Annotated in this window: 68 protein-coding genes, 2 tRNA genes and 1 other RNA gene (1 of these 71 only partly in view); 54 read left to right on the top strand and 17 right to left on the bottom strand. The window is 45.4% G+C overall.

Annotation, left to right across the window (positions count from 1 at the left end):
- Positions 1–151: 151 nt before the first annotated feature.
- The 5 genes from rpsO to ZX61_RS01345 all read left to right on the top strand — a co-directional run bounded on the left by rpsO (position 152) and on the right by ZX61_RS01345 (position 5850).
- The gene (gene rpsO / locus ZX61_RS01365) at positions 152–421 is read left to right on the top strand and encodes a 30S ribosomal protein S15 (RefSeq protein WP_004728948.1); all 270 of its coding nucleotides are present in this window, start codon (positions 152–154) and stop codon (positions 419–421) included.
- Positions 422–754: 333 nt separating this feature from the next.
- A complete protein-coding gene (gene pnp, locus ZX61_RS01360; protein ID WP_049842931.1) occupies positions 755–2887 on the top strand; it encodes a polyribonucleotide nucleotidyltransferase in 2133 nt (710 codons plus the stop codon).
- Positions 2888–3021: 134 nt separating this feature from the next.
- Positions 3022–3951, top strand: a complete 930-nt coding sequence (nlpI, locus tag ZX61_RS01355) for a lipoprotein NlpI (RefSeq protein WP_049842930.1) — start codon at positions 3022–3024, stop codon at positions 3949–3951.
- A 105-nt stretch (positions 3952–4056) separates the two neighbouring features.
- Positions 4057–4467: a MarR family winged helix-turn-helix transcriptional regulator gene (locus tag ZX61_RS01350; protein WP_049842941.1), complete on the top strand. Its 411-nt coding sequence runs from the start codon at positions 4057–4059 to the stop codon at positions 4465–4467.
- A gap of 45 nt (positions 4468–4512) precedes the next feature.
- Entirely contained in the window at positions 4513–5850 is a 1338-nt protein-coding gene (locus ZX61_RS01345) for an MATE family efflux transporter (protein WP_049842929.1), read from the top strand.
- Between the two features lie 56 nt (positions 5851–5906).
- Here the strand turns inward: ZX61_RS01345 and ZX61_RS01340 are convergent, their stop codons facing one another.
- The 3 genes from ZX61_RS01340 to ZX61_RS01330 all read right to left on the bottom strand — a co-directional run bounded on the left by ZX61_RS01340 (position 5907) and on the right by ZX61_RS01330 (position 9990).
- Entirely contained in the window at positions 5907–6785 is an 879-nt protein-coding gene (locus ZX61_RS01340) for a U32 family peptidase (RefSeq protein WP_049842928.1), read from the bottom strand.
- Between the two features lie 34 nt (positions 6786–6819).
- Positions 6820–7833 (bottom strand): ubiquinone anaerobic biosynthesis protein UbiU, encoded by a 1014-nt coding sequence (gene ubiU / locus ZX61_RS01335; protein ID WP_049842927.1) that lies wholly within the window; start codon positions 7831–7833, stop codon positions 6820–6822.
- Positions 7834–7950: 117 nt separating this feature from the next.
- On the bottom strand, positions 7951–9990 hold the full coding sequence (locus ZX61_RS01330; RefSeq protein ID WP_049842926.1) for an EAL domain-containing protein: 2040 nt from the start codon (positions 9988–9990) through the stop codon (positions 7951–7953).
- Between the two features lie 195 nt (positions 9991–10185).
- Here ZX61_RS01330 and ubiT point away from each other — a divergent pair, with 195 nt between their 5' ends.
- The 10 genes from ubiT to truB all read left to right on the top strand — a co-directional run bounded on the left by ubiT (position 10186) and on the right by truB (position 18360).
- The gene (gene ubiT, locus ZX61_RS01325) at positions 10186–10713 is read left to right on the top strand and encodes a ubiquinone anaerobic biosynthesis accessory factor UbiT (protein ID WP_049842925.1); all 528 of its coding nucleotides are present in this window, start codon (positions 10186–10188) and stop codon (positions 10711–10713) included.
- The gene (locus tag ZX61_RS01320; RefSeq protein WP_049842924.1) at positions 10697–11200 is read left to right on the top strand and encodes a GNAT family N-acetyltransferase; all 504 of its coding nucleotides are present in this window, start codon (positions 10697–10699) and stop codon (positions 11198–11200) included. The genes ubiT and ZX61_RS01320 overlap by 17 nt, the downstream gene beginning before the upstream one ends.
- 223 nt (positions 11201–11423) lie before the next feature.
- On the top strand, positions 11424–11756 hold the full coding sequence (gene secG, locus ZX61_RS01315; protein ID WP_049842940.1) for a preprotein translocase subunit SecG: 333 nt from the start codon (positions 11424–11426) through the stop codon (positions 11754–11756).
- Between the two features lie 31 nt (positions 11757–11787).
- Positions 11788–11871, top strand: a tRNA-Leu gene (locus ZX61_RS01310).
- A gap of 56 nt (positions 11872–11927) precedes the next feature.
- Positions 11928–12004, top strand: a tRNA-Met gene (locus ZX61_RS01305).
- 208 nt (positions 12005–12212) lie between these two features.
- Positions 12213–12668, top strand: a complete 456-nt coding sequence (gene rimP / locus ZX61_RS01300; RefSeq protein WP_049842923.1) for a ribosome maturation factor RimP — start codon at positions 12213–12215, stop codon at positions 12666–12668.
- A 24-nt stretch (positions 12669–12692) separates the two neighbouring features.
- Entirely contained in the window at positions 12693–14180 is a 1488-nt protein-coding gene (gene nusA, locus ZX61_RS01295) for a transcription termination factor NusA (RefSeq protein WP_049842922.1), read from the top strand.
- Between the two features lie 20 nt (positions 14181–14200).
- The gene (infB, locus tag ZX61_RS01290; protein ID WP_049842921.1) at positions 14201–16888 is read left to right on the top strand and encodes a translation initiation factor IF-2; all 2688 of its coding nucleotides are present in this window, start codon (positions 14201–14203) and stop codon (positions 16886–16888) included.
- Positions 16889–17002: 114 nt separating this feature from the next.
- Positions 17003–17410 (top strand): 30S ribosome-binding factor RbfA, encoded by a 408-nt coding sequence (gene rbfA / locus ZX61_RS01285; protein WP_049842920.1) that lies wholly within the window; start codon positions 17003–17005, stop codon positions 17408–17410.
- Positions 17410–18360 (top strand): tRNA pseudouridine(55) synthase TruB, encoded by a 951-nt coding sequence (gene truB / locus ZX61_RS01280; RefSeq protein ID WP_049842919.1) that lies wholly within the window; start codon positions 17410–17412, stop codon positions 18358–18360. The genes rbfA and truB overlap by 1 nt, the downstream gene beginning before the upstream one ends.
- Positions 18361–18428: 68 nt before the next feature.
- On the opposite strand, the gene ZX61_RS01275 is transcribed toward truB, so the two are convergent.
- From ZX61_RS01275 to gltB (ZX61_RS01255), 5 genes are all read right to left on the bottom strand, one after another.
- Positions 18429–18857: a DUF1499 domain-containing protein gene (locus tag ZX61_RS01275; RefSeq protein ID WP_049842918.1), complete on the bottom strand. Its 429-nt coding sequence runs from the start codon at positions 18855–18857 to the stop codon at positions 18429–18431.
- A 102-nt stretch (positions 18858–18959) separates the two neighbouring features.
- The gene (locus tag ZX61_RS01270; RefSeq protein ID WP_049842917.1) at positions 18960–20372 is read right to left on the bottom strand and encodes an FAD-dependent oxidoreductase; all 1413 of its coding nucleotides are present in this window, start codon (positions 20370–20372) and stop codon (positions 18960–18962) included.
- A 21-nt stretch (positions 20373–20393) separates the two neighbouring features.
- On the bottom strand, positions 20394–24857 hold the full coding sequence (gene gltB, locus ZX61_RS01265; protein ID WP_049842916.1) for a glutamate synthase large subunit: 4464 nt from the start codon (positions 24855–24857) through the stop codon (positions 20394–20396).
- Positions 24858–25286: 429 nt separating this feature from the next.
- Positions 25287–26756, bottom strand: coding sequence for a glutamate synthase subunit beta (locus ZX61_RS01260; RefSeq protein ID WP_049842915.1), 1470 nt, complete (start codon positions 26754–26756; stop codon positions 25287–25289).
- Positions 26756–31303, bottom strand: a complete 4548-nt coding sequence (gltB, locus tag ZX61_RS01255) for a glutamate synthase large subunit (protein ID WP_049842914.1) — start codon at positions 31301–31303, stop codon at positions 26756–26758. The genes ZX61_RS01260 and gltB (ZX61_RS01255) overlap by 1 nt, the downstream gene beginning before the upstream one ends.
- A gap of 538 nt (positions 31304–31841) precedes the next feature.
- Here gltB (ZX61_RS01255) and ZX61_RS01250 point away from each other — a divergent pair.
- The 4 genes from ZX61_RS01250 (at position 31842) to ZX61_RS01235 (ending at position 37536) form a co-directional block, all read left to right on the top strand.
- Positions 31842–32789, top strand: coding sequence for a TIGR01212 family radical SAM protein (locus ZX61_RS01250; RefSeq protein ID WP_049842913.1), 948 nt, complete (start codon positions 31842–31844; stop codon positions 32787–32789).
- A 63-nt stretch (positions 32790–32852) separates the two neighbouring features.
- Positions 32853–34601, top strand: coding sequence for a sensor domain-containing diguanylate cyclase (locus ZX61_RS01245; RefSeq protein WP_049842912.1), 1749 nt, complete (start codon positions 32853–32855; stop codon positions 34599–34601).
- 126 nt (positions 34602–34727) lie between these two features.
- A complete protein-coding gene (gene arcB, locus ZX61_RS01240) occupies positions 34728–37073 on the top strand; it encodes an aerobic respiration two-component sensor histidine kinase ArcB (RefSeq protein ID WP_049842911.1) in 2346 nt (781 codons plus the stop codon).
- A gap of 16 nt (positions 37074–37089) precedes the next feature.
- Positions 37090–37536: a hypothetical protein gene (locus ZX61_RS01235; RefSeq protein WP_049842910.1), complete on the top strand. Its 447-nt coding sequence runs from the start codon at positions 37090–37092 to the stop codon at positions 37534–37536.
- Positions 37537–37612: 76 nt separating this feature from the next.
- Here ZX61_RS01235 and tolC read toward each other — a convergent pair whose 3' ends face one another.
- Entirely contained in the window at positions 37613–38941 is a 1329-nt protein-coding gene (gene tolC / locus ZX61_RS01230; protein WP_049842909.1) for an outer membrane channel protein TolC, read from the bottom strand.
- 232 nt (positions 38942–39173) lie between these two features.
- Between tolC and nudF the strand changes: the two genes are divergently transcribed.
- The 6 genes from nudF (at position 39174) to parC (ending at position 46039) form a co-directional block, all read left to right on the top strand.
- Positions 39174–39803 (top strand): ADP-ribose diphosphatase, encoded by a 630-nt coding sequence (nudF, locus tag ZX61_RS01225; RefSeq protein WP_049842908.1) that lies wholly within the window; start codon positions 39174–39176, stop codon positions 39801–39803.
- Positions 39791–40231: a DUF1249 family protein gene (locus ZX61_RS01220; protein ID WP_049842907.1), complete on the top strand. Its 441-nt coding sequence runs from the start codon at positions 39791–39793 to the stop codon at positions 40229–40231. The genes nudF and ZX61_RS01220 overlap by 13 nt, the downstream gene beginning before the upstream one ends.
- 9 nt (positions 40232–40240) lie before the next feature.
- Positions 40241–41062 carry a 3',5'-cyclic-AMP phosphodiesterase gene (cpdA, locus tag ZX61_RS01215; RefSeq protein WP_049842906.1) on the top strand — a complete coding sequence of 274 codons (822 nt, stop codon included), beginning with the start codon at positions 40241–40243 and terminating at the stop codon, positions 41060–41062.
- Between the two features lie 9 nt (positions 41063–41071).
- Positions 41072–41653, top strand: a complete 582-nt coding sequence (yqiA, locus tag ZX61_RS01210; protein WP_049842905.1) for an esterase YqiA — start codon at positions 41072–41074, stop codon at positions 41651–41653.
- A gap of 225 nt (positions 41654–41878) precedes the next feature.
- Positions 41879–43759: a DNA topoisomerase IV subunit B gene (gene parE, locus ZX61_RS01205; RefSeq protein WP_049842904.1), complete on the top strand. Its 1881-nt coding sequence runs from the start codon at positions 41879–41881 to the stop codon at positions 43757–43759.
- Positions 43760–43762: 3 nt separating this feature from the next.
- On the top strand, positions 43763–46039 hold the full coding sequence (parC, locus tag ZX61_RS01200; protein WP_049842903.1) for a DNA topoisomerase IV subunit A: 2277 nt from the start codon (positions 43763–43765) through the stop codon (positions 46037–46039).
- A 54-nt stretch (positions 46040–46093) separates the two neighbouring features.
- On the opposite strand, the gene degS is transcribed toward parC, so the two are convergent.
- The 3 genes from degS to zapG form a co-directional block, all read right to left on the bottom strand.
- The gene (gene degS / locus ZX61_RS01195; protein ID WP_049842902.1) at positions 46094–47158 is read right to left on the bottom strand and encodes an outer membrane-stress sensor serine endopeptidase DegS; all 1065 of its coding nucleotides are present in this window, start codon (positions 47156–47158) and stop codon (positions 46094–46096) included.
- A gap of 127 nt (positions 47159–47285) precedes the next feature.
- Positions 47286–48653, bottom strand: a complete 1368-nt coding sequence (locus ZX61_RS01190) for a DegQ family serine endoprotease (protein WP_049842901.1) — start codon at positions 48651–48653, stop codon at positions 47286–47288.
- Positions 48654–48776: 123 nt separating this feature from the next.
- Positions 48777–49235, bottom strand: a complete 459-nt coding sequence (gene zapG, locus ZX61_RS01185; RefSeq protein WP_049842900.1) for a Z-ring associated protein ZapG — start codon at positions 49233–49235, stop codon at positions 48777–48779.
- A 152-nt stretch (positions 49236–49387) separates the two neighbouring features.
- Here zapG and zapE point away from each other — a divergent pair, with 152 nt between their 5' ends.
- The 8 genes from zapE to sspB all read left to right on the top strand — a co-directional run bounded on the left by zapE (position 49388) and on the right by sspB (position 55735).
- On the top strand, positions 49388–50494 hold the full coding sequence (gene zapE, locus ZX61_RS01180; RefSeq protein WP_049842899.1) for a cell division protein ZapE: 1107 nt from the start codon (positions 49388–49390) through the stop codon (positions 50492–50494).
- Positions 50495–50739: 245 nt separating this feature from the next.
- Positions 50740–51168: a 50S ribosomal protein L13 gene (rplM, locus tag ZX61_RS01175; RefSeq protein WP_004744972.1), complete on the top strand. Its 429-nt coding sequence runs from the start codon at positions 50740–50742 to the stop codon at positions 51166–51168.
- 15 nt (positions 51169–51183) lie between these two features.
- A complete protein-coding gene (gene rpsI, locus ZX61_RS01170) occupies positions 51184–51576 on the top strand; it encodes a 30S ribosomal protein S9 (RefSeq protein WP_004415472.1) in 393 nt (130 codons plus the stop codon).
- A gap of 330 nt (positions 51577–51906) precedes the next feature.
- Positions 51907–52500: a ubiquinol-cytochrome c reductase iron-sulfur subunit gene (gene petA, locus ZX61_RS01165; RefSeq protein ID WP_049842898.1), complete on the top strand. Its 594-nt coding sequence runs from the start codon at positions 51907–51909 to the stop codon at positions 52498–52500.
- A complete protein-coding gene (locus ZX61_RS01160) occupies positions 52500–53765 on the top strand; it encodes a cytochrome b (RefSeq protein WP_049842897.1) in 1266 nt (421 codons plus the stop codon). Before petA ends, ZX61_RS01160 begins: the two co-directional genes overlap by 1 nt.
- Positions 53762–54499 (top strand): cytochrome c1, encoded by a 738-nt coding sequence (locus ZX61_RS01155; protein WP_049842896.1) that lies wholly within the window; start codon positions 53762–53764, stop codon positions 54497–54499. Before ZX61_RS01160 ends, ZX61_RS01155 begins: the two co-directional genes overlap by 4 nt.
- Before the next feature lie 97 nt (positions 54500–54596).
- Entirely contained in the window at positions 54597–55232 is a 636-nt protein-coding gene (sspA, locus tag ZX61_RS01150) for a stringent starvation protein SspA (RefSeq protein ID WP_049842895.1), read from the top strand.
- Between the two features lie 11 nt (positions 55233–55243).
- Positions 55244–55735 (top strand): ClpXP protease specificity-enhancing factor, encoded by a 492-nt coding sequence (gene sspB / locus ZX61_RS01145; protein ID WP_049842894.1) that lies wholly within the window; start codon positions 55244–55246, stop codon positions 55733–55735.
- A 54-nt stretch (positions 55736–55789) separates the two neighbouring features.
- Here the strand turns inward: sspB and ZX61_RS01140 are convergent, their stop codons facing one another.
- The 4 genes from ZX61_RS01140 to ZX61_RS01125 are packed head-to-tail and all read right to left on the bottom strand — an operon-like array spanning position 55790 to position 59120.
- Positions 55790–56356 carry a BON domain-containing protein gene (locus ZX61_RS01140; protein WP_049842893.1) on the bottom strand — a complete coding sequence of 189 codons (567 nt, stop codon included), beginning with the start codon at positions 56354–56356 and terminating at the stop codon, positions 55790–55792.
- A 3-nt stretch (positions 56357–56359) separates the two neighbouring features.
- Positions 56360–56950 (bottom strand): phosphoheptose isomerase, encoded by a 591-nt coding sequence (locus tag ZX61_RS01135; protein ID WP_049842892.1) that lies wholly within the window; start codon positions 56948–56950, stop codon positions 56360–56362.
- Positions 56951–56953: 3 nt separating this feature from the next.
- Complete coding sequence (locus tag ZX61_RS01130; protein ID WP_082173341.1) at positions 56954–57319, bottom strand: YraN family protein; 366 nt, start codon at positions 57317–57319, stop codon at positions 56954–56956.
- Positions 57306–59120: a penicillin-binding protein activator gene (locus ZX61_RS01125; RefSeq protein ID WP_049842891.1), complete on the bottom strand. Its 1815-nt coding sequence runs from the start codon at positions 59118–59120 to the stop codon at positions 57306–57308. Before ZX61_RS01125 ends, ZX61_RS01130 begins: the two co-directional genes overlap by 14 nt.
- Before the next feature lie 62 nt (positions 59121–59182).
- Here ZX61_RS01125 and rsmI point away from each other — a divergent pair, with 62 nt between their 5' ends.
- From rsmI to lpxC, 16 genes are all read left to right on the top strand, one after another.
- Positions 59183–60046 carry a 16S rRNA (cytidine(1402)-2'-O)-methyltransferase gene (gene rsmI / locus ZX61_RS01120; protein WP_049842890.1) on the top strand — a complete coding sequence of 288 codons (864 nt, stop codon included), beginning with the start codon at positions 59183–59185 and terminating at the stop codon, positions 60044–60046.
- Between the two features lie 227 nt (positions 60047–60273).
- Positions 60274–60704, top strand: an RNA gene (rnpB, locus tag ZX61_RS01370) — RNase P RNA component class A.
- 183 nt (positions 60705–60887) lie between these two features.
- The gene (gene rsmH / locus ZX61_RS01115) at positions 60888–61838 is read left to right on the top strand and encodes a 16S rRNA (cytosine(1402)-N(4))-methyltransferase RsmH (RefSeq protein ID WP_049842889.1); all 951 of its coding nucleotides are present in this window, start codon (positions 60888–60890) and stop codon (positions 61836–61838) included.
- A 4-nt stretch (positions 61839–61842) separates the two neighbouring features.
- On the top strand, positions 61843–62160 hold the full coding sequence (gene ftsL, locus ZX61_RS01110; RefSeq protein WP_049842888.1) for a cell division protein FtsL: 318 nt from the start codon (positions 61843–61845) through the stop codon (positions 62158–62160).
- Positions 62157–63881 carry a penicillin-binding transpeptidase domain-containing protein gene (locus tag ZX61_RS01105; RefSeq protein ID WP_049842887.1) on the top strand — a complete coding sequence of 575 codons (1725 nt, stop codon included), beginning with the start codon at positions 62157–62159 and terminating at the stop codon, positions 63879–63881. The genes ftsL and ZX61_RS01105 overlap by 4 nt, the downstream gene beginning before the upstream one ends.
- Before the next feature lie 11 nt (positions 63882–63892).
- A complete protein-coding gene (gene murE / locus ZX61_RS01100; protein ID WP_049842886.1) occupies positions 63893–65377 on the top strand; it encodes a UDP-N-acetylmuramoyl-L-alanyl-D-glutamate--2,6-diaminopimelate ligase in 1485 nt (494 codons plus the stop codon).
- Positions 65374–66732, top strand: coding sequence for a UDP-N-acetylmuramoyl-tripeptide--D-alanyl-D-alanine ligase (murF, locus tag ZX61_RS01095; RefSeq protein ID WP_049842885.1), 1359 nt, complete (start codon positions 65374–65376; stop codon positions 66730–66732). The genes murE and murF overlap by 4 nt, the downstream gene beginning before the upstream one ends.
- The gene (gene mraY, locus ZX61_RS01090) at positions 66729–67811 is read left to right on the top strand and encodes a phospho-N-acetylmuramoyl-pentapeptide-transferase (protein WP_049842884.1); all 1083 of its coding nucleotides are present in this window, start codon (positions 66729–66731) and stop codon (positions 67809–67811) included. Before murF ends, mraY begins: the two co-directional genes overlap by 4 nt.
- 13 nt (positions 67812–67824) lie before the next feature.
- Positions 67825–69147: a UDP-N-acetylmuramoyl-L-alanine--D-glutamate ligase gene (gene murD / locus ZX61_RS01085; protein ID WP_082173336.1), complete on the top strand. Its 1323-nt coding sequence runs from the start codon at positions 67825–67827 to the stop codon at positions 69145–69147.
- 14 nt (positions 69148–69161) lie between these two features.
- The gene (gene ftsW / locus ZX61_RS01080; RefSeq protein WP_049842883.1) at positions 69162–70358 is read left to right on the top strand and encodes a cell division protein FtsW; all 1197 of its coding nucleotides are present in this window, start codon (positions 69162–69164) and stop codon (positions 70356–70358) included.
- Entirely contained in the window at positions 70345–71406 is a 1062-nt protein-coding gene (murG, locus tag ZX61_RS01075; RefSeq protein ID WP_049842882.1) for an undecaprenyldiphospho-muramoylpentapeptide beta-N-acetylglucosaminyltransferase, read from the top strand. The genes ftsW and murG overlap by 14 nt, the downstream gene beginning before the upstream one ends.
- A gap of 11 nt (positions 71407–71417) precedes the next feature.
- Positions 71418–72878, top strand: coding sequence for a UDP-N-acetylmuramate--L-alanine ligase (gene murC / locus ZX61_RS01070; RefSeq protein WP_049842881.1), 1461 nt, complete (start codon positions 71418–71420; stop codon positions 72876–72878).
- A gap of 228 nt (positions 72879–73106) precedes the next feature.
- The gene (locus tag ZX61_RS01065; protein WP_200904204.1) at positions 73107–73847 is read left to right on the top strand and encodes a cell division protein FtsQ/DivIB; all 741 of its coding nucleotides are present in this window, start codon (positions 73107–73109) and stop codon (positions 73845–73847) included.
- Entirely contained in the window at positions 73840–75102 is a 1263-nt protein-coding gene (gene ftsA / locus ZX61_RS01060; RefSeq protein WP_049842879.1) for a cell division protein FtsA, read from the top strand. The genes ZX61_RS01065 and ftsA overlap by 8 nt, the downstream gene beginning before the upstream one ends.
- Positions 75103–75132: 30 nt before the next feature.
- Positions 75133–76368, top strand: a complete 1236-nt coding sequence (gene ftsZ, locus ZX61_RS01055) for a cell division protein FtsZ (RefSeq protein WP_004744949.1) — start codon at positions 75133–75135, stop codon at positions 76366–76368.
- Positions 76369–76465: 97 nt separating this feature from the next.
- On the top strand, positions 76466–77383 hold the full coding sequence (gene lpxC / locus ZX61_RS01050; protein WP_049842878.1) for a UDP-3-O-acyl-N-acetylglucosamine deacetylase: 918 nt from the start codon (positions 76466–76468) through the stop codon (positions 77381–77383).
- Positions 77384–77475: 92 nt separating this feature from the next.
- Here lpxC and ZX61_RS01045 read toward each other — a convergent pair whose 3' ends face one another.
- Positions 77476–77934, bottom strand: coding sequence for a DUF721 domain-containing protein (locus ZX61_RS01045; protein ID WP_049842877.1), 459 nt, complete (start codon positions 77932–77934; stop codon positions 77476–77478).
- Positions 77935–78254: 320 nt separating this feature from the next.
- Here ZX61_RS01045 and secA point away from each other — a divergent pair, with 320 nt between their 5' ends.
- The 5 genes from secA to carB all read left to right on the top strand — a co-directional run.
- A complete protein-coding gene (secA, locus tag ZX61_RS01040) occupies positions 78255–80984 on the top strand; it encodes a preprotein translocase subunit SecA (protein WP_049842876.1) in 2730 nt (909 codons plus the stop codon).
- Between the two features lie 125 nt (positions 80985–81109).
- Positions 81110–81508: an 8-oxo-dGTP diphosphatase MutT gene (gene mutT, locus ZX61_RS01035; RefSeq protein ID WP_049842875.1), complete on the top strand. Its 399-nt coding sequence runs from the start codon at positions 81110–81112 to the stop codon at positions 81506–81508.
- A gap of 91 nt (positions 81509–81599) precedes the next feature.
- On the top strand, positions 81600–82409 hold the full coding sequence (dapB, locus tag ZX61_RS01030; protein WP_049842874.1) for a 4-hydroxy-tetrahydrodipicolinate reductase: 810 nt from the start codon (positions 81600–81602) through the stop codon (positions 82407–82409).
- A gap of 482 nt (positions 82410–82891) precedes the next feature.
- Positions 82892–84031, top strand: a complete 1140-nt coding sequence (gene carA / locus ZX61_RS01025) for a glutamine-hydrolyzing carbamoyl-phosphate synthase small subunit (RefSeq protein WP_049842873.1) — start codon at positions 82892–82894, stop codon at positions 84029–84031.
- Positions 84032–84047: 16 nt separating this feature from the next.
- Positions 84048–86444, top strand: the 5' portion of a protein-coding gene (gene carB, locus ZX61_RS01020; RefSeq protein WP_049842872.1) for a carbamoyl-phosphate synthase large subunit. It continues 834 nt past the right edge of the window; only the first 2397 of its 3231 coding nucleotides appear in the window; it begins with the start codon at positions 84048–84050; its stop codon lies off the right edge, out of view.

Below are 86444 nucleotides of genomic sequence, written 5' to 3'. Positions count from 1 at the left end.
TGGCCCGCCTCCCGCCTCGCGCATCGCGCGCGAAGCGCGCAATTACCTATTGCTTAAGCTCTGTACATCCCCTATAATCCGCGCTTCGCGTAGCGGCTGAATCAGAGATTGGCTGCTACAAATTTAAACTTACTCTTATCAGGAGAGAATTATGTCTCTGAATGCAGAAACTAAAGCAGCAATCGTTGCAGAATACGCACGCGCTGAAGGCGATACTGGTTCACCAGAAGTTCAAGTAGCTCTACTAACTGCTTCTATCAACCACCTTCAAGGTCACTTTAAAGCACACAAAGGCGATCACCACAGCCGTCGTGGTCTTCTACGTATGGTTTCTAGCCGTCGTAAGCTTCTTGACTACCTGAAAGGCAAAGACCTTTCTCGTTACCAAGACCTAATCAAGCGTCTAGGCCTACGTCGCTAATCAGCGGCTGCATAGAACAGTTTGTCGAAAAAGGGGCTTTTAGCCCCTTTTTTGTTGCCCGTTACTTATTTTGGTTGCTATAGCTTAGCCAAACCGAATTAATCTCGCTATACTACGCCCCGCATACTTCCAATACTGATATCGGTATTGAAAGTGTCAGCAATAAGCTCACTGCATTACAGTCAACCACGTCGACCAAAGGGTCGCGACTATTCAAAATGAATTCAGCTTTTCTCAGTTCATTTTTACTAGTCGCGATTTGTAATGCCTTGAGTATCAACTAATACACTCTGAGTAAGTCATGACTGATGAGCTTAGAAACAAGGAATAACAATGTTCGAAAAACCAGTTGTTAAAACGTTCCAGTACGGTAACCACACAGTTACTCTTGAGACTGGCGTTATCGCACGTCAAGCTACGGCTGCCGTTATGGTTACAATGGACGATACAGCAGTATTCGTTTCAGTTGTCGGTAAGAAAGAAGCAGTAGAAGGTCAAGACTTCTTCCCACTAACAGTTAACTACCAAGAGCGTACTTACGCTGCAGGTAAAATCCCTGGTGGCTTCTTCAAGCGAGAAGGTCGTCCATCTGAAGGCGAAACTCTAACGGCTCGTCTAATCGACCGTCCGATTCGTCCTCTATTCCCAGACGCATTCAAAAACGAAGTTCAGGTTATCGCGACAGTAATGTCAGTAAACCCAGACGTTCAGCCAGACATGGTAACAATGATCGGTACTTCTGCTGCTCTTGCTATCTCTGGTATTCCGTTTAACGGTCCTATTGGTGCAGCTCGTGTTGGTCATATCGATGGTCAACTAGTTCTGAACCCGAGCAACACTGAGCTAGAAACGTCTAAGCTCGATCTAGTTGTTGCCGGTACTGAAGGCGCTGTTCTTATGGTTGAGTCTGAAGCAGACAACCTAACAGAAGAAGAGATGCTTTCTGCAGTTGTATTCGGTCACGATCAACAGCAAGTTGTTATCTCTGCAATCAATGAATTCGCAGCTGAAGTAGCGACTCCAGCTTGGGATTGGGTTGCTCCTGAAGAGAATACAGCACTAAACACTAAGATTGCTGAACTTGCAGAAGCTAAGCTTGTAGAAGCTTACCAAATCACTGAGAAGATGGCTCGTTACGACCGTATTCACGCGATTGCTGCTGAAGTAAATGAAGTGCTACTTGCTGAAGATCCAGAAGCGAACACCAAAGAAATCCACACTATCTTCCACGATCTAGAGAAGACAGTTGTACGCCGTAGCATCATCGCAGGCAACCCACGTATTGATGGTCGCGAAAAAGACATGGTTCGTGCACTAGATGTACGTACTGGTGTTCTTCCACGTACTCACGGTAGTTCACTATTTACTCGTGGTGAAACTCAGGCAGTAGTAACAGCTACACTAGGTACGCAACGCGATGCGCAAATCATCGACGAGCTAACAGGTGAGCGTAAAGATCACTTCCTACTGCACTACAACTTCCCTCCATACTGTGTAGGCGAAACTGGTTTTGTAGGTTCTCCTAAGCGTCGTGAAATCGGCCACGGTAAGCTAGCTAAGCGTGGTATTGCTGCTGTAATGCCATCTGTAGATGAGTTCCCATACACAGTACGTGTAGTATCAGAAATCACTGAATCTAACGGTTCTTCTTCAATGGCTTCTGTATGTGGTACCTCTCTAGCACTTATGGATGCGGGTGTTCCAATTAAAGCTTCTGTTGCGGGCATCGCAATGGGTCTAGTTAAAGAAGGCGACGACTTCGTTGTTCTTTCTGACATCCTTGGTGACGAAGACCACCTAGGTGACATGGACTTTAAAGTAGCAGGTACTAACGACGGTATCACTGCACTTCAGATGGATATCAAGATCGAAGGTATCACTAAAGAAATCATGCAAATTGCACTTAACCAAGCGCAAGGTGCACGTAAGCACATCCTATCTGTAATGGATGAAGCGATTTCTGGTGCTCGTGAAGATATCTCTGAGTTTGCTCCGCGTATTCACACAATGAAGATCAGCGCAGAGAAGATCAAAGACGTTATCGGTAAAGGCGGTGCTGTTATCCGTGCTCTAACTGAAGAGACTGGTACAACTATCGAAATCGAAGACGACGGTACAATCAAGATTGCTGCAACTGAAGGTACAGCTGCGAAAGAAGCAATCCGTCGTATCGAAGAGATCACTGCTGAAGTTGAAGTAGGCCGTATCTATACAGGTAAAGTAGCTCGTCTGGCTGACTTTGGTGCGTTCGTTACAATCTTGCCTGGTAAAGATGGTCTGGTACACATCTCACAAATTGCTGACAAGCGTGTTGAGAAGGTGTCTGATTACCTAGCTGAAGGTCAAGAAGTTCAAGTGAAAGTACTTGAGATTGACCGTCAAGGCCGTGTTCGTCTAAGCATGAAAGAAGCGGTTGAAAAGACTGAAGAAGCGGCTACTGAAGAGAAGCCTGCAACAGACGCATAATGCAAAGCAATTAAACTGGCTGGTTCAGTGAATTAGCCAATGTTGCTAAAAGCATGTTATAAAGGGAGCACTACGCTCCCTTTTTTAATGCGGATGACGCTAAGTAGAAGACTTAGCTACAGGAGTATTTATTTGTGAAATGGTTTCAAACCGCAACGCTTAGCCTTGCTCTATTAGTAACTGCAGGCTGTGTGTCAACATCGAACCAACAAGCTGAATGGGTGCTACCTCCAATGGTCGAGGCACTTCAACCTAGCTTGCAACAAGAGGTTCAGATCGCACGTTTAAGTCAACTACTTGGCCGAACCGATTTACCCAACGAAACACGCGCTAAAATACTCTATGAAAGAGGGAATTACTACGACAGCGTTGGGTTGAGAAACCTTGCTAGATTAGACTATGAACAGTCGCTTGCAATTTACCCAGCTCAAGCAGATCTGTTCAACTTACTTGGGGTTTACTTTACCGAGAAGAGAAATTTTGATGCCGCCTATGATGCGTTTGATTCTGCTTTAGAACTTGCACCGAATAACAGCTATGCAGCTCGCAACAGAGCCATTGCGCTCTACTATGGTGGTCGTTTTGATCTCGCTTTAGAAGAGATGCAACAGCAGTATGATCAAGACTCAAGCGACCCATTCAGTGCTTTGTGGCTCTATATCATCAAGTCTAAAGTCTCACCTGAAATGGCGAAGCAAGAGCTAGAGCAGAGCTATCAAAACCGCAATGATAAATGGGGTTGGATCATGGTCGCGCTGACTTTAGGTGAGCTGTCTGAAAAACAAGCCTTTAAAGCAATTGTTGAGAGCACACGTGATAAAGTCGTTCTTGCTCAGCACTTAACAGAAGCCTATTTCTACTTAGGCAAGCGCTACCAAGAAGGTGACTCTGAACGAGATATTGCCAAAGCAATCTCTTTTTATCGACTCGCAATCTCATTTAATGTATTTGAGTATGTTGAGCATCGTTACGCGATATTAGAGCTGACAAATATCTATGAAGACCTTCAAGCGCAAGTGATTGCGAGAGCGAAAGCTCAACAAGCCGCTAATCGGCTTGATTAGCAAATCTAACTCAGATTGGAAAAGCGCTGGTATCAGCGCTTTTTTATTGCTTGTTAAAAAAAATGACGTACTATAGTTAGCTTGGCTAACTAAATGGTTTTGGCGATGAGTTTGGAAACTAGTTTGATAGAGCTTGAGCGCTTTTGCTCTAAGGCTTGGCGTGTCTATGCGAAAGAAGATCCCTTATCGCTGTTGAGCTTTAATGAGTTTGATTACTTAAGAGTAGTCCAAGCCTTTCCTGAAGGAGTTCGTATCACGGACTTAGCCGATGAAATGAAAGTGACCAAGCCTTCTGCTTCAAATATGGTCGTGCGGCTCGAGAAAAAAGGACTCGTTAAACGAATCTTGTGCAATGAAGATGCTCGTGCCAAGAAAGTAGTACTAACAGAAAGTGCGATTAAAGCAATGTTGTTAGAAAACGTCGTCTATAAAGAAGTTGCAGAAACGATGAACGCAAAGTTGTCCGAACAAGAAGCGACACAGCTAGTTAGCCTGTTAAACAAAACACTGTCGTAATACATTTAACTATTTAGTTAGCCTTGCTAACTAGAGCAGAGAAACATGCAAACATCTATTTATAAACAGTTTTGGAAATACACTATCCCAACTGTGGCAGCAATGCTGGTCAACGGTTTATATCAAGTGGTAGATGGAATTTTTATCGGTCGATATGTAGGTGCTGATGGGTTGGCTGGGATCAATATTGCGTGGCCTGTGATTGGCTCAATTCTCGGCATTGGTATGCTGGTGGGCGTTGGTACGGGAGCGTTAGTTTCCATTCGTCAAGGCGAGCAAGATACGCAAGGTGCAAAGCAGATATTAGCGACTGGCTTAGTCTTGCTATTGGCTTTAACTCCAATCGTATCAGGGGTCTTATTCTTCTTCGCTGAAGATTTTCTTTATTGGCAGGGGGCAGAAGGGCGCGTATTTGATCTCGGTATTCAGTACCTTCATATCTTGATCGGCGCGTGTGCGTTCACGCTAGGTTCGATTGCCATGCCATTTTTGCTTCGTAATGACGATAGCCCAAACCTTGCCACAATCTTGATGGTGATCGGCGCGCTGATTAACATCGTGCTTGATTACCTGTTTATTGCTTGGTTTGAGTGGGAGCTAACGGGCGCTGCATTGGCTACTGCGATTGCACAACTGGTGGTGACAGGATTAGGTTTATTTTACTTCTTCTCAGCAAAAGCCAAGCTACGTCTGCGTTGGAGAGAGTTGAGACTGAAGTTCGCTGTGATCCCACAGATTTTTGCCATCGGTACGTCAAGCTTCTTTATGTACGCATATGGTTCAATGATGGTTGCACTGCACAATGCTCTGTTCTCACAGTACGGTGATCAGTTGATGATTGGTGCTTATGCGATTCTGGGGTATATCGTCACGGTTTATTACTTAACAGCGGAAGGGATTGCGAATGGTATGCAGCCACTCGTGAGCTATAACCATGGTGCTCGTAATCAAGAGAACACTCGTAAACTGTTGAAAGTGGCGATGTATAGTGCAGTGTCTGTTGGTGTGGTATTCGTCATACTGCTCAACCTGTTCCCGACGCAATTTGTGTCTGTGTTCAACAAAAACAATACTCAGTTAGTGGAGTATACGGTATTGGGGATTCGCCTACACATGTTTGCTTTGGCGCTGGACGGTTTTTTAGTGGTGGCGGGAGCTTACTACCAAGCGATCAATAAAGGCAGTAAAGCGATGTTTGTTACTGTAGGTAATATGCTGATTCAGCTACCTTTCTTGTACATCATGCCGAAGCTATTTGGTGTGCCAGGAATATGGATTGCCTACCCTCTATCGAATATTGCCTTGAGTGCGGTCGTTATTTTTATGCTTCTTAAAGATATTCGTCGCTACCAAACGCTGCAATCAGAGCAGGCTATCGCATAAAAAAAGGGGCTCAGTGAGCCCCTTTTTGTTGGTGTGTTTTTTAGCTGGAAATTAGATTAGATATTTTTCACTTCTAGGCCCGCAAGTTGATGCCAGTAGCCATTACATTGGCGGCTTTCGATCGTTGACGGGCTATTACCATGCTCATTGGCACGGAACTTATCCACTTGTGAAAAAGTATCGATACCAAGCGGGCTAAGACGAACCACATCAACTAAACCGTTCATGCTTGGTAAGTCATTGATGAGGTTATAACAGTAGCCGGACTGAGTCTGGATACCGTTGAGGTTAAATACTTCTTGTCCTTCCTGACTGCTGACTTGAATGCCAGTCGGATACTTAATACAGCAAGTCTCGCAGTCATCCTTAGCTCTATTTTCTGCACGGGCAGTGAAGCAGCGTGCAGAGTATGCTAGGGGTAGATAACCATGGCTGAATACCTCGACTTCAAACTTGCCTTTAATACCAATCTCATCACATTGGTTCAGTACTTTTCCCAACCACTCTCGTGAAAGCTCTACCGGCATACACCAACGAGTCATACCCTGTTTTAAGAACAGGTTCAAGGTGTGCGCATTGTAGGTATTGACTGCTGGGCCCACAACGAAAGGAACTTTGTGCTCAGAGGCAAGTTGAATCGCAGAAACATCATTGGCTTCGATGGCAAAGTCACCATTGTCGATATACTTTTTCATCACGTTAACTTCGCTTGGTGCTTCGAGCAATGCCATCGTGGAAAGTACCACTTGCTTGCCGACATTGCTTAGTTCTTTGGCAATCTCGAACCAGTGAGCGGGTTTCATCTCGCGTCGTTTAGAACAAACGCTTTCCCCAAGATAGATGATATCCGCCGAGCTGGTTTTCGCTTGATCATAAAACGCTTCGACATCTTGTTTGGGCCAGAAGTAAAGCAGTGGACCAAGTGCGTATTTCATGTTGTTTTCCATTGTTATCTCTACAAGTAAAGCTCTACTGCCATTTACGGTGGTAAGCACCAAGCGTGGTTTGTTTACCTTCTGATACGTTTGACAGTGCGGAATCCCAGCTCGGCTCAACTTGATAGTTGTCTGGGTTGGCTAAGTATCGGTCGATCGCTGCGCGCCATGTTCGAGTTACTTGCTCGACGTAAGCAGGGCTACGCTGGCGGCCTTCTATTTTTACTGACGCGACATTGGCAGCGAAAAGCTCGGGAAGCATAGATAGTGTGTTTAAACTGGTAGGTTCTTCGAGTGCGTGATATGCCTTGGTCTGTTGCTGTAAATCGGCAGTAAAGCGCCCTTTACATAATGTAGGGTAACCCGCATTTTCACCATCGCTATAACGATCAATCAGGATGTCGTTGAGGCGTGATTCTAGACCCTGGTTGGTTTCTTGCCAGCGAACATATTTGGCAGGTGAGCAAGCACCAACTGTATTTGGCGATTCACCTGTCATATAGGAAGAAAGGTAACAGCGACCTTCAGACATAATGCATAGGCTACCAAAAGCAAACACTTCTAGTTCTACATCACTAGTGATATTGCGCGATAGCTGTTTAACCTGATGAATAGAAAGTACACGCGGCAATACCACTCGCTTGACATTAAAGTTCTGTTTGTAGAAATCAATGGCCGCGATGTTAGTAGCAGAGGCTTGTACGGATAGGTGAAGTTCGAGGTGTGGGTATTTCTGTGCTGCGTATTCTAACACTGCGATATCAGCCACAATTAATGCATCAACCCCGCTATCTGCTGCTCGGTCTACGGCTTCAGTCCAACGTTCAAAACCATTTGGATGGGCAAAGGTGTTTAGCGCAACGTGGATTTTTTTGTTGTTAGCGTGGACATATTGAACGGCTTTTTCGAGTTTCTTACCCGTAAAGTTCAAACCTGCAAAGTGGCGGGCATTAGTATCATCTTTAAAACCGATGTATACCGCGTCAGCACCACAATCAATTGCCGTTTTTAAGGCAGGCAAATTGCCTGCTGGGCATAGGAGTTCCATTGCTCGCACCATGACTGTCTATTCTGAATTTGTTGAGCATTTTATGAAGAAATATGAACGGCAAATTTGATATACAGCAGGTTTGAGTGAGTTTCTAAGTTAAATAATCACTTAGAGTTAGTTTTTGTGGCGACGGTTTTGTGCAAACAGTTCTTCCACTTCTTGCCTTGGCTGTGGACGGTAGAAATGAAAGCCTTGAATAGAGTGACAGTTGAGGTTAGACAGAAGAGTCGCTTGTTGCTGAGTTTCAACACCTTCTGCAACTACAGTTAAATCAAGCGACTTACCAAGGTTGATGATGTTTTCTATCACGGTAATTTGTTTTGGCAGTGTATCGATATCAGAGATAAAGGCGCGATCAATTTTAAGCTCGTCGATGGGAAATCGAGCCAAATAAGAGAGTGATGAGTAACCAGTACCAAAGTCATCGATCGATAGCGCAAATCCAAGCTTCTTAATGGCATTGAGCATTTGTAGCGTGTGCTCACTGTCGCTCATGACCGCACTTTCTGTCAGTTCGAAAGTGATGCTACTCGGGTCAAGTTCAGTGGTGCGTAGCAGTTTTTCCATATAGTCGATAAGCTTTGGGTTACCAAATTGTTCAGGAGACAAGTTGATTGCCACACGGCCAGGTAAAATACCTTGGAGTTTCCAACGCTTAACCGTACTAAAAACTTCGCGCATCACAACGCGCCCAAGATGTTCGATTAACCCGGCTCGTTCAGCAACAGGAATAAATGCACCTGGGCTGATATAGCCTTCTACCGGGTGTTTCCAACGGATCAGTGCTTCAGCTCCGTTAATGCTGAAATCGCGTGCGTTAACTTTCGGCTGATACCAAACCTCTAAACCGTTTTGCTGAAGCGCTTTTTGTAGCTCGATCTCGAGCCATAAACGCATCCGCGCTTCTTTGTTCATCTGATCATTGAATTTAATCAGACGGTTACGACCGCGATCTTTCGCTTCATACATGGCTGTGTCAGCATTTTGTAGTAAGATTCGTGCATCATTACCGTCACCCGGATAAGCGACACTACCGATAGAGCAGGCGAGGCGCTTACTAAAATGGTGTAAATCAAATGGCTGATTAATAAGAGAAATAATCCGTTCGGATAGCATTTCTGCCATGCGATTATTCTCTGGTTCAGGTAGGATTATCCCAAATTCGTCACCACCTAAATGGCCCAATACTGCTTGTTGAGGTAACAAGCGTTTTAAGCGTGAAGAAACTTCTTTGATCACTTTGTCGCCAATGTGATGGCCCAGCGAGTCATTGATATTCTTGAAGTTGTCAATATCGAGGTAGAGCATGATTAACGGCGTTTCGTTGTGGATCAACTGCTCTAAACGTTTGGTAAAGCCAAATCGGTTGTACAGGCCTGTTAGCGAATCGAGATGAATATCGTCTTGTTTGCTGGTAGTAAGTGCGGTGGGTGTTGATTCTGCATCTTGAATCAGAATGAGTTGTGAGTCACTGCCAAGAATCATCGCTGCATCAGCCTGTAAGTGAACTTTGCGTTCAAAGCCACAACGAGGACTGGTTAAACAGGTCAGCGGGGTTTCCCCAAGCATATTGGAGAATGATTTAGAAAAAACGGTCTTAGTTTTTTCATCAACAAACAGACGCGATAAGCTTTCGCCCAGCACATCTTGGATAGAATTGAATCCCAATAATCTTAGAGCTGCAGGGTTCGCGGAAAGAATGCAGTCATCCTCGACTAAAAAAATGCCCTCAGGTAAAAGTGACGTGAGCTTGGAAAACTTTCCTTCTGACTCTTCAAGTGAACGAATTAAGATTTGTTTTTCGGAGGTATCAAGCGCGTGGAAGATGACATGCTCTACTTTGCCTTCGGTTTCAATTGGAGACAGGTTGAAGTGTAGGCTTGTCTCTAAATCGAGATCGCCCATAGTCATCTCTGCTTCTATGGACTCACCTTTGAATGCCCGTTGATAATAAGGCTTAAGGTGCTCATAAAACTGCTGACCCATGATTTGACTATCGCACATGCCAATCAGTTCAGTTGGAGTTAGCCCTGCGATATCGCAATAGCGGCCATTAACCATGGCATAGTTATGCTGGTTATCCAAAATGGCGAAAAAAAACGGACTGTTGGCCGTGATTTTTGTAAACCAGTGCTGAATTTGTTGCGATAGCATCAAGTTTTTCCGACTCTCCAAAGAGCAAATTATCCACTAGGGAGCGAATGTGAGTGATGTGTTAACTATAACTGTCCTTGCGCAGAGTTTAAAGAGTTAAGGCTTAGCGCAGATTCTTTGATAAATGACAGGAATGCCTAGTCAAACATCCTCTATGATGAGTGATTCTAGCTAACAAAGTAACGGATATCTCGCGTGATTAACAAGATACGCACTCAACTAGTGCAAAATGCAGCATCAATTTTGCGATCTCCAGTCCACTTCTTGCCTCAGGTTGTACAAAAAAAAGCCTTGCTTGAAGGGCTTAAAACTGTGTTTAAAGAAGCACTTGAAGACGGTGACTTCGAATTCCTAGAAGGTAAGTGGTTAAGAGTTGAAGTAAAAGATCTGCAATTGAGTTGGCTAATTAGTTATGAAAACGAACAAATTGTCGTTGCAGACAAAGCAGTACAAGAAGATGTTTTGTTTAGTGGTTGTCTTAACGACTTGGTGCTCATCGCAGGACGCAAAGAAGATCCAGACACCTTATTCTTTCAACGTCGTCTAACGATTGAAGGGGACACTGAGCTGGGACTTGAGGTTAAGAACCTTATGGATAGTGTTGATCTAGAATCTTTGCCAAAGCCTCTGCAAACCTTGTTAAATCAGCTAGCCGATTTTGTGCAAAAAGGCTTACAATCGCCTGCAACACATAAAGAGGTTATAAATGCTTATTCGAACTGAAGCGCCGGCAGATATACTTGCCATTGATCGATTGCTAAAATCGACGTTTGAAACAGAGGCTGAAGCTAATTTAGTCATGAAGCTAAGAGAAAATAGTCGCCGCACCTTGTCATTAGTTGCCTGTAACGATGAAGGTGTAGTGGTTGGCTATGTATTATTTAGCCCGGTTACGCTAGAAGGCAGCGATTTGAATTGGCAAGGTTTAGCACCATTAGCGGTCGAAGAAAAGTATCGTAATCAAGGTTTAGCTGCTGAGATGGTTAAGGAAGGGTTATCTTCTTTACGCGAGTTTGGTTACCCAGCCTGTGTTGTCTTAGGTAACCCTGCTTATTATAGCCGTTTTGGTTTTATCGATAGTGAAAAACGCCAAATGCGTTGTCAATGGGATGTTCCGCAAGGTGCATTTCAAGTCCTGTCATTGGTTGAAGGCGAGTTTGACCATCGCTCTGGCCTAATCGAGTACTGTCCTGAATTTTCAGAGCTTTAATTTGAATTGGGTCAATACAAAGCGCTTAATGTGTGCTTTTGTCCTTTTTTTGACCGTTTAGCTCTCAACATGTACCTTTTTGAAAAAATCTACTTGTCAGCGTAATCGGCTTTCGCTAGTATTGCTCGGCCTTCGATAAGGAGGTCGCTAGCCTTGTTCAAAATTTCTTTCAAAGAGTTTTCGAGCGGCGCTGGCTCAACAATTTGGAACATAGGTGGAAATCATGTTTACAGTTCTACTTGTGATTTACCTGTTGGCAGCGGTTGGTGTAATCGGCCTAGTGCTGATTCAACAAGGTAAAGGCGCAGATATGGGAGCCTCATTCGGTGCAGGCGCATCAAACACAGTGTTTGGCGCAAGCGGCTCAGGTAACTTCCTAACCCGAATGACTGCAATTTTTGCAACAGTATTTTTCATCCTTAGCTTAGTGCTTGGTAATATGTCTACGCATAAAACTGAGTCACAATGGGTAGACCCATCTCAAGGTCAAGTTATCCAGCAAGCTGACGATGCGAGTGAAATTCCAGCCCCTCAAGGCGATGAAATTCCTCAATAAGCTATTTTCTAGCTGAAAAATAGAATTAGCTGCCGAGATGGTGAAATTGGTAGACACGCTAGCATGAGGTGCTAGTGCCTTAGGTGTGAGGGTTCGAGTCCCTCTCTCGGCACCATTGATTTACAAACTTGTAAAACACCTTGGAGAGCGTATAATGCTCGACAAGTCGGACGCGGGGTGGAGCAGCTTGGTAGCTCGTCGGGCTCATAACCCGAAGGTCGTCGGTTCAAATCCGGCCCCCGCAACCAAATCCTCTAAGGATTAGGACAAGTTTGCGCAATAGCAATATTGCGAGTTAAGTGGCATAGATAGCACTTAACATATCAGGGTCCAGCAACAAAAAACCCCGACTTTTCGGGGTTTTTTGTTATCTGAATTTTCTAATTGAGAATTTGGAGCTTTGCTTGGAATTTAAATTGGGCTCTGAGCCCTTTTTTTGTTTCTGGAGTGGTTTAAATGACTGGTTTAGAAAGACAACTTACTGAAATGCTTGAAGCTCCTGTAGCAGCATCAGGTTATGAGTTAGTTGGATTAGAATTTGTTCGCGCAGGTGAACACTCAACGTTACGTATCTTCATTGATCACGAGAACGGTATTAATGTTGAAGATTGTGCTGAAGTTAGCCGCCAGGTTAGCGCGGTAATGGACGTTGAAGATCCAATCACAGTGGCTTACAACCTTGAAGTGTCTTCACCAGGTTTAGAAAGACCACTATTCAAAGCAGCACATTATGAACAATTTGTTGGTCACGAGGTAAGCATCGTTTTGAAGATGGCTGTTGGCAACCGTCGCAAGTGGAAAGGTGTAATCCACTCAGTTGATGGTGAAACTATCTCAGTTACTGTTGAAGGTAACGAGGAAGAGTTTGCCCTAAGCAATATTTCAAAAGCTAACCTGATCCCTAAATTTTAATTAAAGTCTTAGAGGCTATTTAAAATGAGTAAAGAAATTTTAGCGGTAGTAGAAGCGGTATCGAACGAGAAAGCGGTACCTCGTGAGCGTATCTTTGAAGCCCTAGAAATTGCTCTGGCTACTTCTACCAAGAAGAAACACGAAATGGAAATTGATGTTCGTGTTGAAATTGACCGTAAAACGGGTGAGTTCGAAACGTTCCGTCGTTGGTTAATTGTCGAAGACGTTGAGAGCCCAACTAAAGAGATCTCTCTAGAAGCTGCTAAGTTTGAAAACGAAGAGCTTGAGCTAGGTGGCTACGTTGAAGATGACATCGAATCGGTAACGTTTGACCGTATTACGACTCAAACGGCTAAGCAAGTTATCGTACAAAAAGTACGTGAAGCTGAGCGTGCACAAATCGTTGAGCAGTTTATTGATAACGAAGGCGAGTTAGTTACTGGTGTGGTAAAGAAAGTTAACCGCGAAACAGTGGTCCTTGACCTAGGTAACAACGCTGAAGCAGTGATCCTACGTGACGACCAGCTTCCTCGTGAAAACTTCCGTCCAGGTGACCGAGTTCGTGGCCTTCTATACAAAGTGGCTCCAGAAGCACGTGGTTTTCAGCTATTCGTTACGCGCTCTAAGTCAGAAATGCTGGCTGAACTATTCCGTGTAGAAGTTCCTGAAATTGCTGAAGAGATCATCGAGCTTAAAGGCGCGGCACGTGATCCTGGTTCTCGTGCAAAAATTGCTGTTAAAACAAATGACAAACGTATTGACCCTGTTGGTGCGTGTGTTGGTATGCGTGGTGCGCGTGTTCAAGCTGTTTCTGGTGAGCTTGGTGGTGAGCGTATCGATATCGTACTTTGGGACGATAACCCAGCGCAGTTTGTTATCAATGCTATGGCGCCTGCAGATGTTGCTTCTATCATCGTTGATGAAGATACAAACGCGATGGACATCGCGGTTGAAGCAGACAACTTAGCGCAAGCAATTGGCCGTAATGGTCAAAACGTACGTCTTGCATCTCAGCTGACTGGTTGGGAACTAAACGTAATGACAGTTGAAGATCTTCACAAGAAACACGCTGAAGAATCTCAAGCTGCAATTGAAAGCTTCATGAAGCACCTAGATATTGAAGAAGATTTCGCTCAACTACTTGTTGAAGAAGGCTTCTCTACTCTAGAAGAAGTCGCTTACGTACCAGTAAATGAGCTTCTAGAAGTTGACGGCCTAGATGAAGATCTAGTCGAAGAACTACGTAATCGTGCTAAGAATGCACTAACTACTCTCGCTCTTGCGCAAGAAGAGTCTTTCGAAGGTGTTGAGCCTGCCGAAGACCTGCTTGGTCTAGAAGGGCTAGAGCGTGAGATGGCATTTAAACTGGCAGCTAAAGGTGTAGCAACACTAGAAGACCTGGCTGATCAGGGTATCGATGATATCGAAGGTATTGAAGGTCTAACCGAAGAACGTGCGGGTGAGCTAATTATGGCAGCTCGTAACATTTGTTGGTTCGGCGACGACGAATAATTTCAGCAAGGAGAAAGCGGATGACACAAATTACTGTTAAGGCACTGAGTGAAGAAATTGGTACTCCAGTGGACCGCTTAATTGAACAACTTGCTGACGCTGGCATGAATAAAGCGGGTAGTGATCAAGTTACTGATGAAGAAAAGCAGAAACTTTTGACTCACCTTAAGAAAGAGCACGGCGACACATCTGGTGACGCGGAGCCTACTCGCTTAACGCTACAGCGTAAAACTCGCAGCACACTAAGCGTTAACGCTGGTGGTGGCAAGAGTAAGGATGTTCAAGTAGAGGTGCGTAAAAAGCGCACTTATGTGAAGCGCAGCATTATCGAAGACGACGCGAAACGTGAGGCTGAGGAAGCAGCAAAGCGTGAAGCGGAAGAGCTTGCGAAGCGTGAGGCTGAAGAGCAAGCAAAACGTGAAGCTGCAGAGAAAGCAAAACGCGAGGCCGAAGAGAAAGCGAAGCGAGAAGCGGATGCAAAACGCGACACTGAAGATAAGGCTAAACGCGCCCAAGCTGATAAGGCTAAGAAAGACATGAATGCAAAAAATGCAGAAGTGAATACTCAAGCGAAAAAAGAAGCTGACGAGCTGAAGCGTCGTCAGGAAGAAGAAGCCCAACGTAAAGCGGAACAAGAAGCTGCGAAGCTTGTTGAAGAAGCTCGTAAGCTAGCTGAAGAAAACGAAGCTCGTTGGACTGAAGAAGAGAAGAAGAAGAAAGAGTTAGAGAATTCTGACTACCATGTAACGACTTCTACTTACGCTCGTGAAGCTGAAGATGCAGCTGACCGTAAAGAAGAAGGTGGCCGTCGTAAGAAGAAGAAGAAAACTTCTGGCAACGATGACCAAAACCGTGGTGGCCGTAACCAACGTGGTGGCCGTGGTCGCAACAAAGGTAAACTAGCTAAACCTACTTCAATGCAACAAGGTTTTGATAAAACTGCAACTGTAGCGAAAGCAGATGTTGCTATCGGCGAAACTATCGTTGTCTCAGAGCTTGCTAACAAGATGTCTGTTAAGGGCACAGAAGTTATCAAAGTAATGATGAAGATGGGCGCAATGGCGACTATCAACCAAGTGATCGACCAAGAAACAGCGGCGCTTGTTGCTGAAGAAATGGGTCACAAAGTTATCCTACGTAAAGAAAACGAGCTAGAAGAAGCGGTACTATCAGATCGTGATAACAGCTTGGAATCAGTGCCTCGTGCACCAGTAGTAACTATCATGGGTCACGTAGACCATGGTAAAACTTCTACACTTGACTACATCCGTAAAGCACACGTTGCTTCAGGTGAAGCAGGCGGTATCACGCAGCACATTGGTGCGTACCACGTAGAAACTGATAACGGTATGATCACTTTCCTTGATACTCCTGGACACGCGGCATTTACAGCAATGCGTGCTCGTGGTGCTCAAGCAACAGATATCGTTGTTCTAGTAGTAGCAGCAGACGATGGCGTAATGCCACAGACAATCGAAGCAATCCAGCACGCGAAAGCGGCAGGTGTTCCTCTGATTGTTGCTGTCAACAAGATTGATAAAGAAGACGCAAACCCAGATAACGTTAAGAACGAGCTAGCTCAATACGACGTTATTCCTGAGGAGTGGGGCGGTGAGAACATGTTCGTTCACATCTCTGCGAAACAGGGTACAAACATCGAAGGTCTTCTAGAGACTATCCTTCTACAATCTGAAGTTCTAGAACTGACTGCAGTTGAAGAAGGCATGGCGTCGGGTGTTGTTGTTGAATCTCGTCTAGATAAAGGTCGCGGTCCAGTAGCAACAGTACTTGTTCAATCAGGTACGCTAAACAAAGGTGATATCTTACTTTGTGGTCAAGAATACGGCCGCGTTCGTGCAATGCGCGATGAAAACGGTAAAGAAATCACTTCAGCAGGTCCTTCTATCCCTGTAGAAATCATCGGTCTATCTGGTGTGCCATCTTCAGGTGACGAAGCAACTGTAGTTCGTGATGAGCGTAAAGCGCGTGAAGTTGCAAACTACCGTCAAGGTAAATTCCGTGACGTGAAACTTGCTCGTCAGCAGAAATCTAAACTAGAGAACATGTTCTCTAACATGACTGCTGGTGAAGTTGCTGAACTTAACGTTGTTCTTAAAGCTGACGTTCAAGGTTCTGTTGAAGCAATCGCAGACTCGCTACTGAAACTTTCTACTGACGAAGTGAAAGTGAATATCGTAGGTTCTGGTGTTGGTGGTATTACTGAAACTGACGCAGTTCTTGCTGAAGCTTCAAACGCTATCATCCTTGGCTTCAACGTTCGTGCAGATGCTTCAGCGCGTCGTGCAATCGAATCAGCTAACGTTGACCTACGTTACTACTCAATCATTTACCAATTGATTGATGAAGTGAAACAAGCAATGGGCGGCATGCTAGCTCCAGAATTCAAGCAAGAGATCATTGGTCTTGCTGAAGTGCGTGACGTATTTAAGTCACCTAAACTGGGCGCAATCGCTGGTTGTATGGTTACAGAAGGTATCATCAAACGTAGCAACCCTATCCGCGTACTACGTGAGAACGTTGTTATCTATGAAGGTGAACTAGAGTCACTTCGTCGCTTTAAAGATGACGTTCAAGAAGTTAAGAACGGCTACGAGTGTGGTATCGGCGTTAAGAACTACAATGATGTTCGCGTTGGTGACCAGATCGAAGTATTCGAAATCGTAGAAGTTAAACGTACTCTTGACTAATTGACTAACATTGCTGGCTTACTCATTGATGAATAAGCAGTAATTGGTTGTTGAATACGCCATGGGGGGCTGGAATTTATCCATCCCCCCATTCTTTCTAATAAGAGAAAAGATATGTCAAAAGAATTTAGCCGCACGCAGCGTGTTTCACAGCAGCTGCAAAAAGAACTTGCGATGATCCTTCAACGTGAAGTTCGTGATTCTCGCCTAGGTATGGTGACCATTTCTGATGTAGAAGTGTCACGTGATCTAGCGTATGCAAAAGTATTCGTTACTTTCCTATGTGTTGGTGAGCAAACACCAGAATCTTGCCTAGAAGCATTACGTGAGCACGAAGTGCACATTCGCATGATGCTAGGTAAGCGTATTCGTCTACGTCTAACGCCAGAAGTTCGCTTCTACTACGACAATACTCTTGTTGAGGGTATGCGTATGTCGAACCTTGTGTCTGAGGTGGTAAGCGAAGACAAGCGCAAGCAACAAGACTCAGGTCGCGAAGAAGACCAGGCAGGTGAAGAGTAATGGCTCGTCGTCGTAAAGGTCGTCCAATTAATGGCGTTATCCTTCTGGATAAACCAACAGGCATTTCATCTAATGATGCACTGCAAAAAGTAAAGCGTGTTTACTTTGCAGAAAAAGCAGGTCATACCGGTGCTCTGGATCCCCTAGCGACAGGTATGCTGCCAATTTGCCTTGGTGAAGCAACCAAGTTTTCTCAATTTTTGCTCGATTCAGATAAGCGTTACCGAGTGATAGCTAAACTAGGTGAGCGCACTGATACATCAGATTCTGACGGTGAGGTTGTCGAAACTCGTCCAGTCGATGTGTCTCTAGACAAGCTAGAAGCATCTATCGATAAGTTCCGTGGTGAGTCTGACCAAGTACCTTCAATGTTTTCTGCGTTGAAGTATCAAGGTAGGCCTCTGTATGAGTATGCGCGTAAAGGCATTGAAGTGCCGCGTGAATCACGCAAGATTACCGTGTATGAAATTGTCCTGCATCGCTTTGAAGGTGATGAAGTGGAGATGGAAGTACACTGTTCTAAAGGCACCTATATCCGCACTATCGTCGATGATCTGGGTGAAATGCTAGGTTGTGGCGCTCATGTGACTATGCTTCGTCGTACTGGGGTTGCAAAATACCCGTATGGGAAGATGGTGACACTTGAGCAGTTAAATGAGCTACTTGAGCAAGCACATCGTGATGAAGTCGCTCCTAAAGAGTTGCTCGATCCGTTGCTATTGCCAATGGATACCGCAGTTGAAGATTTGCCAGAGGTGAATTTGAGTGCTGAGTTAACCAACCTAGTACAACACGGTATGCCGGTACAAGTATTAGGTGCACCAGAAGGGACGCCACTGCGTATGACTTCTGGTGAAGAGAAACTCTTTATTGGTGTTGCAGAAGTCAATGACGACGGTAAGGTCGCGCCTAAGCGCCTCGTTGTTTTCCGTGATGAAGCCGAGCAGTAATTAGCTTTCCCGCTAATATAAAAACCGAAGCCTAATGCTTCGGTTTTTTGTATCTGGCCGCTAGGCGTTTACTTGATAAGGCCGCTTTCTTTTAGTCGCTCGCGCAGTTCATCGGCTCGTTTCCGGTTAACACCAAAATCCGAATAGCCAACACGTGACTCAGAGCGCACCACTAGTTTATCGCCTTCAATTTTTAGCTCTAAGTCGTCAACAAAGCGCATGATCTTCGAGGTGCACTCGATACGCAAATACCCTCCTTCTTTGACCGCAGTTTTCGCCCCTGCTAGCTTGAGAGCTGCTTGTTCAATACTGTCGATATTAGCATCTGCTGTTAGGGGGAAGGGGGCGAGCTGATATTTCTCACGGTTATCTTGGGTCGAGACACAGTTGGGTTTATCTCCACATGGTGAAGCAGAACGATCCGTCATGGTTTGAACTCCTTGGCTACAAGCGGTTAAACCCAACACTGTAATGGAAAGGAGAGCTGCTTTCTTCATGTTGAATTCCTGTTTGTTATTTTGTCTTAATTATATGTACCGCAAGAAAAAAGGATCCAATCATAGGATCCTTTTGTGATGTTGATAGAGGCAAAAATTGGATCAGACTTCTAGATAATCGAGAATGCCTTCTGCTGCTTTACGCCCTTCATCAATCGCAGTAACAACAAGATCAGATCCGCGAACGGCATCTCCTCCGGCAAAGATCTTTTTGTTGCTCGTCTGGAACATAAACTCTTGATCAGATGGTGCTTTGATACGTCCCCATTGATCGAGTTCTACGCCATATGGTTCAAGCCAACTCATCTGGTGGGGTTGGAATCCAAATGCCATGATAACGGCATCGGCTTCCAATACATGTTCACTGCCTTCTACAGGTTCTGGGCGACGGCGCCCCGCTTCATCTGGTTCACCCAATGCCGTTTTGACCACTTTGACACCGCTGACTTTGCCTGAGCTGTCGACCTCAAGTCCTAGTGGCTGAAGGTTAAACATAAAGTTAACCCCTTCTTCTTTGGCATTTTTTACCTCACGACGAGAGCCCGGCATGTTGGCTTCATCGCGGCGGTAAGCACAAATGACGTTATCGGCACCTTGACGAATTGATGTACGTACACAGTCCATGGCGGTATCACCACCACCAAGGACGACCACTTTTTGCCCTGCCATATCAATAAATGGTTGGTCATCTTCTAAGCTCATTACCTTATAGGTATTTGATACTAAGAAAGGTAGAGCGTCATAGACACCAGGAGCATCCTCGTTGTCTAGACCCGCACGCATATTCTTGTAAGTGCCCACACCCAAGAACACGGCATCATATTCATCAACCAATTGCTGCATCTGAATATCTTTACCCACTTCGACATTGAGCTGGAACTCGACGCCCATCTCGCTAAAGACTCGACGGCGATTTTCCATGACCCCTTTCTCTAACTTAAAAGAAGGGATACCAAAGGTGAGTAGCCCGCCAATTTCTGGGTAGCGATCGAAAACAACGGGCTTGATGCCGTTACGAACTAAGATATCTGCTGCTGCAAGGCCAGCAGGCCCTGCACCGATAATGGCGACCTTCTTATCTGTCCACTCAACTTTGGACATGTCTGGTTTCCAGCCCATCTCAAACGCTTTATCGGTAATGTACTTTTCAATATTACCAATCGTTACGGCACCAAAGTCGTCATTTAAGGTACAAGAGCCTTCACACAGCCTATCTTGAGGACATACTCGACCACACACTTCAGGCAAGCTGTTAGTTTGGTGAGAGAGCTCAACGGCTTCTAGAATACGTCCTTCATTGGCAAGCTTTAGCCATTGAGGGATATAGTTGTGAACAGGGCATTTCCATTCACAGTAAGGGTTACCACAATCCAAACAGCGATCAGCTTGTGCAGTGGCTTGTTGCTTAGTAAAGGGTTCATAGATTTCGACGAACTCAATCTTACGAGTTTTAATCGGCTTTTTCGCAGGATCTACACGTTGTACGTCGATAAATTGGTATACGTTCTGACTCATGATTCAAACATCCTCCATGAATTATTGGACTTGAACGCGCAGTTCTGCGGCACTGCGGCTTTGATGGCCCAGCAGGGTGTTTAAGTCTGCTGCTTGAGGTTTCACCAAGTAGAACTTTGGAATCCATTCATCAAAGTTCGCTAAGATGTTTTCTGCGTGAGCAGAGCCGGTCTCTTCTAAGTGTTCTGCAATTAAGCCACGTAAATGTTCCTGATGAATATAGAGTTCAGAAAGAGCAACAGCCTCCACTGATTCTTGGTTTACACGACCTTGGAAGTCGTCGTTTTCATCCAAGACGTAGGCAAAGCCACCTGTCATCCCTGCACCAAAGTTCACACCAGTCGCACCAAGAATGGCAACAATACCACCTGTCATGTATTCACAGGCGTTATCGCCAGCACCTTCAATCACAGAGATGGTGCCAGAGTTACGCACCCCGAATCGCTCGCCTGCGGTACCTGCGGCAAATAGCTTGCCGCCTGTTGCACCATACAAACAGGTGTTGCCGATGATGGTTGCCTCATTACATCTAAAGGCGGTACCTTGGTGAGGCTTGATAACAATTTTGCCGCCAGCCATGCCTTTACCTACATAGTCATTGGCATCACCCGTCAGATAGAGTTCAACACCGCCTGCATTCCAGACTCCAAATGACTGACCCGCGGTACCATCCAGATGGAGCTTGATAGGAGTCGCTGCCATACCTTGATTACCGTAGCGTTTGGCTATTTCACCAGAAAGGCGAGCGCCAATTGATCGGTCAGTATTAATGACATTGTAGAAAAGGTCTGCCCCCAGCTTGGCTTCTACAGCCGCTAAGGTGTCTTCAACGATCTTTTGGTTGAGTTCTGCCTTGTCAAATGGAGCGTTTGGTTCGGTCCAATAAAGCGGGTGGTTTTGTGGTGACACTGGTGCTTCAAGAATACTAGATAGATCGAGCTTGCTCTGTTTGGCGGTCATACCTTCTACTGCTTCAAGTAGATCGGTACGGCCAATAAGATCAGTTAGCTTTTCAACTCCTAGCTCAGCTAATAGCTCGCGTACTTCATCTGCAAGACCGACAAAGTAGTTCATTACCATCTCAGGTAGGCCTTTGAAGTATTCTTTACGTAAGGTGTCATCTTGCGTTGCGACGCCTGTCGCACAGTTATTTAGATGACAAATACGTAGGAATTTACAGCCCATCGCAACCATTGGTGCGGTACCAAAACCGAAGCTTTCTGCACCCAAGATAGCGGCTTTTACGACATCAAGTCCGGTTTTTAGGCCGCCGTCGACTTGCAAACGAATTTTATGGCGTAGGCCATTAGCAACCAGCGCTTGCTGAGTTTCTGCTAGTCCAAGCTCCCAAGGGCTACCTGCGTATTTAACTGAGGTGAGTGGACTTGCTGCCGTACCACCATCATAACCAGAAATGGTAATCAGATCGGCATAAGCCTTGGCAACTCCTGTTGCGATAGTGCCGACGCCAGGTTCAGAAACCAACTTCACCGATACCAGAGCATTCGGATTGACCTGCTTAAGGTCGAAAATAAGCTGAGCCAAATCCTCAATCGAATAGATATCGTGATGAGGAGGAGGGGAGATAAGGGTTACCCCTTGCACTGAATAGCGTAGTTTAGCGATTTCAGCCGTGACTTTATGCCCCGGTAACTGACCGCCTTCACCAGGCTTCGCCCCTTGTGCAACCTTGATTTGCAAGACATCAGCATTAGTTAAGTAGTGAGGTGTTACACCAAAACGTCCTGAGGCAATCTGCTTGATACGAGAGTTACGTTCAGTACCAAAACGGCGTGGATCTTCACCACCTTCACCGGAGTTTGAGTAACCCCCCAGTCGGTTCATGGCGGCTGCCAGAGCTTCATGAGCCTCAGGGCTTAAAGCGCCGATAGACATCGCTGCGGAATCAAATCGTTTGAACAGTTCAGTGCTTGGCTCGATTTGTTCCAGTGGTAACGGTGAGTCTGATTTCTTCAGTTGCATTAAGTCACGCAGCATAGCCACAGGGCGATCATTGACCTGTTTGGCAAAACTCTTATAGTCCGAAGAGTCGCCGGACTTAACTGCGGTTTGTAAGGTTCCTACAACATCTGGGTTGTAGGCGTGGTATTCACCACCGTGGACATATTTGAGCAATCCACCATGTTCGATAGGTTTGCGTTTTGCCCAAGCTTTGCGAGAAAGGTTGTAAAGGTCTTGCTCAAAGTCTTCAAAGTTTGCACCTTGAATTCGGGTTGTAACACCATTAAAGCATAGCTCGACAACTTCCTGACTTAGGCCGACAGCTTCAAACAACTGAGAACAACGGTATGAAGCGACCGTTGAAATGCCCATCTTAGACATAATCTTGTACAGGCCTTTGTTGATGCCGTACTGGTAGTTTTGCATCACTTCGCGATAGCTCTTATCGATCGCACCATCATCAATCACTTTGCCTAAGGCTTCATAGGCCAGGTACGGGTAGACCGCGGTTGCGCCAAAGCCAAGTAGAACCGCAAATTGATGAGGATCGCGCACCGTTCCTGTTTCTGCAATGATGTTAGCATCACAGCGCAAATTAGCTTCAATTAGGCGGCTTTGCACTGCGCCTACTGCCATGGCGGCTGGGATAGGCAACATGCCTTTACGTAATGCTCGGTCAGAAAGAACCACGAGCACAGAGCCATCTTTTACCGCCTGCTCAGCTTGATCACAAAGATCTAAGATGGCCTTTTCGAGATCTTTCTCTTGAGGATCGTAGTTAATATCCAGTACTGAATTGCCATAGTGTAGATCGTTTAGCTCAAGCAACTGCTTCATATCTGAGTAAAGCAGAACGGGTGAATCAAAGGTGACTCGATGCGCGTGGCCATCGGTTTCACAGAAGACATTCATCTCCTGACCAATACTGGTTGCAAGCGACATGACGTGTTTTTCACGTAATGGATCGATCGGTGGGTTGGTTACTTGAGCGAATTTTTGACGGAAGTAGTCAGTGACAAGGCGCTCTTTAGAAGAGAGCACTGCCATTGGCGTATCATCACCCATTGACCCAACGGCTTCTTGACCCATATCACCAAGAACACGAAGCACTTGATCGACCTCTTCGTTGCTCATCGCAAACTGTTTTTGGTAGGTTTTGAGTTGGTGATCGTCAAAGCTACGTTCACCAACCTGATCTTCTGCTAATTGTGAGAATGGTGTGAGTTTATGAACATTGCTATCCATCCACTCTTTGTATGGGTGGCGACCCTTAAGATCATTATCAATTTCGCTTGATTGCCATAGCTTGCCTTGGCGAGTATCCACCACTAGCAGTTCACCGGGACCAACGCGGCCTTTTTCCGCCACTTCATCCGGTGCGTAATCCCAAATACCAACCTCTGATGCGAGAGTGATCAGCTTGTCTTTTGTGATCACATAACGAGCAGGGCGTAGGCCATTTCTATCTAAGTTACATGCCGCATATCGACCATCGGAAAGCACGATACCAGCCGGGCCGTCCCACGGTTCCATATGTTTCGAGTTGAAGTCGTAGAAGGCGCGTAGATCTGGGTCCATATCCGGGTGGTTTTGCCACGCAGGTGGAACAAGCATACGCATAGCGCGGAAGATATCCATGCCACCGGCTAAGAACAGATCAAGCATATTATCTAAGCTTGATGAATCTGAACCCGTTTCATTCACAAATGGTGCCGCGGTCTTTAGATCTGGCAATAGCGGCGACGAGAACTTATAAGCTCGCGCTCGCGCCCACTGCCTATTACCTTGAATCGTATTGATTTCACCATTGTGGGCGAGATACCTGAATGGCTGAGCCAGTGGCCAACGTGGTTGAGTGTTAGTCGAAAAACGCTGGTGGAATAGGCAGATAGCAGATTCCATTCGTAGATCGGCGAGGTCTAAATAGAACCTTGGTAAGTCTGCTGGCATACACAGACCTTTGTACACTATGACTTGAGTCGACAAGCTACAAATATAAAATTCGTTATCGTCTACGATCTGCTTTTCAATCCGGCGGCGAGCGATATACAGGCGTCGTTCAATGTCGCGCTCACGCCATCCCGCAGGAGCTGAGATAAAGACTTGCTGAATATTGGGCAGTGAATCGGCCGCGATTGGACCTAATACTGCCGAGTTGATCGGCACTTTTCGCCAACCAGATATGGTCAATGTCTCTTGTGCAAGCTCCTGATTAATAATGTCTTTGGCTTGCTGAGCTTTAAGAGGGTCTTGATTGAAAAAAATCATACCTACGGCATATTGCTTGCCGAGGTTGAAACTATTTTCTTCAGCGATGAGACGAAGGTATGAGTCGGGCTTTTGTAATAAAAGACCACAGCCATCCCCCGTTTTTCCGTCAGCGGCGATACCACCACGGTGGGTCATGCGGTCAAGTGCTGAAATTGCGGTGCGTACCAGTTTATGGCTTGGCTCACCTTCCATATGTGCAATCAAGCCAAATCCACAGTTGTCTTTTTCAAGACGAGGATCATATAAAGCCATTGCAATTCTCCCTTTGCTTCTCTGTCATCCCGACAGAACTACCAACATTAAAAGGGTTGGTATGTATGACTAACTATGCGTTCTAATTGTTATATATCGAATAGATATGCAGTGAATTTTCTTAAAAATTTTAACAAAATTGGACGAATTCATTTTCATCGACTTTACAACGTATAGGTTATTGCAAAAAAGGTCAAGTTCTTGGTGGAATATCACGCCAATATGCGATTTACCACTGAATGCGCTGTAATAACCTATATAATTCAGAAGTTTAAGGTTTTTATTGTTACAATTTTGCAACAAAGGGTGTTTTGGGAAAATAAAAAAGACCAGCACAATGTACTGGTCAATTGGAAAAGTTTGGAAGGAATGATTGTTTATGCTTAACCACCTAGAATCTACTAAATGAGTTTCTTAGGTGGCTAATTATTATGCTGAGAGCATCAGTGAGTCTGCTTTTGCTTCAAGATTGGAGTTACCCATTAGGTAATCATCAATAGCAATCGCACACTCGCGACCTTCGTTGATACAACGGACGACAAGTGATTGACCTGTACGCATATCACCAGCTGCAAAGACACCTTTCTGATTGGTTGAAAAGCCTTCAGTTGCTACGTTACCGCGCTCATCAAGTTTGATATCAAGTTGAGCAAGTACACCTGTTGGTTCTGGGTGTAAGAAACCCATGGCTAGGAAGGCCATATCACATGGGATAACACGTTCAGAGTTCGCAACTTCTTCAAAAGTAGGGCGCTCACCAGGTACTGCATCTTTCCATACGATATCAGCAATGCGTAGACCTGTTACTTGACCTTGCTCGTTACCGATGAACTCTTTAGTCAAAATATTCCAATGACGATCACAACCTTCTTCGTGAGAAGTGGTTGTCTTCATGATCATTGGGTATTGAGGCCAAGGCATGTTTGCTGGGCGCTTCTCTGGTGGGATCGGCATGATCTCAACCTGAGTAACACTTGCTGCTTTATGACGGTTAGACGTACCAACACAGTCAGAACCAGTATCACCACCACCGATAACCACAACGTGCTTGTCTTTGGCGTGAATTTCTTCACCTTTAAGATCCATGTCGTTTGCGCGGCGGTTGTTTTGACCTAGGAATTCCATTGCGAAGTGAACGCCTTTCAGTTCACGACCTGGAACAGGAAGGTCACGTGGAACCGTTGAGCCACCGGTTAGTAGTACCACATCGAACTCTTGACGAAGCTGTTGCGCATTAACGTCAACACCGATGTGTTGGTTTACTTTGAACTCAACGCCCGCATCAGCCATTAGGTTGATCTTACGATCAATCACATCCATGCCCAATTTAAAGTCTGGAATGCCGAAGCGCAGGAGACCACCGACTTTTTCGTCACGCTCAAATACTGTCACTGAGTGACCAGCACTGTTTAGCTGTTCAGCCGCAGCAAGCCCCGCAGGACCTGAGCCGATAATCGCGATGGTTTTACCTGTACGAGAACGAGGTGTTTTCGGTTTTGCGTACCCTTTACGGTATGCAGTTTCTACAATCGTTTTCTCGATGTTACAGATAGTGATAGGGTCTTGGTTGATACCGAGAACACATGCACTCTCACAAGGAGAAGGACATACACGACCAGTAAATTCAGGGAAGTTGTTGGTTGAGCTTAGAATGTTCCAAGCTTCTTCCCAGCTGTCACGGTAAACCGCGTCGTTAAATTCTGGGATGATGTTGCCAATCGGACAACCGCTGTGACAGAAAGGAACACCACAGTCCATACAACGAGAAGCCTGAGTATTGATCTTGTCACCAAACTCTTCGTTCAGAACGAATTCTTTGTTGTCTTCAATACGAACCGAAGGGTCGAGCTTGTTTGGAAGCTCACGACCATGTTCTAAAAATCCAGTAGGCTTACCCATTATACTGCCTCCACTTGTTCCGTTTGTGCTTGCTCTGCTTCAGCCTTACGCTTCTGAAGTACCGCTTTGTAATCACGCGGCATTACCTTAACCATGGTTTCTAGGCTTGCTTCAAAGTTGTCTAGGAAAGACTGAGCAACTTCACTTCCTGTGAATTGAACTTGCTTAGTTAGCATATCTTTCAGTAGTTCGCGATCTTCTGCTTCGATTGGATCTAGGTCTACCAATTCAGGGTTTAGCTTGGTTTCGAAGTCGCCTGACTTATCCCAAACGTAAGCCACACCGCCACTCATACCAGCTGCAAAGTTGCGACCTGTTGAGCCAAGGATTACTGCGACACCACCTGTCATGTATTCACAACCGTGGTCACCAACACCCTCAACAACAACTTTCGCGCCTGAGTTACGTACACAGAAACGCTCACCAGCCATACCGCGGATGTATGATTCACCCGACGTTGCACCGTAGAAACATACGTTACCAACAACGATGTTATCTTCAGCGACGATTGAAGATTTTGCGTCTGGGTAAAGCACTAACGTACCGCCAGATAAACCTTTACCCCAGTAATCGTTCGCATCGCCTTCTACCTCGAACTTCACGCCCTTAGCCAGGAAGGCACCGAATGACTGACCCGCAGAACCTGTAAACTTGACGTTCATTGGCTGTGGTAGACCTGTATCTTTGTAAACCTTAGAGATTTCGTTCGATAGCATGGTACCTGCAGAGCGATCCGTGTTGATGATAGGGAATTCAGCATTCACTGCTTCGCCTTTTTCAAGTGCAGGGATAGCAGCTTGAATCAACTTGCGGTCTAGAACTTGTTCTAGGTTGTGGTTTTGCTCTGTTTGGTTGTAGATGCCATCGCCTTCACGTGCTTGCTCGATATGAAGCACAGGTGATAGGTCTAGGTTCTTGTATTTCCAGTGTTTGATGTCTTCACGAACTTTGAGTTTGTGCGACTGACCAACCATCTCATCGATAGTGCGGTAGCCAAGTTCAGCCATCACTTCACGTAGACCTTCAGCCATGTAGTGGAAGAATGTCACTACGTCTTCTACGCGGCCATCAAAGCGCTCACGTAGAGTCTTATTCTGAGTTGCGATACCAACAGGACAGGTGTTCTTGTGACACTTACGCATCATGATACAACCTTCAACAACCAATGCTGCTGTTGCCACGCCCCATTCCTCAGCACCTAGCAGCGTTGCTACTGCAAGGTCGCGAGGTGTTTTCATCTGACCATCAGACTGAACCACGATACGGTTACGTAGACCGTTCTTGATTAGAGTTTGGTGCGTTTCTGCTAGACCAAGCTCCCAAGGTAGACCTGTGTGACGGATAGACGACATCGGTGATGCCCCTGTACCGCCATCGAAGCCGGCGATCAAGACAACGTCTGCTTTGGCTTTCGCTACACCTGACGCGATAGTACCTACGCCAGCTTCCGAAACGAGCTTAACGTTGACACGACCAGCGCGGTTAGCGTTCTTCAAGTCGTAAATTAGCTGGGCCAAATCTTCGATTGAGTAGATATCATGGTGCGGCGGTGGTGAGATTAGACCGACACCAGGAGTCGAGTGACGTGTTGCACCGATCCAGTCATCAACTTTATCACCTGGTAGCTGACCCCCTTCACCTGGTTTCGCACCTTGAGCCATCTTGATCTGTAGCTCATCTGCGTTAGTGAGGTAGTAAGAAGTCACACCGAAGCGGCCTGAAGCAACCTGTTTGATTGCTGAGCGTTCCCAATCCCCGTTCTCTTTGCGCTCGAAGCGAGTTGGGTCTTCACCACCTTCACCAGAGTTCGATTTCGCGCCAATGCGGTTCATCGCAACTGCCAGCGTTGAGTGTGCTTCGTACGAGATAGAACCGAATGACATCGCACCTGTTGCGAAACGCTTAAGGATGTTTTCGATTGGCTCGACTTCTGCTAGCGGGATTGAACCAGCTGGGTTTTTAACAAAATCTAGCTGGCTACGCAGTGTTGCTGCGTTATCGCCTTGATCATCAACTGCTTTCGCGTATTCCTTGAACTGGGCATAATCTTTGTTGCGAGTCGATTCTTGCAGTAGTGAAATTGTCTCAGGGTTAAACAGGTGTTTTTCACCACGCTGTTTCCACTGGTAAACACCACCGACATCAAGAACTTGTACTGGAATTTCACGTGTAGGGTAACCAATGCGATGACGCACTAGTACTTCTTTCGCGATATCGTCAATCGTTAGACCTTGGATGCGTGAAACCGTACCTGTGAAGTACTTATCGACAACGGACTTGCTGATACCTAGCGCTTCGAAGATCTGTGCTCCGTGGTAAGACTGTAGCGTCGAGATCCCCATCTTAGAGAAGATCTTCAGTAGACCGCCGTTGATAGACTTACGGTAGTTCTCAAATAGATCACGAATATTTGTTTCAGGATCAAGCTTCTTAGTGCGCTGCAGTTCAACCATAGTTTCGATAACTAGGTATGGGTTAACAGCGTTAGCACCATAACCGACAAGCGTTGCGAAGTGGTGCGTTTCACGTGCATCACCTGTTTCAACCACGATATCACACTTGGCACGTAGACCTTTACGGATCAGGTGGTGGTGAACAGCACCAACGGCCAGCATAGCTGGAATCGCGGCGTGGTTAGAGTTAACGGCACGGTCAGTTAAAAGGATGATTGAGTAACCATCGATGACTGCATCTTCAGCATACTGACAGATACGCTTAAGCGCGCGCTCTAGTTTACCTTCGTCTTCGCTTGCTTGGAAAACAATGTCTAGCGTCTTGGCTTGAAGGTGTTCGTTATCAATCGCACGCAGTTTCTCAAGCTCAGAGTTAGATAGAACTGGAGACTCAAGCTCTACTTTTTGACAGTGCTGTGGTGACTCAGCAAGCAGGTTCTGATCTTTACCTAGGTAAGTGTTCAGAGACATAACCATGCGCTCACGAATCGGATCGATAGGTGGGTTGGTTACCTGAGCAAATAGCTGTTTAAAGTAGTTCGAAAGATGTTGCGATTGGTGCGAAAGAATCGCTAGCGGCCAGTCAGCACCCATTGCTGAAAGTGGCTCTTTGCCATCCTTCGCCATAGGTACGATGATTTCGTTAACTTCTTCTGAACTTACGCCAAATGCTTGCTGCTTGTGCAGTAGCTTCTCTGGTGATGGTTGGTTGAATTCGTTACTTGCATCAGGCAGCTTCTTCAAACTCAGTAGGTTTTCTTCAACCCACTTTTCGTATGGCTGCGCTGATGCAATGCCATCTTTCACTTCTTCATCAGAAATGATGCGGCCTTGTTCTAGGTCAGCAACGAAGATTCGACCTGGTTGTAGACGACCGCGGAACTCAACGTTCTCAGGCTCAATCTCAACAACACCAGACTCAGAAGCCATCACTAGGAAGTCATCTTTGGTCACTGTGTAGCGAGAAGGGCGTAGACCGTTACGGTCAAGCGTCGCACCTACTTGAACACCGTCAGTGAAACACACCGATGCAGGGCCATCCCATGGTTCCATTACGTTTGCGTGGTATTGGTAGAACGCGCGACGAGTTGGGTCCATGTTTTTGTTTTCTTGCCATGCTTCAGGGATCATCATCATCAACGCATGTGGCAGGCTGCGACCAGATAGGACTAGGAGCTCAAGTGCCATATCGAAGTTAGATGAATCCGAGCTACCTTCCTGACAGATAGGCAGTAGCATGTCGATCTCTGCTTGAGTAAACAAGTCAGATTCAATGATCGCCTCACGAGCTTTCATCCAGTTCAGGTTACCGCGAACTGTGTTGATTTCACCATTGTGAGCAATGTAACGGAAAGGCTGAGCAAGACGCCAGCGTGGGAATGTATTGGTAGAGAATCGAGAGTGAACAAGCGCAAGCGCACTCACCATTGTTGGATTCTGTAGATCTAAGAAGTATTGAGGTACTTGCTCTGTCGTTAGCTGACCCTTGTACACCACTGTCTTGTAAGACATTGAGTTGATGTAGAAGTCATCACCAATATTCGACACGCTTTCTAGACATACGCGAACAGTGTAATTTCGCAGTACGTAAAGCTTACGCTCTAATTCTTCAGGCGTAATACCTGGCCCGCCAGAGACAAACACATGCTCAAATTGAGGCTCGGTGCTTAGAGGATCTGCGCCGATCATTGAGTTGTCAGTTGGTAGAACGCGGTAACCAATAACGTCTAGCTCTAGACGCTGTGCATTACGTTCTAAAATATCGCGACATTGCGCTCGTTTGTGTTCATCTTTGGGGAAAAGTACAACACCGACACCGTATTTCTCAAAAGAGGGTAGCTTGATAGCAAGCTTTACCGTTTCTTCTAACAGAAATTCATGGGGCTTTTGCAATAAGATACCTGCACCGTCACCACTGCACGGGTCACAACCTTGACCACCACGGTGTTCCATACGGGCTAGCATATCCAGTGCCTGAGTAACTACTTCGTGTGATTTACGGTTTTTAAGGTGAGCAACAAAACCGATACCACAAGCGTCATGCTCCAGTTCCGGAGTGTATAGACCTTGGGCATTTTGCTCTCTATCTACCATAGATACATCCTTCCAGTTCAATAGGCGCAAATGTGCTAGTCGAAACTAGTTCAGTTCTACGTCCTGTCCTTTATAATTTTGATTCGAAGTCAGCCTAGGTTGGCGACTTTGATTCCTTTCCGTATCTCGCAGAAAAATATTGCGAGAAAAACAATCCTTGGTGGAATCCCGTTTTTTAGCATCACAATCTAGTGATTTATATAGGTGGGAGTGGGATAACACCGACGTTTCACCGAGTTTTTATGTAACTAAAATCACAAAAAACAGCGAAATCTGTAAGTATCCTACAATTTAGTGAGGATGAAATGCAATCAAAACTCGATGCTGTTGCCCACTTTTTTTGGGTTATAAATGAATATTATGTTTAACTTTTGCGTAACAATCTGAGCGAGGCACGTTATTTTTGCATGTTTATTGATATTGATTAATGCTTCGCTTGTTTGAAATCGTTACTTTGCCTCCTCCATTTTTTTCATAATTGTAATTAAATTACACAGATCTTAATGAGATTTATTTCGATTCGGGTAAGAGGTCAATAATGCAGCTTCATGAGTTGGTCAATACCATCGGACAAGATTTACAACGTCGCTACGGTGAAAAAGTCCATAAGCTAACGCTTCATGGTGGATTTAGCTGCCCTAATCGAGATGGCACAATAGGTCGAGGTGGCTGTACGTTTTGCAATGTTGCTTCATTTGCCGATGAACAAGCTCAGATCAAAAGCATCCAAGACCAACTGACAGACAGGGCAGGAGAGATTGATCGTGCCAAGCGTTATCTCGCATACTTCCAAGCCTATACCAGCACATATGCCGAAGTTCAGGTGCTTAAGAATATGTACGAAGAAGCGCTTAAAACAGCCGACATTGTTGGCCTCTGTGTCGGTACTCGGCCTGACTGTGTGCCAGATGCCGTTTTAGAGTTACTGTCAAGCTATGTAGAGCAAGGTTACGAAATCTGGCTTGAACTTGGATTGCAAACGGCGAACAACCGCACTCTTAAGCGTATCAATCGCGGTCATGACTTTGAGTGCTATGCGGAGATCACTAAGCGCGCTCGTGCACTGGGGATCAAGGTCTGTACTCATCTTATCGTAGGATTGCCTAAAGAGACCCGAGAAGACAATACTGAGACTTTAAGCAAGGTGCTTGATGTTGGGACCGATGGCATCAAACTGCATGGATTGCATATTGTTGAAGGCAGTACCATGGCTAAGGCATGGAAAGCGGGCAAATTAGACGCCCCTGATCTAGAGGGATATGTTGCGATCGCGAGTGAACTGATTCGCATGACGCCACCAGAAGTGGTTTACCATCGAGTCTCTTCTGCAGCTCGTAAGCCGACACTACTTGCTCCACTTTGGTGTGAGAATCGCTGGCTTGCTATGACGGAAATAGGCCGAACACTTAATCGTGAAGGTGCACAGGGGTCATTAACAAATCAGTCATTTATATATACAAAACCAATATTAAAGGCTGATTGTTGAGCAATAAGCTGATATCTTTTATACACTTACAAAGGTGTAATAAAGATAGGTTTGAGAAGCTGAATGGAACAAGTATTAGTTTGGTTGTGGGACACCTCCCACGGGCATGGATTTGATCTTGTTGTCATTTTGCTCTCGATCATTACCGTTGCTGTCATTTACACCCGACACCAAACTCATTTAACGCAATTACTGCGAACAGCCCCCATTGCACTGCTTTTAGTCGATAGTAAAACGGGGGAACTAAAGCTGGCTAATATCGTAGCCAATCAAGTTCTAGGTGTGCGTAAGGTTGGCAAAAGTTACCTGTTACCTGAAGTAGTGACTCCTCAATTTATTCTTTCGATCTTGTCTCCCAAGGCTGATGGCATAATTACCGAACAGAAACTTAGTTGGCCGATATCAGAAAGTCGCGTCATCAAGTTAAATGTCACAGGTCGAAAGACTACTTATCGTCGACGCCCAGTTTGGTTACTCTATTTCACTCCCTACCAAATCACAGATCTTGAATTGAAGAAGGAAGTCGATTCACTTTCAATGATCAAAAGCGCTTTTGATAATTTGTCTGAGCTGGTGTTTATAAAAAACAATTATGGCGAAATCATTTCAAGTAATCGCGCTTTTCAACGTTTTTGGAATAACAGAGAAGAGGAAGGGGCAGCAGATATTCAAAGCGTGATTAAGGGGAGAGCGAGTAAACGTAGCTGGACGACCAACCCCGCAGGAAGAAGTTGTCTACTAGAGAGTTACCAAAGTGTTTTGATCTCACCAGAAGGTGAAAAAATTGGCACATTAGGTATTAGCCATGATGTGACTGACTGGCATGATATGCAGCAAAATCTACGTGACGAAATGGAGAAACGTAAAGATACTGAAGTGGCTTTGGCACAAAGAGATACCATATTACAAAATATCCTAGAGTCTAGCCCTGACTCTATTGGGATCTTCAATGAGAATATGGTTTATCAAGCATGTAACCAACCTTTTGTTAAAGCGTTAGGGATATCAGATGTCGATGAGCTGATTGGCAAGCGATTGCAAGATGTGATTCCAAATGAAACTTATGCCCGCCTGTCTGAAACAGATAAAAAAGTACTCTATGAGGGTAAGTCACTGCGTTATATCGACCGTGTTATAAGCAGTAATGGGCAATACACTTGGTATGATGTGGTGAAATCTCCATTCAGAGATCCAGCTTCAGGGACCAATGGCGTGCTTGTGATGGCGCGTGATGTTTCTGAGCGATATTTGGCTGAGCAGAAACTTGAAGAAGCGAACCAGGAGTTAGAACGGTTGAGTTTTATTGACGGTCTGACTCAAATTTCAAACCGTCGCCGTTTTGATGAACAACTGGAAACCTTATGGTATTTGCACACCCGTGAGCAGCAGCCGCTAACGGTTATGCTGTGTGATATTGATGACTTCAAAGGTTATAACGATCTATATGGACATCAACGTGGTGATGATGCTTTGATTAAGGTTGCGGAAGTGTTCAAAAAAGTGCTCAGCCGTTCGAGCGACTGTGTTGCTCGCTACGGCGGCGAAGAATTTGGTTTTATACTGCCCAATACCACCATCGAAGGTGCGTTACTTGTCGCAGATAAAATCCATCAAGAGGTGAAAAATCTGGCGCTCGAACACGAATCATCACTCGCTTCTGATTTAGTCACCGTGAGTATTGGATTAGTTTCTATTATTCCACAACGTTTAGATCCTAGTGACTCCATTGTCGCTTTAGCTGACAGTGCCTTATATCAAGCGAAAGCAAATGGTCGCAACCAAACCTGTGTGCATCACACATCCGAAAATTAACCTCCAACTGCTCGGGATTATTTTCGCCGTCATTGGTGAAAAAAGGTAGTATGGCTTAGACCTGTCTATGCAAGGCAAGCCTTTGTTTAGATTGCTGTTGCTTTGTTTTACCTTTCGGAGCTGTCAATGAAGCCGATTAAAAATCTTGCCCAATACTATGTCGACTTGCTAGTTAAGCTGGGCATCCTCCGTTTTTCAATTCTCCTTGCTCTCGCCCTAGTCGCTTTAGCTGTTGTAGTCCAAGTTGGTATCACCTTAGTCTTAAGCGGACATGTTGATGATATTGATATCGTTCGTTCTGTTTTCTTCGGTCTTATTATAACCCCTTGGGCGGTCTACTTTTTATCTGTGGTTGTAGACCAGTTAGAAGAGTCTCGCCAAAGATTGTCTAAGTTGGTGTCTAAACTCAAAGATATGCGTTCTCGAGACCAAGAGCTAAATCACAAGCTGCAACAAAATATTGCTAAGTTGAATCAAGAGATCGAGGAACGTATCAAGGCACAAGAAGCCCGTGAAGAGGCTATGAAAGATCTTGAAAATGAAGTCTATCAACGTGAGAAAACGCAAGTCGAGTTAGCTGAAAGAACCGCGTTACTCCGTTCATTTATTGATGCTTCACCCGATCTTATTTATTACCGTAACGCTGATGGTGTTTTCTCGGGGTGTAACCGAGCTATGGAAGAGTTAACCGGAAAAAAAGAGAATCAATTGGTCGGATTAACGCCGTGGGATGTCTACAGTAAGGAAGTTGCTCAGCAGATTGTTGATACTGACCAGAAAGTATTTTCAGACAACCAAGCGCTTACCTATGAGCAGTGGCTTGAGTATCCAGATGGTCGCCGCAACTACTTTGAATTGCGAAAAGTGCCTTTTTACAGCAAAGATGGTCGCCACTTAGGTTTAGTCGGTTTTGGCCGTGATATCACCGAGCGGAAGCGTCACGAAGAGTCGCTTGAAAAGGCGAGCCGCGATAAGACCACCTTTATATCTACCATTAGTCATGAACTACGAACGCCGCTTAATGGCATTGTTGGCTTAAGCCGAATGCTACTAGATACTCAGCTCACGTCTGAGCAGCGGAACCATATGCAAACCATAAATGTCAGTGCGATCACTTTAGGGAATATTTTCAATGACATCATCGATATGGACAAGTTTGATCGCCGTAAGCTAGAGCTTTATCCCTCTGCGCTGAATTTCGAGGAATTTGTCGCTGAGATGGAGAGTATCTCGGCATTAATGGCGTCGCAAAAAGGACTCCGATTTGATTTAGAGCGGCTGAGCGAGTTGCCAACGGCTATTGAAGTCGATGCCACGCGTCTGCGTCAGGTTCTATGGAATCTGATCAGCAATGCAATGAAATTTACCAAAGAAGGTGGCGTAGTAATGACCGTTAGCTCTGAGGTAGATGAGGAATACGCACATATCACCATGGAGGTCGAAGACAGTGGGATTGGTATTCCTGAAGCGGAGTTGGATAAAATCTTTGCCATGTATTATCAAGTCAAATCGGGTAAAGACAACCTTCACGCTGTTGGTACAGGTATTGGTCTTGCAGTTTCAAAACAGCTGATCAACATGATGGATGGTGATATTACCGTTTCTAGCGAAGAGGGCTTTGGTAGTACGTTTACGGTGACGATTCGCGTGCCTCTTGCTGAGTGTGAACAGTCAACCGTCGAGACCACCAGTAACTCCCAAGAACTTAATATTTTTATGGTCGAAGATATCGAGCTCAATATTACCGTTGCCCGCTCTTTACTTGAGAGTATGGGACATGAAGTTTCCGTTGCGATGACGGGGATGGAAGCTATGGAAATGTTTGACCCAGAAATCTACGATCTTGTGTTCCTCGATATTCAATTGCCAGATATGACAGGTTTTGATGTCGCAGAGTATTTCAGACGTACTTACTCTGACTTACCACCATTAGTTGCCCTGACCGCCAACGTGCTTAAAAATAAACAAGAATACCTTGATAAAGGGATGGATGACGCAATCAGTAAACCGCTCTCGGTTACCGCTGTACAAGATGTGTTGGCCAAGTTTACTCAACAGCCGGTGACTGAGAGGGTTGCTGAAGTGGTGAAAGAGGAGATGTCTGTCGAAGGGGGAGAAATCTATTCACGTTTGTTAGATCTAGACATGCTTGAATCCTATGTCGGCATTGTGGGCTCTCAGCCCGTCCTTGACAGCATTACTATGTTTGAAGAAATGATGCCTGACTATCTACAGGTTTTAGATTCCAATATGATTGCTAAACATCAAGAAGGTATTGTTTCCGAAGCGCATAAGATTAAAGGTGCGGCAGGTTCTATCGGATTAAAGCACATTCAAAGTGTCGCCCAGAAAGCGCAATCACCAGATCTACCAGCTTGGTGGGAAAATATTGATGATTGGGTTGAAGAAATGAAGAATGAGTATGAAAATGATATTCAAATACTTAAAGAATGGTTAGGGCAGCAGTCGTAACGTCAGAGGTTAAAATATGAAGAAATTAGCATTGATGTCACTCGGTGTCGCTCTGCTTGCTGGTTGTGCGTCAGAGCCAGTAGGGTGGGAGCAAGATAATCAAGTCATTATTTCACAGGTGACAGTTTCGCTGAAAAGTAATCTTTGGCTGAATAAAATGCCAACTATCGGTGAAGTGCAAGATAATACCTTACACGGTGCTTTATACCTTGAGTCTGACAAAGCCCTTCCGGCAGAGCTAGATGTTGAGAGTATCTCGATCCAACAAGGTGAAGAAACTTGGCAGATTGATGGCGACCTAGTAGAGCTGCGTACTCACAATCAAAACCAGTGGGAAGTCGTATTTGTCTGGCAGTTTCCAATTGATGCAGCAAAGCCTGTCAATGTCGCTTTAATGCTTAACAATAACGGCCAAGTGGAATGGTTGGTAGAGAAGAACGTCAAGATTGATATGGTTTATTAGATTCCAACCTAATAGCAGATAAACAAAAAGGCTTGCTCCATATCGGAACAAGCCTTTTTCTATTCATTAAGCTAGATTAGTTGCTTGCTGTCTTTAGACCCGCATTCACATCTAGAACATCTTGCTCGCTTAGTGTACCGACTGCTTGGCGCAACTGCAGTACGCTTAGGATGTAATCGTAACGTGCGTTAGATAGGTTTTTGTTTGCATCGTACAGACGGCGAGTCGAATCTAGAACATCAACGATAGTACGTGTACCCACATCGAAGCCTGCTTCTGTTGCTTCCAGTGCCGATTGTGCTGAGACGACAGTTTGTTCGTAAGCGCGGAGGGCACCAATAGAAGCGCTGATGTTGTTGTTAAACGCGCGAACATCTTTGACTACGCTACGGTAAGTTTTCTCTAGGTCTTGGCTTGCAGAGACATAGCTAAACTCAGCTTGTTTGGTTAGCGAGGTTGTTGAACCACCAGTGTATAGTGGTACGTTTAGGTTTACGCCCACTTTGAAATCATTCGTGGTTGGATCTGAAGAAGTCGCATTTGATACATCGCTATAGCTGTAACCACCGTCGAGACTTAATTTCGGTAGATGACCAGAACTTGCGTTAGAAATTTTATCTTTTGCGATATCTTGAGTAATGCGCGCTGATAGAAGACTTAAGTTTTTTTCTTGTGCTTCATCTACTAGTTCATTAATAGCTGAAGTAGTCTTTTGAGCTGAGAAGCGTTGCGTATCAAGAACATCTAGATTTGAGTGCTCCTGGCCGGTAATTTCACGCAAACCTTCGTAGCTATTGACTAGGCTGTTTTGCGCTAAAACTTCATCGGCTAATACTGAATCGTATTGAGCTTGCGCGTCATGTACGTCGGTAATAGCAGATAGACCAACTTCAAAGCGCTGTTTTGTCTGCTCTAGTTGACGGCCAACAGCGGCTTTTTCTGCTTGAACAAAGACTAGGTTATCTTGCGCGCGCAGTACGTCAAAGTATGCAGTTGAAACGCGCAGAATGAGTGCTTGTTGCGCCGCGGCATAAGAAGCATCGCTTTGACGAGCACTTTTTTCCGCTGTATCTAGCGTAATCCAGCTACTACGATCATACAAAGCTTGAGAGAATGTCACCCCAGCAGATAGTGTTTCGTTGTCATTATCTGTATTAGATGCGTTCTTCAATTCAGTTTCACCGCGGGTAACGTTGTAACCAGCAGTTAAATTAATTTGTGGCAATAGAGCTGCACGACTAGAAGTCACTGCTTCAAAGGCTTCATCACGCTTTGCCGCAGCGCTAAGTAGCGTTGGATCATTCTCTTTTGCCTGATTGTAGATTTCCGTCAGAGTATCAGCGAAAGCGTTGGTGCTTAAGCTGCCTAGTGCTGCACTGATAAATAGTGGAAGCAGTTTTTTCATAGTTCCTATTCCTGCCAAATGCGAAAAATATTTGTCTTCAAGAGTTTAACTCAATTGATTGCGAATCACTCAAAAACTTTGCAAAGTTTTACACTTAATTATCCACTTGTGCAATAAAAATAATTCATCAATTTAACTTAAACTATAAAAATTGTACAAAAAGTTGAGCCATGTCCTTGGAAGTTAAGCTTTTGTCTGCGTAAACTATAAGATTCACTCACAGAGGTGCCAAATGCAACAGTCTGACAGCCAACATCAGCAGTTTACTCCCCAAGATGTGGAAATAATCTCAAAAGAAACACTGTTTCAGGGTTTTTTTAGAATGATTAAGTATCGCTTCAAACATAAATTGTTTGAAGGCGGTTGGAGTGAGCCGATAGAGCGTGAAATGTTCGAGCGTGGACATGCAGCGGCAATGTTACCGTATGACCCGGTTAGAGATCAGGTTGTTGTTATTGAGCAAATTCGTGTTGGTGCGTTGGAGCACCGTAACCCATGGCAGTTGGAAATCATCGCTGGCATGATAAACAAAGGCGAAGAGGCCAAAGATGTTGTAAGGCGAGAAGCCGTAGAAGAAGCGGGCATTGAAATAGGAGAACTGGATAAAGTAACCTCTTATTACCCGTCTTCAGGAGGCTGCTCTGAAAAATTAGATGTTTTTGTTGGTCAGGTGGATGCGAGTACAGCGTATGGCGTTCATGGTTTAGACTATGAAGGGGAAGATATTCGTGTACACGTTGTTTCCCGCCGACAAGCGTATCAATGGGTAGAAGAAGGAAAGTTTGAAAATGGTGCCTCTATCATTGCCTTGCAGTGGTTAGAGTTAAACCATAAAAAACTACAGGAACAATGGCACAAGTAGCACTAAAGAAACCGTATCATGTTGATCTTGCTGATTTGATGCGAACATACGAAACAAATTACGCCAAGCTTAACGCTTTGTTGCCGAATCAACCGAGTGTGGGCGACGTACGCTGTTATCAAGCTGCTTATTTGACCTATCAAATTCAAGTGGTAGAAGTCACAAAGTACACAACTTTGGTCGATATTTGTCAAAGCGATGACGTTCCAGTATTTCCATTACCGACAATGTCTGTCAGGCTCTACCACGATGCACGCGTAGCAGAAGTGTCTCGTTGTGACCATCTAAAGCGTGTCAATGCCCGATATGATTACCCAAACGATAAGATGCTACAACAAGATGAAAAGGTTCAACTCAATCGTTTTTTAGGCGAATGGCTGACATTTTGTTTAAAGCAGGGTATTAGCCGTACACCATTGAATATTTAGGTTTTTGTTTTGAAAGTAACGTCAAGTTCATCAGATAGCGACAGTATTAAGCTACTCCAGATTACTGACACTCATTTGTTTGAGCCAGCCGATGGCAGTTTGCTCAGCGTTAATACATTGGACAGTTTTCATGCTGTTGTTTCGGCGATCATTGAAGAAAATCAACCCTTTGATAGCATTATCTCGACCGGAGATATTTCGCAAGATCACACTGCTGAGTCTTATCAGCGTTTTGAGCAAGGTATCGCGCCACTAGAAAAAACTTGTTTTTGGTTGCCGGGCAATCACGACTTCAAACCTAGCATGACATCGGTACTACCCTCGACCCAGATTAAGCAAATTGATCACGTTTTGCTTGGTGAACAGTGGCAAATGGTGCTCCTTGACTCGCAAGTGGTAGGGGTGCCCCATGGCCGATTAAGTGATCACCAGCTAGCCCTACTTGAGGAAAAACTTACTCAATACCCAGAAAGACATACTCTAGTGCTGCTTCATCATCATCCGCTCTTAGTCGGCAGTCGTTGGTTAGATCAACATGCCTTGAAAGATGCCAATCACTTTTGGGATGTGGTTGAAAAACACCAAAATGTTAAAGCGGTACTTTGCGGCCACGTTCATCAAGATATGAATGTTCTTTATAATGGTGTGCGAGTCATGGCAACGCCTTCAACTTGTGTTCAATTTAAGCCAAACAGTGATGACTTTGCGCTTGATACATTGTCTCCTGGCTGGCGTGAGTTAGAATTGCATGCCGACGGTCAGTTAACAACGCAAGTCAAACGCCTGCCGTATGGTTGCTTCCAGCCCGACTTCAATTCAGCGGGTTATTAAGGAAACCAAATGAAACCGTCACTACTGCTCTATATTCATGGTTTTAACAGCTCACCTTTGTCTCACAAAGCCAATGTGATGAAGGAGTATTGCCAAGCTAAGCGACCAGATATCAAGTTAGTGACGCCACGCTTACCCTGTTTTCCACAGCGAGCCGCGCAGCAGTTGTTAGATATTGTTAATCAGTACAAAGATGACTACACCATTGGACTTGTTGGTAGCTCTTTAGGCGGTTATATGTCGATGTGGCTCAATGCTCAGTTTGGCTTTAAAGCGGTAGTGGTTAACCCAGCAGTGAAGCCCTATGAGCTGCTTGTGGACTATTTAGGTGAGCAAGAAAATCCATATACCAAAGAGCGCTACCTGTTAGAGGCAAAACATATCGAGGAGCTAAGAGCACTTGATACGCCGTATATTGAAACGCCGAGTGATTTTTGGTTATTACAACAAACTGAAGATGAAGTACTGGATTATAAGCAAGCGGTAGAGCATTTTTCGGGGGCCAAACAGAACGTTGAACAGGGCGGTGATCATAGCTTTATAGATTTCGAACGCTATCCTGCTCAAATCATAGAATTCTTACAACTCTGACTCTCATTGAGGGAAGAGTCATAATTTTGCTTGTTACTTAGTTATCTCTCTTGACATAATTGGGTCTGTTCCAGACTATGTCTCACCAGTACTTGTGTGGGTTTGACGCAATTAGATGATTGCCACATGCATGACTGTCAACAGTCATTGCTTACTTTGTGAGCCAACGCCTTATATTTCACCCAACAAGTAGCCTTTTTATTCTTTATAACGATATTCCGTATTATGACTGAACAATATAATGCTGGAGCCATTGAGGTTCTTAATGGTTTGGAGCCAGTACGTCGCCGACCTGGGATGTATACGGATACAGCACGCCCAAACCATTTGGGCCAAGAAGTCATCGACAACAGTGTCGATGAAGCGCTCGCCGGACACGCTTCAAAGGTTCAAGTAATTCTGCATGCGGACCAATCACTCGAAGTGATCGATGATGGTCGTGGTATGCCTGTAGACATCCACCCAGAAGAGAAAGTCTCTGGTGTTGAACTTATTTTATGTAAGCTTCACGCAGGTGGTAAGTTCTCGAATAAAAACTATCAATTCTCAGGTGGTCTACACGGGGTAGGCATTTCCGTCGTAAATGCCCTGTCTAAACGTGTGGAAGTGACGGTTCGTCGCGATGGTCAAGTGTACGAAATTGCCTTTGAACACGGTGATAAAGTCTCAGACTTAACTGTTACTGGCACATGTGGTCGCCGCAACAAAGGCACCAGCGTTCATTTCTGGCCCGAAGCGAAGTACTTTGATTCAGCCAACTTCTCGGTCACCCGCCTAGTTAATAATTTACGTGCCAAAGCCGTACTTTGTCCGGGCTTAGAAATTACCTTTATTGATAAAGTTAATGGTAACGACTATAAATGGCTGTATGAAGATGGCTTAAAAGACTACCTAGCTGAGGGTGTAAAAGGTTATACCGTTCTACCAGAAGAACCATTTACCGGTGAGTTTTCTGCTGAAACTGAAGCAGCTAACTGGGCGGTAATCTGGCAACCAGAAGGCGGTGAAATGATCACCGAAAGCTACGTTAACCTGATTCCGACTGCTCAAGGCGGTACGCACGTGAATGGCCTACGCCAAGGTCTGCTTGATGCTATGCGCGAATTTTGTGAATTCCGTAACCTGCTACCACGTGGTGTGAAGTTAACCGGTGACGATGTTTTCGACCGTTGTTCTTACGTTTTGTCGGTCAAAATGCAAGATCCGCAATTTGCCGGTCAAACTAAAGAACGTTTATCCTCTCGCCAAACGGCTGCTTTTGTTTCCGGTGTGGTTAAAGATGCATTCAGTCTGTGGCTTAACGAAAAACCGCAACTGGCAGAACTACTTGCTGAAGTGTGTATCGCTAATGCTCACCGCCGTATGCGTGCGAGTAAAAAGGTCGTACGTAAGAAAGTGGCTTCTGGCCCTGCATTACCGGGTAAGCTGACAGACTGTTCGGTACAAGATCTAAATCGTACCGAAATCTTTTTTGTCGAGGGTGACTCAGCGGGTGGTTCCGCCAAGCAGGCTCGTGACCGTGAGTTCCAAGCGGTAATGCCGCTACGTGGTAAGATCCTTAATACTTGGGAAGTCTCGCCAGACCAAGTGCTCGCTTCGCAAGAAGTACACGATATCTCAGTTGCTTTAGGTATTGATCCTGATAGCGAAAACCTAGACGGCCTTCGTTACGGTAAGATCTGTATCCTTGCTGATGCCGACTCGGATGGTCTGCATATCGCAACGCTACTTTGTGCGCTCTTTACTCGTCATTTTCGCTCTTTGGTCGAAGCAGGACATATTTATGTGGCTATGCCTCCTCTTTATCGTATCGACTGTGGTAAGGAAGTATTCTATGCCCTTGATGATGACGAGAAAGAGGGTGTACTAGAGCGCTTATCGAAGAAGAAAGCCAAAATCAACGTACAGCGATTCAAAGGTTTGGGTGAGATGAACCCGCTGCAACTTCGTGAAACGACGATGGATCCAAATACTCGTCGCTTAGTGCAGCTAACCATTGATGATAACCAAGCTACCATGGAAATGATGGATATGCTGCTTGGTAAGAAACGTGCTGATGATCGTCGCTCTTGGTTGCAAAACAACGGCGACATGGCAGAGGTTTAACGGATGTCTACAGAAATTACTTATGATGGCGTTGAACAGTTGCCAATGCGCAAGTTCACCGAAGACGCTTATCTAAACTACTCGATGTACGTCATTATGGATCGTGCGTTGCCATATATTGGTGACGGTTTAAAACCGGTTCAACGACGTATCATCTATGCAATGTCAGAGCTTGGTCTCTCGGCAGCAGCAAAATACAAAAAATCTGCTCGTACTGTTGGTGACGTGTTAGGTAAATATCACCCACACGGTGACTCTGCCTGTTACGAAGCTATGGTGCTGATGGCGCAACCTTTCTCTTACCGTTATCCACTGGTTGATGGTCAGGGTAACTGGGGTGCCCCAGATGACCCTAAATCGTTCGCGGCGATGCGCTATACCGAAGCGAAGCTATCTAAATTTGCTGAAGTTCTGCTTGGTGAGTTAGGCCAGGGCACGGTTGAGTGGCAGCCTAACTTTGACGGAACGATGAAAGAACCGCAAATGTTGCCAGCGCGATTACCACACATTCTACTGAACGGTGTGACGGGCATTGCGGTGGGTATGGCAACCGATATTCCGCCTCACAACGTACGTGAAGTAGCGGAAGCAACGATTCATTTAATCGATAATCCTAAGTCTGAACTTGCCGACGTGATGAACTTTGTTCAAGGGCCTGACTACCCAACTGAAGCAGAGATCATTTCACCTAAAGCGGATCTAGAAAAGATTTACCGTACTGGGCGTGGTAGCATCAAAATGCGCGCAGTATGGCATAAAGAAGGTTCAGAGATCGTAATTACAGCGCTACCTCATCAAGTGTCAGGCGCTAAGCTTCTTGAGCAAATCGCTAACCAGATGCGCGCTAAAAAGCTGCCTATGGTTGACGATCTACGTGATGAATCGGATCACGAAAATCCAACACGTATCGTGGTTGTTCCACGCTCGAATCGTGTTGATTGCGACCAGCTAATGAATCACCTGTTTGCTTCTACGGATCTTGAAAAGAACTTTCGTGTAAACCTAAACATGATTGGGCTGGACAACCGTCCTCAGGTGAAAGGGTTAGTACAAATCCTATCTGAATGGATTGAATTCCGTCGTTCCACAGTACGCCGCCGTCTACAACACCGTTTAGACAAGGTAATGGCTCGCTTGCACATCTTGGAAGGTTTGTTGATTGCATACCTCAACCTTGACGAAGTGATTGAGATAATCCGTACCGAAGATGATCCCAAAGCGGTGCTAATGGAGCGCTTTGGGATTACGGATATTCAGGCTGATGCGATCCTAGACACCAAATTACGTCACCTTGCGAAACTTGAAGAGATGAAGATTCGCGGTGAGCAAGAAGAGCTAGAAAAAGAGCGTGAAAAGCTAGAACAACTGCTAGGCTCTGAACGTCGTCTAAATACGCTACTGAAGAAAGAGATCAAAGCCGATGCTGACAAGTACGGAGATGATCGCCGTTCACCTATGGTTGAACGTGCAGAAGCTAAAGCGCTAACTGAGCGAGATCTTGTTCCTAGTGAACCAATTACTGTAGTTCTTTCTGAGAAAGGCTGGATTCGTCATGCCAAAGGGCATGAGGTTGAGGCTGACGGGTTAAACTACAAGTCGGGTGATAACTACCTTGCTCATGCTCGTGGTAAGAGCAACCAGCAAGCCGTGTTCCTTGGAAGTGATGGCCGTAGCTACTCATTAGAGTCGCACTCATTACCGTCAGCGCGAAGCCAAGGTGAGCCTATTACTGGGCGCTTGAATATTAGTGCCGGGACCAATATTCGTCATGTCGTGATGGGGGAAGAAGAGCAGTTGTGGTTAGTCGGTTCTGATGCAGGCTATGGTTTCGTATGTAAGGGAAGTGATCTCTTGTCGAAGAACCGCAGTGGTAAAGCCTTAGTGACGCTACCGCAAAACTCTGAAGTTCTTGCACCGCAAACTGTCGGTAATCTAGACGCGGATGAGATCCTAGCGATCACTAACCAGGGGCGCATGCTGTTATTCCCAATCAAAGACTTGCCTCAGTTAGGTAAAGGTAAGGGTAATAAGATTATCAATATTCCGGCGGCGAAAGCGAAAGAACGTGAAGAACTGGTTTCTCACTTGATTGCCCTGCCTCAAGGAGCTTCTGTTACTTTATACGCAGGTAAACGTAAGCTTGGTCTTAAGCCTGCTGACTTAGAGAACTTCCGCGGAGAACGTGGACGTCGAGGTGGTTTGTTACCAAGAGGTTTGCAACGCGTGACTCGCATTGAAGTCGAATCTGGTGCAGTGCCAGATAGTGACACTTCAGAATAGTTATAAAAAACCCATGCATAGCATGGGTTTTTACTGTGGTGAAATTGAGCCCTGTTATTCGCGGCTGTCTTCTTCAATCGTGACTTCTAGGGTTTTCTCTACCCCTTTACGTAAGATCAGCACGTTGATCTTTGAACCAGGCCTTAGCTCGGTAACAATATCCATCACGCTTTGACGTCCATTGACCTTCTGACCATCAATTTTCAGGATGATATCTTGAGCTTCAAACCCAGCATCAGCGGCGGGACCATTCGGGTCGATACCTAATACTACGATACCACCAAGGTGTTTGTTACCCAGCAGTCGAGAGGTGACAGAGTTAATGTCTTGCCCATCGATACCGATGTAGCCACGAATCACACGCCCATCGGCAATGATTTTTTGCATAATCTTATCGGCTAGTGCGTATGGGATGGCGAAAGATATGCCGTAAGTTTCTAGTTCGGTTGCCTGTTGAAATGATGCTGTATTGATACCGACTAGCTCGCCACGAGTATTGACCAAAGCACCACCTGAATTACCTTCATTGATCGCAGCATCAGTTTGGATAAACGCCTGATGACCATCAGCGCTGATCGACGAGCGCCCTGTTGCTGAGATAATACCGAAAGTGGTTGTTTGCCCAAGGTTATAAGGGTTGCCAATCGCAAGCACTATGTCACCAACTTTCGGAGAATACTCAGGATTAAGTGGAATCACGGGTAAGTTTTCGTCTTCAACTCTTAGGATAGCAATGTCGGTTCTGCGGTCTTTCCCGACCAGTTGCGCGGCAGCGATTCGACCATCTTGCAGGGCAACAATAATTTGATCTGCTTGTGCAACCACATGGTAGTTGGTGATGATGTAGCCTTTCTCACTGACAATGACACCAGAACCAAGCCCTTGCGTCAGTAGTTTGGAACGATCACTTTCTTGGTATTTACGGCTGTAGATATTCACTACAGCAGGTGCTGCGTTACGCACTGCTTGATTAAATGACACCTGAACTTGTGAGTAGTCAGTCGCAGCAGATTGATTGGTTTGAGGAATTATATTCGACCGCAGAGACGGTACAGCGATTAATAACAGAGCAGCCGTTGCTAGGCCTAAGCCAATAGAGCGCAACAAAAATTGCAGCATGCTTTCCTCTTTATGAGCATAAAATGGATAAGTTGGTGAAGAATAGCACTAGATGAGAAAATAATAAAAGGACAGCGGCAGTAACCGCTGTCCTTTCAAGCCGATATCGCGTTTTTATAAATTACCTTTATCGAATGACAAGGTAAATACTGCGTTCGCCGCGCTGAATGTTAAGTGCCAGTACTCCAGATTGTTTCTCAACCACTTTTCTAAACTCAGCGAGGTTTTTCACTCGTTGACGGTTAACACCTATGATGATGTCATCTGGTTGCAACTGGTAAGCCTCGGCATTTGAACCTTTCTCAACCGATGTCACTTTTACGCCTTGTACTTGATCGCTCGCATTCGTGTTTGTTAACTGAGCACCTGATAGACCTTCATGTAACTTGTCAGCAGTGGTTTTGACATTTGTTTGTTCACCTAGCGTGACGTCGAATGATTTCTTCTTACCGTCACGGACAACACCTAACGTAATCTCTTTTCCAGCACCTAGCGTCGCGACCTTTGCGCGCAGCTCACTAAATGAATGAATTGATTTACCACCAATTGAGACAATCACATCTCCTGCTTCTAAGCCTGCCTTATCTGCGGCACTGTCTGGAACTACTTGGCTAACAAAGGCGCCTTTACTCGATTCATACCCAAGCGCTTCTGCAAGTTCCGAGGTGATCTCGCCGCCCTGTACACCAAGCATGCCGCGTTTTACTTCGCCAAACTCAAGAATTTGGGCGGTTAAGTTCTTCATCATGTTGGAGGGAATCGCGAAGCCGATACCAACATTACCGCCATTTGGCCCTAGAATTGCTGTATTGATACCTATCAGTTCACCATTTAGGTTTACTAGCGCACCGCCCGAGTTACCACTGTTGATGGCAGCATCGGTTTGAATAAAGTTTTCGAAGTTTTCAATATTTAGTCCACTACGCCCCAGAGCAGAAACGATACCAGAGGTGACGGTTTGCCCGAGCCCGAATGGGTTACCAATGGCAACAGTGAAGTCACCGACGCGTAACTTATCTGAATCAGCAATTTTTATTTCGGTCAGGTTCTTCGCTTCCTCCAGTTTGAGTAACGCTACATCAGACATTTGGTCGCCGCCTATCAGCTCGGCATCGTATTCACGACCGTCACGCAACTTAACGCGGATTTTTTCCGCGCCATTGATAACGTGATAGTTAGTCACAATATGGCCTTGCTTGGCATCAACCACAACACCAGAGCCCAAGCCTCTGAATGGACGCTCTTGAAGTTGTTCGGTTGGAAAATCAGGACCAAAGAAAAAGCGGAACTGTTCGGGGATTTGCTGTTTTGAAACTTGCGTTCCTTCAACAGAGATACTGACCACCGCAGGGGTCACTTTCTCTAGCATTGGAGCTAGGCTTGGTAACTGTTCGCCATCAACCGTAAAAGGTAAAGCGGCAGTAGCCTGCATTGGTGTGATGATTGAACTTAGGCTTAATGACAGGACTGTTAGGGCAAGCAAAGGTTTTTTCATCGGAAACTCCTAGTTGATTAAGGACCTAGATCTGATATTTGTCTTAAAAATCAGAATTCAATGGTCACTCGTAGGAGTTATGACTCAAAAACCTGTGCAAAGTTCAGCAAAGATAGTTTTCAATTACGACGCTTTTGCTGAGACCACATCTTGAGAGTCTAGAATTTCTTTCTTCTGCTCTTTTAATAGACCAGTGGAACCTGAAGCATAATCTTTAGGTGCTTCATTTAATAGTTGAATATCAAGCTCACCATTGTCTAGTGTGTTGTCATCTGATTGCTGGACAACCTTTTTCACAAATGGATTGTCTTGCTCTGGGATGTTAGGTAAAAGTTCAGAAGACGTTTTAGCCATATGTTGATATAGCTTAGTGTACTCTTTACCCACAGAGTCTAACATTTCCGCCGTTTGCGCAAAATGATCTGCAAGGTCTTGTTTTTGTTGCTCTAATTCGAACTTGGCGTTGTCGAGGTCTTTCTGGACGCTCTTTTGCTTTTTGTATCCAGGCGTTGTTAGGCGAGAAATTGCAATACCCAATACCGTACCAATAAGCAAGCCTACAAGGGCATAAATCCAAGGCATAATTGCTCCTTATCATTGTTATTTAACATGTTTTTTACTGGTTGGTTACACATGTTCAAATCACATGGTACTATGAGAACTTAAGCCAATAAAGAAAAATGCATGTGCTCTACATAGCAGTTTGACAGTCTTCTTGAATAGGTAAAGAAGCAATGACGCCATTAGAAATCTATAACAACGATATAAAACAACATGGTTTTCAAAAGGATGCCGCGCAGCTTCAAGCGGTTACAGCCTTAGATAATCTCTACCATGAATTCATCGACTACGTTAACACGCCAGTAGAAAAGCCGAGTGGATGGAAAGCTTGGTTTAGTAAAAAAGAGCCAGAGTTACCCCTAGCGCCGCAAGGCCTTTATTTTTGGGGAGGAGTAGGGCGTGGGAAAACCTATTTGGTTGATACGTTTTTTGATGCCCTACCCACGGACAAGAAAATGCGTGTCCATTTTCACCGCTTTATGTATCGCGTCCACGATGAGCTAAATGCGTTAGGGGATGTCAACGATCCACTTGAACTAGTGGCCGACAAATTTAAAGCTGAGGCGGAAATCATCTGCTTCGATGAGTTTTTTGTTTCAGATATTACTGATGCCATGATTCTAGGCACCTTGTTTCAAGCCTTGTTTAAGCGTGGTGTGATCTTGGTTGCAACCTCAAACATCCCACCAGAAGATTTGTATCGTAATGGCTTACAGCGCGCTCGTTTTCTTCCTGCTATTGAACTGATTCAGAAAAACTGTCGAGTGTTGAACGTTGATAGTGGTATTGATTACCGCTTGCGAACTCTAGAACAAGCAGAGATCTATCACTCGCCTCTTGATGAACAAGCAGACAAAAACCTTAGACATTACTACGAGCAGTTGGTGGGGGAGGGAAAGAAAGGTGTTATGAGCATCGAGATTAATCACCGTGATATAGAAGTCATTCAAGCGTCAGAAGATGTCTTGCATGCCAGTTTTGAACAGTTGTGTCGTTCTGCACGAAGCCAAAATGACTATATTGAGATGTCGAGAATTTATCACACCGTATTGTTGGCGGATGTACAGCAGATGGATCGAACGATAGATGATGCAGCAAGACGTTTCATTGCATTAGTCGATGAATTCTATGAGCGTCATGTCAAACTGATTATCTCTGCGGAAGTACCGCTGGAAGCACTTTATGCAGGTGGTCAGCTTGAGTTTGAATTTAAGCGCTGTCAGTCGCGTTTGATAGAAATGCAAAGCCATGATTACTTGGCCAAAGAGCATTTAGCATAGCTGGTTAGAGCGAAGTGTGCATAATTGAAAAAAAATGAAGTTTTCACACGAAAAGAGGTGATTTTTTCTACTGACTTCTCTATAATCCTGCGACCCACCGTTACTGCAGACCTTATTATCGAAGGTATTTCGACATAGCGGGTCGAGAGTGCCAATCACTCGAAGGGGTGTTAACTGGACTCTTAGTCAGTGGGAGCGAAAGCTCCTTAAGTGTAAATTTAATTATTGAACGGGTTATTATTAGCATGAAAACTTTCGTTGCTAAACCAGAAACTGTAAAACGCGACTGGTACGTTGTAGACGCTGAAGGTAAAACTCTTGGCCGTCTAGCAAGTGAAATTGCATCTCGCCTACGTGGCAAACACAAAGCTGAATACACTCCACACTGTGACACTGGTGATTACATCATCGTTGTTAACGCGGAGAAAGTTACTGTAACTGGTAACAAAGCAAAAGGTAAGATTTACTACCGTCACACTGAATTCCCTGGCGGCCTAAAATCAATCAGCTTCGAGAAGCTAATTGATCGCAAGCCAGAGATGGCTCTTGAGCTAGCAGTTAAAGGTATGCTACCACGTGGTCCTCTTGGCCGTGCTATGTACCGTAAGCTGAAAGTTTACGCTGGCGCTGAGCACAACCATGTTGCTCAACAACCTCAAGTACTAGACATCTAATCGGGGATTTCGAAAATGGCAGATAATCAATACTACGGTACTGGCCGTCGCAAAAGCTCAGCTGCACGTGTTTTTGTTAAACCAGGCAGCGGCAACATCGTAATCAACAAGCGTAGCCTTGATGAGTACTTCGGTCGTCCAACTTCTCGCATGGTTGTTAAACAGCCTCTAGAGCTAGTTGAACTAACTGAGAAACTAGACCTATACGTTACTGTTAAAGGTGGCGGTATTTCTGGTCAAGCAGGTGCTATCCGTCACGGTATCACTCGCGCTCTAATGGAATACGATGAGTCTCTACGTCCTACTCTACGTGCTGCGGGTTACGTTACTCGTGACGCTCGTTGCGTTGAACGTAAGAAAGTTGGTCTACGTAAAGCACGTCGTCGTCCACAGTTCTCTAAGCGTTAATCTTTTTTCGAAAAGATTCGCTTCCAATGTTTACATTGGAATGTGGTACCAAAAGCCTGGCTTCTTGCCAGGCTTTTTTGTTTTTATTCGTTAAAAAATTCCTTTCCTAGCGTCACTTATCATTTGATTTATATTACTTCTCTTCCTTTTGTGACCTAACAGGCGATTCGCTTCACAAATGTTACAAAAAGGTAGCTTTATCTTGTCAAAAAGTAGGGTTTTATTTATCATTTGCCATCAAATAAATACAACTAAATTCGTATTTTGTTAGCCATGCTCTTTAAGCGGAATAACAATAAATCCACAAGGAGCAAATGGGAGAATGTTTGGATGAGCAATGCGCCTTTAAATAACGGTCGCAGACGTTTCTTAACCGCTACAACAGCTGTTGTGGGTGGTCTAGGAGCCGCTGCTGTCGCCGTTCCTTTTATTAAATCTTGGAACCCAAGTGAAAAAGCCAAAGCTGCAGGTGCCCCTGTTGAAGTTGATATCGGTAAACTTGAAGAAGGGCAAATGGTACGTGTTGAATGGCGTGGTAAACCTGTATGGGTTGTCCGCCGTGCACAGTCTGTAGTCGAAGGATTAAAAGCTATCGATGGTCAGCTACGCGACCCATCTTCAGCAGAAGAACAACAACCAACTTATGCTCAGAATGCTTATCGCTCAATTAAGCCAGAGTATTTTGTTGCGGTAGGTATCTGTACACACCTTGGTTGTTCTCCAACGTATTTGCCTGACAGTTTTAATGAGCAAGTTCAGGGTGTTAAATCAGGTTTCTTCTGTCCGTGTCACGGTTCTAAGTTCGACATGGCAGGCCGTGTTTTCCAAGGCGTACCAGCGCCATTAAACCTAGTTGTTCCAAAACACCAATACTTAAGTGATACCAAGATTATGATCGGTGTTGACGAAGAAGGGGAGGCATAATGCAAGCTCTACTTGATTGGGTAGAAAAACGCATACCCGCAATGAATGCGTACAAGAAGCACCTTTCTGAGTACCCGATGCCAAAGAACTTTAACTTCTGGTATCTATTTGGCTCGCTAGCGATGCTTGTCTTGGTTAACCAAATCCTGACGGGTATCTGGTTAACAATGAACTACGTCCCATCTGGCGACGGAGCCTTCGCCTCAATCGAATACATCATGCGTGATGTTGAATACGGTTGGTTGCTGCGTTATATGCACTCTACAGGTGCGTCAGCCTTCTTCGTTGTTGTTTACCTACATATGTTCCGCGGCCTAATCTACGGTTCATACCAGAAGCCTCGCGAGCTACTGTGGATCTTCGGTATGCTTATCTTCTTAGTGTTGATGGCAGAAGCATTTATGGGTTACCTATTACCTTGGGGACAGATGTCTTACTGGGGTGCTCAGGTAATCATTTCCCTATTTGGTGCGATTCCTGTTATTGGTGATGACCTAACGCTATGGATTCGTGGTGACTACGTTATTTCTGGTGCTACGCTAAACCGCTTCTTTGCACTACACGTCATTGCTCTTCCTATCGTGTTGCTGCTGCTGATCGTTCTTCACGTACTAGCACTACACGAAGTGGGTTCAAATAACCCAGATGGTATCGAAACTAAGCTTCCTAAAGGGACAATGGGCGACGACTACCAGACTCAGTTCCCATTCCACAAGGATTACACTAAGAAGTACGACATCATTGACTCTATTCCTTTCCACCCGTACGGGACTGTGAAAGATATGGTAGGTGTTGCAGGTTTCCTATTCTTCTTCTGTTACGTGCTGTTCTTTAACCCGGAGATGGGCGGATACTTCCTTGAGCCGCCTAACTTTGAAGCTGCAAATCCATTGAAAACACCTGAGCACATCGCTCCTGTATGGTACTTTACTCCGTTCTACGCGATTCTTCGTGCGGTTCCGGACAAGCTTATAGGTGTCATCGCTATGGGGGCATCGATTGCGGTTCTATTTGTTCTACCATGGTTAGACCGTTGTCGTGTACGTTCTTACCGCTACCGCAGTAAGTTCCATTTATTCAATATCATCCAGTTTACGATTAGCTTTATCGCGTTAGGTATTCTTGGTGCGCTACCCGCAACACCAACATACACGCTACTAGCTCAGATCTTTAGCGTAGCTTACTTCATGTTCTTCGTACTGCTGTACTTCTACAGTAAGAACGAAGCGACTAAGCCACTACCAGAAAGGGTGACATTCAAATGAAAAAATGGATTGTAATTTTATTTGCAATGCTGCCTTCATTGGCGATGGCAGCGGGCGCGAACGTACCACTTGATAAGGCGAACAATGATCTGAGTGACCAAGCGTCACTGCAAAATGGTGCGAAACTGTTTATGAACTACTGTTTCGGTTGTCACTCAGCCCAGTATCAGCGCTACGAGCGTGTTGCTCGTGATATCGGTATCCCGGTTGAGCTGTTGAAAGATAATTTAATCTTTGATCCTGAAGCTAAAGTCGGTGACTTGATGGAAAATTCGATTCCTGAGAAGTCTGCAGCGAAATGGTTCGGTGCTCCACCACCAGATCTAACATTAGTTGCTCGTGTTCGTGGCACGGATTGGTTATACACCTACCTACGTTCGTTTTACGAAGATCCAAGCCGTCCGTTTGGTGTGAACAACATTGTATTCCCAAGTGTTGGCATGCCGCATGTGTTAGAAGAGCTGCAAGGTATTCCTAAGCCAGTTTTTGAAACTCATGTCGTAGATGGTAAAGAAGTGACAAAAGTTGTTGGTGTTGAGGCCGATGGTACAGGTGAGCTGAACAGTGAAGAATATGATGACGCTGTTCGCGATTTGGTCAACTTCTTGGAATACTCTGGTGACCCAGTAAAACTTGAGCGTCACGCTCTTGGCTGGTGGGTGATGGGCTTCCTAGTCATCTTCACTATCGTGGTTGTGTTACTTAAGAAAGAGTATTGGCGTGATGTGCACTAATTGTGCTATCATACTGTGCTAATTCCCAATTTTTGAACTTAACAATGGAGGCTTGGCCTCCATTGTTTTTATATTTGTAAGTGTGCTGGAGGGCTCCATGGCTGTAGCTGCCAATAAACGTTCTGTGATGACTCTATTTTCAAGTGCATCTGATATGTATAGCCATCAGGTACGTATTGTTCTAGCAGAGAAAGGTGTAAGTGTTGAAGTAGAACTTGTCGATGAAGCAAATCTACCGACGGAGCTTATTGAACTTAATCCATACAAGACAGTACCAACGTTAGTAGACCGTGAACTAGCGCTTTACGATTCAAAGATCATTATGGAATACCTAGATGAGCGTTTTCCTCATCCCCCATTGATGCCTGTTTACCCTGTAGCTCGTGGTAACAGCCGTCTAATGATCTACCGTATTGAGAAAAACTGGTACACGCTTGCCGAGAAAGTGGTAAAAGGCAACGCTGAAGAAGCAGAAGCTGCACGTAATAAACTACGTAACGACCTTCTGACTCTAGGCCCAGTATTTGCTGAGTACGAATACTTTATGAGTGAAGAGTTCAGCCTAATTGACTGCTACTTAGCACCGTTGTTATGGCGTTTACCTCAACTTGGTATTGAGCTTGTAGGCCCTGGTTCTAAAGAGCTGAAAGTTTACATGAACCGCGTATTTGAACGTGATTCATTCCTAGCTTCTCTAACTGAAGCTGAACGTGAAATGCGTCTAACTCGTTAATCGGCGAGAAGATGGATATTGCAAACATGACACCTCGCCGACCATACATGCTTCGTGCATTTTATGATTGGCTGGTGGATAACGATTTAACTCCACATTTGGTTGTTGCAGCAGAACTACCTGGTGTTCGAGTGCCTCTGGAGTTTGTTCAAGACGGCCAAATTATCCTTAATATTGCTCCACGAGCAGTGGGTAATTTAGAGTTAGGTAACGAAGCGATTACGTTTAATGCGCGCTTTAGTGGTCGTCCTCAGTCGATCATTGTGCCTCTATATGCAGTACAGGCTATCTACGCACGTGAAAACGGCGCAGGTACCATGTTTGAGCCTGAAGAGGCTTATATGGCTGAGTATGAGGAAGAACAAGGTATTGATGAGGTCATTGATGACCTTCAGCCACTATCAGTAGCAACAGAAACGGAGCAAGAAACCGTTGAGTCAGACGTTGCTGGAGACGAACCACCTAGGCCTAAAGGCAGACCAAGCCTGAGAGTCGTCAAATAATAAAAAGCAGCGCCTAGCGCTGCTTTTTTTGTATTTAGAGATTATCACTAACGATTACTCTTGGTAGAAAGCCCTTACTACCTGTTTTACATCGGAAACATTACGTGCAACATCAGTTGCAATTTTTGCATGCTCCTCAGAAACGTAGCCGAGTAAGAATACTTCTTTATTTTCAGTGATCACTTTAATTTTTGTACCGCTCAACTCTGAATTGGCAATCAAGGCTGATTTGACCTTAGTCGTGATCCAACTATCATGACTGATTGCGCCAACAGATAAGGGTGGTTTAATTCGTAGTTGGTTATGGATGTGTTCCACACCTTTAATATCACGGGTTCGGCTCTCAATCTCACGTTTTAGCTGCTCGGTATTCGCTTGGCCCATCAAAACAACCGTTCCATTGTATGAGCTTGCGGTTACGCGTGCATTGCCTCTGAACGGGGTCTTGTTACCAATCCCTGCAACCTCGAACTCGATGTTGTTGTCGTCCCATATCTCTTGAGTGGTTCTGGGATCAATGACAATACTCGCGGTTGTTGCGGCACCCGCAACAAATAAGCCGGCACACCCTGTCATGCTCAGGGCAAATAAGGACAGCAATAAGCCTTTAAATACTTTCATAACTTACTCTTCGTGAGCGGGAAACAATACTTGGTCGATAAGATCGCACAAGCAGTGCATAGTCACCATGTGAACTTCATGAATTCGCGCCGTTCTGTGAGAGGGGATACGGATCTCAACGTCATTTTCGCCAAGTAAACCTGCCATCTCGCCCCCGTCCTTACCAGTCAGTGCGATGATGGTCATGTCTCGCGTTACTGCGGCTTCCATCGCCTTGATGATGTTTTTGCTGTTACCACTGGTTGAGATTGCAAGTAGGATATCGCCAGTTTGGCCAAAGGCGCGAACTTGTTTGGAGAAAATCTCTTCATAGTGGTAGTCGTTAGCCACCGCAGTTAGCGTGGTATTATCAGCGGTAAGCGCCATGGCGGGTAGACTAGGTCGCTCAGTCTCAAAACGATTTAAAAGACAGGAAACAAACTGTTGTGCGTTTGAAGAAGAGCCTCCATTTCCGCAGCAAAGGATCTTGTTGCCATTGAGTAGGCTAGCTACCATGGCTTGAGCGGCATGGGTAATAGCGTCTGGCAACGCTTCGGCTGCCGCGATTTGAATTTGAATACTTTCTGTAAAGCTGTCTTTAATGCTATCTAGCATCGATTATCCTTGAGTAATTGCGTTTTTGATCCACTCGATTTGTTGACCTTGTTGGTGCATTGCCACTAAGTCAAAGCGGAAATCAGTTGAATATACAGATAAGCCATTCTTGCTCAGCCACAGTGTTGCTGCTTTGATGAGCTTTCTCATTTTGCTCGTAGTGACGGTTTCCGCAGCATGCCCATAAGCTTGGCTTTTACGATAGCGAACTTCAACGAAAACAATCGTCTCGCCATCTTTCATAATCAGGTCGAGTTCGCCTCCTTTCACTAGGAAGTTTCTCTCAATTGGCGACAAGCCGCAACTGATAAGATACTTTTCAGCTGCAACTTCATAATGTTGCCCTTGTGCTCGTTTATTGGTTAGCACTATGCTCCGCCCAACTAATCTCACGTTGTACTATACAGTCATCATTGATGCTTAGCACTCCGGTACTGCCGCTAATGGTATAGTCGTGGACCACTTTCATCTGTGGCAGATGTTCCATCAAGCGGTAAGCGTCCATCCCCAGAGCTTGCAGACGTTTTTCTGCATTAGAGTCTTTGGGCCACAATTGTTCCATTTGGGCTTTTAAGGCCGCATCTGGTTGAATTAGTAGCGGTATATCGCTGTATATTACACCCGATAGATCTTCATATTGCTGGCGACCACTATTACTACGCGAATTCGAGTATAGTTTTGGTGGCGTTGTATCTGGGTTAATCGCGACTTCAATAAACGGTTTGATGAGCGTAAGTTCAGAGCCGTTTGCCACAATGTAAACTGCATCAATATCACGGCGGCTACGTGGTTGGCTTTCTAACGGTATATCGAGTAACGAATCCATCTGCGCGATATGTTGCTGGCTGCCTTGTAGGCCGAATACTTTGTTAATATCGCGTTGAAGCTGGCGTTTGTCGCCAAACAGATTGATTGCAACTTTGGTGTCGCTGTGTTTTTGCCATTCTTTGTCAAATGCTTCAACTACTCGAGAGCCGAGACGCCCTTGAGGTGCAAGTATCAGAGGGTATTGGTAACCTTGCTGTGCCAAATGTTTTGCCGCTTGGGCCACCTCTTGCTCTGGAGATAGTGCTAAGTAGCAAGTGCTGTTACCAGCTTGGATCTCATCTGGGATGTTTAGAGCCAGCGTTGGCAGCGGATTTACAAAGTTAGCTTGAGCTTGCTGAAGTTTCTCTATGTTACTTTTTAACAGTGGCCCGACAACAGAGTCAATCTGCTTTTCGACCAATACCGATTCAAGCTCTTCTATCGAAGCTGCATTGGTATCGATGACGGTTAGCGTGGCACTTTCATCTCGCTCGCTATCGTTCATCATTTCGAGAATAAAGCCATCACGAATGAGCTGAGCCTGTTTAGCAAATTTACCAGAAAGTGGCAGCAATAGTGCGGTATTGACTGGCTTGGTAATTTCTAGAGCGAGAATATCTGTCACCGATTGTGGGGTATAGATAGCCCCTGGGTGATTTGAGTTATCTGTTAGCCATTGTTCAAGCCCGGCTTTAAGTTGTGGAAGGTTGCTTGCTAGAGTCTTAGTTAAGTCAGTTAGTTCTAGCCAACCAGATACCACAGGATCAGTTTCTTGTTGCTTCAACGTTTCTAATTGCTGCGCCGAGTACTGATTTAGGTTGTTCCAGATCCCCTGTGCAACAAAGGCTTGTTCACTTTCGGCTAGGTAACGGCTGCTTAAAGAGAGTTCTCGAGTCGCATTGTAGAAGTCACCTTGCTTAGTAAATAGGGAAGCGCGCAATTGGTGATAGTTAAGCCACTGGTCTTCACCTAGTTGCCACGACGGTTTGAAGTTTAGGATCTGCAGTGCTTCTGCGTGGTTATCACGAGAAATGAGCAGTTCCGCTCGTGCAAGTTGCCACTCAGCTTGCTGCATTTCATTTAGTGACTGACGAGCTAGGCGTTTGATAAGAAGCTCTGACTGAGCCGTGTCACCTGTATCAATGGATGCTTTTAATGCCATGATCAACCAATCATTTTGCAAGCTGCCTTGACTGCTGTCAGCTCGCATCAAGTAAGTTTGCACTGACTGGTTGGGATCTAAGGTAATATCGACACTTCGCGGCGTCTTAGGAGCAGAAGAACACGCTGCCAATGTGACAGCAAGTGCTACAGGAGTCAGTAAGCGTGTTACACTTAGACGCTTGTGGTTATTCATGGCCATGAGTTCTTTTTAATTCCGTATAAGATTGTGTCTATATTAATCGTTGAAGTGATGGTAAACAAATGACAGATAACAAAACCTTACCAACTGAGGTTCCAACTCTCTATATCGTGCCTACGCCAATTGGCAATTTAGGTGATATTACTCAACGAGCGATCGAAGTTTTATCCAATGTTGACCTCGTGGCTGCTGAAGATACGCGCCACACTGGTAAGTTATTGTCTCACTTCAGTATCCAAACTAAAACTTTTGCTCTTCATGATCATAACGAACAGCAAAAAGCGCAAGTGTTAGTCGATAAATTACTGGCTGGGCACTCAATTGCGTTAGTTTCTGATGCTGGTACCCCATTAATTAGTGATCCAGGTTACCATCTTGTGACGCAATGTCGTCAGGCGGGAGTCAAAGTTGTCCCACTTCCTGGCGCTTGTGCGGTTATTACTGCACTCAGTGCGTCAGGTTTGCCATCTGATCGCTTTAGCTTCGAGGGGTTCCTTCCAGCTAAGAGTAAAGGGCGCAAAGACAAATTCTTAGAAATTGCCAAAGTTGAGCGTACTTGTGTGTTTTATGAATCACCGCACCGCATCTTAGACTCTCTTGACGATATGCTTGAAATCTTGGGCCCAGACAGAGAAGTAGTATTAGCTCGGGAGCTGACTAAAACCTTCGAAACCATCCAGGGTATGCCACTAGGTGAATTGGTTGAATGGGTCAAGTCGGACTCTAACCAGCAGCGTGGTGAAATGGCACTGCTGATCCATGGCTACCGCTCATCAGAAGATGACTCTATTCCAGAAGAGGTCAAGCGTACAGTGACCATTTTGACCAAAGAGCTGCCATTAAAGAAAGCAGCAGCGATGGCGGCGGAAATTTACAACCTGAAAAAGAATGCACTCTATAAGTGGGGTTTAGAGAATTTGGACTAACAATCGAGAAATTAGAGTCGAGAATCGAGAAGATGTATTCTTGGCTCTAATATCTACTTCTCAACTCTCGAAGGACGAAGTCTGTTTCAGATTCTCGCAGGGTGAAGCCCGAACATGCTCTCCATAGCGCACCGTTCTGACTATTCCTTAACCGCTTAATCGTTCATTTTCAGCAATTATGTGATCTCGCTAGACACTTCTCTCTGAACTCTATACAATCCGCCCTCGGAGTCGACTGGGTAGTCGCTGCTTTGTTGATGTCCTTCGGGAGACTGACGTTGAGGTCCTTTTAGGAGACTGACGTTGACGTCCTTCGGGAGACTGACAAAGGGGAGGAAAGTCCGGGCTTCATAGAGCAAGGTGCCAGGTAACGCCTGGGGGGCGCAAGCCCACGACAAGTGCAGCAGAGAGAAGACCGCCGATGGCCCGTAAGGGAACAGGTAAGGGTGAAAGGGTGCGGTAAGAGCGCACCGGACGGCTAGTAATAGTTCGTAGCAGGGTAAACTCCACCTGAAGCAAGACCAAATAGGCCTCCACATTGCGTTGCTCGCGTAAGGAGGCGGGTAGGTTGCTCGAGCCAGTGAGTGATTGCTGGCCTAGACGAATGGCTACCGCCGCGCAAGCGGAACAGAACCCGGCTTATGTGTCGGCTCCACCTATTCGAGACCCATCGTAACTTTGTTATGATGGGTTTTTTGCTTTTTATTGACCAAATTTATTTTCGAACCATTAAACTTAGCGCAAAATCACGTGTTCTCACTCGCTAGTGGTGGCGATAAGCCATTAAATCAGTACACTGGAGAGTCTGAATTCGTCAATGCGTCAGCCACATGAGATAACTATGACCGAATCCTTTAAACACATATCTGTACTTCTTCATGAATCGATCGAGGGCTTAGCGATTAAACCCGACGGTATATACATTGACGGTACATTCGGTCGCGGTGGTCACAGCCGTACAATTCTGTCAAAGCTCGGTGAAAATGGTCGCTTATATAGTATTGACCGTGACCCTCAAGCAATCGCTGAGGCAAGTAAAATTGACGACCCACGTTTTACTATCATCCATGGACCTTTTTCAGGCATGGCTGAATATGCCGCTGACTACGATCTTATCGGTAAGGTTGACGGTGTTTTACTCGATCTTGGAGTCTCTTCTCCACAGTTGGATGATGCAGAACGCGGCTTTAGTTTTATGAAAGATGGCCCACTTGATATGCGCATGGACCCCACGTCAGGAATACCAGTCTCTCAATGGCTAATGGAAGCAGACCTAGACGATATTACTTGGGTTATTCGAGAGTTTGGTGAGGATAAACATGCCCGTCGTATCGCTAAAGCGATAGTAGCTTACCGCGAAAACGAAGATAATGAACCTCTAACACGCACTGGCCAACTGGCAAAATTGATCTCTGAGGCAGCGCCAAAGAGTTTTAAAGAGAAAAAGCATCCAGCTACGCGTGCTTTCCAAGCGTTTCGTATTTACATCAATAGTGAACTAGAAGAGATCGACACGGCGCTAAAAGGGGCTGCTAGTATTTTGGCTCCTCAAGGACGTTTATCGGTGATCAGCTTTCACTCCTTAGAAGACCGAATGGTGAAGCGCTTTATTCGTAAAGAGAGCAAAGGACCAGAGGTTCCTCATGGCATTCCAATGACGGAAGATCAAATTAAAGCGCTAGGCAGTGCCAACCTTAAGCCTGTTGGTAAAGCGATCAAGCCTTCTAAACAAGAAGTCGAAGAAAATGCTCGCTCACGCAGCTCTGTGCTTCGCTTAGCAGAAAAACTATAACCCTATGAGTAAGTCTGCTCCAAATCTTGCCAAGGTGATTGCACTCGACCTTTTAAGTATTGGCCGAGTACCGCTAATTCTACTGGTACTGATTTTTAGTAGCGCGATGGGAGTGGTTTTTATTACTCATCACACACGTCAGGCAATTACCGAAAAAGACCAGGCACTTGTTGAGCGTGAACGATTGGACAATGAATGGCGTAACTTACTTATCGAAGAAACAGCATTGGCCGAGCATAGCCGTGTGCAAGCTGTGGCTAAGAAAGATCTAGAGATGAAGCGCCCAGATTCAGACAAAGAAGTCATCATCAACCTGCCATGAGCAAAAAAGTTAAACCTGTAGAGTCTAAAACTGAACACAAGCCAGCGACTTTGATTCGTTGGCGTTTCTACTTAGTGCTGTTTTTTGTCTTTTGTGCTTTTGCTGCACTTGTAGGCCGTATTGCATACATCCAAATTGTTGAGCCAGACAACCTAATTAAGCAGGGAGATTTACGCTCCATTCGAGCGAAAACCCTTCACTCTGCACGCGGCATTATTTCTGATCGAAATGGTGAGCCTTTGGCCGTGAGTGTGCCTGTTGAGGCTGTGTGGGCAGACCCTGTAGCGATCTTTAAAGCAGGTGGGTTGGTCGAATTAGATCGTTGGCACGCACTTGCGGATGTGCTTGGTTTAAAACGCCAAGGATTAATCGACAAAATTAATCGGAATAAGAGCAAACGATTTATCTATTTGCAACGTCAAGTTAGCCCGGCAATGGCGCATTATATTCGTGAGTTAAAGCTATCTGGTGTTGGTCTGAAAGCTGAATCAAGGCGTTACTATCCAGCAGGAGAAGTTAGTGCTCACTTAGTGGGAGTGACAGGAATAGATGGTCATGGCTTAGAAGGGGTTGAGCGCAGTTACGATAAGTGGCTCACTGGTGAAGCGGGTAAGCGTATTATCCGCAAAGATCGTTATGGTCGTGTAGTTGAAAACATCTCTCTTGAAGAGCGAGAAGAAGGTAAGCCATTAGAACTGACCATAGATCAGCGAATTCAGGCGATCGCTTACCGTGCGATCAAACAGGCGGTGGCAGATTACCGTGCTACTTCTGGTTCCGCGGTTATCCTTGATGTGAAAACTGGTGCGGTATTGGCAATGGTTAATGCGCCATCGTATAACCCAAACAACCGTGCCGATCTGCAATCAGCCAAAATGCGAAATCGAGTGATTACCGATGCTTTTGAACCTGGCTCAACAGTGAAGCCTTTTGTTGTTTTAGCTGCATTAGAAAATGGTATCGCAGACGATGATACGATTATAGATACTGGCAACGGTATTATGCAGATTGGCGGTAGTCGCGTGCGTGATACATCGAAAGTAGGCAAGGCTGACTTAACCACCATATTGAAAAAATCGAGTAACATTGGTGTCGCGACACTTGCTCTAGATATGCCACTTGAAGCCCTACTAGGCATGTACAGTTCAGTTGGCTTCGGGGAAGTGTCTGGGTTGAACCTTGTAGGTGAAACGCAAGGTATTTTCCCTAATCGACGTCGTTGGTCGAAATTTGAAATAGCGACACTTTCATTTGGTTATGGACTCACCATTACTCCTCTTCAGCTTGCCCATGCTTATGCTACTTTAGGTAATTTGGGTGAGTATCAACCGATCCATATTATCGAAAACAACCAGCAAGATTTATCAAAGCAGGTCATAGGTCACGACAACGCGCAAAAAGTGTTGGATATGCTTGAGACGGTCACCCAACCAGGCGGCACGGCGACTAAGGCTGCGGTACCTGGTTATCGTGTCGCTGCTAAAACGGGCACTTCACGTAAAGCGATTGCGGGTGGCTATGGTGACGAGTACTTCGCCTATACTGCTGGAGTTGCACCAGCTAGTGATCCTAGAGTCGCACTTGTGGTGGTGGTTAATGAGCCGCAGGGGGATAACTATTATGGTGGTTCAGTGGCAGGACCTGTGTTTGCCGAAATTTTGAAGGGCACGTTGCAAATTCTCAACGTTGCACCTGATGAAAACAGATTTAAACAAGATTAAGTGAGTTTACTATGTCGAAGGAGCTGACCTTAGCGCTATTGCTTGCACCTTGGTTAGATATCTCTAGCCATGATAAAGCGAATGTAGTGATACAGAACCTTGAACTGGATAGCCGGAATGTTTCGAAAGGCACAACTTTTGTCGCGGTAAAGGGCCACGTAGTGGATGGGCGACGCTTTATTCCCACAGCTATCGAGCAAGGCGCAAACGCGGTCATCGCCCAAGCGTGCGATGTTCATCCGCACGGTAAGATTGAACTTATTGGCGCGATACCGGTGATCTACTTGGTGGATTTAGGTCGTCATCTCTCCGATCTTGCGCAACGACTTTACCCTTTAAAGCATAATAAGCTGATTGGTGTAACGGGCACGAATGGTAAAACAACCATTACTCAGTTAATCGCTCAGTGGCTTGAGCTTGTCGAGCACAAAGCAGCAGTGATGGGCACCACAGGCAATGGTTTTTTAAACGATCTACAAGTTGCAAAAAATACCACAGGTAGCGCGATTGAAATTCTGCAAACCTTGCATTCATTAGAGCAGCAGGGGGCTGACTATACCGCGCTGGAAGTTTCTTCCCATGGTTTAGTTCAAGGGCGCGTCAAAGCTCTGGAGTTTGAAGTTGGAGCGTTCTCTAACTTAAGTCGTGATCACTTAGATTATCACGGTACGATGGATGAGTATGCAGAGGCGAAATTTTCTCTGTTTAGCCACCATATCTGTAAACAGGCGGTGATCAATATTGATGATCCTGTTGGTGCAGATTGGTTTGATCGCCTAGATTCCGCTATTGCTGTTAGCCTAAAACCTTGTGATCACCCGCGCGCGATGTGGGCCAAGCAAGTCAATTATTCTGAATCGGGTATCACGCTCAGTTTTGATGGTGTTTTCGGTGCTGGTTGCTTTACTGTTCCGTTAATCGGTGAGTTCAATGCCAACAACGTATTGCTCGCTATGGTGACGTTACTATGCTTGGGTATTGATAAACAGAAACTCATCGAAACGGCAAGTTCACTAACCCCGGTTCTTGGTCGTATGGAGCTGTTTTCTGCCCAAGGCAAGGCTAAAGTTGTGGTCGATTATGCTCACACGCCAGATGCACTTGAAAAAGCGCTTCAAGCCTTGCGTGTTCATTGCCAAGGCAAGCTTTGGACTATCTTCGGTTGTGGTGGAGACCGTGATAAGGGTAAACGTCCTATGATGGCGAGTATCGCTGAACAATTGGCAGATAAAGTTATCCTCACCGATGATAACCCACGTAGTGAATCTCCCGTCGCGATCGTCCAGGACATGCTTGCGGGAATGAAACAACCAAACCTAGCCGTTGTAGAACATAATCGTTTCGCTGCTTTGCAATTAGCGTTAGATAACAGCCGAGCGGAAGACATTATTCTTCTCGCTGGTAAGGGGCATGAAGATTACCAAGTGATGGCTGATCGGACGGTGCACTATTCGGATCGTGAATCTGCCATTGAACTTTTGGAGCAAGGCTTATGATTTCTCTGATGTTAAGTCAGCTTGCTGAAGCTCTAAATGCTGAACTGATTGGTAACGATATAGTGATCAGCTCGGTCTCGACTGATACACGTGCAATTGAAAAAGGCGCACTATTTGTCGCTTTGATCGGTGAGCGCTTTGATGCGCACAACTTTGTTTCCCAATCTGTTGAGTCTGGCGCAGGCGCTTTGCTAGTCAGTCGCCCAGTAGAAGCCGATGTTCCTCAACTGTTGGTTAAAGATACTAAGATTGCGTTAGGTCAGTTAGGCGCTTTGGTTCATCAAACCTGCCTTACTCCGACTGTTGCGATTACCGGTAGTTGTGGCAAAACCACAGTGAAAGAGATGGTTGCCAGCATTATGGAACAAGAAGGGCGCGTTCTTTTTACTGCTGGAAACTTCAACAATGATATTGGCGTTCCTTTGACTCTGCTGCGCTCAACACCTGAAGATGATTTTGCCGTGATCGAGATGGGCGCCAACCATATTGGTGAAATTGCTTATACCACGCAACTTGTTCAACCTGATGTCGCGCTGGTCAACAACGTGGCTGCTGCGCACCTTGAGGGTTTTGGATCTATAGATGGAGTAAAGCAAGCCAAAGGTGAGATATACCAAGGTTTAAAAGCGGGGGCGGTAGCGATCGTCAACCTTGACAGCAATGGTGGTGATAATTGGCAGGCGGTGCTGGCAGACAAAGCAGTGAAGACTTTCTCGCTTAATGATGCCTCAGCAGACTATTTTGCCCAGAACATTTCACTCAATGAGATTAGCGAAGCGCAATTTACTCTTGTAACACCGCTTGGCAGTATCGATGTCAAGCTCGGCATTATAGGTCAGCACAATGTTTCCAATGCTTTAGCGGCAACAGCGCTTGCACTGGAGCTTGGCGCATCACTTGAGATGGTGAAAACGGGTTTGGCTCAACTCGGCAAAGTAAAAGGTCGTGTTGAGCTGGTCGAGCTTAGTTCCAATATTAAGCTAATCGATGACAGTTACAATGCAAGTGTACCTGCTATGAAAGCGGCTGCTGATCTCTTGTCTGGTTTTAGTGGTGAACGTTGGCTAATTTTGGGCAATATGGCCGAGTTAGGTAACGAAAGTCTTGCACTTCACCGTCAAGTCGGGGAACATGCTGCCCCATTCAAATTTGAACACGTGCTCACTTTTGGTGCTGACGCAAAAGCGATCAGTGAAGAGTGTGGTGGTATTCACTTCGAAGATCACCAAAGCATGATTGATTATATAAAACAGCAGATTGAACAGCATCAACAACCGCAAACACTGTTAGTCAAAGGGGCAAACAGTGCCGGAATGAGTAAAATCGCTGCTGCTGTCAAGGAGATGTATACATGATTATTTGGCTCGCCGAGCTGCTACAGCCATATTTTTCATTCTTCCGATTATTCGAATACCTATCGTTTCGTGCGATTGTCAGCGTTTTAACCGCATTAGGCATCTCGCTGTGGATGGGGCCGATTATGATCCGACGTTTGCAATTGTTGCAGATTGGACAGGTTGTCCGTAATGAAGGCCCAGAGTCTCATTTTAGTAAACGTGGAACGCCAACAATGGGCGGAATCATGATTCTGACGGCGATAGTGACCACAGTATTACTTTGGACCGACCTATCTAATCCATATGTTTGGGCGGTGTTAGCCGTTCTTCTTGGCTATGGAGCAATTGGGTTTGTCGATGATTACCGTAAGGTGGTTCGTAAAAATACCGATGGTTTGATTGCACGCTGGAAATATTTCTGGCAATCGGCGATTGCCTTAGTGGTCGCATTTGCACTGTATGTATATGGTAACGATACCGCAGCGACTCAATTGGTGGTGCCTTTCTTTAAAGAGGTAATGCCTCAGCTTGGTCTGATGTATATCGTCCTTACCTATTTCGTTATCGTTGGTACTAGTAACGCGGTAAACTTAACTGATGGTCTTGATGGCTTAGCCATTATGCCGACAGTACTTGTTTCTGCAGGTTTTGCCGCGATTGCATGGGCGACGGGTAACGTTAATTTTGCTAACTACCTGCATATTCCGCACATACCTCAGGCGTCTGAATTGGTGGTTGTTTGTACCGCGATTGTCGGAGCAGGGCTAGGCTTCTTATGGTTTAATACTTATCCGGCTCAAGTGTTTATGGGTGATGTCGGTTCACTGGCTCTCGGTGGTGCGTTAGGCACAATTGCAGTATTAGTTCGTCAAGAGTTTGTGCTGGTCATCATGGGTGGCGTTTTTGTTATGGAAACCTTGTCTGTTATTCTTCAGGTCGGTTCATACAAATTGCGTGGTCAACGTATTTTCCGTATGGCACCAATCCACCATCACTACGAGCTAAAAGGCTGGCCAGAACCACGAGTAATTGTGCGTTTTTGGATCATCTCGATTGTTCTCGTTCTTATTGGTTTAGCGACTCTTAAAGTTCGATAAGGAAATCAGCATCATGACCATGGACCGCTGGCAAGGTATTGAGAATGTGGTGGTTGTAGGGCTCGGTATCACCGGGCTCTCTGTCGTTAAGCACTTGCAACAATTAGCTAAGACTCTTGAAATCCGAGTAATTGACACACGCGATAACCCTCCGGGTAGTGACCAATTGCCTCAAAATGTCGCGCTACACTCAGGGAGTTGGAATCAAGAATGGTTGATGTCCGCAGATTTAGTGGTGACAAACCCTGGCATAGCCCTTGCCCTGCCAGAGATACAACAGGTACTTGAAGCTAAGATTCCTGTAGTGGGCGATATCGAACTGTTTGCTTGGCAAGTCAATAAGCCTGTCATTGCGATAACAGGCTCTAATGGCAAGAGCACAGTTACCGACTGGACAGGTCAAGTAGCTAAAGCAGCAGGCTTAAAAGTGGGAGTTGGTGGAAATATTGGTGTTCCGGCATTAGACCTACTTCAGCAGCAGGCAGATCTCTATGTGTTAGAGCTGTCGAGCTTTCAGCTTGAAACCACCTCGTCATTAGCTCCGAAAGCAGCGGCCTTCCTCAATCTTTCTGAAGATCATATGGACCGTTACCAAGGAATGGAAGATTACCGACAAGCAAAATTGCGTATTTTCGATCATGCTCAATCTTGTATTGTTAATGCTGATGACCGCGAAACCTATCCTGTTCATGCGGCTAATTTGGCCGAGTTTAGCCTCAAACAGAAGACTCGCTATTCTGTCATTGTTCAAGATGATACTGAGTATCTTGCAATTGATGGTGTGCCGATTTGTGCAAGTGGTGAGTTATCGTTAGTAGGTCGTCATAATGTAGCCAATGCTTTAGTGGTATTGGCCCTGTTGACGGAAGCGGAGGTGGATGTCACCAAAGGACTCTCCGTACTTAAGTCTTACAGCGGTTTGACACACAGGTGCCAAGTGGTTGCAGATAATCAAGGGGTCAAGTGGGTCAATGACTCGAAAGCAACCAACGTTGCTAGTACCATAGCGGCGCTTGCAGGACTAGAGCTTGACGGAAAGCTTTACTTGCTTGTTGGTGGGGTCGGTAAAGGTGCTGACTTCTCTGAGCTTACTCCAATTTTGGAATCGCTCAATGTTCAGCTGTGCTGCTTTGGAGAGGATGGCGATCAATTTATGCCACTACATAGCAGCGCGAAACGTTTTGACACTATGCACGAAATCATCCAATGGCTTGCCACTCAAGTCTCTTCTGGTGATATGGTGCTATTGTCACCAGCTTGTGCGAGTTTTGATCAGTTCAATAATTTTATGGCCCGTGGCGACGCATTTACTGAGCTTGCAAAAGCCTACGCTTAAATAAACCGAGAAATATGCAAATTCGAAACGTTTTTGGCAATATTAAACGTTGGGTGACCACCGCATCACCTGAGGTTTTGTATGATCGTCAATTAGTATGGATTTCACTGGGTCTAATGCTAACAGGCTTGGTGATGGTAACATCTGCCTCGTTCCCAATCAGCTCACGCCTGACGGATCAGCCATTCCACTTTATGTTTCGCCATGCCATCTTCCTCGTATTAGCGCTTTCTACTTCGGCAGTGATATTACAAGTGCCAACTAAGCGGTGGGCGCAGTTCAGTACTTGGCTGTTGTTACTGTCGATATTCTTACTATTTGTTGTACTCGTCGCCGGGAAATCGGTCAATGGTGCATCGCGTTGGATTCCGCTCGGGCTGTTTAACTTACAGCCTGCCGAGGTGGCTAAGTTATCGCTGTTTATATTTATGTCTGGTTATCTTGTGCGTAAAAATGAAGAAGTCAGGTCGAGCTTCTTCGGTGGTTTTATCAAACCTATTATTGTCTTTGCCACCTTAGCCAGTTTACTGCTGTTGCAGCCAGACTTAGGTACTGTAGTCGTGATGCTGGTGACCCTATTTGGTATGCTGTTTATTGCTGGGGCCAAGCTGACTCAGTTTTTGGCGCTAATGGTGGTCGGTTTGCTCTCTGTTGCAACATTGATTTATATCGAACCCTACCGAATGCGCCGTGTAACTTCATTCCTAGACCCTTGGGAAGATCCTTTCGGCAGTGGTTATCAGTTGACTCAGTCTTTAATGGCATTTGGGCGCGGTGAGTGGTTTGGTCAAGGACTTGGTAACTCAATTCAAAAATTAGAGTACCTACCTGAAGCACATACCGATTTTGTTTTTGCTGTTCTTGCTGAAGAATTAGGCTATGTCGGTGTTGTTTTAGTTCTGATACTGATTTTTAGCTTGGTTCTTAAAGCGATTTTTATTGGCCGTAAAGCATTCGATCGCAACCAGTTGTTTGGCGGTTACCTAGCGTTCGGCATTGGAATCTGGTTCGCATTTCAAACGTTAGTCAATGTGGGGGCGGCCGCAGGAATGGTGCCGACCAAAGGCTTAACCTTACCTTTGATCAGTTATGGTGGTTCAAGTTTGATTATTATGGCGGTAGCGGTGTCGATACTATTACGCATTGATCATGAATGCCGCTTATCCAGTGCAGAAATACAACAAATTATAGATAGCGATGAAAAAGAATAAACGACTAATGGTGATGGCCGGTGGTACAGGTGGTCACGTATTTCCTGGTCTCGCGGTTGCCAAACAACTCCAATCCCAAGGCTGGGAGATTCGCTGGTTAGGTACTGCGGATCGTATGGAGGCTGATCTGGTTCCCAAACACGGAATAGAGATCGATTTTATCAAGGTAAAAGGTCTACGAGGTCAAGGCATTGCCCGCTTACTTAAAGCACCCTTTCAGATCTTAAATGCGATTATGCAAGCCAAAGCGCATATGAAGCGTTGGCAACCAGATGCGGTACTTGGCATGGGCGGCTACGTTAGTGGACCGGGTGGTGTTGCGGCGTGGCTATTGGGCATCCCTGTTGTACTGCATGAGCAAAATGCAGTGGCGGGTTTGACCAATCAGTGGCTATCCAAAATCGCCAAGAAAGTTTTTCAAGCATTCCCAGGGGCATTTCCTAAAGCAGAGGTTGTTGGCAACCCAGTGAGGGAAGATGTGGCTGCGATTAGTGAGCCAGAGCAACGTCTGGCAGAGCGTGATGGCAAAGTGCGTATTTTGGTCATGGGAGGCAGTCAAGGGGCACAAATACTTAATCGCACCTTACCTGACGTAATGGCCAAGCTAGGTGGTGAATATGAGATTCGTCATCAAGCGGGCAAAAATAACCATAACGAAGTTGCACAGGCATACCAAGTCAACAATGTGCAAAATGCAGATGTAACCGAGTTTATTGATGATGTTGCCAAGGCATATGACTGGGCTGATTTACTGGTTTGTCGCTCAGGGGCATTAACGGTTTCCGAAGTTTCAGCAGCAGGAGTGGGCGCAATCTTTGTTCCATTTATGCATAAAGACAGACAACAAGCTTTAAATGCTGATCACTTGGTAGAATGTGGTGCAGCAAAAATGATTGAGCAGCCAGAGCTGACGGTCGATAAGTTAGTGTCTGAAATTCAGGCATTAGATCGTAGCAATCTATTAGCGATGGCAAATAAAGCTCGCAAGGCTGCTAAGTTAGATGCAGATAAAGTGGTATCTGAAGCCATTGTTGCACTGACGAAATAACGAGAAGATTCATGACAATTCAACATACTCAAGATTTAGCTCAAATTCGCGCTATGGTGCCAGAAATGCGCCGCGTGAAGTGTATTCACTTTATTGGTATCGGTGGTGCTGGAATGAGTGGTATTGCAGAAGTACTACTTAACGAAGGCTATCAAATATCGGGTTCTGATATCGCTGAAAACCCTGTGACAGAGCGTTTAACTCAAAAAGGTGCCACGGTTTACATCGGTCACGCGCAAGAGAACGTTGCCAAGGCGAGTGTGGTAGTGGTTTCTACTGCAATCAATGAAGAAAACCCAGAAATTATCGCGGCGCGATCAGCCCGAATCCCCGTCGTTCGCCGTGCTGAAATGTTGGCAGAATTGATGCGATTCCGCCACGGTATTGCAGTGGCGGGAACACATGGTAAAACAACTACTACAGCGCTAGTCACGCAGATCTACTCTGAAGCAGGCCTTGATCCAACTTTTGTTAACGGTGGTTTGGTTAAGAGTGCGGGTACTAATGCGCGCTTAGGTTCTAGCCGTATATTGATTGCGGAAGCAGACGAGAGCGATGCATCCTTCTTACACCTTCAACCTATGGTGAGCATCGTAACTAATATCGAAGCGGATCATATGGACACTTATGGTGGGGATTTCGAGACCTTAAAGCAAACTTTCATCGATTTCTTACATAATCTACCGTTTTATGGTCAAGCGATTGTTTGCATTGACGATCCTGTTGTACGAGAACTCGTGCCAAAGATCAGTCGTCAAGTGATTACCTACGGCTTTGCAGAAGATGCTGATGTTCGCATCGATAACTATCGCCAAGAAGGACAGCAAGGTAAGTTCACGGTTATCCGTCAGGGCAAAGCAGACTTAGATATTACCTTGAATATTCCAGGTCGCCACAATGCTCTGAATGCCTCAGCAGCGATTGCCGTAGCAACAGAAGATGATATTGCAGATGAAGCGATTTTGAATGCAATGGCGGGCACTCAGGGGACTGGGCGTCGCTTTGATCATCTGGGTGAGTTTGATACAGGCAATGGCCAGGCAATGTTGGTTGATGACTACGGGCACCATCCAACAGAAGTCGATGTGACAATTCAAGCAGCACGCAATGGTTGGGAAGAGAAGCGCTTAGTGATGATCTTCCAGCCGCACCGATATAGTCGAACGCGCGATCTCTATGATGATTTCGCTAACGTACTAGAGCAAGTAGATGTTTTGATCATGTTAGATGTTTACTCTGCGGGTGAAAAGCCAATTGCGGGGGCTGACAGTCGCGCTCTATGTCGCACGATTCGTAGTCGTGGTAAGCTTGACCCGATTTTTGTCCCGGAAAGCAAGGCGTTACCTTCAGTTCTCGCCAATGTTTTACAAGACGGTGACTTAGTGCTCACTCAGGGGGCGGGTGATGTTGGTAAAGTGGCGAAACAGCTCGCGGCTTTTGAGTTAAATATCGATAAGATGGTGCAGGCATAGTTTAAAACATCGAATTTTGGGTATTTGCGTCACTTATTGAATTTTAAGTAGTGATTTATCACTTTCAGTGTTTGATACTTTCTTGGACGCCAGTATAATCCGAAGGTTAAAGTAAGTGCTTTTGCCTCTATTGTACGAATTGAGATAGGGAAAGAATAAGCGAGCTAATGGCAAGGACTATGGACTTTGATTAAAAGTGCTTTTAATGAAGGCCGTCGTTTAACCGCTATGCCACTGGTAAAAGAACATGTCGTTGGTGGCAGTTTCTTGCTAGTGGTCTTGTTGTTAATTGGCTCTCTCCTTTACTCCACGATCTCTTGGATGTGGGATGACCAACGTCTCCCCCTTTCGAAAATAGTGCTTCAGGGTGAATTACACTATGTCTCTGCTTTAGATGTTCAACGCGTATTTGCTCGCCTTGAACATGTTGGAACATTTATGTCTCAGGATGTGAATGTGTTGCAGAACATGGCGGAGTCGATCCCTTGGGTATCTCATGCCTCGATTCGTAAACAGTGGCCAGACACGGTTAAAGTTTTTCTTACCGAACATCATGCAGAAGCCATCTGGAACGGTAATGCATTGCTCAATGATTACGGTCAGGTTTTTGATGGTGATATTGGCAAGTTAGAAGAAGAACGGGTCAAGCTATATGGACCGAAAGGTACAAGTGAAGAAGTACTTCAGGTATGGCGCGACATTAGCCCTAGATTTGAGGCACTTAATCTAACGATCACATCGTTGGTTTTAAATGATCGTCGAGCGTGGCAAATCATCCTCGATAATGGTATTCGTTTAGAACTAGGCAAAGAGTCGTTGGAAGAGCGGATAGAACGCTTTATTTCGCTTTATAAGAATTTGGGTAGTGATACTCAGCGAGTGAGCTACATCGACCTCAGGTATGATACGGGAGCATCAATTGGATGGTTCCCAGAACAAGAGTTAGAACAAGAGACTACAGATGACTAAGACCGCTGATGACAACATTATTGTTGGTCTTGATATAGGCACTGCTACCGTATCGGCTCTCGTAGGCGAAGTATTGCCTGATGGTCAAATTAACATTATTGGCGCAGGCAGTAGCCCGTCTCGCGGGATGGACAAAGGTGGTGTTAACGACCTTGAATCGGTGGTTAAGTCGGTTCAGCGTGCTGTTGACCAAGCCGAATTGATGGCAGAGTGCCAAATTAGCAATGTATTTATTTCGCTGTCAGGGCGTCACATTGCCAGTCGTATAGAAAAAGGCATGGGAACTATCTCTGATGAAGAGGTTTCTCAAGAAGATATGGATCGTGCAATCCATACGGCAAAATCAATCAAAATTGGTGACGAACAACGCATTCTGCATGTAATTCCTCAAGAATTTACGATTGATTATCAAGAAGGGATTAAAAATCCGCTAGGTTTATCAGGAGTACGCATGGAAGTTAGCGTACACCTAATCTCTTGTCACAATGATATGGCGAGAAATATCATAAAAGCAGTCGAGCGATGTGGACTTAAAGTCGAGCATCTTGTTTATTCTGGTTTAGCAGCAAGTAATGCGGTTATCACAGAAGATGAGCGAGAACTGGGCGTATGTGTTGTCGATATTGGTGCTGGTACTATGGATGTTTCCATTTGGACTGGCGGCGCTTTACGCCATACAGAAGTGTTCTCGTACGCGGGTAATGCTGTGACAAGTGATATTGCTTTTGCTTTCGGTACACCAGTGAGTGATGCGGAAGAGATAAAAGTAAAATATGGCTGTGCTCTAAGTGAGTTAGTCAGCAAAGATGACACGGTTAACGTTCCTAGCGTTGGCGGGCGTCCATCACGCAGTTTGCAAAGACAGACTTTGTCTGAAGTGATTGAGCCTCGTTATACTGAGTTAATGGGACTGGTTAACCAAACTATCGATACAGTTCAAGAGAAGCTGCGCGAAGAAGGGATTAAACATCACCTAGCAGCAGGTGTGGTGCTCACAGGTGGAGCGGCACAGATTGAAGGGCTGGTCGAGTGTGCGGAACGTGTATTCCGCAACCAAGTAAGAGTCGGCAAACCTCTAGAGGTGAGCGGCTTAACAGATTATGTAAAAGAGCCGTATCATTCTACGGCAGTTGGTTTACTTCATTATGCGAGAGACAGTCAAATTAACGACGATACTGAGTACAACGAGCCGACGCGCTCGTCAGTAACGGGGTTGTTTGGTCGTTTGCGTAATTGGATACAAAAAGAGTTTTAACCTGAGCGGCAGGAAAAACGGAGATAACACATGTTTGAACCGATGATGGAAATGTCTGACGACGCAGTTATTAAGGTCGTTGGGGTTGGTGGCGGTGGCGGTAACGCCGTTGAACACATGGTACGTGAATCCATCGAAGGTGTTGAGTTCATTAGTATTAATACTGATGCTCAGGCGCTTCGTAAAACCAGTGTGAATAGTGTTATTCAGATTGGTGGTGATATGACCAAAGGTCTTGGAGCAGGTGCGAACCCTCAAGTAGGACGTGACGCAGCTCTCGAAGATCGCGATCGCATTAAAGAAGAGCTAAACGGTGCCGATATGGTATTTATCGCAGCTGGTATGGGCGGTGGTACTGGTACAGGAGCAGCTCCTGTTATTGCAGAAGTGGCAAAAGAGTTAGGTATCCTAACGGTTGCAGTAGTAACTAAGCCATTTAGCTTCGAAGGCAAAAAGCGTTTAGCTTTTGCTGAGCAAGGTATCGAAGAGCTTTCTAAGCACGTGGACTCGTTAATTACGATTCCTAACGAGAAGCTTCTTAAGGTACTTGGCCGTGGTATTACACTACTTGAAGCCTTTGCTAGCGCGAACGATGTATTAAAGAATGCAGTACAAGGTATTGCAGAACTGATTACTCGTCCAGGCATGATTAACGTCGACTTTGCTGACGTAAGAACAGTGATGTCAGAAATGGGTCATGCCATGATGGGTAGCGGTGTTGCTAAAGGCGAAGATCGTGCTGAAGAAGCGGCAGAAATGGCAATTTCTAGCCCACTTCTAGAAGATATCGATCTTGCTGGAGCACGCGGTGTGCTAGTTAACATCACGGCGGGTCTAGATATGCGTCTAGATGAATTCGAAACCGTGGGTAACACAGTAAAAGCGTTTGCTTCAGATAACGCAACCGTTGTAATCGGTACTTCATTAGATCCTGATATGGCTGATGAAATCCGTGTGACAGTTGTTGCGACTGGTATTGGTAACGAGAAGAAACCTGATATTACTTTAGTTGCGGGTGGCAAAGCGAAAGTCGCTCCTGTTGCTCAACCGCAGACTCAGCCACAAACAGCGCCTGCTCAGCAGACTGTCAATAAAGTGGAAGAAAAAGCGGCACCAACTTTGCAAGAAAAACCTCAGGTAACTCCTCAGCCAACGACATCAACACCGTCTGGTTCAGGTGCGGGGCAAAGTGCAGCAGCGCCTAAGGCAGATAAAGAAAGCGGCTATCTTGATATCCCTGCGTTCTTACGTCGTCAAGCTGACTAAAATAACTACAATTTGACACTGTTCAATTTTGTGGTAGCATGCACGGTCAATGTCACCATTGACCGTGATTTGTAGCATTTTTACTGAGGCAAAGTAGATGATCAGACAACGTACTCTGAAAGAAATAGTGAAAACAACTGGTGTGGGTCTCCACTCTGGTCGTAAAGTCACGCTTACTCTGCGCCCTGCTGCTGCAAATACTGGCATCGTTTATCGCCGTACTGATGTGAATCCTCCTGTAGATTTTCCTGCGGATCCTGCGTCCGTTCGCGATACAATGCTATGTACAGCACTGGTTAATGACGAAGGTGTACGTATCTCTACTGTTGAGCACTTAAACGCAGCTCTAGCGGGAATGGGTATCGATAACATCATCGTTGAAGTTGATGCTCCAGAGATTCCAATCATGGATGGCAGTGCTAGCCCATTCGTGTTCCTGCTCCAACAAGCAGGTATTGAAGAGCAAAATACACCAAAACGTTTTATCCGCATCAAAAAGCCAGTACGCTTTGAAGATGACGATAAGTGGGCTGAATTCGTGCCATTCAACGGTTTCCGTATGGACTTCGAAATCGAGTTCAACCACCCAGCCATTGAATCTGACGAGCAGCACCTACTGTTTGATTTCTCATCGCAAGGCTTTGTCAAAGATATCTCTCGTGCACGTACTTTTGGTTTCATGCGCGATATTGAGTACTTACAGTCGCAAAACCTATGTTTAGGTGGTAGCTTTGATTGTGCCATCGTATTAGACGAATATCGTATTCTTAACGAAGAAGGTCTGCGCTTTGACAATGAGTTTGTTACTCACAAAGTGTTGGATGCTATTGGTGACCTTTATATGTGCGGCCACCCAATCATTGGTGAGTTCCGCGCGTTTAAATCTGGTCACGGTTTGAATAACCAATTACTTCGTTCAGTGCTTGCAGATCAAGAAGCATGGGAATGGGTAACTTTCGAAGAAGAAGCGACATCACCAGTTGCATTTGCAGAACCAAACGTGGTTATGGCATAACAAGATTGATTAGAAAAAGCCGGACGAGAGTCTGGCTTTTTTGTTTTATGCCCCATCCTAAATAAGCTTTAGGCTTTGTTTGCCTGTCTCGGCTAACTTTGATCTTTTTTCGCCAGTTTTGCCAAGCTCTCTAATCTCGCTTTGACTTTAGGCGATGCACCTGTGGCGATCATTTCTAGATACTGCGCCGCTGTACCGGATATTGGATCACGAGGTTTTGGTTTATCTTCGCTACGGTTCTTACTTCGATACAGTTCAGGGTTGATCTGGACACTCACCGCAATCAAGCGGGCAAATCCTTTTGATCGTAGCTGATTCAAGATACTCAACCGTTCGTAATCAATTTTCATTTTGATCCCGGCACTTGCGACTTCTAGGATCAGTTGATTATCGCGAATGTTTGCCACCCGGCAATGATCTTCCGTTCCTCTAGGCAGGATCGATTTTAGCTCTCGATTGATCAATATGATCTCTTGAGCGTGTTGTTGCAGTTGGGATAGTCGTGAATCAGCAATTATCTCATCCCCTAAAGTCGGGCGGTGGTCTCTCATGTTGAGCCTCTAATCAAGTCGACAATTCTATTTTAGTCAATGGGCTAGAACGAAGATAGAGCTTAAGACGAATAAACTTCAATCATATAACGATAAAAAATAAAGAATGCTTCAAACAAATCACCTTGTTATTGGTTGTGAGAGGCAAAATCCCATAAACTATCCGCCACTTATAGTGATATAAGCCTTGAAATCTATAGTTGTCATCACAATATCTGAGGAAAGTGATTTATCTCAGTATTCTTAGTTCAAAACTGTTAGAGACTGAAGGCATTAAAAGTAGATCGGGCCCGATCTGAATAAAGAGAGATTCATAGCAAATGATAACTAAGCTACTGACAAAGGTGATTGGCAGTCGCAATGATCGAACACTGCGCAGCCTGAGAAAAATTGTAAAAGAGATTAATAATTACGAACCAGCGTTTGAAGCACTTTCTGATGAAGAGCTAAAAGCAAAAACCGTTGAGTTCCGTCAGCGTTTAGAGCAGGGTGAAACTCTAGATAAACTACTACCAGAAGCATTCGCCACAGTACGTGAAGCGTCTAAGCGTGTATATGGTATGCGCCACTTCGACGTACAGCTTATCGGTGGTATGGTACTAAACGCAGGCCAAATTGCAGAAATGCGTACCGGTGAAGGTAAAACGCTAACGGCTACGCTACCAGCCTATCTCAACGCGCTACCAGGAAAGGGCGTACACATTGTTACCGTCAACGATTACCTAGCTAAGCGTGACGCAGAAACTAACCGACCTCTATTCGAATTCTTAGGCATGACGGTTGGTATCAACGTGCCAAACATGCCGCCTCAAGAGAAAAAAGAAGCTTACCTAGCGGATATTCTTTACGGTACGAACAACGAGTTTGGTTTCGACTATCTTCGTGACAATATGGCTTTCCGCGCTGAAGACCGTGTGCAACGTGAGCGTTTCTTTGCTGTGGTCGATGAGGTCGACTCGATTCTTATTGATGAGGCACGTACACCACTGATTATCTCTGGTCCTGCTGAAGATAGTTCAGAGCTTTACATTCGTATCAATACTCTGATTCCTCATCTACAACAACAAGATCAAGAAGATTCAGAAGAATACCGTGGTGATGGTCACTACACGGTTGACGAAAAATCGAAGCAAGTTCATCTGACCGAAACAGGTCAAGAATTTGTTGAAGAATTGATGATCAAGAATGGCCTGATGGAAGAGGGCGATACGCTTTACTCTCCAACTAATATCAGCTTATTGCACCACGTGAACGCAGCGCTTCGTGCCCATGTATTGTTCGAAAAGAACGTTGACTACATCGTTAACGAAGACGGTGAAGTGGTTATCGTTGACGAACACACAGGACGTACTATGCCTGGTCGTCGTTGGTCTGAAGGTTTACACCAAGCGGTGGAAGCCAAAGAAGGCGTTAAGATCCAGAACGAGAATCAGACTCTGGCTTCTATCACCTTCCAGAACTTCTTCCGTTTATACGAAAAACTGTCAGGTATGACAGGTACTGCGGATACCGAAGCGTTCGAGTTCCAATCGATCTACGGTCTAGAAACGGTGGTTATTCCAACCAACAAGCCAATGGTTCGCAACGATATGCCTGATGTGGTTTATCGTACCGAAGCTGACAAGTTCAATGCGATCATTGAGGATATTAAAGAACGCGTTGCACAAGGTCAGCCCTCTCTAGTGGGAACTGTGTCTATCGAAAAGTCAGAGCTTCTGTCTAATGCGCTGAAGAAAGCGAAGATTAAGCACAACGTTCTGAACGCAAAATTCCACGAGAAAGAAGCCGAAATTGTTGCTGAAGCAGGTACTCCTGGCGCTGTAACGATTGCAACCAACATGGCTGGTCGTGGTACTGATATCGTATTGGGGGGTAGCTGGCAGGCTCAAGTTGACAAGCTCGAAAGCCCAACGCAAGAGCAGATCGATAAGATTAAAGCTGATTGGAAAGTGATTCATGACCAAGTACTAGAAGCAGGTGGTCTGCACATTATTGGTACAGAGCGCCATGAATCTCGCCGTATCGACAACCAGCTGCGTGGTCGTTCTGGTCGTCAAGGTGATGCAGGTTCATCTCGCTTCTACTTATCAATGGAAGATTCTCTGCTGCGTATCTTCACTTCTGACCGTATGGCAAGCTTAATTCAAAGCGGTATGGATGAAGGTGAAGCGATCGAATCTAAGATGCTATCTCGTTCTATCGAAAAAGCGCAACGTAAAGTTGAAGGCCGTAACTTCGATATTCGTAAACAGCTACTTGAATACGATGATGTTGCCAACGACCAACGTAAGGTTGTTTACGAACTTCGCGACGAGTTGATGGTTGTTGACGATATCAGCGAGATGATCGAACAGAACCGTCAAGACGTGCTAACAGCGGTGATCGATGAATACATCCCACCACAATCTCTTGAAGATATGTGGGATGTCGAAGGCCTACAGGATCGCCTTAAAAATGACTTTGATCTTGATGCGCCAGTGAAGCAGTGGCTCGAAGAGGATGACAAACTTTACGAAGAAGCACTTCGTGAGAAGATTATCGAAACGGCTATCACGGTTTACAAGCAGAAGGAAGAAGTCGTTGGTGAGCAAGTGCTGCGCAACTTCGAGAAATCAGTGATGCTACAAACGCTAGATACGTTATGGAAAGAACACCTAGCAGCTATGGATCACCTTCGCCAAGGTATTCACCTTCGTGGTTACGCACAGAAAAACCCGAAACAAGAGTACAAGCGTGAGTCGTTTGAGCTATTTGAAGGACTGCTAGACGCACTGAAGTCAGATGTGATTACCATTCTGTCTAAAGTTCGCGTTCAGCAACAAGAAGAAGTTGAGCGCATGGAAGAGCAGCGTCGTGCTCAAGCTGAGGAAGCGGCTCGCCATGCTCAAGCCCAGCATGCATCAGCGCAAAGCCAGCTTTCGGATGGTGAAGAAGAAGACGAAGGCGCTCACCAACCAATGGTCCGTGAAGAGCGTAAAGTAGGCCGTAATGAGCCTTGCCCATGTGGTAGTGGTAAAAAGTACAAGCAATGCCACGGCAAAATCGGTTGATGCTTTGCCTCAAACAAGTATTAATTTTAGAGTCGCTTAGGCGGCTCTTTTTTTATCTAATGGTTATCTTAATAATCGTCAGCCACAATGCAGGGCATGACAATGGAAAGTAAATAGGAAGTCTGATGAAACGAATTCATATCGTAGCGGGAATTATCTTCAACCGAGATAAATCGCAGGTGTTTATTACCAAGCGCCCAGATGATAAGCATAAAGGTGGTTTTTGGGAGTTTCCTGGCGGCAAAGTAGAACAGGGTGAAAGCATCGAGCAAGCTATGGTTCGCGAGCTTGAAGAAGAAGTTGGAATTACAACCACTGAACAAGCGTTATTTGAACATATTGAATTTGATTATCCTGACAAGTCTTTAAAGTTTGATTTTATTACCGTTACTGAATTTAGCGGCCAACCTTATGGAAAAGAGGGGCAGCAAGGCGAGTGGGTTGATATCAGCGACCTTGGCAAATATACATTCCCAGAGGCTAATGTGCCGATCTTAGAGCGTGTGCTAAAAGAGTTTTCTTAAACCCGTCAAAGCCCCCCTAGCCAGAGGTGGTGAATACTGTTAGTTTTAGTGGATTGGCTATAAAAACGATTACTCGAAACGGAGAAGTGCAATGGTACGTATTGCAATTGCAGGAGCAGCAGGCCGAATGGGCCGTAACCTAGTTAAAGCAACTTACTTAAATCAACAAGCGCAAGTAGGTGCGGGTTCAGAGCGACCTGAGTCTTCACTAGTCGGTGTTGATGTTGGTGAACTTTGTGGTGAAGGTAAGTTTGATGTTGTTCTGACTGACGACCTAGCAAAAGAGATTGAAAGCTTTGACGTCATTATCGACTTCACGGCACCAGCAAGCACGCTTGTAAATTTGGAGCTGTGTCGTCAACACGGTAAGAGCATCGTTATTGGTACGACGGGGTTTACTGAGCAAGAGCGAGAGCTCATAGATACGATTGCCAAAGAAGTGCCTGTAGTGATGGCACCGAACTACTCGGTTGGCGTTAACTTGGTCTTTAAGCTACTTGAGAAAGCGGCCAAGGTGATGGGAGATTATTGCGATATTGAAATTGTCGAAGCACACCACCGTCATAAAGTAGATGCGCCTTCTGGTACGGCTATTGGCATGGGTGAAGCGATTGCCGATGCGATGGGTAACAAGCTCAATGATGTCGCTGTCTATGCTCGTGAAGGTATTACCGGTGAGCGTACTAAAGATGAGATAGGTTTTGCTACGATTCGAGCGGGCGACATTATTGGTGAGCACACGGCAATGTTTGCTGATATCGGTGAGCGAGTTGAGGTGACCCATAAAGCGACAGACCGAATGACTTTTGCTAACGGCGCTGTTAAAGCCGCCGTGTGGCTAAATGAGAAGCCAGCGGGCTTTTATACCATGACCGATGTGTTAGGACTCAATGAGCTTTAAATCAATAATTATGCGCTGGGCTTGCCCGGCGCTTTTTATATCTAGCTAATAATGTCTCTTTAATAAACATGGTAAAGTGCACTAGTTGTATTGGTTTTTAGTGCTGATTTTGATTGTTTGAATGTGTTTTTTACCACAATTGCTTAAAAGTATAAGTGAAGTTTGTTTGTTCAACGTTTGCGCAAAAGCCATAAACAAAACTGTGATCTGTGATGAGTAAAAAATGACACATTTCATAAAGTTTTCATATCATCGCCCCAATCTCCTGACTAAACTTTGTTTTTTAGCCATCTAAAACCCTTTTTTGATTTAACTGCTCTAAATGTCCAACTTATTTTAACGACTCTGTTGACACAAATCACAACCATCATTAGAATACCGCCAATTTGTCTAATTTCCATAAACACGCACTTTTGAGTGTTGCGGGAAGGTAGATTTGCAAATTAAATCAATTTTAATGCATCTTTATTCCGGAGGTTGTCTTGAGTAAGTCAGCACTGCTAGTCCTAGAAGATGGGACAGTATTCCACGGTGAATCCATTGGCGCAGATGGTTCTGCTGTCGGTGAAGTCGTTTTTAACACCTCGATGACGGGGTACCAAGAAATCCTCACTGATCCTTCCTATTCTCAACAAATTGTTACTCTTACTTACCCTCACATTGGCAATACCGGAACCAATTCCGAAGATGAAGAATCCTCTTCAATCCACGCACAAGGCCTTGTGATTCGCGACCTTCCTCTTATCGCTTCCAACTTCCGTAACGAACAATCCCTTTCTGATTACCTTAAATCGCAAAATATCGTCGGCATTGCTGATATCGATACGCGTAAGCTTACTCGTATTCTGCGTGAGAAAGGCGCACAGAACGGTTGTATCGTTGCGGGTAACAACCTAGACGAGGCTCTAGCGCTAGCTAAAGCGAAAGAATTCCCTGGCCTAAAAGGTATGGACCTTGCGAAAGAAGTTACAACAAAAGAAGCGTATCAATGGAAACAAGGTTCGTGGACGCTTGAGAGTGGACTTCCTGAAGCGAAAGACGACAGCGAGTTGCCATATCACGTTGTTGCCTACGACTTCGGTGCAAAACGCAACATCCTGCGCATGCTTGTTGACCGCGGCTGCCGCTTAACGGTTGTTCCTGCTGAAACATCAGCAGAAGAAGTATTGGCTCTTAATCCAGACGGTGTGTTCTTATCAAACGGCCCGGGTGACCCAGAACCATGTACTTACGCGATTGAAGCGACAAAAGTATTCCTAGAAAAAGGCCTGCCAATCTTTGGTATCTGCCTAGGTCACCAAATCCTAGCGCTAGCGTCTGGTGCACAGACTGTGAAGATGAAGTTTGGTCACCACGGTGCTAACCACCCAGTTAAAGATTTAGATCGTAACGTTGTAATGATCACTTCTCAGAACCACGGTTTTGCTGCGGATGAAGCAACACTACCTGAGAATCTACGTGCAACTCACGTATCGCTATTTGATGGTTCACTGCAAGGTATTCACCGTACAGACAAGCCAGCGTTTAGCTTCCAAGGTCACCCAGAGGCGAGCCCAGGTCCAGAAGATGCGGCACCGTTATTTGACCACTTTATCGAACTCATTAAACAACACAGCGCTTAATTCGGAGTAGTAGAGAATGCCAAAACGTACTGACTTAAAAAGTATTCTAATTCTAGGTGCCGGCCCGATTGTTATCGGTCAGGCATGTGAGTTTGACTACTCTGGTGCTCAAGCATGTAAAGCACTGCGTGAAGAGGGTTACCGAGTTATCCTTGTGAACTCTAACCCTGCAACTATCATGACTGACCCAGACATGGCGGATGCAACTTACATTGAACCGATCCAATGGGAAGTAGTTCGTAAGATCATTGAGAAAGAGCGTCCAGATGCCGTACTACCAACAATGGGTGGTCAGACTGCGCTTAACTGTGCTCTAGATCTAGAAAAACACGGCGTACTTGAAGAGTTTGGCGTGCAAATGATTGGTGCAACTGCTGACGCTATCGATAAAGCAGAAGACCGTTCTCGCTTCGATAAAGCGATGAAGTCTATTGGCCTTGAGTGTCCGCGTGCAGATACAGCGAAAACCATGGAAGAAGCTTACGGCGTTCTCGATATGGTTGGCTTCCCATGTATCATCCGTCCATCATTCACTATGGGTGGTACCGGTGGTGGTATCGCTTATAACAAAGAAGAGTTCGAAGAGATTTGTCGCCGTGGTTTAGACCTTTCTCCAACTAACGAGCTTCTAATCGATGAATCACTAATCGGCTGGAAAGAGTACGAGATGGAGGTGGTTCGCGACAAAGCGGATAACTGTATCATCGTATGTGCGATTGAAAACTTTGACCCAATGGGTATCCACACCGGTGACTCAATCACAGTTGCTCCAGCTCAGACACTAACAGACAAAGAATACCAACTGATGCGTAACGCATCTCTAGCGGTACTGCGTGAAATCGGTGTTGAAACGGGTGGTTCAAACGTACAGTTTGGTATTAACCCGAAAGATGGCCGTATGGTTATCATCGAGATGAACCCACGTGTATCTCGCTCTTCTGCTCTAGCATCGAAAGCAACGGGTTTCCCAATCGCGAAGATTGCAGCAAAACTGGCGGTTGGCTTCACTCTTGATGAGCTACAGAACGATATCACTGGTGGTGCAACTCCTGCATCATTTGAACCAACAATCGACTACGTCGTGACTAAGATTCCTCGTTTTAACTTCGAGAAGTTTGCTGGCGCGAACGACCGTCTAACGACGCAAATGAAGTCAGTTGGTGAAGTTATGGCTATCGGCCGTAACCAACAGGAATCGCTACAAAAAGCACTTCGTGGTCTAGAAGTAGGTGCAACTGGCTTTGATGAAATGGTCGACCTAGATGCTCCTGATGCTCTGACAACAATTCGTCATGAGCTTAAAGAAGCGGGTGCAGAGCGTATTTGGTACATCGCGGATGCATTCCGTGCTGGTATGTCAGTAGATGGCGTATTCAACCTAACGCAAATCGACCGCTGGTTCCTAGTTCAAATCGAAGACATCGTGAAGCTTGAGCAAGAGCTTAAAGTGAAAGGTTTCGCAGGCTTGAACAAAGAAGAACTGAAAAAGCTGAAGCGTAAAGGTTTCGCAGATGCTCGCCTATCTAAGATTTTAGGTGTGTCTGAAAGTGAAATCCGTCGCCTACGTGACCAGTACGATATCCACCCAGTTTACAAGCGCGTAGATACCTGTGCGGCTGAGTTCTCTTCTGATACCGCTTACATGTACTCATCTTACGATGACGAGTGTGAAGCGAACCCAACTGATAAAGACAAGATCATGATTCTTGGCGGTGGTCCTAACCGTATCGGTCAAGGTATTGAATTCGACTACTGTTGTGTACACGCATCACTAGCACTACGTGAAGATGGCTATGAGACTATCATGGTTAACTGTAACCCTGAGACAGTTTCAACAGACTACGATACTTCTGACCGCCTGTACTTCGAACCAGTAACACTGGAAGACGTACTAGCAATTGCTCGCGTTGAGAAGCCAAGAGGCGTTATCGTTCAGTACGGTGGTCAAACGCCACTGAAACTAGCACGCGCACTTGAAGCCGCAGGCGTGCCAATCATCGGTACTAGCCCAGATGCTATCGACCGTGCAGAAGACCGTGAGCGCTTCCAAGTTGCTGTCGACCGTCTAGGTCTTCTACAGCCAGAGAACGCGACTGTAACGACAATGGAACAAGCGGTAGAAAAAGCGCGTGAAATTGGTTACCCACTAGTTGTACGCCCTTCATACGTACTGGGTGGTCGTGCGATGGAAATCGTATACGACGAGCAAGATTTACGTCGCTACTTCAACGAAGCAGTTAGCGTATCGAACGAATCTCCAGTTCTTCTTGATAGCTTCCTAGACGACGCTGTTGAAGTAGACATCGACGCAATCTGCGACGGTGAGCGCGTAGTTATCGGCGGTATCATGGAGCACATCGAGCAAGCGGGTGTTCACTCAGGTGACTCAGCATGTTCTCTTCCTGCATACACG

The organism is Vibrio sp. VPAP30 (assembly GCF_001188205.1).
Classification (GTDB): domain Bacteria; phylum Pseudomonadota; class Gammaproteobacteria; order Enterobacterales; family Vibrionaceae; genus Vibrio; species Vibrio bivalvicida.
This window is presented reverse-complemented; position numbering and strand designations above follow the sequence as displayed.

Bases quoted from the DNA above. Each gene is read 5' to 3' on its own strand.
- rpsO (WP_004728948.1), top strand. From the start codon at position 152: ATGTCTCTGAATGCAGAAACTAAAGCAGCAATCGTTGCAGAATACGCA.
- pnp (WP_049842931.1), top strand. From the start codon at position 755: ATGTTCGAAAAACCAGTTGTTAAAACGTTCCAGTACGGTAACCACACA.
- ZX61_RS01350 (WP_049842941.1), top strand. From the start codon at position 4,057: ATGAGTTTGGAAACTAGTTTGATAGAGCTTGAGCGCTTTTGCTCTAAG.
- ZX61_RS01345 (WP_049842929.1), top strand. From the start codon at position 4,513: ATGCAAACATCTATTTATAAACAGTTTTGGAAATACACTATCCCAACT.
- ZX61_RS01340 (WP_049842928.1), bottom strand. From the start codon at position 6,785: ATGAAATACGCACTTGGTCCACTGCTTTACTTCTGGCCCAAACAAGAT.
- ubiU (WP_049842927.1), bottom strand. From the start codon at position 7,833: ATGGAACTCCTATGCCCAGCAGGCAATTTGCCTGCCTTAAAAACGGCA.
- ZX61_RS01330 (WP_049842926.1), bottom strand. From the start codon at position 9,990: ATGCTATCGCAACAAATTCAGCACTGGTTTACAAAAATCACGGCCAAC.
- ZX61_RS01320 (WP_049842924.1), top strand. From the start codon at position 10,697: ATGCTTATTCGAACTGAAGCGCCGGCAGATATACTTGCCATTGATCGA.
- secG (WP_049842940.1), top strand. From the start codon at position 11,424: ATGTTTACAGTTCTACTTGTGATTTACCTGTTGGCAGCGGTTGGTGTA.
- rimP (WP_049842923.1), top strand. From the start codon at position 12,213: ATGACTGGTTTAGAAAGACAACTTACTGAAATGCTTGAAGCTCCTGTA.
- nusA (WP_049842922.1), top strand. From the start codon at position 12,693: ATGAGTAAAGAAATTTTAGCGGTAGTAGAAGCGGTATCGAACGAGAAA.
- infB (WP_049842921.1), top strand. From the start codon at position 14,201: ATGACACAAATTACTGTTAAGGCACTGAGTGAAGAAATTGGTACTCCA.
- rbfA (WP_049842920.1), top strand. From the start codon at position 17,003: ATGTCAAAAGAATTTAGCCGCACGCAGCGTGTTTCACAGCAGCTGCAA.
- truB (WP_049842919.1), top strand. From the start codon at position 17,410: ATGGCTCGTCGTCGTAAAGGTCGTCCAATTAATGGCGTTATCCTTCTG.
- ZX61_RS01275 (WP_049842918.1), bottom strand. From the start codon at position 18,857: ATGAAGAAAGCAGCTCTCCTTTCCATTACAGTGTTGGGTTTAACCGCT.
- ZX61_RS01270 (WP_049842917.1), bottom strand. From the start codon at position 20,372: ATGAGTCAGAACGTATACCAATTTATCGACGTACAACGTGTAGATCCT.
- gltB (WP_049842916.1), bottom strand. From the start codon at position 24,857: ATGGCTTTATATGATCCTCGTCTTGAAAAAGACAACTGTGGATTTGGC.
- ZX61_RS01260 (WP_049842915.1), bottom strand. From the start codon at position 26,756: ATGGGTAAGCCTACTGGATTTTTAGAACATGGTCGTGAGCTTCCAAAC.
- gltB (WP_049842914.1), bottom strand. From the start codon at position 31,303: ATGGTAGATAGAGAGCAAAATGCCCAAGGTCTATACACTCCGGAACTG.
- ZX61_RS01250 (WP_049842913.1), top strand. From the start codon at position 31,842: ATGCAGCTTCATGAGTTGGTCAATACCATCGGACAAGATTTACAACGT.
- ZX61_RS01245 (WP_049842912.1), top strand. From the start codon at position 32,853: ATGGAACAAGTATTAGTTTGGTTGTGGGACACCTCCCACGGGCATGGA.
- arcB (WP_049842911.1), top strand. From the start codon at position 34,728: ATGAAGCCGATTAAAAATCTTGCCCAATACTATGTCGACTTGCTAGTT.
- ZX61_RS01235 (WP_049842910.1), top strand. From the start codon at position 37,090: ATGAAGAAATTAGCATTGATGTCACTCGGTGTCGCTCTGCTTGCTGGT.
- tolC (WP_049842909.1), bottom strand. From the start codon at position 38,941: ATGAAAAAACTGCTTCCACTATTTATCAGTGCAGCACTAGGCAGCTTA.
- nudF (WP_049842908.1), top strand. From the start codon at position 39,174: ATGCAACAGTCTGACAGCCAACATCAGCAGTTTACTCCCCAAGATGTG.
- ZX61_RS01220 (WP_049842907.1), top strand. From the start codon at position 39,791: ATGGCACAAGTAGCACTAAAGAAACCGTATCATGTTGATCTTGCTGAT.
- yqiA (WP_049842905.1), top strand. From the start codon at position 41,072: ATGAAACCGTCACTACTGCTCTATATTCATGGTTTTAACAGCTCACCT.
- parE (WP_049842904.1), top strand. From the start codon at position 41,879: ATGACTGAACAATATAATGCTGGAGCCATTGAGGTTCTTAATGGTTTG.
- parC (WP_049842903.1), top strand. From the start codon at position 43,763: ATGTCTACAGAAATTACTTATGATGGCGTTGAACAGTTGCCAATGCGC.
- degS (WP_049842902.1), bottom strand. From the start codon at position 47,158: ATGCTGCAATTTTTGTTGCGCTCTATTGGCTTAGGCCTAGCAACGGCT.
- ZX61_RS01190 (WP_049842901.1), bottom strand. From the start codon at position 48,653: ATGAAAAAACCTTTGCTTGCCCTAACAGTCCTGTCATTAAGCCTAAGT.
- zapG (WP_049842900.1), bottom strand. From the start codon at position 49,235: ATGCCTTGGATTTATGCCCTTGTAGGCTTGCTTATTGGTACGGTATTG.
- zapE (WP_049842899.1), top strand. From the start codon at position 49,388: ATGACGCCATTAGAAATCTATAACAACGATATAAAACAACATGGTTTT.
- rplM (WP_004744972.1), top strand. From the start codon at position 50,740: ATGAAAACTTTCGTTGCTAAACCAGAAACTGTAAAACGCGACTGGTAC.
- rpsI (WP_004415472.1), top strand. From the start codon at position 51,184: ATGGCAGATAATCAATACTACGGTACTGGCCGTCGCAAAAGCTCAGCT.
- petA (WP_049842898.1), top strand. From the start codon at position 51,907: ATGAGCAATGCGCCTTTAAATAACGGTCGCAGACGTTTCTTAACCGCT.
- ZX61_RS01160 (WP_049842897.1), top strand. From the start codon at position 52,500: ATGCAAGCTCTACTTGATTGGGTAGAAAAACGCATACCCGCAATGAAT.
- ZX61_RS01155 (WP_049842896.1), top strand. From the start codon at position 53,762: ATGAAAAAATGGATTGTAATTTTATTTGCAATGCTGCCTTCATTGGCG.
- sspA (WP_049842895.1), top strand. From the start codon at position 54,597: ATGGCTGTAGCTGCCAATAAACGTTCTGTGATGACTCTATTTTCAAGT.
- sspB (WP_049842894.1), top strand. From the start codon at position 55,244: ATGGATATTGCAAACATGACACCTCGCCGACCATACATGCTTCGTGCA.
- ZX61_RS01140 (WP_049842893.1), bottom strand. From the start codon at position 56,356: ATGAAAGTATTTAAAGGCTTATTGCTGTCCTTATTTGCCCTGAGCATG.
- ZX61_RS01135 (WP_049842892.1), bottom strand. From the start codon at position 56,950: ATGCTAGATAGCATTAAAGACAGCTTTACAGAAAGTATTCAAATTCAA.
- ZX61_RS01125 (WP_049842891.1), bottom strand. From the start codon at position 59,120: ATGGCCATGAATAACCACAAGCGTCTAAGTGTAACACGCTTACTGACT.
- rsmI (WP_049842890.1), top strand. From the start codon at position 59,183: ATGACAGATAACAAAACCTTACCAACTGAGGTTCCAACTCTCTATATC.
- rsmH (WP_049842889.1), top strand. From the start codon at position 60,888: ATGACCGAATCCTTTAAACACATATCTGTACTTCTTCATGAATCGATC.
- ftsL (WP_049842888.1), top strand. From the start codon at position 61,843: ATGAGTAAGTCTGCTCCAAATCTTGCCAAGGTGATTGCACTCGACCTT.
- ZX61_RS01105 (WP_049842887.1), top strand. From the start codon at position 62,157: ATGAGCAAAAAAGTTAAACCTGTAGAGTCTAAAACTGAACACAAGCCA.
- murE (WP_049842886.1), top strand. From the start codon at position 63,893: ATGTCGAAGGAGCTGACCTTAGCGCTATTGCTTGCACCTTGGTTAGAT.
- murF (WP_049842885.1), top strand. From the start codon at position 65,374: ATGATTTCTCTGATGTTAAGTCAGCTTGCTGAAGCTCTAAATGCTGAA.
- mraY (WP_049842884.1), top strand. From the start codon at position 66,729: ATGATTATTTGGCTCGCCGAGCTGCTACAGCCATATTTTTCATTCTTC.
- murD (WP_082173336.1), top strand. From the start codon at position 67,825: ATGACCATGGACCGCTGGCAAGGTATTGAGAATGTGGTGGTTGTAGGG.
- ftsW (WP_049842883.1), top strand. From the start codon at position 69,162: ATGCAAATTCGAAACGTTTTTGGCAATATTAAACGTTGGGTGACCACC.
- murG (WP_049842882.1), top strand. From the start codon at position 70,345: ATGAAAAAGAATAAACGACTAATGGTGATGGCCGGTGGTACAGGTGGT.
- murC (WP_049842881.1), top strand. From the start codon at position 71,418: ATGACAATTCAACATACTCAAGATTTAGCTCAAATTCGCGCTATGGTG.
- ZX61_RS01065 (WP_200904204.1), top strand. From the start codon at position 73,107: ATGCCACTGGTAAAAGAACATGTCGTTGGTGGCAGTTTCTTGCTAGTG.
- ftsA (WP_049842879.1), top strand. From the start codon at position 73,840: ATGACTAAGACCGCTGATGACAACATTATTGTTGGTCTTGATATAGGC.
- ftsZ (WP_004744949.1), top strand. From the start codon at position 75,133: ATGTTTGAACCGATGATGGAAATGTCTGACGACGCAGTTATTAAGGTC.
- lpxC (WP_049842878.1), top strand. From the start codon at position 76,466: ATGATCAGACAACGTACTCTGAAAGAAATAGTGAAAACAACTGGTGTG.
- ZX61_RS01045 (WP_049842877.1), bottom strand. From the start codon at position 77,934: ATGAGAGACCACCGCCCGACTTTAGGGGATGAGATAATTGCTGATTCA.
- secA (WP_049842876.1), top strand. From the start codon at position 78,255: ATGATAACTAAGCTACTGACAAAGGTGATTGGCAGTCGCAATGATCGA.
- mutT (WP_049842875.1), top strand. From the start codon at position 81,110: ATGAAACGAATTCATATCGTAGCGGGAATTATCTTCAACCGAGATAAA.
- dapB (WP_049842874.1), top strand. From the start codon at position 81,600: ATGGTACGTATTGCAATTGCAGGAGCAGCAGGCCGAATGGGCCGTAAC.